Raw genomic sequence first — 84,419 nt, forward strand, 5'->3', positions numbered from 1 at the left:
AAAACTCCGCTCCCTCGGCGTCGAACTCGGCCAGGGCTACTACATGGCCCGCCCCGGACCACTACCCAGCCGCCACATCGAGCCACTGCTGTAACGCGGGCACCAGGAGGTCAGCGTCGCCCGGCGGTTTCGGGTGCGGAGACGGCCAGCACGTGGTGGATCCGGTCCAGCAGCTCGTCGGCGGTGAAGGGTTTCTGGATCAGTGCGAGTTCTCGGTCGACGCCGTGATCGGCGCTCAGCAGGCCCTCGGTGTACCCGGACATGAAGAGAACGGGCAGCCGGGGCTGGCTCTGCTGGATGAGATTGGCCAGCGTCGGGCCGGGCATGGCAGGCATGACGACGTCGGTGAGCAGCAGATCGAAGCGCTTGTGCTCGACCTGCTCCAGGGCACTCGGTCCGTCGCCGGCCGCGGTGACCGCGTAGCCGTGCTCCTTGAGGATCCGCACGACCAGGTCCCGGACGTCGTCCTGGTCCTCGACGACGAGCACGTGCTGGCCGTGCGCGACGGGCGGGCGCGTCGGCGCCGACTCGGTGGCCTGGCCGGCCGTGTCGGCGGCGATCGGGAGTAGCAGCCGGAACGTGGTGCCGACGCCGGGTTCGGACTCGACGGCGATGTCGCCGCCGGCCTCGGTGACGATGCCGTAGACGGTGGCCAGGCCCAGGCCGGTGCCGCGGTCCTTGGACTTGGTGGTGAAGAACGGCTCGAAGATGTGGGCGGCGATCTCCGGTGCCATACCCTCGCCGGTGTCGCGGACCAGGAGCTCGGCGTAGTGCCCGGGTCGTATCCCGGGGTGCACGCCGAGGTGTCCCCGGTCGATCTCGACGGCGCTGACCTCCGCGGCGACGCTGCCGCCGTGCGGCATGGCGTCGCGCGCGTTGATGATGAGGTTGAGCAGGACCTGGTCCAGTTTGGTCCGTTCGGCCGCGACCATCAGGGGCTCCTTCGCCCGGTGCACGGTCAGCTCGATGTGTTCGCCGAGCATCGGGGCGAGCAGGTCTCGGGAGTCGGCGAGGATCAGGTTCAGATCGATCGGTTCGGCGTCGGTCGGCTCGCACCGGGCGAAGATCAGCAGCTGGCGGCAGAGCATCCGGGCGCGGTCCGCCGCCCCGCGTACCCGGTTGAGGTCGTCCTGCGCACTGCCCTCGCCGGCGCCCTGTTCGATGGCGAAGTCGGTGTAGTTGAGGATGATCGCGAGCAGGTTGTTGAAGTCGTGTGCCACGCCACCGGCGAGCCGGCCCAGGCTCTCGAGGCGTTCGGCCTGGGCCGAGCGCTCACTCATCAGCCGTTCGCGGGCCTCCATGGACCGCTGCGCGGTGAGATCCCGATGGGTGGCGCAGACCTCGAAGATGCGCCCGCCGCGGTCGAGCAGGCCGACGATGCTGATGGACACGGGCACGGGACCGCCGTCCTTGCGTTTCCGCTCGGTCACGAAGTCGTCGATGTGATGGTGGCGAGTCATCCGCGCCATCAGTGCGATTTCTTCCTGCGTGACGCCGAGCATCGCGATACTGCGCCCGATCGCCTCCTGCGCCGTATATCCGTAGATTCGTTCCGCGGCCGGATTCCAGGCGGTGATGCTGCCGTCCAGGGCGGAGGTGATGATCGCGTCGCCGGACGAGCGGACGATCTCCGCCAGCCTCGCCCGGCTCTCGATCGCATGCTCCTCCGCGACCTGCCGGCTGCGCGCCAGGCCGATACACAGCGCGGAGACCCCGATGATCAGCAGTAGGCGCTTCGTCTCCGCGGTCATGTCCCACAGCCCCTTGGCCGTGGAGATCCAGATGGTCAGCACCACCGCGTAGGCGCCGATGGCCGCGACGGCCCGGGGCTTGGAGGCGCCGACGGCCAGGCACGGTCCGGCCGCCATCATGCTGAACGCCAGCGTCGGCGACGGCGACAACACGGCGGCGACGGCCGCCACGGTCACACCCAACACCGCCACGACCAACAAGGCCGACGACGAAGACATCACGCTACGACCGGCATCAGCCATCGCGAGTCCCAGGCGGCGCCGATAGGCGGAAATGTGGAACATGACCGGACCCCCACGCGGGCAGGCTCCCAGCCGTTCCGAACGGCTTAGGATCTCTTTGCGTACTTTATGAAGAATGCCCTGATCACCAATACCGTACCCGCGCGGCGCTGACGGCGAAGCCCTGATCGCGCGTTCGCCAACGGGCGGCACCACGAGCGTCGAAGAGCGGTAAAGGGAACCGGGGGTCCCGGGGTGGGCGTCGGACGGGGGTGCGCCTGCTTACTCTCGCCGGCGAGGCCGTGGCCGTCCTCGCCATGCTCACCGGATCGATACACGCGCCGTACCCGCGGGTGCCCGACCCGCCCGTGGATCCCGGCGCCGCCGTGCTGCAGGTCAAGGAGTGGCGGAGCCTGGTCGGGCCCGCCGAGCGGGCGGAGATACCCGAGGTCACCATCCTGGGCGGCGGCCGGGTGGTCGTCCCGGCCGGCCAGGACGGTGCGCTGCAACGGGCCGCCGAACACACCCTCACGCCGGACGAGTACCGGTACCTCTACCGCCTGGCCCACGAGGCCGGCCTGGCCGGCAACCGCCACCTGTCCTCGCCGGTCGAGGCCACCGACGGTTCGCTGCCGGTGGTGACGCTGCGATCGGGCGGGCGGACGTACACCACGACCGCGACGAGTCCCTGGACGGGAGAGGGCGGCCGGCGCGGCCGGATCGTCCGGTTCCGACGGACGCTGAATGCCCTGGTCGGCGGCGCGGCGAGCACCCCGTACCGGCCGGCGACGTATGCCGCGCTCGTCGGCGGTGGGTACGGCAGCCGGGAGAGTCAGGCGGCGGCCCGGCCGTGGCCGGGAGGAACGGAGCTCGTGGCCGGCGTCCGGACGTACGTCGGCGTGTGCACGCCACTCACCGGCGTGCCCGCGGAGGCTACCGGCACCGCCCAGTGGGTTTCCGGCGGCGAGGTCCTCTGGGTGACGCTCCGGCCGCTGCTGCCCCACGAACGGACCTGCGCCGACCTCGACAGGGACACGCCGTGAGCGGTCAGTCCAAGGTGTAGAGAATGTCCGGGCCGATGTCCCGGCGGGTGACCCCGGGTGCGGGCGGGGCGCGGAGGACCGCCTCGAACGGGGTGCCGACGACCCGGTCGCGGATCACGACGACGCTGCGTACGCCCAGCTCGCGCAGGCGGTCCAGGCTGGGCGCGCTGGGGAAGGTCTGCATCAGGTCGCGAATCGCCTGGTGGCCGGGGGTATTGATGCTCGCGGCGCCGTTGACCGTGGTGGGGAAGCCGGCGGTGGACCACAGGGCGATGTTCAGGTCGATGCCCTCGTCGGACGGCAGCACGATCAGCGGGGCCGGCGCCGCGGCCAGCGCCGCGGGGGCGGCGGGCACTACCACGTGGTCGAGCTTCGGCATGCCCTCGAACAGGACCGCGACCAGCAGGGGCACGGCGACGACCCGGGCGGCGGTGCGGGCGTGTTCGGGCCGGGTGAGCGCGGCGGCCCGGCGGCTCAGGTGGGTGATCAGGCCCGCGGCGAGGACCCCCAGCAGCAGCGTCGGCCAGAGGATCAGCCGGCCGGGGGTACGGGCGCCGTCGAAGCCGGGCAGGTACAGGAAGAGGTACTGGTACAGCGGGCCGTTGGTGCCCAGCGCGAGCAGCACCCCGGCCACGATGGCGGCGCCGAGCAGCACCCGCTGCCGCACGGTCCAGATCGAGGCGAACAGGCCCGCGGCGGCCAGCGCGTACAGCACGAAGCCGCAGAGCAGGACCTTCTCGTTCGCGGCGTTTCCCATCGCGGCGCGGGCCGGCTCGTGCCAGGCGCCCCAGGGCAGCGACGGGCGCGGGGCCGCCAGCAGGCCGCGCCAGGTGGGCGAGAACAGCGCGACGTACTCCCAGGACCGTGGGGTCTCGGGATGGAGTTCGCGGACGCGCAGGTAGACCTGGGCCAGATAGCCGGTGACCGCGGCGAACGCGAGACCGCCCGCGACGTCGGCCAGGATCAGGCGCCGGTCCAGCGCGGGACGGCCGGTGATCAGCCAGCCCGTGGCGGCCGCCAGGCAGGCGGCCGCGAGCAGGTAGGCGAACGGCAGGCCGATGCCGAAGCCGAGGGTGATCTGCCAGGCGGCGACCAGCCAGCCCGCGAGCGCCCAGCCGGGCCGGGTCCGCCGCGGCCGGTAGCCGTGGGTGAGCGACCAGCCGTGCCCGCGGGCGAGCATCGCGACGGCCAGCGCGATCCCGCCGCTCGACAGGATGTTCAGGTGCCCGTCGTGCCCATACCGCCAGGGCGCGTAGGCGAACACCGCCCCTGCCACGGCGGCGCCGATCCGGTCGGCGCCGAGCTGCCGGACCAAGGCGTAGCCGCCCAGGTAGGCGAGGGCGAAGGCCAGCACGAAGACGATGTTGTAGCGCAGGACGGCGGCGGCCGGCCCGCTGCCGATCAGGCCGGCCGGTGCGTACCCGAGGAGGCTGTCGGTGAAGGCGAGCCCGTACGTCTCGGGGTAGAACGCGTTGGTGTCCCAGAGGCCGCCGAGGCCGTGCCGGAGCGCGTGACCGTTCCAGGCGATCAGCCAGGCCTGACCGCTCGGGTCGCCGCCGTCGCCGATGATGGTGTGCGCCGGATCGGCGGCGCTCAGCGGAACGCTTCCGGCCGACATGACCCAGAGCGCGTACGGCGGGAGCAGCCAGATCATCGCCACCGCGAGCAGCGGCGCCGAGACGCAGGCCGCCACCCATTCGTGCCGGGTGACCGCCCGCAGGCGCCGCAGCGGCTGACGGTCCACGACCGGCTCGACCGGCGCGTCGTCCACCGTGGTGGATTGTGCCGACACCCGCACCCCCGCAGCGTCACCCGGCGGCAGGTCCGCGGGCGCCAGTGAAGCTAACACCCGCGAGTCGAATCAGATAGACATTGCTCAATCGGTGGACGGCGCGGGCCGGGTCGTGTCATCGGCGCAGTGCCGGCAGCGCAACGGGCACGGCGTCAGCGCCGCGGTGTGTGCGAGGCCGCTGGCGTGCAGGATCGTGGTGACGGTCCGCTCGAAGTCGGAGGTCTCGGCGATGACCTGTTCACCGTCGACGCCGAGCAGGTCCCGAGCGGTGTACCACTCGCGCATCTGTTCGGCGGTGACGTCGATCGGCTCGGAGCGCCGCCGGTGGCGGCGGACGGTCTCGTCGAACCCCACGTCGAGGTAGTACACGTGACTCGGCCCGGGGTGTTCGTCGATGAGCCGGCGCAGCGCGGTCGCGTAGCGGGCGGTGTGCATGATGCCCTCCAGCACGACGTGGTAGCCGAGGTCGAGCGCGGTGCGGGCGGTAGCGGCGATGAAGGCCGGCGCGACGGGCCCGATCTGGCTGCTGTCGTGTTCCCGCAGCACGATGCGACGCAGATGGTCCTGCTCGAGCAGGGCGCAGCCGCGGCCGTAGCGGCGGCGGATCTCGCGGGCGGCGGTGGTCTTGCCGCTGCCGGAGTTCCCACGGATCACCACGAACGTAGGCGGTGCGGCGGACTCGGTGTTCATGCTCGTCTCCCCCAGCCTACGGCCGAGCAGGACCCGCCGTGGTGCCGGTAACACTCCCGTGGATGGCATTTGGACCTGATACGCGCGATAGGAGGGATTCGAACCCTCTCAGCCCCGACGTCGGCGCTATCGCTTGGGGTGACCGCGGGGAGTCGAACCCGCGTCCTCCAGGGCCACAACCTGGTGTGCACCACCGGTACACCACGATCACCATGCGGCCGGGTACGGGGGCTACCCGTCCCGGCCGGTCTCCCGGCGCCCTGGCCGCCGGCGGAAGCCGGTCGACCGGGCTGAGGGTCGTACCCGCGCCAGGACTTGAACCTGGGACAGCCGGTTTGTAGGACCGGTGCTCTTCCAGCTGAGCTACGCGGGCATGTGCCAGCTCCGGCGGGTGGATTCGAACCACCACCGTACGGATTAACAGTCCGCTGCCCTGCCGTTGGGCGACGCCGGATCGATCGGCTTGCGTGTTCCCAGCAGGACTCGAACCTGCGACCTCGACGTTCGTAGCGTCGCGCGCTCTCCAACTGCGCCATGGGAACGAAACTCCCGCCAAGCTACGGCGAGACGAAAGAGCCAGCGGCCGGCCTCGAACCGGCTTCCTCCTGTTTACAAGACAGGCGCAGATCCCGTTCTGCTTCGCTGGCGTGTCATGCCATCCACTGTTGAGTTACCAAACAGCCATTGGAATCCGGGACAACAAAAAGCCGCCCTGGCCTCGACTCGAGTTGGGCGGCGAAGACACAGCTGTTGCTGCGCTACCCGCTCCACCGCCCCGGGTGCAGTTTCACCGCCGTGACAGGAATGGCGATCCCGCGATTGGGTCGCTGCGACATGACGGTTCAACTCCTCTCGAGAATTCGGTACGGCGCCTTCGCCGTTCTCGTCAACGCTGGAACACAGTTTGCGCAACACCTTGCACATCCGCCAGCGAATTAACGGTGCTCCACGTCGAGGAGCGGCCGCCGGCTCCGACCCAGGGGTACGAGCCTGCGGTACCCCGCCGCGGACCGTCGCCGAGAAGGAGAGCACCCGTGAACTGGACCCTCGAGGTCGTGATCGTTCCCGTCAGCGACATCGACCGCGCCAAGGCCTTCTACGCCGACCAGCTCGGTTTCAACGTGGACCACGACAGGCGCATCGGCGAGGGCCGGCGCGTCGTCCAGCTCACCCCGCCGGGTTCGGGCTGCTCGGTCGTCATCGGCGAGGGCGTGGTCCCCCACATGCCGCCCGGCTCGCTGCGCGGCCTGCAGCTGGTGGTGTCCGACGTCGTCGCGGCGCACGCCGAACTCATCAAGCGCGGCGTCGCGGCCGGCGACGTGACGGTGCTCGACGGCGATGCCGACCGGTTGGCCCGTGGTGGCGCCGCTCTGGACAACGTCGGGTTCGTGTTCTTCGAGGACCCCGACGGCAACGGCTGGGCCGTGCAGCAGATCTCCACCCGGGTTGCGGTGAAGTCGTCGGCCATCGCGACAGGTTAGTCGCCGCGCGGGGCGGCCCGTGCGCCGTCGCAGTCGCATTGCGGCATGCGGGTTGACCAGGGCAGGGGCCGGGCGTACTAAGGCGGCATGGGCCGACTCCGGATTCAGCTCGTGGGGCCACTGGTGGTCACCCGCGACGGCCGGATGCGGTCCGCCGCCGAGATCGGCAGCCGAAAGGCACGCATGCTGCTGGCGCTGCTCGCGACCGCCCGCGGCCGGGTCGTCACGGTCGACCGGATCGTGGCCGTGCTGTGGCCCGGCCGGCCGCCGCGGCGACCGGCGGAGAACGTCGCCACGCTGGTCAGCCGGGTCCGCGCCGTGCTCGGAGCCGGCGTGCTCGTGGGTGGACGGACCGGGTACCGGCTCGGCGACGACGTCGATACGGATGTGCACGAGGCCGAGCTTCTGCTGGCGGACGCGGAGAGCCGGCTCGCGCCCGAGCCGGCCCTGGCCCGCGCCGCGGCGCAGGCCGCGGCGGGCACGCTCGGGCCCGCGATGCTGCTGGCCGACGAGCCGGAGGCCGACTGGGTGCGCGCGGCCCGCACCGACCATGCGGAGCGGCTGCGCCGGATCCGCCGGGTGATCGCCGAGGCGGGGCTGCGCACCGGGTTGCCGGCGCTGGCCCGCGACGCGGCGTCGGAGGCGCTGGCCGACGACCCGTTCGACGAGGAGGCCTGCCGGTCGCTGATGCGGGCGCACGACGCCCTCGGCGAACCGGTCCGGTCGCTCGCGGCCTTCGAGGGCCTGCGCCGGGCCCTCGCCGACGAGCTGGGTATCGACCCGTCCGCGGCGACCCGGGCCCTGCACGTTGCCATCCTGCGCGGCGACGCGGCCCGGCCCCGCGGCAATGTGACCACGGGGCTGGCCGGCCGCGAGCGGGAGCTGGCGGTGCTGGCCCGGTCCTGGCAGGACGCCTGCGCCGGGCGCGGCGCGGTCGTGCTGATCGGCGGGGAGGCCGGCATCGGCAAGACCCGGCTCGCCGACGAGCTCGCCCGGCAGGCGGCGCCGGCCGGGCGGGTGGTCACCACCCGCTGCTACGAGGCCGAACGTTCGCTGTTCCTGCAGCCGATCGTCGAGGCGCTCACGCAGCTGGTCGTCACGCTGCCCGCCGAGCGGATCCGGGCGGCCGCCGCCGACCGCGCGGGGGCGCTGGCCGCGCTGGTGCCCGAGGCCGCCGCGCTGCTGGGTGCGGCACCGCAGGAGCGCGGCAGCCCGGATGCGCAGCGGCGGCGGGCCTACGACGCGGTGGTCACGTTCCTGCGGCGGCTCGCCCGGGACGAGGCCCTGCTGCTGAGCGTCGACGACCTGCAGAACGCGGGAACCGCGACGGTGGAGCTGCTGCACTACCTGGCCCGGCACGTCGAGGACGCCCGGCTGCTGGTGGTCGCCACCGTGCGCGACGGCGAGGGCCGCCGGGCGCTGTCCACGCTGCGGCCGGTCGCCCGGACGGTGGAGCTTCCCGCGCTGGACACGGCCGCGATCACGACGCTGGCCACCGCGGCGGGGCATCCCGAGCACGCCGGGCAGATCGAGCGGCGTACCCGGGGCCACACGTTGTTCGTGGTGGAGAGCCTCCGCGCCCTCACGGCTGGCGAGCCGGGGGTACCGGAGACGCTGCGGGCCGGGGTGCTCACCCGGGTGCAGCGGGCCGGCGCGCACGCCGAGGAGCTGTTGCGCGCCGCGGCGGTGCTGGGACCGTCGTTCGCGCCGGCGACCGTCGCGGGGCTGCTCGGGCAGGCGGTGCAGGAGACCACCCGGCGCTGCGAGTGGCTGCTGCGGACGCGCCTGACCGTCGTCGCCGGGCCCGCGTACGAGTTCGCCAACGATCTTGTCCAGGAGGTGCTCTACGAGTCAACGCCCGCGCCGACGCGGATCGCCTACCACCAGCGCGCGGCCGACCTGCTGGGCGGCAACCCGGAAGCGGTGGCGGGGCACGCGGCGGCCGCGGGGGACGATCGCCGCGCCGCGCGGGCGTGGCTGGCCGCAGGGCAGCGCGCGGCCGACCGGTACGCGATGGCCGACGCCGAGGCCCTCTACGACCACGCGATCGAGGCCGCGGACCGGGCCGGCGACGCCGAGCTGCTCGGACGCGGCCACCTCGCCCGCGGCCGGGTGCGCGAAACGGCGTTCCGCTTCGAGGAGGCGCTGGCCGATCAGACCGTCGCGGTCCGCGTGGGCCGGGAGACCGGCGACCGCAGGCTGGAGATGGCCGCCCTGTACGAGCTGGGCGGCCCGGCGTGGACGGGTGTCGGGCAACCGGTCGACGGTGCCGTCGCCCACATCCGGGCGGGGTTGCGCCTCGCCGAGCAGTTGGGAGACCGCGGCACGGAGGCCCGGCTGCTCGGCTGGCTCGCCGTCCTGAACTGCAACCGGCTGCGCTTCGGCGAGGCGTTCGGGCACGCCCGGAGGTCGCAGGACGCCGCGCTCGCCTCCGGTGACGAGGCGGCGCAGCTGGCCGCCTGGGACGCCCGCAAGACGGCACACGCGTACCTGGGTCACGTGGCCGAACTGGCCGCGGTGCTCGACGAGATGGAGCCGCGGGTCCGGCAGGCCGGCGACCTCAGGCTCCTGCAGTGGTGCGTCTTCGAGTCGTCCTTTCCGCACCTGGCCGCGGGCCGCTGGGAGGACGCGGAGGCGTTGGTGCGCCGGGCCATCGCGATCAACCTGCGCTCCGGCTACACGAGCTACACCGCCTGGTACATCGCGCACCTCGGCTGGATCGCGCGGCTGGCCGGGCGGACCGGCGACGCGATAGCGCACGGTCGCCGGGCGGCCGGGATGGAGTCGCACGCCTGGTTCGCCGCCGCGGTGCAGGCGATGTTCGCCACGACGTTGCTCGGCGCCGGCGAGACGGCCGCCGCGATCCCGGTGCTCGAGCGAGGGCTGGCTGGGTGCGAGGCGCACCGGACGGCGGCGTACCGGCTGCGGTGCCTGGCACCGCTGGCGGAGGCGACCGGCTCGGCCGTCGTGCTCGCCGACGCGGACGCCGCGCTACGCGAGATCGACGAGCCCTGGCTGTACGGCTCCGACGTCTACGTTTCGGTGGCCCGCGCCTGGCAGGCCCGCGGCGACGGCAGCCGCGCGGCCGGGATCATCGACCCGCTGCTCGCCGCCGGGCGGCGTACCGGCTGGCTCGCTCCCCTGCGCAGGGCCGGTCAGATCAGGTCGGCCAGCAGCCGGGCCGCCTTCTCGGCGCCGTCGGTCTCCACCGGACGGTAGTCGACCGGCTTGCCGATCTCGGCGACGATCGCGGCCGCCAGCGCCTCCGGTTCGGTGTCGGCCCAGTCGAGGCACCGTCCCGCCCGGTACGCGTCGAGCCGGTGCCGGACGTGCCGATTCTGCTCGAAGTGGTTGCGCAGCGGCACGTAGAGGAACGGGCGGCGGTGCGCGGTCAGCGTCATCGTGGTCGACAGGCCGCCGTGGGTGATCGCCAGGTCGCAGCTCGCGAGGAGGCGGTCGAGGCGGTCCACGTACCCGCGGATCTCCAGTCCCTCGTGCCCACCGAGGCGGGTGCGGTCGATCCGGGGCCCGGCCACGACGATCATCCGCAGGCCGGGCAGCGTCCGGCGGGCGAGCGGGAAGGCCGCGATCACGCGGCGGAGCAGGTCCTCGCCGGTTCCGGACCCGCCGACGGTGGCGACGCAGAGCAGTTCCTCGCGCGGCGCGGCCTCCAGCGGCGGCCCGATGTAGCCGGAGAAGTCGAAGTGCGACAGCGTCCACTCGCGCACGGACGGCAGGCCCGGGCCGAGCGGGTCCTCGACCAGGTCCGAGGGGTTGCCCACGAAGATCGCCCGGTCGCGCAGCCGCGGCCACCGCGCGATGTGCTCGATCATCTCGGCGTTGTAGTCGGCGGTGAGCTCGGCCTCCTCGGCACCGCCGCCGGGCATCGCGAGCCAGCCCACGAAGTCGGTGAGCCAGGCGTACGGCGCCCGCTTGAGTCCCGGGTTCTCGTGCAGGAAGTGGTCGAGCTCCCACGCCTCGTCGCCCACCCAGAGGTCGTAGCGTTCGTTCTCGACCAGGTCGGCGAAGAGCATGAAGTTGGCGACCAGGATCTCGTCCATCCGCCGCACCGCCTGGAACGCGTGCAGGTCGTGCACCCCCGCCTCGGCGTCGACGTGCGCGGCCTCCGACGCGAGGAATCGCGAGGCCGGATGGACCCGTTCGCCGCGGCGGGTCAGCACCTCGGTGATCGGGTGCTGGGCGAGCCAGTCGACCTCGATGCCCGGCCGTTCGCGGCGCAGCGCCTCGACGACCGCGACGTCCCGTTCCACGTGTCCGAGTCCGATCGGCGAGGACAGGTAGAGGACCCGCCTACCCCCGCGACGGGCCGGCGCCAGCGCCGGCGGGCGGACGAAGTCGCGCAGCAGGCGGTTCACCTCGACCGGCCACCGGGTGTGCGGCAGGTGCCCGGCGCCGTCCAGGACGGCCTCCCGGGCGCCGGTCAACTCGGCCACGCCGATCATCTGCTCGGCCGGGCGGCAATGGTCGTCCGTACCGCGGATCACCAGGACCGGGCACCGGACGGCCCGCAGCAGGCGTTCGGCGCCGGCGCGGTCGTCGACGCACACGTCCGCCTCGACGCTGGCGATCAGCACCTCCGGCGTGGTCTGCGCGGCCCAGTGCCGCGCGTCCTCGCGCTGCTTGGTCGAGTGCGGCTCGCTGATCACGGTGTCGAAGAAGAATCGGGTGAAGCCCGGGTAGTCGCGCCGCCAGTAGTGCCGGTTGTACTTGGCCCAGCCCTCGTCAGTGTCGAGCTCCGCGCGGAAGTCGTACTCCACGCGTTCGGGCAGCTCGGGGGTGAGATGGGGAGCCGCCGGGCCGATCGCCGCGACGCTCACGACCCGGTCGGGGTGCCGGACCGCGGCGACCAGGGCCCGCCACGCCGCGGTGCAGAGGCCGACGAGTACCGCACGATCCGTGCCGGTCGCGTCCAGCACGGCGATCAGCTGCGCGATCTGGGCGTCGTCGCTGTACGCGGCGGGATCGACCGGCCGGTCGGACCGGCCGTTGCCCGGCCCGTCGTAGGTGATCACCCGGAAGTGCCGGCTCAGGTACGGAACCTGGGCCTTCCAGTGCCGCGAGTCGACGATCGACCAGGTCGGCATGAGGACCACGGTCGGCTCGCCGGGGTCCCCGAGGACCCGGTAGCCGATCCGGACCCCGTCGTGCTCGGCATGTCCCCGCATGCCCCCATCGTGTACCGAGTCGTTGCAACGCGATTGCAATCCCGGCCCCCAACCTGATCCCACCAGCAGAACATTAAGGAGCCACAGAGATGGATCAGGACAAGTTGATGGCCTTCGTCGGCAAGTTCGTCGGCGACCTGGGCGCCACGATCGCCGCGGGCAGCGTGGTCATCGGGGAGCGGCTGGGCCTTTACCGGGCCCTGGCGCAGAAGGCGCAGACGCCGCAGGAGCTCGCCGACGCCACCGGCACCGACGCCCGCTACGTCGAGGAGTGGCTGCGCGGCCAGGCCGCCGGCGGGTACGTGCAGTACGACGACGACGGCGTCTACTCGATGACCGAGGAGCAGGCGTTCGCGCTCACCGACCCCGAGGGGCCGGTGTTCGTACCCGGCGCGTTCCAGCTCGCGCTCGGCTCGCTGCAGGCGTTGCCACAGATCACCGAGGCGATCCGTACCGGCGTGGGGGTCGGCTGGCACGAGCACGACAAGGACGTGTTCGAGGGGTGTGAACGCTTCTTCCGGCCGGGCTATCTGGCGAGCCTGACCACCGACTGGCTGCCCGCGCTGGATGGCGTCGAGCAGAAGCTGCGCGACGGGGCGCGGGTCGCCGACATCGGGTGCGGGCACGGCTCGTCCACGGTGCTGATGGCGAGGTCCTATCCGGACGCGACGTTCCGCGGCTCCGATTACCACGAGCCGTCGATCGCCGAGGCGCGGCGCCGGGCCGAGGACGCCGGGGTCGCCGAGCGGACCACGTTCGAGGCGGCGAGCGCACAGACGTTCGGCGGCGGGCCGTACGACCTGGTGACCACGTTCGACGCGCTGCACGACATGGGCGACCCGCTGGGCGCCGCCCGCCACGTCCGCGAGTCGATCGCGCCGGACGGCACGTGGATGATCGTCGAGCCGTTCGCCGGCGACTCGGTCGCCGACAACCTCAACCCGGTCGGGCGGGTGTACTACTCGTTCTCCACGTTCCTGTGCGTGCCGAACGCGCTGTCTCAGCAGGGCGGGTACGCGCTCGGCGCGCAGGCCGGGGAGTCGGCGATCCGGCGGCTCGTCACCGACGCGGGCTTCACCCGCTTCCGGCGGGTGGCGGAGACCCCGTTCAACATCGTGTACGAGGCGCGCCCCTGAGTGACGCGCCGGGTGGCCGGGTCGAGTGCCCGGCCACCCGGTCCACTGGCGTCAGGGCAGCGCCGCACCTCGATCACGGGCGATGCGTACCAGTTCCATGAGTCCGTTCGCGTACTCCTGGGACTCCGCGTGCGCCTCGTCGAACGGCGGTTGGAAGCCCATGCCCTCCCACTGCTGCGTGGCCTCGTTCCAGCGGTCGTTGCCGACCTCGAAGTTCCAGGCCACGATCCCCAGGTCGTAGTACAGGTGGTCGGCCGAGTTCCCGGCGGCGGAGTACAGTACGTCCGCAACCGGCCCCGTGTACGCGGGCCACGTCACCGTCCCCCGCTCGGCCGCGATCGCGCCAACGATGCGGCGGGCGCTGTCCTGGAAGTACTTCGACTCGTCGATCGACGGCCGGGGCAGCGTGATCCGGCCCAGCGCCTTGTACGCGCCCGGCGACCACATGAAGTAGCCGCCGTAGCTGTGCACGTTCAGCGAGAACCTGATGTTCGGATGCGCCTCAGCGAGCGCCACCACGTTGCGGCTCTCCGGCTCCGACAGCTCGGCGGTGCCCGAGTACGTGCCCGACAGGCAGTTGGCGCTGCCTCCGACGTACCCGTCGAAGTACGAACCGACCGCGTAGTTGCGGTTGACGTCGACGCCCCACGAGTCGCGCCGGGCGGGATCGCGTGCCGCACCCGTACAGTGGTTGACCAGGTTCTTTCTCTGGAAGTTGAAGTCGTTGAAGGAGTAGTTGGCGCCGTCCGGGTTCACCGTCGGGATGATGAAGACCTCGACCGAGTTCAGCAGCGAGCGTGTCTCGGCGTCCGTCGCGTAGTTGGCCAGCAGCCGCTCCGCGAACTCCATCGTGACCAGCGGCGTCGCCCATTCGCGGGCGTGCTCCTGCGAATACGTCAGCACGCCGGTCCGGGAGCCGTCGCGGACCGCGCCGATGCGCAGCGCCTGCACCGTCCACGGTCTCCGCGGCACTTCGGTGCCCTCGAGGCCGTCGTCCAGGCGCGCCGGCCCCGCCACCGGCATGGGCAGGCCCGCCGATCCCTCCTCGACGAAGGCGCGGAACCGTTGCGGGTAGCGCGCCGAGACGAAGGCCGCCACGTCGTCGGTCGAGCTGATCACCTTGCCGCCGCCGTCGGTCGCGAGGCTCACGGTCAGGACCCGGTCCCGGTACGCCGCGCTCAGCGGCCGGTTCGGCCGCTGTGGGTCGACCGTGCGCACCTGTACGCCGTTCAGCCCCTGGTCGCCGAAGAGCACCGACTCGACGACGACGGCGGCCGTGGCCGGGTCGCCGAGATAGGCCGCCGCGGTACGCCGGTAGCCCTGGGTGCGATTCGGCAGGTTCAGCACGTCGACCAGGTTCGGGTACTGCCGTGCCAGGCGCCGGATGCGGGCGCTGATGTCCGTCGGCGTGAGGTACGCGGAGATGAAGTCCTTCTGGTATCCGCTCGGCTGCGGCGGCGGGGTCGCGTTCGGCCAGGCGGCCGGGGTGATCGCCCGCGAACTGCCGCCGAGGCTGGAGGTCGCGCTGACCCGGGTCGGTTGCGCGGGCAGCAGCTGCGGCGGCGCCACGTGGTACTGGTATTCGCCCGAGTCCTCGAACCTGGACAGCGGGAAGCTACCCGTCGTGCCGTCGGCGGTCGTCCAGGTCACGGTGATCTCGACGTCGGGGTCGTCGGAAGCCGACGTGGCCACCTGGGTCTGCAGGAACGTCCTGCCCCCGCTGCTCCACCAGTACGCCTGAAGGAACTGCAGCGTGTCCTCGGCCACCGCCGTCGCCCGGTTGGCGCGACCCGTCTCCGTCGGGATCACCTGTACGGCCACCGCGCCGCGCGCCGTCAGCGCGTCCAGCTGCGTCCCGGTGACCACGAGGTCGGCCATGACCTGGCCGGGCGTGGTCCGCGGGCGTGCGGCAACGTCCGCGCCGGCGGCGACGAGGTCGCGGAACATCGCCTCGTCGGGCAGCCGGAAGCGGACCAGCGCGGACGCCGTGTCGGCCAGGTCGACCTCGGGTGGTGCCGCGACACCTGCTCCCGGATGGGTGAGCAGTCCGGCGGTCAGAACGGCCGCGGCGGCGGTGGCCGCCCAGCTTCGTCTCGTTGACATCAAACCTCCTGCGACATCGAAGGATGTTGTTGCCAACACCAGTCGATCCATCGATTCATGTCAACGCTTATCGCCGCTAGGTCAGCGAGCCGGTTACCGAGCTCCCCGATCTGGTCACGTAGTAGGTCAGCACCGCGCCGCTCCAGAAGTGGAACTTGAGCGTCACCCGGGCACCGTCGTTCACCTCGGCGAAGAAGTCCGAGGTGAGGGTGATCGTGTCGGCGCTGTAGTTGGGCGCGAACGTACGGTCGAACTCCTTGTACGGGGTCCAGTTCTGCGGACCCGCGTTGCTGCCGTCGGCGTAGTTCGCCTCCATCGTGGCCAGTTGATCACCGCGGAACCCGCTGCCGATGGCGAAGGAGCTCGTGGTGCCGGTCGCGTTCTGCAGTACGGGCACGTCGTAGGTGATGACGTCGAGGCGCCACGGGACGCCTTGGGAGAACTGGGCGGAGAGGACGGCGTTCACCCCGTACGCTCGCGATCCGGTCAGCCGGGTGAGTGCCGACGCGGTGAGCGTGAGCTGATCGCCCGACACGGTGTAGTCGGTGCCCCGGACCAGGTTGGTGCCGCCCTGGCGCAGCGCGGTGAACGTCGTGCCGTTCGGGTTCAGCGTGATGGTCTTGCTGGTGATGGCCGACGCCTTGGCGTTGAAGATCTGGTCCGTCGAGGCCGTTCCCGAGCGCGTCGTCCAGCTCGACTTGATCTGGGCGGTCAGCTCCGGGTCCGACCACTGCGACGAGGTACGGCCGAAGTGCTGGCCGTTGTCCCAGAGCATCGTGGTGACCCGCTTCGCCCGGGCCTGGTAGCCGAACAGCTCGAAGAACTTCAGCTTCTCGCCCTGTTCGATGGTGCCGGTGTGCCGGTCGAAGCCCAGCAGGCCGTATTCGCCGATGATGACGGGGATGCCGCGGGCGACGAAGGTGTTGTAGACGCGGTCGAACGTGTCGGTGAGGTCCTTCTGCGCCGTCGCGTCGAAGTGCGTTCCGCCGGCGATGTTCACGCTGAACGGCCAGTAGCCGTAGTAGTGGACGGTCGCGATGAGGTTGGGGTCGTTCATCGCGGTGAACGTCGCGGCCAGCTCGTCGAGCCGGGCCTGGTCGGCCGAGGTGTGCAGGGTCGGCAGGACGAGCAGCCGGGTGGCGTTGCCGCCGCCGGAGTTGCGGACGATGGTGCGGAACGACGTGTTGAGCTCGCCGAGCAGCGCCGCGTTCTGCGCGTCTCCCGAGCTGCCGGTGAACTGCGGCTCGTTGACGCTCTCGAAGACGAGCTTGGCCGACGAGCCGCGGAAGGCCCCGGCCACCTGGGTCCAGATCGCGTTGTACCGGGCCAGCACGGTTGCGCGGTCGCCGGGCATCGCGGCCATCCACTGCCAGGAGTCGTGGTGGACATTGATCATCACGTAGAAGCCGTCCGCGAGCGCCCAGTCGACGACCTCCTTGACCCGGTTGAGGTAGGCCGCCTCGATCGCGTAGTTGGGGGCCGCGCCCTGGTGCTGGCCCCAGGTGACCGGGATGCGGATGCTCTTGAATCCCTGCGCCCTGATGCCCTCGAGCAGCGCCTCGGTGACCCGGGGGTTGCCCCACGACGTCTCGTCCGCGCCGGTGGCGTCGAGCGAGTTGCCCAGGTTCCAGCCGGGCTGCATCGCGGCCACCTCCGCCATGGCGTTGCCGGCCGGCGGTGGCGTCGAGGGCTGGCTGGTGGTCGGCGTCGGGGAGGGCACGCTTCCGGTGCAGGCCGTGCCGTTGAGCGTGAACGACGCCGGCGCGGTGTTGCTGCCGGCCCAGGCGCCGTTGAATCCGAAGGAGACGGACGCGTTGGTGGCGATGGCGGCGTTGTAGCCGACGTTGGTGGCGGTCACCTGGCTGCCGGACGAGGTGATCGTCGCGTTCCAGGCCTGGGTGACCGTCTGCCCGGACGGGAACGTCCAGCCCAGCTGCCACCCGTTGATCAGGTCGCCGAGGTTGGTCACGGTGACGTTCGCCGTGAAGCCGCCCTGCCACTGACTCGGAGCTGAGTAGGCGACGCGACAGCCCGCCGCCGCCTGAGCGTCGGCCGCGCCGACGACGAGGCCCGCGAGGAGCGCGGCGGTGCCGCCCACGACCAGGCCGAGCCGCCACCGAAATCTGCGCAACCCGGCCATGATTCTCCCTCCGAAGGTGAACTACCGGCGCAGACTAAATCTGGACTCCAAACTATGTCAATCGATGGCGGTAGATTGCAGGCATGGAAAAGCCGCTACCGGGCGGGCGCCCGGTAGCGGCTTGGAAGTACGTCAGAGGTCAGGCCCAGCCGGCGTCCCGGCAGGCCTGGGTGAAACCGTCGGCGCCGGCCTGCCACTCCCGGGTGCTGCCGTTGGCGCTGCGGCCCATCGCCGCCGCCTTCTCCGAGATGGCCTCGTTGTCGCTCTCGGCCGAGGACTTGTTCACCTTGTCCGCCAGGGCGAGCCGCTCGGTCTTGGTCCGGGCATCGTCCACACCGGCGGCGAAGTCTTCACACGCCCGGGTCGCCGCATCGTCGAGCGTGCCCGGACCCTCGTCCCGGGCGGCCCGGCCGACCGCCAGTCCACCGAGGATCAGGACGGCAACGCCGGCCACCAGCACGATCTGGCGCTTGTTGACGCTCACCTTCAACGGTCTCCACTCTGCGATCCGGCCTGATTGGCATGCAGAGTATCGGTGGGCTCCGGCGATCAGCCCGCGCGGCGGGGCAGCTTCCAGCCTGGACGCGCGAAGTGGCAGGTGTAGCCGTCCGGGATGCGCTCCAGGTAGTCCTGGTGCTCCGGCTCGGCCTCCCAGAACGGGCCGGCCGCGGTCACCTCGGTGACGACCTTGCCCGGCCACAGGCCCGACGCGTCAACGTCGGCGATGGTGTCCTCGGCGACGCGCTTCTGCTCGTCGTCGGCGTAGAAGATCGCCGAGCGGTAGCTCATGCCGATGTCGTTGCCCTGCCGGTTGACGGTCGACGGGTCGTGGATCTGGAAGAAGAACTCGAGCAGCTCCCGGTACGAGGTCACGGCGGGGTCGAAGGTGATCTCGATCGCCTCCGCGTGGGTGCCGTGGTTGCGGTAGGTGGCGTTGGGCACGTCGCCGCCCGTGTAGCCGACCCGGGTGGAGATCACCCCGGGCCGCTTACGGATCAGGTCCTGCATCCCCCAGAAACAGCCTCCGGCGAGTACGGCCTTCTCAGCGCTCATCGCGATACACCTCTTCCTCAGCGACCTGCTTCAGGAACGGTAGCGCGCCGCCGGGCCACCCGAAGGGGTGGCGCCGCCACCCATCCGTATAGGCGCATCCGCCGCGCCCCGAGCCGAGTCTCATGGTGGACCGCTCGGTGTGTGAGGATTTCTCGGGTTTTGCCCACTTTCGTCGTTGATCCATAGCGTAATGGTGCGTGTGAAACGGCTGCCCACATTTCTCAGCGCCCTGTTCCTCGCAACCGCCCAGCCCCTCGTCACGCCGGCCCCCGCCGCCGCGGAAACGCCGGCACCCACCGTGACACCGACGCCCGTCGCCCCGCCGACACCCGAGCCGGCACCCGCGCCCGCCGCGCCGGCGCCGGCCCCCGCGGCGACACCCGCAGCACTCACGCCCGCCGCCGCGGCACCGCCGCACCACGTGGTGCGGCCGGGCGAGACGATCAAGAGCATCGCCAACGCACACGGGCTCCGCCGACGCGACCTGCGCGCCTGGAACGGCATCCTCAAGCCCAACCAGCCCAGCGTCGACGGCGTCCTGCACCTGGCCAAGCCGCCCGCCGGACGACTCAGCGGCTGGCGCTCGTCGGTCGAGACGGTGACGCCCGCCGCCATCAACTGGGACGCCAAGGACAAATGTCCGGTCCAGCCCGCGGACCTGCGCAAGGTGTGGGTGACCTACATCGACTTCTACGGCGTCTCGCACCAGGGCAGCATCGTGGTGCACCAGAGCATCGCCACCCGGACCCAGCGGGCGTTCCAGGCGCTCTACCGGATGCGGTTCCGGATCCAGGGCATGAGCCCGATGGCGCTCAACGCGCCCTACATCTCGGACATGGGCACGGTCACCGCGGCGTACAGCTGCCGCCGGGTCAGCGGGAGCAGCACCTGGTCCCAGCACGCGTACGGCCAGGCCGTCGACGTCAACCCGGTGCAGAACCCGATGGTCCGCGGCACGGGCGGCACCGGTTTCCAACTGCGGGAGCAGTACCGCCGGGGCATGATGCACAGCACCGGCGCGGTCCGGGCCTTCACGGACCAGGGATTCCACTGGGGCGGCCGGTGGAACAGCTTCAAGGACTACATGCACTTCAGCATGAACAACAAGTGATGGGTTCATCGGGGGCACGTATCCGTTGTCGGAAACTCGACTCAGGCCTGGTCGAGCGTTCGTCTAATGTCGAACGTCATGGCTGGCTCCCTGTACACCCTCGAGACGGCTCGCGAACTTCTGCTCGGTAAACGATCCAAGGCCGTGAAGGTCCTCGATCGGCTGCTCGGCGCCGGCATCCTTGCGGCCGGACCGATCGGTCTCGTCACCGGACAACCGTGGATGATCGTCGCCTGGGGGTGGATAGACCAGAAGAACGAGCTGGTGACCCGCCTGGATGAGCTGGTGGACCTGGGTCGCCAGAAGTTGGGCAAAGCCGTCGGGCATCAGCGACACGAATTGCTCGCCGCGACACACAGCGCGTTGGTGACCGGGTCTTTCCTCGCGGCGCTAAAGGAGGTTGCCGGTCCGCTGTTCGAGGAACTCGCACTGACCGACACCGAGCTCGAACGTCTGGTCGGAGCCTCCCAACCGGACGATGCGTTCCGGAGCGCAGTCCACCAGTTGCTTCGAGTCGAAATCTCGCTGCCATGGGCCGGCCGCGGCTTTCAATCCAACCTCAGCGCCGAGATTCGGCCATACCATGAGGGTCTGGCCGACCGCTGCCTCCACTTCTTCAGCGGCCTGGAGCCCTGGGAGCGGCACTTCGGTGGCCGGCACCAACCGCGGCGGCCGCTCGCACGGCAGATCGTCGACCGAGCAGCCGAGCGCTACCGCGCGGAGTATTACGCGCTCGCCGCCGAGCTGCCGGAATTCAAGATTTGGGCGCTCTTCGGCGAGCACGATGCCGAGCAGAACGCGCTGGGCCGCCTGGAAGAGCTTGTCGGCACGCTCGTCAGCGCGGTGCGGGCGCCGGCCGCCGCGGCGCGAAATGCGCTCATCGGAATCAACCGAGCCGTCCTCGCACGTCACATCGTGGATCTCGATGAGAACACTCAAACTACCGCCATACGGGCGCCTACCGTCGAACGTGGATATGTCGAGCCTCGCTTCCGCTGGGCGGTGATGAGCCAGGGCTCGCATCCATCGCAGGAAACGTGGTGGAAGGAACAGGCACAGGGAACGGACCTCTCGGGGTTCCTGGCCGCCCACTTCGCGTCCCCGCAATCGGCGACGCGACCATTGGTGGTGCTCGGCCATCCCGGCAGCGGAAAGAGCCTTCTCACCAAGGTTTGCGCGGCTCGACTCTCGGCCACGGACGCATTGATCACTGTGCGGGTTCCGCTGCGCGACGTCCCCGACCCGTCCGCAAGCGTCTACAAGCAGATCGAGGACGTCCTCCGCGAATCCACTCATGGCAGAGTGGAATGGCCGACGCTGTGTGAGGCCAGTCATAAGACAGTCCGGGTCGTGCTCATCGACGGCCTCGACGAGCTGATGCAGGCGACCGGGGCGACCGAGTCCAGATATCTGAGAAATGTCATGGACTTTCAGCGCACGGAGGCGGCTTCCAGCGGCCCGGTGGCGGTCGTCGTGACGTCACGCACGGTCGTCGCCGACGTAGCCGCCATTCCGGCGGGATGTCTCATCATCAAATTGGAAGAGTTCACCGACCGGCAGATCGACATGTGGGTCGAGAGGTGGACCGAGGCCAACGCCGCAGCGATCTCTCGTGGCGAACTCCACGCGATGGAATCCACGACGCTGCGCGAGTACCGCGACCTGGCTCGTCAGCCGCTCCTACTCCTTCTGCTGGCGATCGTCGCCTCCGAACGGGAGTTGCCGCCCCATGAGACTCCGGCGGATCTCTACCGCACGCTGCTCGACGACTTTGTCCGTCGAGAGCTGGTCCGACCCGATCGGGGTAGCGCCCACCTGACGGACGAGGAACGGTACACGGAGGAACTGTGGAAACTCGGCCTGGTCGCCTTCGGCATGCTCAATCGGGGACAGCAGTACTTGAATGAGAGCGATCTGACCGCAGACCTACGCGCACTGCCCCCGCCCGTCCCGCTTGCCGCGCCGCAGAGCCGCGACATCGGTCGCACGCTGGATCCGGCCCGTCGGGTGGTCGGCCGCTTCTTCTTCGTTCACACCTCTGAGGCGGAAGGTGGCGCCGCCGGCCGCAGCTACGAGTTTCTGCATGCGACGTTCGGGGACTACCTGGTCGCCCACCATATTGTCGGGTTGCTTCGAGACGCGGCCACGGCGCGTGAGCATCGTACGGCGTTTCAGCCCTGGGATGACGATCTACTGTTCGCCCTCTTGTCGCACCGGGTGATAGTCGGGTACGGATCGCACGTCCTCGGGTTCTTCATCGAGCTTGTCGCCGACGACACGGCCGTTGCGAGCGTGTTGGAGCACCTCGCCGCGATCGCCCACGATCGGTGGACCAAGGGCCGGCACTCCGATTACTCCATACCTGGTCACACGGTGGTGGAGCGTATCGCCATCTACACCGCGAATATCGTTGCCATGCGACTCGGGATGGCGCATTCCCCCGTCCCGATATCCCGGCTGTGTCCGCCCAATGTCGACGTGAAGTCCTGGTGGCAATCGCAGGTGCGCCTGTGGGTGGCAGTCTTGAAGCCGAACCAGTGGCGCCCACTGATCGACCGCCTGACCGTGCGCGAGCCCTCCGATCCCATCGTCAGCTGGAAGGGCGTGGCCGCCATCTACGAGGATCTGGTGCAGATGGTGGCCCTGGACACGGAGACGGCCGTACGACTCTCGTCCGGTCGGGCCGTGGCCCGGCCGGACGGGACCCACTCCTACGGCCTTGCTGAACCGAGGGCCGCGTACCAGCTCGTTCGATCGTTGTCCCTACTCTATTCCTACAATGATCCTCATTCAATCGACAACGCTCGTGTCGACAGAGAGTTCCCGCCCATCGACTCGCTGGAGAACGAACCGGAGGACCTTCTACGATTGAGAATGGCGGTTATTGCTCAGCACGGCACCGAGGTGCCCTACGACATCGCGAGTCGCGTCCTACGGTTCTGCATCGGTTCCCAGATAGAGATATCGCCAGAAGTCCTTGCCATGCTGGTCGTCCATTATCCGAACTTCGAGCATGAGTTTCCGAATCTAATCGACAAGATCAAGGGCGAGACCTCTAGATTCTCCGATGCGGCATTGAATCTTGCTGCGCTGATCGAGGACGAGTCGGACAGTCGATTGCGTTCCGTGCGGACGGCGGATCTCTCGAACACGCCGGAGGGCGAAGCAATCAGTCGCATGCCCGCTGATCTGGCTCGGCGAATGTTGCCCGCCCTGGCCGCCTCATTCGTCAGACGTTCGTCGATATCCAGGTACGCCGGGTAGAGCCGCCGTCCGTTGCCCGCGCGGGCCGCTCAGGCGGGCCGGAGCAGGGCGACCATGAAGTCCGACGCGCTGGAGAACGGTCGCAGATCCCAGGTGGACAGCAGGACGTCCGGCGCGAGGCCGGCGGCCGCCACGTCGACCAGGAACTCGTCGAACGGGTACCCGCGGCCGGCGCCGAAGCCGATCACCGCGCGGCCGCCGTCGGCGAGGTGGGCGTGCATGCGCCGGAGGATCTCGCCGCGGGTGCCCGGGGCGACGAAGGTCATCACGTTGCCCGCGCAGACGATCACGTCGAAGCGGTCCGGCAGGTCCAGCTCGGCCAGGTCGCCGGTCCGCCAGGCGGGGCCCGGGTGGTCCTCCTCGGCGGCCGCGATCAGCTCGGGGTCGAGGTCGACGCCGGTGACGTCGTGGCCGCGGGCCGCGAGCGCGCCACCCACCCGGCCGGCGCCGCACCCCGCGTCGAGGATCCGGGATCCGCGGGGGACCATCGCGTCGATCAGGCGGGCCTCGCCGGCCAGATCCACGCCGTCCTTCGCCATGGTCCGGAACCGCTCGATGTACCAGCGCGAATGGCCCGGGTTCTCGGAGATCTTCTGCAGCCAGAGGTTGTCCACGTCCGATCACACTGCCAGACGCGGAGGGCCCGGTCTCGCGAAGAGGCCGGGCCCACACTCACGCGGGTGTCACCAGTGGCGGTAGTTGTCCTGGGTCTGCGCGTTGAACAGATCCGTGTGCGCCCAGCGGGCCGAGTTGGTACGCCGGTCCTTGAGCTGCAGCACATCCAGGCCCTTGACGATGTCGTTGGAGTAGATGTAGCCGTTGTACCAGTACGCCGACCACGAGCCGCCCAGCACGAGGCTGGTGGCCGAGATGGGTCCACGCTCCCAGTACGCGATCTCCTTGGGCTTGCGCGAGTTGGTGAAGTCCCAGACCGAGACGCCGCCCTGGTACCACGCCTGCACCATGATGTCGCGGCCCGGCACCGGGATCAGCGAGCCGTTGTGCGCCACGCAGTTCTCGTTCTCGGTGTTGGTCCGCGGGATCTTGAAGTAGCTGCGGAACTCCAGCTTGCGCTTGGCGCCCCTGCCGACGATGTCGTAGATGGCGTCGGCGCCGCGGTTCGGGCCGATCGTCGGGTTGCAGGTGGCCGCGCCGCCGCCGCCGAGCTCGTCCGTGAAGACGATCTTGGTGGCGTTGTTGTTGAACGTCGCCGAGTGCCAGAAGGCGAAGTTCACGGTGTCGCGCACGGAGGTGATCACCTTCGGCGCGGTACGCACGGAGATGTCGAAGAGCACGCCGTCACCCATGCAGGCACCGGCGGCGAGGTCCTTCTCCGGGTACGCGGTGATGTCGTGGCAGCCGGTCGTCGGGGACTGGTCCTGCGTGCCACCGCCGTAGCCACCGTCCGGGAACAGCACCGGCGTCGCCACCACGGCCGCGGCCGTGGGGTTGGACAGCGGCACCCGAACGATGGAGATCTTGTCGTGCGGCAGCGCGCAGTTCGGCTGGTCCGCCGCCGCCAGGTTGTACGACGACACGTACAGGTAGACGGACCTGTCGCCGCGCTTGCCCGGCACCAGCGTCTGGGTGTGCGAGCCGCAGGCGGTCTTGACCGACTTGAGGTACGCCGGCGTCAGCGGGTCGCTGATGTCGAAGATCTTGATGCCCTCCCAGCGGTCGCCGGGCGCGGCGGACGTGGAGGCGGCGTTGTCGCAGGAGTCGTTCGTCCGCTGCGAGTCGGTGCCCAGGAACAGCAGGTTGCCCTTGACCGAGACGTCGTTCTGCGAGCCGGGGCAGACCACCTGGGCGGCGACGACCGGCGCCTTCGGGTTGCTGATGTCGTAGACCGTGAAGCCGTTGTAGTTGCCGCCGTATGCGTACTTGCCCTTGAAGGCCCAGTCCGTGTTGAAGGAGCTGGCGAACGGGCCCGTCTTCGGCAGATGAGCGACCTGTTTGATGTTCGGCGTGCTCGCGACCTCGTCGACGCCGGGCGGGGTGCCAGGGCCGGCAGGTGCCTGCGCCATACCGCTCGAGGGTGCCGTCAACAGCCCGAGCAGGACCGTTGCCACGCTGAGACAGGCCAGGCGCTTGAGCTGCCGCCCTCGTGAGGCAGAGTGCTTCATGAAGCTCCTTCCGACTGGTGGCGCACCGAGGGGCAGGATGGTGTCACTGCCGGTGCGCATTCATCATGGTCGTTACAGTAGTTGCCCGGGGCTGGGCGCGGGGGTATTTGTTACCGGCACGAAGGGATTCGATGAGTCGGCAAAGGACATACACGCTCATCGCGGCCGCGGTGGTCCTGGCGGCCGGCGCGGCGGTGCTCGCCGTCCGCTCGGGCGACGACCGGCCGGCCGCCGCGCCGCGGCCGAGCGCGAGCGCGCCGCCGGCCCGGGTGATCTTGCCCGGCAAGCCCGGCGAGTCCGCCCGGGTGACCGACTCGGATCAGGTGGGCTCGCTCGGCGGCTCGACCTACAACGCCATCGATGTCACGTTCGTGCAGATGATGATCGTGCATCACGAGCAGGCGCTCGAGATGGCCGCGCTGGCGCCGGAGCGCGCCGGCGACGCCGGGCTGCGCGCCCTGGCCGCGCGGATCAGCGCCGCGCAGGGCCCGGAGATCACCTGGTTGAAGCGCTGGCTCCGGGACCGCAAGCTGGCCGAGGCCGACGCGTCGCACGACCACAGCACGATGCCCGGCATGCAGACGCCCGCCGATCTCGCGGCGCTGGCCGGCGCCCGCGGCGCCGAGTTCGACCGCAGGTTCGTCGCGATGATGACCGCGCACCACAGGGGCGCGATCCAGATGGCCGGAGACGTCCTGGGCGGCGGCTCCGACCAGGTGCTCTACGAGACGGCCAACGAGATGGCGGTGGAGCAGGGCAGCGAGATCCGGCGGATGGAACAGCTCTAGCGCCGCGGCGGAACGTTGGCTGGATCACCTATCGAGCCGTGGAGATGCATGACTCCCTCTTCGCCCGCTAGGTTGTCTACCGTGGATATGAGGTGTGCGCGGCTGCCGTTCGTCGCCTCCCTCCTGCTCGCGGCGCTGCTCGGCGTGCCGGCCGCGGCCGGCCCGGCCGCCGACCCGCGACCGGTGCCCGTCGCCTCCGCCACATCCGCCACGGTCACCAAGGCCGCCGAGACGGCTGCGGTGGCCGAGCCCGCCGCTCCCCCGCCGCCGGCCGCGCCGGCCGATGGCACCCCGGCCGGCGCCTCGCCGCGCGCCCGGATCCTCGCCGACCAGGTCGGCACGGCGGCCACCGGGCCGCGCGCACCGCCCCGATCCGCCTGACCGCCCCGCCACGCCTGGCCAGCCGGCCCGATCGACGGCGGGTGGTCTCGTCACGCCCCACATCGTTTGAGTGGCACGACCGGTGGACAAGGAAGAATTCATGGACTTCGCTTTTGCGCTCCTCGCCGGGGACGGCGGGCGGGCGGCGGCCGCCATCTGGGCGACCCTGATCCTGCTCGCCCTGCTCGCCCTCGCCGTCCTGGCCCTGCCGAGCGGCGTCTTCCGCCCGCGCCAGATCTCGGCCTGGCTCGCCGACTCGGCCGAGCGGAGACGCGCCGAGACCGAGCGCCGGGCCGCGGCGGCCACGGAGTCGATCCGCTACGCCGAGGAGATCGCGGTAGCGGCACAGGGCGCGGCGAACACGGCCGAGCGCCGGCGCGAGGAGTGCCAGGAGGCGCAGGTCCGCACGCAGCAGGCGTGGCAGGCCTACCAGGACGCGGACGCCGCGCTGACCCGGGCTCGCGGCGCGGCCGCCTACGCGACACCGGCCGGCGCGGCGGACCGGGACGAGCACGCCGAGCGGGCCCGGGCGCTGCGCCGGTCCGCGCAGGCCGCGCACCGGCGGGGCGACCTGTCGGACACGCAGTTGCTCGACGCGCTGACCCACCGCAACGGCTGGGACCCGACGCTGCACCCGTTCCTGCAGGAGCTCGCGATCGCCCGCGCCGCCGTCACCCACCGGTTCGCGGCATACCAGGCCTGCCTGAACGCGGAGGATGCCGCCTGGCAGGCCGCCGGCGTCGCCACCGCCGCGGTCCGCAGCCTGCGGCACGAGGTCATCGCCGCCGAGGCGCAGGCGGAGGCGGCCCGCTTCGCCCTGCCGCCGAAGGCCCGTCCCGCCCGCTCCGGTCGCCGCGCCCCGGCGACCGCCTGATCGATCCCGGCGGAGGGTCAGTCCAGGCGTACCCAGGAGCCACTCTCGGCCGAGCGGGCCATCGCGTCCAGCGCCACCGCGCTGCGCACCGCGTCGTCGATGGTGGCGCCGTAGGGCCGGCCCTCGGCGATCGAGCGCAGGAAGTGGTAGGCCTCGATCACCTTCAGGTCGTCGTAGCCCATGGCGATGCCCGCGCCCGGCTGAAACGCGGCGTACTCGCCGTCGCCGGGTCCCACGTAGATGGTCATGCTCGGCTGGTCCTGGTATACGTCGCCCTTGCTGACCACCAGCTCGCCCATCCGCCGGAAGTCCCAGGACACCGCTCCCCGGGTGCCGCGCACCTCGAAGCCGTAGTTGTTCTGGTCCCCTACCGCGATCCGGCTGGCCTCGAGCACGACCCGCGCCCCAGACCCGAGCCGCAGCAGGCTCGAGACGTAGTCCTCGTTCTCCACCGTGCCGAGCTCACCGCCGGTCGCGCGGGTGTGCCCGGCGGTCGCGCCGACCGGCCGGGCCCGCCGCGGCACGAAGACGGCGGTGTCCGCGACCACCGCCTCGATGTCGCCGAGCAGGTGGCGTACCAGGTCGACACCGTGCGCGGCCAGGTCCGCGAGCACGCCGCTGCCGCCGCGGGCCCGCTCGAACCGCCAGGTCAGCGCCCCCTCCGGATGGGCGGCGTAGTCGCTGAAGAGCCGGAACCGGGCGTGCGTGACGGCGCCGATCTCCCCGCCCGCGATCAGGTCACGGGCGGCGGTCACCGCCGGGGCGTTGCGGTAGTTGAAGCCGACGGCGCCCTGCACCCCGCCGGCGCGGACCGCGTCGGCGACCGCGCGGGCGTCGGCGGCGTCGAGGCCGACCGGCTTCTCGATCCAGATGTGCTTGCCGGCCCGGGCCAGTGCGGCCCCGATCTCGCGGTGCAGGAAGTTCGGCGCCGCGATGCTCACCGCACGGATCCGCGGATCCGTGGCGAGGTCGCGCCAGTCGAGGGTGGCGGCGCCGAAGCCGTACCGGTCGGCGGCCTCAGCGGCGCGGCCCGGCACCTCGTCGGCAACGGTGACCAGTTCGGGTTGCACGCCGAGCTGCGGGAAGTGGTGCAGCACCCGCAGGTAGGACTGGGTGTGCACACGTCCCATCCAGCCGAAACCGGCGACGGCGACCCCGAGCGCTTCTCGCTTCACCCGGTCAGTCTGCCGCAGGCGACGGGCGGGCGGCCCCCATGACCGCCCGCCCGGTGTCACCCGTCCGTCACCAGGTGGTCGGCGCCGGGGGCGCGACGACCGGCGGGCGGTCGTCGCAGGTGATCGTGTTCGGTAGTTCCCAGGCCGCCAGCCACGGGCCGGTCGTGCCGCCGCCGTCGTTGCCGCCGAGGTCCGTCAGCGCGAACTCCGAGCCGGTCGGCTTGAAGTTGAACGATCCGCAGTTGTTCACGCCCACCGCGCCGACGTTGCGGGCGTCCACGTTCTCGAACGAGGCCGAGCCGGCCACCCGGGCGGACACCACCGAGGTTCCCGTGCCGTCGACGCGTACGTCCCTGAACTTCACGCCGTCGATCGAGTAGAGGTCTTTGACGCCCCAGTCGCTGACCAGCATGATCGCGTTGTAGGTGTTGTCCAGGTAGTGGTCGCCGGTCACCTCGATGTTCGCGGAGATGCTCCGGTCCAGCGCGTAGAACCAGATCGCGCCGAGGCCGATCCTCCAGTTGAGTTCGAGCGTGCCCGCGCGTACGACGGTGTTGTTCCTGATGATCAGGTCGCCGGCGAACGGCTCGGCGCCGAAGCGGGAGCCCGCGTGGATGCCGCTGCCCTCGCGGATCGGGTCCGCCACCAGGTTGCCCGACACCGTGTTGTCCGTGCCGCCGTAGATCGCGATGCCGTTGGCCAGGGTCGGCGTCTGCACCGTGTTGTGGTCGAACGTGTTGCCCGCGTTCGCCGTCTTCTCCGACCACATGGCCAGGCCGTCGTCGCCGGTGTTGCGGATGAAGTTGTTGCGCACCACGGACCTGGTGACGCCGATGTGGAGGTTCAGGGCGTCGGCGATCTGGTCGACGATCACGTTGTTCGTGACGGTCAGGTTGCGCATCGGGCCGTCGAACCACATCCCGACCTTGGTGTGGCGGAGGTACAGGCCGTCGATGGTGGAGTCGCTGAGCGCCCCGCCGACGCCGTTCACCTGGTCGGTGTCTATGCGCTCGCGGACGTCGCCCTCGATCGCGAAGCCCCTCAGGTGCACGTTGCGGCTGCCGCCGTCGGCCGCGGCCCTGCCGTAGAAGCCGACGCCGGTGTGCACCGAGCCGTCCGGGGACGGCTCGGCGAGCGCGACCTCCCGGCCCTTGATGATCGTGTACCAGCTCCCGGCGCCCTCGATCGTCACGTCGTCGACGATGATGTGCCTGTTCACCTGGTACGTGCCCGGCGGGATGTACACCTTCAGCCGCGCCTTGCGCGCGAACGCGATCGCCCTGTCGAACGCGGCCGCGGAGTCGCGGCGCCCGGTCGGGTCGGCCCCGAAGAGCAGCACGTTCGACGCGCGAACCGCGACGTGCGGCAGGCCGACCAGTTGGGTGTCGAGCAGGTCGATGACCGTCCAGGCGGCACCGGACGAGGCGGTCAGCCGGATCTTCTCGCCGGCCCGGTAGGTCCTGCCGAGCAGCAGGCGCTGCTCGTCGTAGAAGTGCATCGGCCGGAACGGCTTGGCGATCTCCGGCACCGGTGTCGTCGCCGCCGGCACGCAGGCGCACTCCGTGATCCACCAGTCGGGGTGCAGCAGCCCCGCGTTCGGGTCGTTGGTGAACGGGTACTGGTTGTAGAGGTACGCGTACTGCGAGGTCAGCGTCATCGTCCTCGTCGACCTGCCGCCGACGGCGACGTCGAGGGGCGCGGTGATCCCGCCGCCGGCGGGTGCGTCCGGGATGCTGTAGCGCACGTTGATGGCGTTGGCGGGGCTCGGCAGCGTGAACTCGACGTACTGGCCGGGGGCCAGCCGGACCGCCGTGCGCCCGGAGGCCTCCCCGGCGAGGGAGTAGGCGGCCCGGTCCGGGCCGATGGCGGTGCCGTTGTGCCGGACGTTCTCCGCCTCCTGCTCGGCGAAGTCCACGGTGGCGCCGCGGCCGGCGACGAGGGCCGGGTCGAGCCCGGCGCGGGTCACCACGGGTGCCGCCGGTGCGGCGCCGGCGGGTACGCCCGCACCGACCGCCAGGCCCAGCCCGACAACGCAGGCGGTGGCCAGGGCCGGCCACCTCGCAGTCACAGACATCGAGCAGCTCTTTTCTATCGGGAGGGCGGAGTGAGGTGACCCTAGGTCGCCTGTGACGAACTCCACAAGAGTCTGTCGACTATTTTCGCATTTCTGTTCTGTTCTTTCAGAATCCGTCAGGTGAGCACCACGAACTTGCCGGTGGCCACGCCCGCCTCCATGTCCGCGTGCGCCTGGACGATCTGGTCGAAGGCGTCCGGTCGAGCGGCACGACCGCTTCGCCCGCCGCGACGGCATCGAGGAAGTGTGGTTCAGCTTCTATGGGATCAAGTTGGCCCGGCGGCGACGGGACCTAGCTGGACAGGACCCAGCGGCCGCGGCCCAGGCGCTTCGCCTCGTACATCGCCGCGTCCGCCGAGCGCAGCAGGCCCTCCGTGGCGTCGTCGGTGCTGCCCGCGATGCCGATGCTCGCGCCGACGCAGAGGTGGTGGCCCTCGTATGCCACCGGCCGGGCGACGTCGCCGATGATCCGCTCGGCGAGCCGGACCGCCTCGTCGGTGGGCACCCCCGGGCAGAGCAGTACGAACTCGTCGCCGCCGAGCCGGGCCACCAGGTCGCCCTCGCGGACGGCCGCGGACAGCCGGTCGGAGACGATACGCAGCACGGCGTCGCCGGCAGCATGGCCGTGCTCGTCGTTGACCTGCTTGAACCCGTCGAGGTCCACGTAGAGGACGGCGACCGGAGCGTCCGGCGCCGGCTCGATCCGGGCCAGCCGGGCACCGAGCGCGGTCCGGTTGGCCAGCCCGGTCAGCGGATCACACGACGCCTGGTAGGCGAGCTGCGCCTGGGCGCGCTCCTGCGCGCGGGCCATGCTGACGAAGCGCGCCACGACCAGCAACGCACAGGTCGCCGACGTGATCGCGCCGACCAGGTCCTGCGGTATGAAGACGGACAGCACCGGCGCCGTCAGCAGGGCCAGCGCCAGGAAGAAGATCCGGGCCGGATGCTGGATGCTGACGTCCGGGCCCGGGGTGGCCAGCTCGGCCCGGCCCGGATGCAGGCCGGCCGCGGTGATCAGGGCATTGCCGGCCAGCACCACCGCGCCGAGCGGGTCGTACAGCTCGGCGCTCACCAGGTAGGGCAGCACGTTCCAGGCGAGGTCTATGAAGAGGTAACAGAGCACGCCGGCCAGCAGCAGCCGGGTCGGCGCGGTCCGGGTGCCGGGCGAGAGCGCGATCACCAGCGCGGCGGTCAGCAGCACCACGTCGGCGAGCGGGTAGAGCAGCGGCACGGTCGACTCGGCAAGGGTGTAGCCGTCGGTCAGCGGCCTCATGATGAACTGCCAGCTCACCGCCGCGGCGGCGACGGTCAGGATGAGCGCGTCGACGACCGAGGCGCGCAGCCCACCGGCCGCCCTGCGGCGCGCCATCATGGCCAGGGCCACGGCGAGCAACGGATACCCGCCCAGCCAGAACGCGTCGGCCGGCCCGACCGCCGACGCCGCGCCGGTCAGGTGCAGCTCGAGCAGCTCGTAGGCGTCACCGGCGAACCACAGCGTCTGGCAGGCGGCGATCAACAACCACGGCAACCGGTCCCGGCCCCGGCGCAGGCGCAGGGCCGACCACCAGGCCAACGCGCACAGCACGGAGTAGGTGGCCACGTGCATGACCTCGCCGGCGGGCAGGGCGTAGACGAACGCCTCCGCGGCGGCGGCCACGAAGGCCGCCGCCACGAAGATCCAGATACCAACCCTGCCCATGTCGTGACCCGATCGGTCACGAGCAGGAGCAGGTGAGCAAATGTGCCGCGTGACTCCGGTTAGGGCTGGCTGCGGGGGCTGTCCGGCGCCAGCGTGTCGATGAACTCGTGCGGCTCGTGCACCGCCGCGCCGGTCCGGCGTGCGGCGTCGGCCTCGGCCGCCATGGCCTTCGCCGGGCCGGCGGCATCCACGCCGGCCCGCTTCGCCGCCGCGACGACCTGCAGGTACGCGCCCTCGGCGAACGCGTACGCGGCGCGGTAGTCGTGCCGGGCGAAGGCCTTCACCGCCAGCCCGAGCAGGACGTCGGCCGCCCGCAGCCCGCCGCGGGCCTTGGACGCCCCGGACGAGCCGAGCAGGTCGGCGGCCAGGCGGTTCGCGGCCTCGTAGTACGCCGCGGTCAGGAACCGGTCGCTGTTGTCCCGGTCGAACTGGCTGAAGTCCCAGTTGACGTCGATGTAGCTCATCATCGAGTTGCTCTCGTCGCCGGCGTTGGCGAAGAGGAACTCCCCCTCGGGCCCGTAGTCGACGCCGGTCTCGCTGTCGTAGCCGTCGTGCGGGTGACTCATGCCCAGGTGGTGACCGACCTCGTGTATCTGGGTGGTGCTCAGGCCGTACCCGGACTCAACGACCTCGGGCGAGATGAAGCAGAAGACGCCGGTCTGGGTGCCGTCGACGTAGTTGTCGTCGGCGAAGCCCAGCGCCGGCACGCCGACCCCGGCATCCACGGCGTAGTTGAACACCGGCAGCTCATAGTCGACCCGGCCCTGGTCGTCCCTGGTCCGGTCCAGGTTCGCCCAGTTGTAGAGGTAGAGGTTGGCGAACGCGGGATAGCCCGAGTCCGGGTAGCAGCTCTCGTCGGTGAGCACACCCGTGTAGCACTCCTGCGCCTTCGCGTCGTACGGCAGATCCTGGCTGTCGAAGTCCAGCCGGTTCCGCCAGCGCAGCTCGGCTAGCTCGTCCACGACCAGCTCGGGCTTGACGTACTGCCGCGACGCGTCGACGCCGGGCCAGCCCTCGTACGTGTTGCTGTCGATGTTGATCGACTTGGGCGGCTCGGCGGCCGGCAGCTCGACCGGGTAGAGCGGCGACGTGGTCATCAGCAGGTTCAGCGCCACGTAGCGGGTGATCAGCGAGAGGTCGCCGGCCAGCGCCGCCGGCGAGCGGAAGCCGCCCGCCGTGTACTCCCAGGTCGGCGGCATGCGGTAGTCGACGACGCCGTCGCCGTCCAGGTCCGGGTTGTCGACGTCGAAGTTGCTGGTCCACGACTCGGGCCCGGCCGAGAGGTCGTGGAACCAGACCCGCCGGGTGCTGCCCAGGCCGGTCTCCTCGTCGTCGGCGGTGGTGCCGCCCCAGGCGATGATCTTGCGGCTCGCCCGCTCCTTGCCGAAGTCGTACCCCGTGTCGGGGTCGGGCTCGCCGATCTTGGTGTAGACGTGGAACTTGAAGTCCGAGCGGCCGTACCAGTTGATGAAGAAGACGGTGTTGCGCCGGGTGTCGACGCCGGCGGGCGGGTGGGTGGCCAGCCACTTCTCCACGCTCGGCGCGTCGATGAAGTTGTTGGACGTGATGTCCTTGACGTTCTTCGCCTGCTCGTTGTACGCGGTCTGGAAGGCCGTCAGCGGCGCGGGTGTGGCGAGTCCGCTCAGCCGCTGGAAGAACTTGTCCTCATAGGACCGGTTCGCGTAGGTGACGCGGTAGTCGTAGGTGTATCTGATGCCCAGCTTCTCGGTCAGGCCGTAGGCCAGCCGGGAGCGGACCACCGGTTCGTACGCCCGGGGCAGGCCCGACAGGAATGCGGCCTTGCCGACCTGGCTCGGCCGGTAGCCGAGGAACACCACGTTGACCGGCACCTTCTCGGCCAGCCGGGGCTGGCCACCGGGGTGCAGGAAGGCATAGGAGGACTTCGGTGCGGCGCCCGCTGATCCCGCGGACGCACCCACCATCGCCGTAATCAGCGCAACGACGAGCGCGGCTCTGCGTCTCATGTGGTCACGCTGCCACCCGGCCGACCCCCAGTAAAGATCTACGCCGGCAAATGCGCCGGTCCGATGTCCGACCGGACGGGGATGCGCGTCTTTTCTCTTCCGCCGCGACTTCCGGCAAATTCGGCGGTCCGCGATCTAGGCTCGGGAGGTGGCGAAGTATTTCGACGTGCATCCCGACAACCCGCAGCAGCGGGCCGTCTCCCAGGTGGTCGGCATCCTGCGGGACGACGGACTGATCGCATACCCGACCGACTCCTGTTACGGCCTCGGCTGCCGGATCGGCAACGCCAAGGGCCTCGACCGGATCCGGGAGATCCGCCAGCTCGGCGACGGCCACCACTTCACCCTGGTCTGCCGCGACTTCGCGCAACTCGGTCAGCTCGTGCAGATCAACAACGCGGTCTTCCGGTCCGTCAAGGCCGCGACCCCCGGCAGCTACACGTTCATCCTGCCGGCGACCCGCGAGGTGCCGCGCCGGCTGCTGCACCCCAAGAAGAAGACCGTCGGGGTACGCATCCCGGAGCACGCGGTCACCCAGGCCATCCTGGCCGAGCTGGGCGAGCCGTTGCTCTCCAGCACCCTGCTGCTGCCCGACGAGGAGGAGCCGATGACGCAGGGCTGGGAGATCAAGGACCGGCTCGACCACGCCGTGGACGCGGTGATCGACTCCGGCGAGTGCGGCACGGTACCGACAACCGTCATCGACCTCTCCGGCGGCGAGCCGGAGATCCTCCGGGTCGGCGCGGGCGACCCGTCCCGGTTCGAGTAGCGCGCGGCTGACGGAAATACCGCAGACCGGGCACCGGGAGCTGCGCTAGAGTTCGGACCGCGAGGCGCTGATGGGGACGAGTACCGCCGCACGCAGCCAGCAGAGACCCGGGGACGGTGGAAGCCCGGGGGTGTGCGCGGCGCGAAGATCACCCCGGAGCCGCCGGAGGAAAGGCCCCCGGGCCCAGTAGAGCCGGCCGCGACCGAAGAAGAGAGGGCCGCCGCGGTCGGGCGGCCAAGGAGGGTGGTACCGCGGGGCGTGCAGCCTCGTCCCTCCGTTGGAGAACGTGCGTTCCGACGGAGGAAGACGATGTACAAGCCCGTGCCGGCCCAGGTCGATCTCGGCGCGCTGGACCACGAGGTACTGCACTTCTGGCAGGCCAACAGCGTGTTCCACCGCAGCCTCGAGCAGTCGCGGGGGCGACCCGAGTGGATCTTCTACGAGGGCCCGCCGACCGCCAACGGCATGCCGGGCACCCACCACATCGAGAGCCGCGTCTTCAAGGACGTCTTCCCGCGTTACAAGACCATGAAGGGCTTCCACGTCGCCCGCAAGGCCGGCTGGGACTGCCACGGGCTGCCGGTCGAGCTCGCGGTGGAGAAGGAGCTCGGATTCACCGGTAAGCAGGACATCGAGGCGTACGGCATCGAGCTGTTCAACGCCAGGTGCCGCGAGTCGGTCACCCGGCACACCGACGCGTTCGCCGAGCTCACCCGGCGGATGGGCTACTGGGTCGACATGGACGACGCGTACCGGACCATGGATCCCGCGTACATCGAGTCCGTGTGGTGGTCGCTGCAGCGCATCTTCGACAAGGGCCTGCTGGTCGAGGACTTCCGGGTCGCGCCCTGGTGCCCGCGCGACCAGACCGCGCTGTCGGACCACGAGCTGGCACAGGGCTACGAGCAGATCGTCGACCCGTCGGTCTTCGTGCGCTTCCCGCTGACCTCCGGCCCGTACGCCGCGAAGGCCTCGCTGCTGGTGTGGACCACGACGCCCTGGACGCTGGTCTCCAACACCGCCGTGGCGGTCAACGCCGAGGTCACCTACGTGGTGGCCACCGACGGCGACGAGCTGCTCGTCGTCGCCGAGCCGCTGCTGGAGTCCGCGCTCGGCGCCGGGTGGCGGCCGGTGGCCACCCTGCCGGGCAAGGAGCTGGAGCGGTGGACCTACCGGGCCCCGTTCGACCTGGTCGAGGTGCCGGACGCGCACATCGTGATCCTCGCGCCGTACGTCACCACCGAGAGCGGCACCGGGCTCGTGCACCAGTCGCCCGCGTTCGGCGCGGACGACCTGGCGAGCTGCCGGGCGTACGGGCTGCCGATGGTCAACCCCGTCCGGCCCGACGGCACGTTCGCGCCCGAGGTGCCGCTGGTCGGCGGCCAGTTCTTCAAGACCGCGGACGCGGCGCTGGTCACCGACCTCCAGGCGCGCGGCCTGCTCTTCCGCGAGGTCGCCTACGAGCACAGCTACCCGCACTGCTGGCGCTGCCACACGCCGCTTGTCTACTACGCGCAGCCGTCCTGGTACGTGCGCACCACCGCGGTCCGCGACCGGCTGCTGCAGGAGAACGAGCGGACGAACTGGCAACCACCGACGATCAAGCACGGCCGCTACGGCGACTGGCTGACCAACAACGTCGACTGGGCGCTGTCCCGGCAGCGCTACTGGGGCACGCCGCTGCCCATCTGGCGCTGCCCGGAGAACCACCTGACCTGCATCGGCTCGCTGCGGGAGCTGAGCGAACGCACCGGCGAAGACCTGTCCGCCCTGGACCCGCACCGGCCGTTCATCGACGAGATCACGTTCGCCTGCGACTGCGGCGCCACCGCGACGCGGGTGCCCGACGTCATCGACGCCTGGTACGACTCCGGCGCCATGCCGTTCGCCCAGTTCGGCTACCCGTACCGCAACCAGGAGGTCTTCGAGCGCAGCTACCCCGCGCAGTTCATCTCCGAGGCGATCGACCAGACCCGCGGCTGGTTCTACACGCTGATGGCCGTCGGCACGCTGGTGTTCGACCGGTCCGCGTACGAGAACGTGGTCTGCCTGGGGCACATCGTGGCCGAGGACGGCCGCAAGATGTCCAAGCACCTCGGCAACATCCTGGAGCCGCTGCCGCTGCTCGATCGCCACGGCGCCGACGCGGTGCGCTGGTTCATGGCCGCGGTCGGGTCGCCCTGGGCGTCCCGGCGGGTCGGGCACAACACCTTGCAGGAGGTGGTACGGAAGACCCTGCTCACCTACTGGAACACGGCCGCCTTCCAATCGCTGTACGGGCGCACCGCGCTCTGGTCTCCGTCGGAGGCGGACCCGGCGCCGGCCGACCGGCCGGTGCTGGACCGCTGGGTCCTGTCCGAGCTGCACACGCTGGTGCGGGAGGTCGACGCGGCGCTTGCCGCGTTCGACACGCACGAGGCCGGCAAGCTGCTGGCCGCGTTCGTCGACGACCTCTCCAACTGGTACGTGCGCCGCAGCCGCCGCCGCTTCTGGCGCGGCGACCCGGCCGCGCTCGCCACGCTGCACGAGGTCCTGTCGGCGGTGACGCTGCTGATGGCCCCGATCACGCCGTTCGTCACCGAGCGGGTCTGGCAGGACATGGTCCTGCCGGTGACCCCGACCGCGGCGCAGTCCGTGCACCTGGCGGCCTACCCGGTCGCCGACGAGTCGCTGATCGACCCGGCGCTGTCGGAGCGGATGGCGCTGGCGCGGCGGCTGGTCGAGCTCGGCCGGGCGGCGCGGGCGGACTCGGGCGTGAAGACGCGCCAGCCGCTGTCGCGGGCGCTGGCCTCGGCGCACGGCTTCGCCGACCTGTCCGGTGAGCTGCTGGCCGAGATCGCCGCCGAGCTCAACGTCGGTGTCGTGCTGCCCGTCGGGTCCGCGGGCGACTCGCTCGTGGACACGACGGCGAAGGCCAACTTCCGGCCGCTCGGCAAGCGCTTCGGCAAGCGGGTGCAGCAGGTCGCCGCCGCGGTCGCCGCGGCCGACGCGACCGAGCTGAAGGAGTCGCTGCGCTCCGGCGGACACGCCTCGGTCGTCGTGGACGGCGAGACCATCACGCTCGGCCCCGACGAGGTGATCATCACCGAGACGCCGCGGGAGGGGTGGGCCGTCGCCGCAGAGGCGGGCGCGACGCTCGCGCTCGACCTGCACCTGACGCCCGAGCTGCGCCGGGCCGGGTTGGCCCGCGACGCGATCCGGCTGATCCAGGAGGCCCGCAAGTCCAGCGGCCTCGAGGTCTCCGACCGGATCGTGCTGCGCTACACCGCGACGCGGGACGAGACGGCCACCGCGCTCGGCGAGCACGCCGGCCTGGTCGCAGACGAGGTGCTGGCCACGGACTACGCGGCCGGCGAGCCGGATTGGGCCGGCGCCGTGGCACACCGCGAGGAGACGATCGGGCTCACCTTCTGGCTGAACAAGGCCTGAGGGCGCCGCAGCCGATCGTGGCTCTGCGTCATCCCGCCGCACGCCGGGAGCCTCCGGCGTGCGGCCGGCCGCCGTCGATGATCAGGTGCTTCTCGCCGCCGACCGAGTCAGGCTGGCTAACGGGGTGTGACATTTTCCCCACTCACCAAAAGGCTACTCGGCGGTAATGTTCGACCTCCACCGATGTGTTGACCGGGAGTCACCATGCTGACCGTTCCCCCTGGCCTGGCCGGCGTCGTCGCGTTCTCCACCGAGATCGCGGAGCCCGATCGCGACGGCGGCGCCCTGCGCTATCGCGGTATCGACATCGAGAAGCTCGTCGGCAAGGTGTCCTATGCCGACATCTGGGGCCTGCTCGTGGACGGGGACTTCGGTGCCCCGCTCCCCGCCGAGGAGCCCGTGGCGCTGACCGTACGCTCGGGCGACATCCGCGCCGACGTGCAGGCCGCCATCGCCACGATGGCGCCGCTGTGGGGCCTCGGCCCGCTGATCGACATCGACGACCAGCAGGCCCGCGCCGACCTGGCCCGCACCTCCGCGACGCTGCTCGCGCTGGTCGCGAAGGGCGCGCGCGGCACGGACCTGCCGGAGGTCCCGGAGAGCCGGGTGGACGAGGCGACGAGCATCGTCGAGCGCTTCATGATCCGCTGGCGCGGCGAGCCCGACCCGCGGCACGTGAGCGCGATCGACCGCTACTGGATCTCGGCGGCCGAGCACGGCATGAACGCGTCCACCTTCACCGCGCGGGTCGTCGCCAGCACCGGCGCGGACGTACCCGCGTCCGTGTCGGCGGCGGTCGGCGCGATGTCCGGACCGCTGCACGGCGGCGCGCCGTCGCGGGCCCTGCACATGGTCGAGGCCGTCGAGCGCTCCGGCGACGCGCGGGCGTACGTCAAGCAGGTCCTCGACAGCGGCCAGCGCCTGATGGGCTTCGGGCACGCGATCTACCGTGCCGAGGACCCGCGGGCCCGGCTGCTGCGTGCGGCCGCCAAGGAGCTCGGCGCGCCGCGCTACGAGGTGGCGAAGGCGCTGGAGGACGCGGCGCTGGCCGAGCTGCGCGAGCGCAAGCCGGACCGGGTACTGGAGACCAACGTCGAGTTCTGGGCCGCGATCATCCTCGACTTCGCCGAGGTGCCCGCCCCGCTGTTCACCTCGATGTTCACCTGCGCCCGGACGGCCGGCTGGAGCAGCCACATCCTGGAGCAGAAGCGCCTGGGCAAGATCATCCGCCCGTCCGCGGAGTACGTCGGCGGCACCGACCTCGAGCCGTCCGACCTGCCGGGCTGGGAGGACGCGCTCAAGCGCAACGCCGGCCGGACCTACCTCTAGGTCCCACTGCCCGCCGGTTCCAGCCGGAACCGGTTGACGATCGCGCGCAGGTCGTCGGACATCTCCGCGAGTTGTCCGGCGGCCCGGGTCGCCTCCGTGACGCCGACCGTCGTCAGCTGCACGGAAGAGGCCACCTCGGTGATCGTCTCCGCCACCCGGCCGCCGGCCTCGGCCGCCTCGGTGACGTTGCGGCTCATCTCGTTGGTGGTCACCGTCTGCTCCTCGACCGCGGACGCGATGGTGGTCTGGAACTCGCTGATCCGGCCGATGATCTCGCTGATCTCCTCGATCGCCCCGACCGCGCCCTGCGTGTCGGACTGGATGGCCGCGACCCGCTGACCGATGTCCTCGGTCGCCCGCGCGGTCTCCTGGGCAAGGTCCTTGACCTCGCTGGCCACCACGGCGAAGCCCTTGCCCATCTCGCCGGCCCGGGCGGCCTCGATGGTGGCGTTGAGCGCGAGCAGGTTGGTCTGCTCGGCGATCGAGGTGATCACCTTGATGACGTTGCCGATCTCGGCGGACGACTCGCCGAGCTTCGCCATCACCGTTGTCGTCGAGGCGGTGACCTCGACGGCCCGGGCGGCGACGCCGGCCGCCTGGGTGGCGCTCTGGCTGATCTCGCGGATGGAGGCGCCCATCTCCTCGGCGCCGGCGGCCACGGTCTGGATGTTCGACGACATGGCCGAGGCGGAGTCGGCGACGCTGGCCGCCTGCCGCGCGCCGGTCTCGGCGCTCGCCGCGCTGTCCCTGCTGGTCGCGGCCAGCGCGCCGGCCGCGGTGTTCAGGTTCTGGGAGTGCGCGGACAGGTCGGTGACGGTCGTCCGCAGGGTCGCGGTGGCCTGCCGCAGCGCGAGGGCCATGCCACCGAGCTCGTCCTTCTGATCCACCTCGGGGTCCCTGGAGAGGTCCCCGCCGGCGACGGCGTCCAGCACCTCCGACACCCGGCGCAGCGGCGTGACGATCATCCGGGCCACCCAGAGCGCGAGCAGGACCGAGAGCACCAGGGCGAGGCACATGGTCACGATCACGGTGGTCCGCGTCTTGGTCACCGTCGCGTCGAACTGCTCGCCGGCGAGCAAGGCCGCGTCGGCCCGGGCGGTCTCCGTGGCGAACTGCTCCTCGTAGGCCTTACGCAGGTCCCGGTTCGCGCCGAAGGAGGCCTCGATGGCCGCCTCGGGGTTCGCCGCGTAGCTCTTGAACTCGGTGTCGAGCGCGGCGAACCATGCGTCGGTCCCCGATTTGATCTCGTCGATCGTGGCCTGCTCGGCGGGCGTGCCGAGGTTGCGCGCGGTGGCGAGGTGCTCGTCGACGGAGTCCTTGCGGCCGAGGGCCTCGGCCGCGAAGGACTTGTCGCCGGCGATCAGGAAGCCCCGCTCGTCGTTCGCGCCGGCCTTGGCGGCGAGCGCGGCCTCGTTCAGCGCGGTGATGTACGGAACCGCGCGGTTGAGTTCGTCGGTGCGGGTGGTCTTGAGGCCCGAGATGCCGACCAGGCTCATGATCCCGGTGACGATCATGCCCGCGATCGCGACCCCGGCCACCGTGAGCACCTTCGTCGACACCCGGCGGTTGCGTGCCCATTTGGTCAACCCGGCCAATGTTCCACCCCTTCACCCGATTCGGCGCGTCCACTCCCTGTTCGGCCCGAGTAGCGAACGGCTGACCGCGAGGGTGCAGAAATATTGCAAATTTTTCTTGGCCAGGAGATCTTGGGGGGCCGGCCCCCGCACCATCGGTGCATGGCTTCCTCCACTGAACCGGCACGTCTCGGCGACGCCGGGGTGATGCGGGCCCTCGCCCACCCGATCCGGCTGCGCATCTTCGCCCTGCTCTCGGAGACCGGACCGGCCAGCGTGAGCGCGCTCGCCGGCCAGACCGGCGAGTCGACGGCCTCGGTGAGCTACCACCTGTCGCAGCTGGCCCGGTTCGGCCTGGTCGAGGAGGCGGTCGAGGCCCGCACCGGCCGGGAACGGCCCTGGCGTGTGCAGCACGGGCCGCACCGGGACCGGGCCGGCGCGGCGGAGGCGCCGCCACCGGCCGCGCACGCGGAGGAGCGGATCCACCTCGGCGACGTCGGGCATCTGACGGCCGCCGAACTCGCCGCCGTGAGCGCGCAGATCAGGGCCGTGCTGGCGGGCTACCGCCGCCCCGATCCGGCGGACCGGCCGGCCGGGGCCCGGCGCGTCTCCTTCTTCGCGTACGGCCTGCCGCACGACGGCTGACGCGCCCTGCGGCCGGACCGGCCTCAGCTCGGGCAGTGCTGTGCCGTGCTGCTCGCCGGCATCCTCGGCCTGGCCTGGGCGCGGGTCAGCAGGCTCACGCCCACCGCCGCGGCACCCGCGCTGACCACCGCGATCAGGGCACCCACCCCGCCGCCGGTGATCCGCTCGCCCAGCAGCACCATGCCGATCGTCGCGGCCGCGACCGGGTTCGCCAGCGTGCTGACCGCAAGCGGGGCGCCGAGGCCGCCACGGTACGACCGCTGGGTGAACAGCGTCCCGGCCGACGCCAACACCGCGATCGCCAGGCCCGCGACGGCGACTGTGGGATTGAGCAGCGCGGAGAGGCCGTCGCCGGTGAGGTGCACCGTCACCGTCTGGGTCAGCGCCGACGAGACTCCGAACGAGACGCCCGCGGCGGCCGCCAGCCAGAGACCCGAGGCGCCCGGCACCGCGCCCCAGCCACCCAGGGTCGTCAGCACCACGGCGGCCGCCATCAGCAGGCCGAGCAGCTGCGCGCTGCTCAGCGCCGCGATGCCGTTCGTCGTGCCGGCCACCAGCAGGATGCCGATCAGGCCGGCCACCGTCAGGACGATGCCGCGCCCCTCGACGCGGGTGACCGCACGCCGGGCGATCACCGCGGCCACCGGGACGGCCATCACCAGGGTGAGCACGCCGAACGGCTGGACCAGGGAGAGCGGGCCGAATCGCAGCGCGACCACGTGCAGGGCCGCGCCGGCGCAGTTCAGCGCGATCGCGAGCCACCACAACGGCATCCGCAGCAGCACGCCGATCGGCCGCTGTGCGAGCCGCTCCTGCAGGACCGCCCCGCCCGCGTAACCCGCGGCCGACGCGACGCAGAGCAGGACCGCGGCGATCGGCACGCTCACGGCTGCTGCGCCCCGGGCCGGACCAGACCGCTCTGGTACGCGATGACGACCAGCTGCGCCCGGTCCCGTACCCCGAGCTTGGTCATCGCACGGTTGATGTGCGTCTTCACCGTCAACGGCGACAGGTACAGCCGCTCGGCGATCTCGTCGTTCGACAGCCCGTACGCCACCAGCGCCAGCACCTCGCGTTCCCGTTCCGTCAGGGCGCCCAGCTCCAGCGCCGCCGGCAGCGCGCTCGGCACCGGCTGGCTCAGGAAACGGCTGACCAGACCGCGGGTGGCGGCCGGAGAGAGCAACGACTCCCCCGCGGCCACGACACGGATCGCGCGCAGCAGTTCGGCGGGGTCGACGTGCTTGCCCAGGAAGCCGCTGGCGCCGGCGCGCAGCGCCAGCACCACGTTGTCGTCGTTCTCGAAGGTCGTCAGCACCAGCACCCGGACGCCCGCCAGGTCCTCGGACTCGGCGATGCGGCGGGTGGCCTCGATGCCGTCCATCTCCGGCATCCGCAGGTCCATGAGCACGACGTCCGCGCGCTCGGAGCGGGCCAGCTCGACGGCCTCGCGGCCGGTGCCCGCCTCGCCGACGACCTCGACACCGGAGTCGGGCTCGACGAACATCCGGAAGCCCGCCCGGATCAGCGGCTGGTCGTCGGCGAGCAGGACGCGGATGGTCATGAAACGACCCGCTCGAGGTCGGCGGCCGGCAGCTCGGCGCGGACCGCGAACCGGCCGTCGTCGCCCCGGCACGCGGTCAGCGCGCCGCCGGTGGACGCGGCGCGCTCGCGCATGCCGACGATGCCGTAACCGGAACCGGCCCGCGTGACACCGGGCCGCACCGGGTTGGTGATCTCCAGCGTCACGCCGTCCGACGCGTAGGACACCGTGAGCCGGGCGGTGCCGTCGCCGTACTTCTGCGCGTTGGTCAGCGCCTCCTGTGCGATCCGGTAGGCCGCGAGGTCGACAAGCACCGGCAGCTCCCGGGACTCGCCGAGCGGACGGTGATCCACCAGCAGGCCCGCGGCGGCGAGATCGTCGAGCAGCCCGCCGAGGCGCGCCAGCCCGCGGGTCGGCTCGGTGGCCGGGGCACCGGCGCCGTCCAGGTCGTCGGAGCCGCGCAGCAGCCCGACCACGGACGCGATCTCCTTGAGCACCGCGTCCGACGAGCGGCTGATGTGGTCCAGCGCCGGTGCGACCTGCTCCGGGCGGTGCGCCAGGATGTGCTTCGCGCCGGTGGCCTGCACCTTGATGACGGCGATGTGGTGTGCGACGACGTCGTGCAGCTCGCGGGCGATACGCACCCGTTCCTCGACCACGCGGCGGCGGGCCTCCTCGTCGCGGCTCTGCTCGGCGCGCCGGGCGCGCTCCTCGACCTCCGCCACGTACGCCCGCCGGCTGCGGGCGGCGTCGCCGACCGCGGTGGCCATGCCGACCCAGGCGAGCGCGCCGAGGTTCTCCGGCGCCCACCACTCGCCGCCGCCCCAGGCGACCCCCGCCAGGTACAGCGCGACGCCGATGCAGCAGGACGTGGCCCAGACCGTCCGCCGGTCGTTGCGGCTCGCGAAGGTGAACAGGAGCACGACCGCGGCGACGATCAGGACCGGCTGCCGCTCGTGGTCGAGGGCGACGAGCGCCACCCAGGTGAGCGCCACGACGATCAGGGCCGGCCGGGTCCGCACGCGCCGGGCGGACACCGCCAGGAAGGCGACGGTTATCGCGACGGCGTCGGCGACGCCGGGCGCGCGCGGCTGCTCGCCGTGCGCTCCGATGCGCAGTCCGGCGATCGCGGAGGCCGCCAGGAACAGGCCCAGCGCGACGTCGCAGAGCAGCGGATGGCGGTGTATCGCCAGCCCTGCCCTCGTCTCGCGCAGGCCGCCCATCTCCATGACGATCACGTTACGCGCGGAGCGGGCCGCCGGACGTCGTCCCGGGGCGGTAAGAACGTGACGTCGCATACCGCCGTCGCAGTACGCGGATCCCGCCACCGCCGGGCAGGCCCAAGCGCCTGTTTCGTAAGGGGGGTCGAGGCGAGGCGGAGTCCAGGTGTCGTCTGGGTGTGCGCCGGAATTGCCCGGATACCGGTGTTGTATCTGGGCAATTCCGGCGTGCGGGCGAGGCGCGGATGGACTTCAACCTGCCGGAGGTGCCGCCGGGCTTCAAGCAGGCCCTCGAGGACGCCCTGAACGCGGAGGTCGCGGCCGACCGCAGGATCGTCGCGCGGGTGCTGTCGCGCGCGGAGGCGCTCGCGATCCCCGACCTGGTACGCACCCAGGACGCGCTGCCGCCGCTGGACAACCCCGAGATCCGGGTGGTGGACATCGTCGGCCTGGACGTGCAGGCCGACGGCGGCACCCACGTGGCCTCGACCGCACAGGTCGGCCGCGTCCAGGTGGTCAAGGTCGAGAGCAAGGGCTGGCAGAACCGGCGGGTGCGGATCAAACTCGCCGCGTGACTCCCGCGAGCCGATAGGGTCGGATCAGGTCAGGTACGGCGAGAAGTCTGATCCGGAGGCCGAAAATGTTCCTCTTCGGGCGTGGTACCTGGTCCGAGACCCGTCGCATCGGCGACCTGCTGCGCACCGAGACCACCGGCGGGATGCTGCTCCTCGTGGCCGCGCTGATCGGCATCGGCTGGGCGAACTCGCCGTGGAGCGCCGCCTACCGCAGCCTCAGCACTCTCCACCTCGGCGGACTCACCCTCTCCGAGTGGTCGGCCGACGGCCTGCTGGCGATCTTCTTCTTCGTCGCCGGGCTGGAGCTCAAGCGGGAGTTCGTCGCCGGGGACCTGCGCGACCCGCGCCGGGCGGCCCTGCCGGTGGTGGCTGCCGCCGGCGGGATGATCGTCCCCGCCGTGATCTACGTCCTGATCAATCTGAACAGCGGCGCGCTGGCCGGATGGGCCACGCCGACCGCGACGGACATCGCCTTCGCCCTGGCGGTCCTCGCCGTCATCGGCACGCACCTGCCCGCGGCCCTGCGCACGTTCCTGCTGACCCTCGCCGTGGTCGACGACCTGCTGGCCATCATAATCATCGCGATCTTCTACACGTCGTCGCTGCACGCGCTGCCGCTGCTGCTCGCGCTGATCCCGCTGGCGCTGTTCGGGTTGCTCGTACAGCGCGGAGTCCGCAGGTGGTGGCTGCTGCTGCCGCTGGCGGCGGCGACCTGGGTGCTGGTGCACGAGTCCGGCGTGCACGCGACCGTTGCCGGCGTCCTGCTCGCCTTCACGGTGCCGGTCCGCAGGTTCGGGCTCGCGGAACACTTCGAGCACCGCTTCCGGCCGCTGTCGGCGGGCTTCGCCGTGCCCGTCTTCGCGTTCTTCGCCGCCGGCGTCTCGGTCGCCGCGGCCGGCGGACTCGGCGCCAGCCTGCGCGACTCGGTCACCATCGGCGTGATCGCCGGCCTGGTCGTCGGCAAGACGGTCGGCGTCACCGGCGCGACCTGGCTCGTGCAGCGCTTCACCCGGGCCCGGCTGGATCCGGGCCTGAGCTGGTGGGACGTCTTCGGCGTCGCCCTGCTCGGCGGCATCGGCTTCACGGTCTCGCTGCTGATCGGCGAGCTCGCGTTCGGGTACGGAACCGTCCGCGACGGGAACGCGAAGATCGGCGTCCTGCTGGGCTCCGTGCTGGCCGCCCTCCTCGCGGCGATCGTGCTGCGGGTGCGCAACCAGCACTACCGGGAGCTCGTCGCCGAGGAGTCGGTGGACTCGGACCACGACGGAATTCCGGACGTGTATCAGCGCTGAGCGGCCCCGGCGATGGCATCGACTGTCTACTATCGACACGATCGCAACTTGACCCCCGTGCCGCGGTGTGCCGAGTTCGGTAGCGCCGCCGATTGTTGTCGATACAGCGAGTAGCCTTGGCGACCGGACCTAGATCGGGGGAACTGGGTGAACCGGATGCGCAGGCGCTGCGAACGCCGACTTCAGAACATCACGATCCCGCGACCGTTCGATCTGGACACCTTCTGCGCGGTGGTCGCCGCACACCGCGGCCGCCGGCTGATCCTCCAGCCCATGCCCGGACTCGGCGCCGGCGCGCCCTGCGGCTTGTGGATCTCGGTTCCGGCCGCCGACTACGTCTTCTACGACCCCGAGACGTCCCGGCTGCACGCCGAGCACATCGTCCTGCACGAGCTCGGCCACATGCTCAGCGACCACACCACGGGCATCGACGTCGGCGGCGGCACCCTCGCCCGGCTCGTGCCCGACCTGGACCCGAGGACGGTCGAGACCATCCTGGGGCGGGTCAGCTTCACCACCACGCAGGAGCGCGAGGCCGAGATGCTCGCGTCGCTGATCCGAGCCCGGTCCGGACCGGAGCCCGTCGGCGACGACCGGCCCGGCGGCACCCTGGGCCGGGTCTCCGACGTGCTGAAGCTCCGGTCTTGAACGGCACGCTCACCGCCACCGTCCTCGTCCTGCTGTGGGGCACGGTCCTGGCCCGCGTGCCGACGCTGTGGCGTGACGCACAGCAGCGGGCCCTGTGGGCGACGCTGGCCACGCTGGCGCTGGCCAAGACCGCGGCGACGCCCGGCGTCAACGCGCTGCTCGGCGACCTGGTCCGGCAGCCGCAGACCCTTCCGCACCTGATCGGCGTGGCAACGGCGTACTTCCTGCTCCGCTTCATCTCGCTGATCACCGACTTCGCCGCCGCCCGGCCGCGCGCGGCCCGCTGCCAGCTACTCCTGGCCGGCACGGTGATGGCGCTGCTCATCGTTCTGATGAACGCGACGCCCGGCGGCATCAGGACCCGGGGTGCCGAGCTGACGAGCACGGCGGCGGAGCCGGCCGCGACGGCGTACTGGGTGGTGCTGAACGGCTATCTGGGCACGGTCCTCGGCGTCGCGACGGTGCTGTTCTGGGGGATCAGCCGCTCCGCGACGTCCGGCCCGCTCCGCCACGGGCTGCGCGCGATCGCGACCGGCACGCTCCTGGTCGCCCTGTACGCGGCCCTGAAGACCGGGCTGATCGTGGCGCAGGGCTTCAGCCCGGCGATGTCGTTCGGCGCAATAGAGCCGGTCGCCAACGGTCTGCGCGCCGTCGGCACGATCCTGGCCGTCATCGGCGCGGCCGTGCCGGCCGGCGGAAAGCTGGCCTCGATCATCGGGTCCTATCGCGCACTCTGGGCGCTTCGTCCACTGTGGCGGGTGATGCGAAAGACGTTCCCGGACGTGATCCTCTTCTCGCGCCGTCGGGCCCTGGTCGAGCTGGCCGGGGTCGACGACGTCCAACTGCGGCTCTACCGCCGGGTGATCGAGATCCGGGACGGCATGCTGACGCTGCGCGGCTACCTGCCGGCCGGCACCATCGCGGACGCGCGGGCCTTCGTCGGCGACCGCCCGGCGCTCGTCGAGGCCTGCGGCATCGCGTTCTCCCTGCGCAGGCACGGCTCCGGCCTGCAGCCGGTCGTCGACGGCGACCGCTGGGCGGAGGTTGGCGGCGAGATCACCGACGAGGTCGCCTGGCTTGGCGCGGTCGCGGCGGCCTTCCGCCGCAGGGAACCGGCCCTGTTCGCCCGCCGGCGGGACGCGACGGTGGCCGACTGACCGCTCAGCCGCCGTTCCGCCCGCGCTCGCGTTCCAGTTCCCAGACCTTGCGCACGAGCTCGCAGATCGTGTCGCGGCTGCTCGGCGAGACGTCCGCCGCACGCAGCGCGATCTCCGTGACCCCGGCGTCCCGCAGCGTGCCGAGCAGCGCCAGCTGACCGTCCACCTTGTCCGCCTCGGCATCGTCCAGAAAGTACGAGACCCCTACGCCGAAGAACGTGGCCAGGCCGGTCAGGTGCTGGACCGTCGGGTTGTCTCGACGGCCGGTGCGGAGCTGCCAGATGTAGGTGTGCGAGATCGGGATCCCCTGCTGGGCCCGGATCGCCTCGGCGACGGCCATGTAGCTGACCTCGCCCTGGCCCGGGGATCGGACCTGCTTGAAAAGCCGGTCCAGCTTCTCGGCGATGGAGAACCCGCCGGGCACACGCACTCCCCTCGTCGCCGAGCAAAGATGGGACATGCGGATCATACTGACGAAAACCGGCCGCCGCACCGATGCCCATGAGCAGCCGAAGCTGCACATCCCCCGATGTGAGGGCACCGCCGAACGACCGTAAACTCAGATTGATGACACCCGGTCCGAGCGTAAACTAATCACCCTCACCGCTCAAGGCGCCGGTATCCTCTTCAATGTGACGGACATTGTGGAGAGTCTTGAGGCAACGACGCTGCTCGATGAGCTGACCCGACTGCCGGGCCGCGAGGATCCGTACCCGCTCTATCGGCGACTCCGCGAGATCTCGCCGGTCGTACGCGCCGGGGACGGCGCGCTCGTGCTGACCCGCCACGCCGACTGCGTCGCCACCACCCGGCACCCGAAGCTCGGGCACCTGCCGTCGCACATGATGGAGTTCGTCCGTCCTGACTGGGCCGACCACCCCGCGCTGCACCAGCTGTTCACGAGCGTCCTGCTCAGCAACCCGCCGGACCACACCCGGCTGCGCCGCCTGGTCAGCTCCTCCTTCACCGCCCGGCGCGTGCAGGCGCTGCGGCCGCGGATCGCCCAGATGGTCGAGGACCTGCTGGAGCAGATGAGCGGCGAGGTCGACTTCGTCCAGGCGCTGGGCTTTCCGCTGCCGGTCAGCGTCATCGGCGAGCTGCTCGGCATCCCCGAGCCGGACCGGGCCCAGTTCCAGACCCTGGTTCGGGACTGGACCCAGGTGCTGGAGGTGATCACGCCGGAGGTTCTCGAGACCGCGGACCCGGCGGCCGCGACCATCCGCGAATACCTGGCCGGCCTGACGGCCGAGCGCCGCCGCAACCCCGGCGACGACCTGATCAGTGCGCTGGTCGCCGCCGAGGAGGACGGCGAGAAGCTCACCGAGGACGAACTGGTCACCATGGCCGCCCTGCTGTTCGCGGCCGGCTTTGAGACGACCACGAACCTGCTCGGCAACGGCCTCGTCGCGCTCCTGCGCAACCCGGACCAGCTGGAGTCGCTGCGCCTGCAGCCCGGCCTGGCAACCAGCGCGGTCGAGGAGTTGCTGCGCTTCGACACCCCGGTGCAGCTGCTCACCCGGGTGGCGTGGGACGACGTCGAGATCGCGGGCGTACCGGTGTCGGGCGGCGAGCGGATCGTGGCGTACCTGGGTGCGGGCAACCGCGACCCGGAGCGTTTCGCCGACCCGGACCGGCTCGACCTCGCCCGTCCGGACAACGCGCCCCTGTCGTTCGGCGGCGGCATCCACTTCTGCCTGGGAGCGCCGCTGGCCCGGCTGGAGGCCCAGCTCGCGATCCCGGCGCTGCTGGCCCGTTTCCCCCGGCTGGCCCTGGCCGGCGATCCCGGCCGGCGCGACAGCCTGGCCATCCGCGGCTACACCAGCATCCCCATCTCGGTCGGCTGAGCCGGCCGCGGGAATAAGAACGCCGCTGCGAATTCCACGGGGGAAGAACTCGCAACGGCGTCGTAGGAAAGAGTATCGACCACGGCGGTTGTTGTCCATCCGTAGCGTCGATCATCGCGTCCGAGCCGAAACTCCGATGCCACCCTCGCCGGTCAGCAGCCGGATGTCGCGTGTCCGGTGGCCCGAGCCGCCGTCACGACGGCCGGGATGACCCGGTCGGCCGAGGGCGGGGCGCCCCGGCGCTACTGAAAAGGACATTGACGCTCATCGCACACGCCGCTATTCGGCCGGAACGCCGACTCCGGGGGCCTGCGCGCTCTCGGCGAGCATCTTCTTGCGCTGCTTGGCGGGCAGCCGGTCGACGTATAGCAGCCCGTCGAGGTGGTCGGTCTCGTGCTGCAGGCAGCGCGCGAGCAGCCCGGTGCCGTCGATGCGGACGGGCTCGCCGTGCATGTCGACCCCGGTCACGTGCGCGACACCGGGCCGTCCGACGTCGGCGCGGACGCCGGGCACCGACAGGCAGCCCTCGCTGTCGACCTCGAGGGCGCGGCCCTCCGGCAGGTGCAGTACGGGATTGACGACGTGGGCCACGATGTTGACCTCGGTCGCGTCGGGGCAGTCGACGACGAACACCCGGGCGTCGACGCCGATCTGGTTCGCGGCGAGCCCGACGCCCTCGGCGGCGGCCATCGAGGCGAACATGTCGGCGACGAGCTGCTGCAGATCGTCGTCGAAGACGGTCACCTCGGCGCACCGCCGATGCAGCACGGGATTGCCGTAGCGGGTGATGGGTCGCGGAGTTCCGGCACGAGTCTGCACCCCGCGATTTTAAAACGCGCGCCGCGCGGAGCCGTGGACCCGGCCCCGGAATGGGGTCGCCCGCGCTCCATGGGGGCCGGAGCGCGGGCGACGTTCGATCAGGCCGGCGGATTCTCCCCGGCCGAGCCGTTGGCCGTGCCGTTGCCCGCGTCGTCCGGGCCGTCGGCCGGACGGTCGGCGGGCCGGCTCTCCCGGCGGGCCGCCCGGCCGGCCGCCTCGGCGGCCGTGCTCGCCCAGGCCCACGCCTTCCCGGTCTGCGCGCCGGCCCATCCGCCCAGGTCGGCCGCGCCGCCGCCGAACCGGCGGACCAGCGTCACCAGCGGGTCCGGGGAGTTCTCGAAGACCTCCCGGTAGTGGCCCGCAGCCGCCTTCACGTCGCCCGTGACCGACGCGTTGCCGTCGGAGTCGCGGCGCGGGAAGTCGCCGCCGAGGATGCGGCCGTACTCGCCCGAGTCGATCCAGCGGCGCAGCTCCGCCGCGCGGGCGACCGGCACCGGGTGGCTGCTCCACGCCGTCATGCCGATCTTGTGGATGCTGTCGCGGAGATCCCCGCCGCCCTGGTACTCGGCCGCCTGCTCCAGGAAGGCCGTGGTGTCGATCTGCGACAGGTCGCCACCGCCCGCGAGCTTCATCAGCAGGCGGATCGAGGCGGACGGGTCCTGGCCGGCGAGCAGGCCCGCGCGGTCCGCCGACAGCTCGGCCTTGCGCCACCACTCGTACATCGCCGCGATGATCGCCCGCAGCGCGATCGCGCCGATCGGGAGCCAGCTGACGTTCGCCGCCCACCTGGTCAGGATCACCATGATCGTCTTGTAGACCGCGTGGCCGCTGCGCACGTGGCCGATCTCGTGGCCGAGCAGCGCGCGCAGCTCGTCGTCGTCGAGCTTCTCGACCGCGCCGGTGGTGATGACGATGAACGGCTTGTCCATGCCGATCGCCTGGCCGTGGATCATCGGGGACTGCGAGACGTACAGCTCGGGCAGCCCGGCCACGTCGAGCGTCGTCGCGGCCTCGACGAAGCGCTGGTGTACGCGCGGGTACTGGCGGTGGTCGACGCGGATCGAGCCCGCCAGGTACGAGAGCCGGAAACCGCGCTCGTTCCACATGCCGAAGAACGCCTTCACCACGTCGTCGAAGCCGCGCAGTTCGCGCAGGGCGGTCAGCGCGCCACGGTCGGCGGGGTGTTCCCAGGCCCGGGAGCTGATGTCGGTCAGCGTGATCCGTTGCCGGGCCGGTCGATTCTCGTCGTCGATCGTCATGGGTTCCCTCCGCGACTCGGTCTCCTGCTCCGAGGCAAGCTTCGCGGTCGGGGCACCCCGGGCACATCGGCTCCGAGCGGGACTTCCGCGCTTTCGGATCAGACTTTCGGCCGACCCGGGGATTCCGGCGGTCCCTATGCCCGTCCGTTCAGTTCGTCGGCGCGGGCGAGCAGGGCCCGCCGCTCCGGCTCGGAGTGTGCCGCCGCGGCCGCCTGTTCGAAGAGGGCAACGGCACGGCCGGCGAAACCCGCGCGTGCGGTCAGGTCGGCCTCGGCGGCCATCGCGTACGGGTACCCGTCGAGGGCGCCACCGGCACGGGCCGCCGCGAGCAGCGACAGCCCGGTGTCCGGGCCGAACGCGTACCCGTGCGCCACCGCCCGATTCAGCGCGACCACCGGCGAGGGCAGGAGCCGCGCCAGTTCGTCGTAGAGCGCGGCGATCGCCGGCCAGTCGGCCGGCGTGCGGACGTGGCAGGCGGCGATGCGGGCCTGCAGCGCGTACTGGCCGCCCGTCGACGGCAGCAGCGCCAGCGCCTCGGCGATGGCCGCCCGATCCCAGCGGGACCGGTCCTGCTGGTCGAGCGTGCGCAGTTCGCCCGCGTCGTCGCGCCGCGCGGCACGCCGCGAGTGCTGCAGCAGGAACAGCGCCAGCAGCGCCCGGATCTCCGGCTCGCCGGGCATCAGCCGGTCGAGCAGCCGGGCCAGCCGGATCGCCTCGTCCGCGAAGGCGGCATCGCCGTCCGCGTCGTACCCCCGGGTGAACAGCAGATACAGCACCGCCAGCACGCCCGGAAGCCGCTCGGCCAGGGCGGAACCGACCGGCACCCGGTACGGGATCCCCGCGTCGGCGATCCTCGTCTTCGCCCGGGTCAGCCGCCGCGCCATGGTGGACTCGGTGACGAGGAAGGCGCGCGCGATGTCGCCGGTCGGCACTCCCGCGATGGTCCGCAGCGTCAGCGCGACCCGCGCCTCGAGCGGCAGCGCGGGATGGCAGCAGGTGAAGATCAGCCGCAACCGGTCGTCCACGACGCCCTCCTCGGCAACCGGCCCGGGCGCGGACGAGAGCATCGCCAGCTCCTCGAGCTTGCGGCGTTCGACGGTCGCGCGCCGCAGCACGTCGATCGCGCGGTTGCGCGCGACCGTCATCAGCCACCCGCCCGGATTCGCCGGCACTCCGTCTCGCGGCCAGCGTTCGAGGGCGAGCGTCAGCGCCTCCTGCGCGCAGTCCTCGGCCAGGGTCCAGTCGCCGGTGATCCGGATCAACGCGGCGACGATCCGCGGGCGCGACTCGGCACCCGCCTCGGCGACCGCCTGCCCGGCACTCATCGCGTCACGCGAACGGGCGCAGCTCGACGCGGCCGCTCCAGGCCATCGGGTGGGCGCGGGCGACCTCGATCGCCTCGTCCAGGTCTGCGCACTCGAGGATGTCGTAGCCCACGATCACCTCCTTGGTCTCGGCGAACGGGCCGTCGGAGAGGAGCAGTTCGCCGCCGCGGACCCGGACCGTGGTGGCCGCGGCCGGCGACGCGAGGACGTTGCCCTGCAGCCGGCGCCCCGCCGCGTCGTTCTCCGCCACCCACACGTCGATGTCGGGCAGCTGGGACTCGTCGGTCTCCGGCTCGGTGTCGGTGCAGACGAACATCAGGTACTTCATCTCGGCGCTCCCTTGCTTCGTGATCTCAACACCGTGACGAACGGGCGATCGGGTTCCGGACAGCTTCGGCCCGGCGATTTTCGATGTACCGATGTGCCACAGCTCACCATCGTCCCGGTCGGCCGCCGAGGAGAGGCGATCTTGAGGCGACGACGTTATGATGGCGGGACCCGGTCGAGAGGCGCTGCGACGGACCCCGGTCCGCCACGCTCGACCGCGGGCCAAAGACGAAAGGGCGCCTCCTCAAGAGGGGGTGCCCTTCTTCATGTCCGATCGACTTCAGCAGATCAACGGCGTCGACTTCGCCGTCGCCGACCTGTCCCTGGCCGCGTTCGGCCGGCACCAGATGCGCCTGGCCGAGCACGAGATGCCGGGCCTGATGTCGCTGCGCACCGAGTACGCGGGCCAGTTCCCGCTGCGAGGCGCCCGCATCGCCGGCTCGCTGCACATGACCATCCAGACCGCCGTGCTCATCGAGACGCTTGTCGCGCTCGGCGCGGACGTCCGCTGGGTCTCCTGCAACATCTTCTCGACCCAGGACGAGGCCGCCGCCGCGATCGTCGTCGGCCCCGAGGGCACCGTCGACGCCCCCACCGGCACCCCGGTCTTCGCCTGGAAGGGCGAGACGCTGGAGGAGTACTGGTGGTGCACGGAGCAGCTGTTCAACTTCGCCGACGGCCAGGGCCCCAACATGATCCTGGACGACGGCGGTGACGCCACCCTGCTCGTGCACAAGGGCGTCGAGTTCGAGAAGGCCGGCGCGGTCCCGCAGGCCACCGCGGACGACCACCACGAATACACGATCATCCTCGACACCCTGCGCCGCAGCCTGGCGTCGGACCCGCAGCGCTTCACGCGGATCGCCGCCGACACCCGCGGCGTCACCGAGGAGACCACCACCGGTGTGGCCCGGCTCTACAAGCTGGCCAAGGAGGGTGAGCTGCTCTTCCCGGCGATCAACGTCAACGACGCGGTCACCAAGAGCAAGTTCGACAACAAGTACGGCATCCGCCACTCGCTGGTCGACGGCCTCAACCGGGCCACCGACGTCATGCTCGGCGGCAAGCTCGCCGTGGTCTGCGGCTACGGCGACGTCGGCAAGGGCTCGGCCGAGACGCTGCGCGGCCAGGGCGCCCGGGTCGTCGTGACCGAGATCGACCCCATCTGCGCGCTGCAGGCGGCCATGGACGGCATGCAGGTCGTCCGCATCGAGGACGTCGTCTCCGAGGCCGACATCTTCATCACCACCACCGGTGGCCAGGACATCATCACGCCGGAGCACATGGCGGCGATGAAGCACAACGCGATCGTCGGCAACGTCGGTCACTTCGACGACGAGATCGACATGGCCGGCCTGGCCAAGGTCCCCGGCATCGAGAAGGTCGAGGTCAAGCCGCAGGTACACGAGTGGCGCTTCCCGGACGGGCATGCCGTGATCGTGCTCTCCGAGGGCCGCCTGATGAACCTGGGCAACGCCACCGGCCACCCCAGCTTCGTGATGTCGAACTCGTTCACCAACCAGGTCATGGCCCAGATCGAACTCTGGACCAAGCCCGGCGAGTACGAGAAGCAGGTCTTCGTGCTGCCGAAGCACCTGGACGAGAAGGTCGCCCGGCTGCACCTGGACGCCCTGGGCGTGCGGCTGACCGAGCTCACCAAGAAGCAGGCCGAGTACCTCGGCGTGCCGGTCGAGGGCCCGTACAAGCCGGACCACTACCGCTACTGATCGACGTCGGCCCAGGTCACCCGGTGACCTGGGCCGAATCGATCGCGGTCTCAGCCGGTGGCGAGGGCCGCCGCCCTGAGGACCGCCGATCGCGGGCTGGTCAGGACCGGGGTCGCCAGGTCGGCGAGTAGGCCGGCCGCGGGAGCCATGCTGGCCTGGGCCAGGACGATCACGTCCGCGGTGAGCCCGCGGCAGTGCACCGCCACCCGCCGCGCGTAGCCCTCCAGGTCGCCGGCCTCGAAGAGCGCCCACGCGTCCAGGCAGGGCGCGTCCACGATCTCGGCCGCGCCGGCCCCGCACTCCAGCAGGAGCGCGCGGGTGGGCGCGAGGGTCGACGCCACCGTGGCGACCACGGCGATGCGCCCGCCGACCGCGACGGCCTCCTCGGCCATCGGACGGTCGAGGCGCAGCACCGGCACCCCCACCGGGATGCGCTCCGCAGGCCCGCCGAGGGTCGAGCATGTGCACACCACGAGATCAGCACCCGAGTCGGCCAGCGAGCGCAGCCGCTCACCCAGCCGCTCGGCGACGGCGGAGTCGACTCCACGCTCCCTGGCGTCCGCCAGCAATCGCGCGTCCACCACGTGCAGATCACGCAGGCCGGGCGCCAGCTCCGCGACCAGACCGCGGAAGGTGGGCACGTGTGCGTCGGCCGTATGCAGAAAGCCGACGGTGGTCACGCCTCAGCATCCCACGTCACGGTCAGCCCTCCGTCACGATGACGTGCAGGCGGCGCGGGCCGTGTACGCCCTCGACGCGGTTGAGTTCGATGTCGCTGGTCGCGGACGGGCCGCTGATCCAGGTGAGCGGCCGGCGCGGATCGAGCCGGGCGATCGCCTGCGGCACCGACGCCACCACCTGGTCCGCGCGGACGACGCAGATGTGCAGGTCGGGCAGGAGGGAGATGATCCGGCGGCCCTGGTCGGGCGAGCCGTCCAGGACGATCGTGCCGGTCTCGGCGACGGCCACGGCGGCGGCGGTGAGGACCCCGCCGGCGACGGCGAGGGTGTCCGCGCTCAGGCCGTCGTCGGTCAGCACCTCGACCGAGCCGGGCAGCCAGGCCGGGTCGATGCCGGGCGGCACGATCAGCGGAGCCGGCGCCAGGCCGGCCACCGTCTCCGCGATCGAGACCCCGCGATGCACGACGGCCTTGTAGTCCTCGAGCCGGCGGACGAACAGGTCGAGATCGACCGGCCGGTCGCCGCGCCGGTAGCCGCGCGGGATCTCGGCGGCCGGCGCGGCGGCGCCGCCCAGCGCCGCGCGGATCCGGTCTAGCATCACGTCCCGGCCGCTCATCGCTTCGCCCACCAGTCCCGGAAGGTCTCCGGCGGCGGTTGCGGCAGGTCGCGGCTCGCGGTCCAGCCGTTGAACGGCGGCGGCAGGCGCCGCCCGGCGAGTCTGCCGAGCTTCGCGGCATGCTGCGCGGCCTGATACAGCCTCGGATGGTCCATCGTGTACGCCGCGGCGCCCATCAGGGCCCGCTCGGTACGCGGATGCGGTGCCTCGTTGCGCAGATGCACCAGGATCGAGGGGATGTCGATCTTCACCGGGCAGGCGTCGAAGCAGGCACCGCAGAGCGACGACGCGTACGGCAGGGAGGCGTTGTCCTCCACCCCGGTGAGCTGCGGCGACAGCACCGCCCCGATCGGGCCCGGATACACCGACCCGTACGCGTGCCCGCCGGTCCGCTCGTAGACCGGGCAGACGTTCAGGCAGGCCGAGCACCGGATGCAGTGCAGCGCCGGCCGCCCGACCTCGTCGGCGAGCACCGCGCTGCGCCCATTGTCGAGCAGCACGAGGTGGAAGCTCTGCGGCCCGTCGCCGGGCGTGACCCCGGTCCACATCGACGTGTACGGGTTCATCCGCTCGCCGGTCGACGCCCGCGGCAGCAGTTGCAGGAAGACCTCGAGGTCCTGCCAGGCCGGCACGAGCTTCTCGACGCCCATGACGGTGATCAGGGTCTCGGGCAGGGTCAGGCACATCCGCCCGTTGCCCTCGGACTCCAGCACGGCGAGGGTTCCGGTCTCGGCGATCGCGAAGTTCGCGCCGGACACCGCGACCTTCGTGCGCAGGAATGTCTCGCGCAGGTAGCGCCGGGCGGCCCCGGCCAGGACCACCGGCTCGTCGGTCAGGGCCGGGTCGACGCCGGGCATTTCGCGCAGGAAGATCTCGCGGATCTCGGCGCGGTTGCGGTGGATCGCCGGAACCAGGATGTGGCTGGGCCGGTCGTGTCCGAGCTGGACGATCAGCTCGGCCAGGTCCGTCTCGACCGGCTCGATCCCGGCCGCCTCGAGCGCCTCGTTGAGCCCGATCTCCTGGGTCGCCATCGACTTGACCTTGATGACCCGGTCGTGGCCGGTGGCCCGGACCAGCTCGGTGACGATCCGGTTGGCCTCGTTGGCGTCCGCGGCCCAGTGCACGACTCCGCCGGCCCGGGTGACGTTCTCCTCCAGCTGAAGCAGCAGCTCCGGGAGCCGGGCCATGGTGTCGGCCTTCAGGGCCGAGCCGGCCGCGCGCAGCTCCTGCCAGTCGGGCAGCTCGGCGACGACCGCGCCGGACTTCGCGCGGATCGTGTCGGTGGCGTGCCCGAGGTTGCGGCGCAGCTGGTCGTTGCCGAGCGCCTTGCGGGCGGCCGCCGGGAACGGCTCCTCGCCGCGCAGGTGCCCGACGCCGCGCGGCGCCGTCGTCGGCATACCCAGGAAGGTCATGTCTCCTCCGTAGCCGCGAGGATCTCCGCGAGGTGCACGGTCCGGACGGAGGCGTCGAGCCGGGACAGCCCGCCGCCGATGTGCATCAGGCAGGACGAGTCGCCGGCCGTGCAGACCTCCGCGCCGGTGTCGAGCACGTGCCGCAGCTTGTCGGCGAGCATCGCGGACGAGGTGTCGGCGTTCTTCAGCGCGAACGTGCCGCCGAAGCCGCAGCACTGCTCGGCCGCGGGCAGCTCGAGCAGCTCCAGCCCGCGCACGTTGCGCAGCAGTCGCAGCGGCTTGTCGCCGACCCGGAGCATCCGCAGCGAATGACAGGTCGGGTGGTAGGTGACCCGGTGCGGGTAGTACGCGCCGACGTCGTCGACGCCGAGCACGTCGACGAGCAGCTCGGACAGCTCGTACGTCCGCGCGGCGACGACCTCGGCGCGGGCGGCCAGCCCCTCGTCGCCCGCGGACCGGGCCACCACCGCGTGCTGGTGCCGCACCGAGCCGACGCACGATCCGGAGGGCGCGACCACCACCTCGTACGGCGCGAAGGTCCGCACGTGCCGCCGGACCAGCGGCAGCGCGTCCCGCCGGTAGCCGGTGTTGATGTGCATCTGCCCGCAGCAGGTCTGGGCGGCCGGGAAGTCCACCTCGTGGCCGAGGCGCTCCAGCAGCCGCACGGTCGCCTTGGCCGCGGCCGGGAACAGCGTGTCCGCCAGGCAGGTCACGAACAAGGCGATGCGCATGTCAGGCCTCCAGCCTGCGCTCGGCCGACCGCCACGCCGCCGCGTCGCCGCGCGGCTCGTAGCGCACGATCTGCTGAGTCTCCCGCAGGACGGCCCGCAGCGCCGGGAGACCACCGCCGATCACCCCGGCCGCGCGCGCCTGGACGAGCACGTTGCCCAGCGCGGTGGCCTCGACGGGGCCGGCCAGTACGGGCAGCCCGCAGGCGTCGGCGGTGAGCCGGCAGAGCAGTTCGTTGCGGGCGCCGCCGCCGACGATGTGCACGACGTCGACGTGCCGGCCGGAGAGCTCCTGGGCCTGGCGCACCGCACGCCGGTGTGCGAGCGCCAGGCTGTCCATGATGCACCGCACGACCTCGGCCGGCGAGGACGCGCCCCGGCCGCTCGCCGCGGTGAGCCGGCCGACCATGTCCCCCGGCGCCAGGAACACCGGGTCGTCGAGGTCGACGACGGCGCGGAAGGCGGGCACCGCGGCGGCCGCGCGCAGCAGCGCCGGCAGGTCCGGCGAGCCCCATTCCCGCAGGCACTCCTGCAGGGGCCAGAGCCCCATGACGTTGCGAAGGTAGCGCACGGTCCCGTCGACGCCACCCTCGTTGGTGAAGTTGGCCAGCCGGGACGCCTCGGTCAGCACCGGCGCGGGCAGCTCGACGCCGACCAGCGACCACGTGCCGCAGGAGATGTAGGCGAACTCCGGGCGGGTTGCGGGTACGCCGACCACCGCCGAGGCCGTGTCGTGCGAGCCGACGGCGATGACGTCGGGCGTGCCGATGCCGAGCTCCGGCAGCACCGGGCCGATGACCGTCCCCGGCGCGCGCAGCGGCGGGAACAGGTCGGGCCGGATGCCGAGCGAGGTCATCAGCTCGCCGGCCCACCCGCCGGTGCGCAGGTCGAGCAGCTGCGTCGTGGAGGCGTTGGTGAACTCGGCGCCCGCCTCGCCGGTCAGCCAGTACGCGATCAGGTCCGGAATCAGCAGCAGCCGCCGCGCCGCCTCCAGCTGCGGGGTCCCCGCGGCCGCCACAAGCTGATAGATCGTGTTGAACGGCAGCTTCTGCAGGCCGGTCAGCGCGTACAGCTTGTCCTCGCCGAGAAGGGCGGCGACCCGCTCCGGCACGCCGTCGGTGCGGGCGTCGCGGTAGTGCACGGGGTTGCCCAGCAGGGAGCCGGTCGCGTCGAGCAGCCCGTAGTCCACCGCCCACGAGTCGATGCCGATGCCGTCGACCGGCCCGGCGAGCCGGAGTCCCTCGAGGACACCGCGGTACAGGGCGAGGATGTCCCAGTGCAGCGTCCCGCCGGCCCGGACCGGTTCGTTGGCGAAGCGGTTGACCGCCGCGAGCGACACGGCGCCGGCCTCGACGCGGCCGACCATGACGCGGCCGCTGGACGCGCCGAGGTCGACCGCCGCGAACGTGTTCACCGCAGGAACGCCGCCGCCACCCCGGCGTCCACCGGGATGTGCAGGCCCGTCGTGTGCGACAGCTCGCCGCCGGTCAGCACGAACACCGCGTTCGCCACGTGCTCCGGCAGCACCTCGCGCTTGAGCAGGGTGCGCTGTGCGTAGTAGGCGCCGAGCTCCGATTCGGGTACGCCGTACACCGCGGCGCGCTGGGCCCCCCAGCCGCCGGCGAAGATGCCGGAGCCGCGTACCACGCCGTCGGGGTTGATGCCGTTGACCCGGATGCCGTGACCGCCCAGCTCCGCGGCGAGCAGCCGGACCTGGTGCGCCTGGTCGGCCTTGGCCGCGCCGTACGCGACGTTGTTCGGGCCCGCGAAGAGCGAGTTCTTGCTGGAGATGTAGACGATATCGCCGCCGAGGCCTTGCGCGATCATCACCGCCGCCGCGGCCTTGGCGACCAGGAACGAGCCCTTCGCCATGACGTCGTGCTGCAGGTCCCAGTCGTCTTCGGTGGTCTCGAGCAGCGGCTTGGAGACGGAGAGCCCGGCGTTGTTGACGATCAGGTCCACTCCGCCGAACGCGAGCACGGCCTGTCGCAACGCGGCGGCGACGGCGGCCTGCGAGGTCACGTCGGCCTCGACGGCCAGCGCCGCGTCCGGGCCGCCGATCTCGGCGGCGACCCCGGCGGCCGATTCGAACGACCGGTCGGCGACCACGACGCAGGCGCCCTCGGCGGCGAGCCGCAGCGCGATCGCCCTGCCGATGCCGGAGCCGCCGCCGGTCACGAACGCGACCCGGGCGGACAGCGGCCTCGGCGGGGGCATCCGCCGCAGCTTGGCCTCCTCGAGCGTCCAGTACTCGATCCGGAACTTCTCCGCCTCGTCGATCGGCGCGTAGGCCGAGACGGACTCGGCGCCGCGCATGACGTTGATGGCGTTGACGTAGAACTCGCCGGCGACCCGGGCGGTCTGCTTGTCGGCGCCGAAGCTGAACATGCCGACGCCGGGCACGAGCACGATCGCCGGGTCGGCGCCGCGCATGGCCGGGCTGTCCGGCCGGGCGTGCCGCTCGTAGTAGGCGCGATAGTCCTCGCGATAGGCCACGTGCAGCTCCTTCAGGCGGGCCTCGACCTCCGCCTGCGGCGCATCGGGCGCGGTGTCCAGCACCAGCGGCTTCACCTTGGTGCGCAGGAAGTGGTCGGGGCAGGAGGTGCCGAGCGCCGCCAGCTCGGGCATCCGCTCGCGCCCGACGAAGTCGAGGACGACCTCGCTGTCGGTGTAGTGGCCGACCTGGGCGCGGTCCGTCGAGGCGAGACCCCGGGCTATCGGCAGGAGGGCGGCGGCGCGCTCCCGGCGTACGGAATCGGGGAGCGGCTCGTGCAGGAGCGGGCCGAACGGCGCCTCGCGGGCGTGCGCGGCGATCCAGGCCGCGGCGGTGTCGATGATCTCGCGCGAGTTCGCCTCGCACCCGGCGCTTGTCGCGCCCCACGCGGTGATGCCGTGCCCGCCGAGGATGACGCCGATGGCCTGCGGGTTGGCCCGCCGCACCGCGGCGATGTCGAGGCCGAGCTGGAAGCCGGGCCGGCGCCAGGGCACCCAGAGCACCCGGTCGCCGAAGATCTCCTTCGTCAGGGCGGGGCCGTCGGCGGCGGTGGCCAGCGCGATGCCCGCGTCCGGGTGCAGGTGGTCGACGTGCGGCGCGTCCACCAGGCCGTGCATGGCCGTGTCGATCGAGGGTGCGGCGCCGCCGCGGCCGTGCAGGCAGTAGTCGAAGGCGGCGACCATCTCGTCCTCGCGGTCGACGCCGGGGAAGACGCCGACGAGGGCCCGCAGTCGGTCAAGTCGCAGCACCGCCAGGCCGGACTCCCGCAGCGTGCCGAGGTCACCGCCGGAGCCCTTCACCCAGAGCAACTCGGTGGGGGCCTGGGTGACGGGATCGATCTCCGTACCCTTCGCCGAGGTGTTGCCGCCGGCGTAGTTGGTGTTGCGGGGATCGGCGCCGAGGCGGTTGCTGCGGGCCAGGAGATCATGCACTACGGAGTCCGACATGAGCATCCTCGCCAGTTCGTCATGAAACGTTTCATCGCAAGAAGGCTAAGTTCCGCGGCGATGCCAGTCAATACCCGGGCCGCCCGGCTGAGCAGCGCAGTGTCTGTAATGCCTGCTCCTGACGCTCAGGCTTGCCGCGACGACCGCCCACGGGACACCCGATCGGCACGTCCCGTGCCATGATCAGGCGGCATCGTCATCGATCTTCCGCAACCCTCACGCGCCGCATGTGGTCGGTCGACACATCGTGCGGCGTCCCCACGAGGAGACTCCATGAAGCGCAATAGCCTGCTCCGCCTGAGCCTCCCGGCCGTCGGCGCGCTGCTCGCCCCCCTCGCCGCCGCTCCCGCCTTCGCGGCCGGCCCGGCCGCCCCGACCATCACCCAGGTCGGCACCGCGGCCGTGATCGGGCAGACGACGAAGTTCAAGTTCACCGAGGCCGACGGCAGTGAGCCGGCCGAGTACCACTGGATGATCAACGGCGGCGAGCTGACCGGGACCGCCATCGCGACCGACGGCAAGGCGACCGCGAAGATCCTCGCCACCCGCACCGTCAACCAGATCCAGGTCTACGCGGTCGGTGCGGACGGCAGCGTCGGCGACGACGCGACCGTCATCTACAACGCTTCCGACCCCGCCGCGTACGCGGACCAGGACCTCAACGGCGACGGCCGGCCCGACCTTGCCGCGGTGGTCGGCGAGACGCTGCTGGAGGCCGATGGCAAGGGTACCGGCGGCAAGGTCCGCGTCCCGGCGACCGACCTCGCGCCGGACGGCAACGGGGTTGGCGGCACCTTCGCCGGCCTACAGCTCATCACCGGCAAGTTCAGCGGCGGCCCGTTCGAGGACTACTTCGCGTACCGCCCCAGCGACGGTTACGCCTTCATCTACGACGGGCTCGGCGAGGCCGACCAGAACAACCCCGGGCTGGTGGCAAAGCACGAACACACCGTGTCCGGTGGCATGTTCTCCGATTGGGACGGCAACAACCCGACCCAGTTGGTCAACGCCTACGACGCCGCCGGCGCACACCAGGCCATTCCCGACCTCATCGGCGTTCTGGGCAACGCGGAGAGCGGATACCACCTGGAGTACTACGTCGCGGCCGGCTGGGCCACCGGGTTCTACCAGTCGCCGGTCGACACCACCGCGAGCACGCCGGACGGCGGCAGCGACTGGGAGAACTGGAAGCTCGCCACGAAGCTGCTGCCGAGCGGCACGGCGGTGAGCCTGTGGAACCCGTCGACGGGCGCGCTCTACCTCTGGGAGGGTGTCACCTTCGACAGCGAGAGCGGCCGGCTGTCGTACACGCAGTACAAGCTGTCGACGAACTTCCTCACCGGCGCCACCGGCACCACGCTGCGGCTCACCGACTTCGACGCGGACGGCGTAGCGGACATCTGGGGCGTCTCGGCCGGTTCGGTCACGGCGTACCAGGTCAGCGGCCTCTCCCAGACCGGCACCGCGAAGATCAAGGCCAAGGCCCCACAGCCGCTGGCGTGACGCACGAGATGCTGTGCCGGGCGTCGCCCGGCGCAGCCATCAGTACGCGCGGGGCCGCACCACGGTGGAGGCCCGGGCGACCAGCTCCGGCACGAAGGTGAGCTGCTGGTGCTCGTGGTCGGGGTTGGTCGCCTCGTCCAGCACGAGCTGCGCGGCGGCGCGGCCCAGCTCCTGGCGCGGCTGGCGCACCGAGGTCAGCGGCACCGCCGCCGCGGCGGCGAACTCGATGTCGTCGAAGCCGACGATGGCCAGCTCCTCCGGCACCCGCAGCCCGGCGCCGATGGTCTGCTGCAGCAGGCCGAGCGCGAGCAGGTCGTTGGCGCAGAACGCGGCGGTCGGCCGGCGCCGGGCCGGGATGCCGGCGAGCCGCTCACCCGCGGAGCGCCCCTCGGCGACCGTCAGCGCGGCCGTCGGCAGATGGATCAGATCGTCGGGCGGCAGGCCCAGCTCGGCCCAGATCTGCCGGGCGCCCTGCACGCGCTCGCGCACCTGCCCTATCGACTCCGGACCGCCGACCACGGCGACCCGGGTGTGCCCCTGCTCGGCCAGGTGCTCGACGGCGATCCGGCCGCCGAGCACGTCGTCGACGGCCACCGAGCAGAAGAGCCCGCCGGCGCCGACCCGGTCCACGATGACCACCGGGATGCCGCGGCGGGCGATCTCGGCGAGGTACGCGGCCTCCGGGTTGACCGGGGTGATCAGGATGCCCTGCACCCGCTGCTGCATGAGGCGGTCGACGTGCACCTCCTCGCGCTCGGCGCGGCTGTTGCTGTTGCAGATGAACAGCGACAGGTCGGCGTCCTCGGCGGCGAGCTCGATGCCCTGCGCGACGTCGTGGAAGAACGGGTTGGTGCCGTCGAGCATCACGTACGCGAGGGTGCGGCTGGTGCCGGCGCGCAGCTGGCGGGCCGACTCGTTGCGCACGAAGCCGAGCTCGGCCATGGCCCGCTCGACCCGCTCCCGGGTGGCCGGGCTGACCACCTCGGGCCGGTTCATCACGTTCGAGACCGTGCCCAGGGAGACACCGGCCGAACGGGCGACGTCCTTGACGGACGGTGTCCTGCCGTTGACCAAGACTCCCCCTTTGAAACGTTGAAGCGCCATCCTACGGTACCGGCCGCCCCTGCCTGGGACGTGTTTCTTCTTCGTTTGCACCAGAAGCTTGACACGTGTGATCGGGGCCACCTACGTTCGTCACACGGCGTATGAAACATTTCAAACCCCCTTGTGGAGGTGGCCCGTGACGTCGCCCAACCCGGCCCTCGAGGTGCTCGAGGTGACGAAGTCGTTCGGCGCCGTCGCGGCCGTGCAGGGCGTCAGCTTCACCCTGTACGCGGGCGAGGCCCACGCGGTGGTCGGCGAGAACGGCGCGGGCAAGTCCACGATCGTGAAGATGCTCGCCGGGGTGTACCGGCCCGACACCGGTGCGCTCGCGGTCAACGGCGCCCCGGCCGACTTCGCCGGCCCGGCCGACGCCAAGGCCGCCGGCATCGCCGTCATCTACCAGGAGCCGACGCTCTTTCCCGACCTGTCGGTCGCCGAGAACATCGCGATGGGCAACCCGCCGCTGACCAGACTGCGGCAGATCGACCGCCGGGCCATGCACGCCAATGCGACCCGGCTCTTCGCCCGGCTGGGCGTCCACATCGACCCGGACCGGCCGGCACGCGGCCTGTCGATCGCCGACCAGCAGCTCGTCGAGATCGCGAAGGCGCTCGCCAGCGAGGCCCGCATCCTGATCATGGACGAGCCGACCGCCGCGCTCAGCGGGGTCGAGGTGGAACGGCTCTTCACGGTCACCCGGGCGCTGCGCGACGAGGGCGCCGCGATCATGTTCATCTCGCATCGCTTCGAGGAGATCACCGCCCTCTGCCAGCGGGTCACGATCATGCGTGACGGCCGGCACGTCTGCACCGAACTCGTCGCGGACCTCAGCGTCGACGACATGATCCGGCGGATGGTCGGCCGCGACCTGAGCGCGCTCTTCCCCAAGCAGGACGCCGTCATCGGCGAGACCGTGCTCGAGGTCGAGGGCCTCGGCCGCGAGGGCGTCTTCCGCGACATCAGCTTCACGGTCCGGGCCGGCGAGATCGTCGCGCTGGCCGGCCTGGTCGGCGCGGGCCGCTCCGAGGTCATGCGGGCGGTGTTCGGTGTGGACAGATACGACACCGGCTCGGTGCGCCTGTCCGGCAAGCCGCTTCGGCCGGGCTCGCCCCGGGCGGCCATGGCGGCCGGCATGGCGCTCGTGCCCGAGGACCGCCGCCAGCAGGGGCTGATCATGGAGCTCTCCGTCGAGCGCAACGTGACGCTGCCGCGCAGCCGCGCGCTCGCCCGGCTCGGCCTGCTGCTCGGCGGGTCGGAGCGGCGCGAGGCACGGAGCTGGACGCAGCAGCTGCACACCAAGCTGGGCCGGCTCTCCGACCCGGTCGGCACGCTCTCCGGCGGCAACCAGCAGAAGGTCGTGCTGGCCAAGTGGCTGGCCACCGGCCCGAAGCTGCTGATCGTCGACGAGCCGACCCGCGGCATCGACGTCGGCACCAAGGCCGAGGTGCACCGGCTGATGTCATCGCTGGCGGCCCGCGGCCTCGCCGTCGTGATGGTCTCGTCCGAGCTGCCCGAGGTGCTGGGCATGGCCGACCGGATCGTCGTCCTGCGGGAGGGCCACGTCGTCGCCCAGCTCACCCGAGACGAAGCCACGGAGGAGTCCGTCATGTACGCCGCCATGGGACAGCAGGAGTTGACATGAGCGCGGCGCTGGCCACCTCCAGCACGCCCTCCCCGGCAAGGCGGATCGTCGGCGGGCTGGTCAGGACGCGTGAGCTCGGCATCATCCTGGCCCTCGCCGCGCTGGTCGGCTACACCGCCGCCGGCAACCCGCGCTTCCTGTCCGGGCAGAGCATCCGCGACATCCTGCTGAACACGGCGATCCTCGCGGTGATGGCGGCCGGGCAGGCCGTGGTGGTCATCACCCGCAACATCGACCTGTCGGTCGGGTCCGTGCTCGGGCTGAGCGCGTTCGCCGTCGCCACCATGATGAGCGCCAACCCGGGCCTGCCGATGATCGTCGCGATCCTCGCCGGGCTCGCCATCGGCGGCGTGGCCGGGCTGATCAACGGCGTCCTAGTCCGCTTCGGCCGGGTGCCGGCTCTGGTGGTGACGCTCGGGACGCTCTACATCTTCCGCGGCGTCACCTACTCCTGGGCGGGCGGTCAGCAGGTCAACGCCGACGAACTGCCCCGGCACTTCCTGACCTTCGCCAACGACTCGTTCCTGGGCTTCCTGCCGTGGCTGGTGCTGATCGCGCTGGTCGTGGTCGGCGGCGTCTCGGTGCTGATGCGCAACTACCGGGTCGGTCGCGAGCTGTACGCGATGGGCTCGAGCCCGGAGGCCGCCGAACTGGCCGGCATCAGGGTGGCCCGCAATCTGCTGGGCGTGTTCATCCTCAGCGGCGCGCTGGCCGGCCTGGCCGGGGTGCTCTTCGCCGCCCGGTTCGGCACGGTCGACGCCGCCGCCGGCACCGGCCTCGAGCTCAACGTCGTCGCCGCCGTCGTCGTCGGCGGGGTGGCCGTCTTCGGCGGCAGCGGCACGGTCTGGGGCGCCGGCCTCGGCGCGCTGCTGCTGACCGTCATCGGCAGCGCCCTGGCCGTCCTGGACATCAACCAGTTCTGGCAGCAGGCCATCGTCGGCGCCCTGATCATCCTGGCCATCTGCGCGGACCGCCTGGTCGCGGTCCGGATCGCCCGCGCGCTGCGAAAGAGGGACTCGCATGTCTGAGCTCGCGGGCCGGCTGGCCAGATGGGACAGCGTCATCGTCCTGCTGACGGGTGCGGTGCTGGTGGCCGCCGCGCTGTCGGTCAGCAACTTCGGCACCGGCCGCAACTTCACCTTCCTGGTCCTGGACCTGATGCCGATCATGCTGGTCGCGCTGCCGATGACCTTCATCATCGTGACCGGCGAGATCGACCTGTCGGTGGCGAGCACGCTCGGCCTGGCCAGCTCGATCATGGGCTACCTGTGGAACCAGGGCCTGTCCATCGAGTCGATCATCCCGATCTGCATCGTCGCCGGCGCGCTGCTCGGCGCCCTGAACGGCTTCCTGGTCACCGGGCTCGGACTGCCCTCGCTGGCGGTGACGATCGGCACGCTCGCCCTCTACCGTGGACTCGCCTTCGTGGTGCTGGGCGACGGCGCGGTCGCGGACTTCCCGTTCAACTACACCGGCTGGGTCACCGGAACCCTCGGTGGCGGTTCCATACCCAACGTCCTCATCCTGATCGTCCCGCTCGCGGTGATCTTCGGTGTGATCCTGCACGCGACCCCGTTCGGCCGATCCCTGTACGCGATCGGCGCGAACGCACAGGCCGCACACTTCTCCGGCATCCGCGTCGCCCGCACCAAGTTCTGGCTGTACGTGGTCAGCGGCGCGGTCGCCGGGCTCGTCGGTGTGCTGTGGACGCTGCGCTACTCCAGCGCCCGCGCGGACAACGGCGCCGGTCTCGAGCTGGCCGTGGTCGCCGCGGTCCTGCTCGGCGGCGTCTCCATCTTCGGCGGCAAGGGCAGCCTCCCCGGCGTCCTCGCCGGCGTGGTCCTGCTCGCCGCCCTCCAGAACGCCCTACGCCTGCAGGACGTGTCGGGCCAGGCGCTGAACATCGTCACCGGCGCCCTGCTCGTGCTCTCCGTGCTCCTGCCCAACATCGCCGCCTCGATCCGCGGTAACTGGCAAAGACGGAGACTCCGTCGCGCCGCCGCTGTCTAACCTCCCCCCTCATAGGAGTTCGCCATGCTTCGTTCCCACCGACGCCTACTCTCAGCAAGCGCTGCATCACTGCTCGTCCTCGGGATGGCGGCGTGCGGCGGCACCACCAAGGACAATTCCTCCGATTCCGGGGCGGCCGCGCAGACTGGCGCCAGCGCCGATCCCAACGCGAAGCTCAAGGAAGGCCTGAAGATCGCCTACCTGCCGAAGCAGCTCAACAACCCGTACTCCGACGTCGAGGTGAGCGGCGGCAAGACCGCCGTCGAGGAGCTCAAGGGCGAGTACAAGCTGGTCGGCCCGAACGACGCCAGCGCCTCGTCTCAGGTCAGCTACATCAACACGCTGATCCAGCAGCAGCAGGACGTGATCGTCATCGCCGCGAACGACCCGAACGCGGTCTGCCCGTCGCTGAACCAGGCGCGCCAGGCCGGCATCAACATCGTCGCGTTCGACTCGGACGCCGCCAAGGAGTGCCGCGACGTCTTCATCAACCAGGCCACCACCCAGGGCATCGGCGAGAGCCTGGTCAAGATGGCCAGCGAGATGGCCGGCGGAGCGGGCGAGATCGCGATCCTCTCGGCGACCCCGAACGCCACCAACCAGAACGCCTGGATCGAGGTCATGAAGACCGAGCTGGCCAAGCCGGAGAACGCCAAGCTCAAACTGGTCAAGACCGTCTACGGCAACGACGACGACCAGAAGTCCTTCCAGGAGGCCCAGGGCCTGCTCCAGTCGTACCCGAACCTGAAGGTCATCGTGTCGCCGACCACCGTTGGCATCGCGGCGGCCGCGCGCTACGTCAGCTCGTCGAACTACAAGGGCAAGGTGGGCATCACCGGCCTCGGCCTGCCGAACCAGATGCGCGAGTACGTCAAGGACGGCACCGTGAAGAAGTTCGCGCTCTGGAACCCGGCGGACATCGGCTACCTCGCCGGATACGCGGGTGCCGCGCTCGCCTCCGGCCAGATCACCGGCAAGGAGGGCGAGAAGTTCACCGCCGGCAAGCTCAAGGAGTACACCGTCGGCGCCGCCGGCGAGATCGTGCTCGGCCCGCCGACCGAGTTCACCGCCGCGAACATCGACCAGTTCGACTTCTGAGCCGAGGCACACGTATGCGCTACTGCTTCAGCCTCCAGGTCCGTACCGCTCCGCAGACGAAGGTAAGTGATCCACATGGCTGACCTGGCCGCCGTCAAGCGGGCCCTCGCCGCGCAGCGGATCGAGACCCCGTCGTGGGCCTTCGGCAACTCCGGCACCCGGTTCAAGGTCTTCGCGCAGGCCGGCGTCCCCCGCATCCCCGAGGAAAAGATCGCCGACGCCGCGGCCGTGCACCGGTACACGGGCGTGGCTCCGACGGTGGCGCTGCACATCCCGTGGGACAGGGTGGACGACTACGCGGGCCTGGCCGCGTACGCGGAGGAGCGCGGAGTCAGGCTGGGCGCCATCAACACCAACGTCTTCCAGGACGACGACTACAAGCTGGGCTCGGTGACGAACCCGGACCCGGGCATCCGGCGCAAGGCAACCGATCACCTCCTCGAGGCGATCGACATCATGGACGCCACCGGGTCACGGGACCTGAAGCTGTGGTTCGCCGACGGGATCAACTATCCGGGGCAGGACGACCTGCGCAACCGCCAGGACCGCCTGGCGGCGGCGCTGCGCGAGACCTACGACCGGCTCGGCGACGACCAGCGCATCCTGCTGGAGTACAAGCTCTTCGAGCCGGCCTTCTACGCGACCGACATCCCGGACTGGGGCACGTCGTACGCGCACTGCGTCGAACTGGGCGCCAAGGCGACGGTGTGCATCGACACCGGACACCATGCGCCGGGCACCAACATCGAATTCATCGTGGCGTTCCTGCTGCGGCAGGGAAAGCTCGGCGCCTTCGACTTCAACAGCCGCTTCTACGCCGACGATGACCTGATGGCCGGCGCGGCGGACCCGTTCCAGCTCTTCCGCATCATGAACGAGATCGTGCGCGGCGGCGCCCTCGACCCGGCCTACGGCATCAACTTCATGCTCGACCAGTGCCACAACATCGAGGCGAAGATCCCGGCGATCATCCGCTCGGTCATGAACATCCAGGAGGCGACGGCGAAGGCGCTGCTGGTCGACCGCGACGCCCTCGCCAAGGCGCAGACCGATGGCGACGTGCTGGAGGCGAACTCGGTGCTGATGGACGCGTACAACACCGATGTCAGGCCGCTGCTCGGCGAGGTGCGCGCCGACGCGGGGCTGGATCCGGACCCGGTCGCGGCGTACCGCGCCAGCGGCTACCAGGAGCGGATCGTGCGGGAGAGGGTCGGCGGCCGCCAGGCCGGCTGGGGCGCATAGGGAGGCCGCCGCCTCGTCAGGCGGCGGCCTCCCCGCGGGCAACGACTATGCGGCCTGAGGTGGCGGCTCGGCCGCGCCCGTCATGATGGCCACCGCCTCCGACATCGAGTGGCTCTTCGGGGTGATGACCGTCGCCCGGCGGCCCAGCCGCTGGATGTGGATACGGTCCGCCACCTCGAAGACGTGCGGCATGTTGTGGCTGATCAGAATCACCGGCAAGCCCCGGTCGCGCACGTCGCGGATCAGCTGCAGGACGCGGTTACCCTCCTTGACGCCCAGCGCCGCGGTCGGCTCGTCCAGGATCACCACCTTGCTGCCGAACGCCGCCGAGCGGGCCACCGCGACCGCTTGACGCTGGCCGCCGGAGAGCGACTCCACCGCCTGGCCGATGTTCTGCAGGGTCGCCACGCCCAGATCGCTCATGTGGCGTTTCGCCTCCGAGCGCATGTGCGACTTGTCCAGCAGCCGGAACACCGAGCCGAGCACGCCCGGCTTGCGTTCCTCGCGGCCGAGGAACAGGTTGTCGGCGATGTCGAGGCCCGGCGCCACCGCGAGGGTCTGGTAGACCGTCTCGATCCCGGCCGCGCGGGCGTCCATCGGATTGCGGAACTGGACCTGTTCGCCGTCCAGGTAGATCTCGCCGCTGTCCGGGATCAACGCCCCCGAGAGCGCCTTGATCAGGCTCGATTTCCCGGCGCCGTTGTCGCCGATCACCGCGAGGATCTCGCCGGGGTACAACTCGAGGTCGCTGTTCTCGATGGCGGTGACCCGGCCGTACCGCTTGGTGATTCCGCGTGCTTCGAGAACCGGCGTCGTCACGTCTTCACCTTCCTGATCCACTGGTCCAGCGAGACGGCCACCAGGACGAGCAGGCCGATCGCGAAGCCCTGCCAGACGACCTCGACGCCCGCGAGCTGCAGGCCGTTGCGGAACACGCCGACGATCAGTGCGCCGATCAGGGTGCCGAGCACGCCGCCGCGACCGCCGAAGAGGCTGGTGCCGCCGAGCACGACCGCCGTGATCGAGTCGAGGTTGTAGTCGATGCCGACGTTGGGGCTGGCCGACGCCAGCCGGCCGATGAGGATCCACGCGCCGACCGCGTAGAGCAGGCCGGCAACCGTGTAGACCGAGAAGAGCACCCGGTTGGTCCGGATGCCCGCCAGCCGGGCCGCCTCGAGGTCGTCGCCGGTCGCGTAGACGTGCTTGCCCCAGGCCGTCGAGCCGAGGGCGTAGAAGAAGACCGCGAAGAGCAGCAACATGATGATCGAGCCGTAGGTGAGCCGGAAGCCGCCGATCGGGATCGTGGTACCGGTCCACGTGAGGATGTCCGGCATGTCCGAGCCGCGGACGGTCTCGCTCTTGGACACGACCGAGTTGAGCGAGAAGAAGATGCTCAGCGTGCCCAGCGTGACGATGAACGGCGGCAGCTTGATCCGGGTCACCAGGAAGCCGTTGAGCGCGCCCATCGCCGTGCCGCAGGCGAGACCGAGCAGCAGCGCCAGGATGCCGGGCATGCCGAGCTTGGTGGCGAAGTTGGCCATCAGGATCGACGAGAAGACGGCGATCGCGCCGACCGACAGGTCGATGCCCGCGGTCAGGATGATGAGGGTCTGCCCGAGCGCGAGCACGGCGATGACGGTGACCTGCGCCAGCACCAGGGACAGGTTCGGGGCCGAGAAGAACCGCTGGTTGGCGATCGAGAACGCGATGATCGCCACGATCAACACGGCCAGGGGGCCGAGCGTCGGGTTGCCGTGCAGCAGGTGCTGCAGGCGCAGCCCGAGCGAGTCGTCGTGCCGGACTTCGAAGTCCTGCGGCGGCGGTGGTTCCTTCGTGACAGTCGTCATCGTCAGCCCCAGCAGTTCTGTTTGCCCCAGGCCGAGTCCTCGGACTCGAGTCCGGTCTGCGGTTGGTCGGTGATCAGCGTGACGCCGGTGTCCACGAAGTCCTTGCCCGCGGTCGCCTGCGGCTTGGTGCCGTCCGCGATGAACTTGTCGAGCGCCTCGATGCCGAGCGACGCCATCTTGAGGGGGAACTGCATGGAGGTCGCTCCGATGACGCCGGCCTTGACGTTGTCGACGCCGGGGCAGCCGCCGTCGATCGAGACGATGGTGACGGCCTTGTCCTTGCCGGCCGCCTTGATCGCCTGGTAGGCGCCGGCCGCCGCGGGCTCGTTGATCGTGTAGACGAGATTGATCGACGGGTCCTTCTGCAGCAGGTTCTCCATCGCCGTCCGGCCGCCGTCCTCGGCGCCATCGGTCACGTCGTGCCCGGAGATCCGTGGGTCGCTCTCGTCGCCGATCTTGTTCGGGTCGCCGACCGGGATGCCGAAGCCGTCCAGGAAACCCTGGTCGCGCTTGACGTCCACGGAGACCTGGTTGGCGTTGAGGTCGAGCATGGCGATCTTCGCCTGCTTGCCGTCAGCCTCGAACTTCGCCTTCGCCCACTGCCCGATGAGCTTGCCGGCCTCGTAGTTGTCGGTGGCGAAGGTCGCGTCGGCGGCGTCGGCCGGATCGGTCGGCGTGTCCAGGGCGATGACGAGCATGTCCTGCTGCTTGGCCTTGTCGATCGCCGGCACGATCGCCTTCGAGTCGCTCGGGGTGATCAGGAAACCTCGGGCGCCGGCGGAGATCAGACTCTCGATCGCCTGCACCTGGGCCTCGTTGTCGCCGTCCTGCTTGCCGGCGAAGGTCTGCAGGCTCAGGCCCGCCGCGTCCGCGGCCTGCTGTGCGCCCTCCTTCATCTTGACGAAGAAGGGGTTCGTGTCCGTCTTGGTGATCAGCCCGACGATCTCCTCGCCGCCGGAGTCATCGCCGCCGCAGGCCGCGGTTCCTATCACCACGGCCACCGCGACCAGCGCGGGCCCGAGGCGCCCGCGCTTGATCAGCATTGATTGACGCATGCCCCCTCCAAACCGATTTAGCAGAAATGCGGGACAACGTTGTCTTGCAGTAGACGACTCGCTGCATCGAGTGTCAACAATTAGTTTCCATTGCGTTGCGTTCCGTGATCATCAGCAATGTCGACCGACGCCAGGGGGCACCATGACGGAGAGGAGGCCGACGATGAACGACGTCGCCCGCACCGCGGGCGTCAGCCTCAAGACCGTCTCCCGGGTCGTGAACGGCGAGACCACCGTGGACCCCACCCTGGTCGCGCGGGTCCGCGCCGCGGTCGCCGCGCTGAACTACCGCCGACATCTCGGCGCGAGCATGCTGCGCCGCAGGGACCGGCGGACCGGGACCATCGGGCTGCTGATCGAGGACGTCGGCAACCCGTTCTCCGCGGCCCTGCTCCGGGCGGTCGAGGACGCGGCCCGGGCGCGCGGCGTGCACGTGCTGACCGGCAGCCTCGACGAGGACCCCGAGCGCGAACGCGACCTGGTCCGGGCCTTCGCCCGACGGCACGCCGACGGCCTGATCCTCGCGCCGGCCGGCCCGGACCAGGGCTATCTCGCCACGGAGTTGCCGCCGGACACCCCGGTCGTCTTCGTGGAGCGGGCGGCCACCGGCTTCGCGGGCGACTCGGTGCTGGCCCGCGACGCCGCCGGGGCGATGCGGGCGGTCCGGCACCTGATCGCGTACGGGCATCGCCGCATCGCATTCCTCGGCGACCTGCCCCAGATCCAGACGACCCGCGAACGCCGCCAGGGCTACCTGTCCGCGCTCGGCACCCTCGGGCTGCGCCCGTTCATGATCGACGGGTTACGCAGTTCGCAGGCCGCGGAGGCGGCCACCCGGAGCCTCCTCGGGCGCACGCGGCCGCCGACCGCCCTGTTCACCGGCCGGAACCTGATCACCATCGGCGCCGTACGGGCGCTGCGCGGCCTCGGCCGGCACCGCGACGCGGCCCTCGTCGGCTTCGACGACTTCCCCCTGGCCGACCTGCTCGAACCCGCGGTCACGGTGATCGCCCAGGACCCGACCGCGATGGGCCACGCGGCCGCCCGGGCGCTCTTCGAACGCATCGACGGGGACACGGAGGAGCCGCGCGAGATCAGCATCGCGACGACGCTGATCCCGCGCGGCTCCGGTGAGCTACGCCCGCGGGTACGGGCTAGGGGAAGTTGACGATGTTGACCGGCACGGTCGCCGTGCCCTGCGCCGGACCGCCGGTGTTGTTGACGACGTGGTCGATGACCCCGTTGCCACCCAGCGACACGGTGAAGACGTTGTGCAGCTTCACCCCGGCGTTGACCGGAACCTCGAAGCCCCGGTCAGAGTGCACCTGCGGGTTGACGTTGAAGTAGCAGTAGCTACCCATCGCCCAGGCCTCGTGGCTGGTCACGTTGTCGGCGACCTTGTACGCCGCGTACCCGTTGGCGCCGGAGCGCCAGGTCGCGTTGTTCGGCGGGTCGTACGGCTGCTCGTTCTGCAGGAAGTACGTGCGGCCGCCGTTGCCGTTCCAGATCACCTCGTACTTCTGGTAGTGCTCGACGAACAGGCCGTACCCGATGACGTTCTGGCCGTTGACGATCAGGCCGCTGTCCGCGGTGTTGACCGTCCACCCGTAGGTGCCCGCGTTGCCGTGGTCGGCGCGCCAGGCCCAGATGTGGTCGATGATCGTGTTGTTGCTGTTCACCAGCAGGCTGTTGGTGGCCTTGCCCGCGATCGAGCCGCCGATCCGGAAGAACACGTCCTGCACCGTCGTCGGGTTGGCGGCGTGGTTGGCCGAGGAGCCGTTCGGGCCGATCACCAGCAGGTTCGCCGAGTTGGTCGTGCCCGCGTCGAAGAGCAGGCCGGCGATCTTCACGCCGTCCACGTCGGCCACCTGCATCGGCGTGACGCCGCCGTCCGGGATGATCGTGGCGTAGCCGAGGCCGAGCACCACGGTGTTCGCCCGAGTCACGTTGATCGTCTGGTTGACGTGGTAGATGCCCGGCTGGAAGAGCAGGTTGAGGCCCTGCGCGAGGGCGTTGTTGATCGTCGCGGCGCTGTCACCGGGCTTGGCGACGTAGAACTGCGTCAGCGGGATCGCGGTACCCGGGGTGTTGCCGTTCGCCCAGGTCACACCGGACGCGTTGGTCTGCAGGCCGGGGACGAACACCTGGTACGCGCCGCCGGCCTGGTAGAGGTACGGCTTCTCCCGGATGACCGGCGCGGTGCCGATCGTCGTGTACGGCGGGTTCGGGAAACTCGACGCCGGCGCGCCCTGCACCCCGACGAACGTCTGGTTCCAGACCGCGTTCAGGCTCGAGCCGATGGTGCTGTTCCGGGTGAACCACTGCTGCTGCGAGTACTGCTGCTCGGAGCCGCTGATCCGCGAGTCGGCGATGTAGCCGCCGGAGGCCCAGCCGTAGCCGGCCGGGGCGAGGTTGAGGTCGCCGTGTATGTCCATCCGGCGGAACGGCGCGGCCTGCGAGACGGCCCAGCGGTTGGCGCCGGAGACCGGGTAGACCGACAGGTTCTCCACCGAGCGCCAGAAGTTCTGGGTGGCGTTGCCCTGGAACCAGCCGGCGTCGACGGTGATGTCGCCGTTGATCCTGGTCTCCTGGGGGTTCTGGCCGAGGCCCAGCACCGAGGTGTAGAAGCCGACCTGGATGTTCAGGCCGTTGTAGGTGCCCGGTTTGAACGCCAGCACGTAGCGCTGGTTGCCGAACTGGTTCGACTCCTGCTGCCGGAAGATCGTGTCGGCCTGGCTCTGAATCGAGGCGCTCGACATCGACGGATCGAAGACGATGACATTCGCGCCGAGGCTGCCGCCGCCGGGCACGCTCGGTCCGGTCGGGGGCGTCGTCGGTGTGGTGGTACCGCCGAAGATCTTGAACTCCCAGAGTGAGTAGCCGTACTGGGTGGCGCGCTCGGTGCCGTACACCCGGACGTAGCGGGCGGTGGCGGAGACCGCGAGGCTCTGCACGCCGGCGACGCCCGCGGTGGCCGCGGTCGCGTCGGACCAGGTGCTGCCGTTCGCGGAGGTCTGGATCCGGAAGGTCCGGGCGAACGCCGCCTCCCAGTTCAGCTCGACTCGGGTGATCGCCGAGGCGGCGCCGAGGTCGACCTGTAGCCACTGCGGGTCGGAGAATGCCGACGACCAGCGGGTGCCGGCGTCGCCGTCGACCGCGGCGGTGGCCGGGAACGCGCCGGGGTTCTCCGACGACGAGGCGGTCGCCGGCTTGCCCTGCGACAGCAGCGTCTCGGCGGCCGAGGCGCTCAGCGCGGTGACCGCGCCGAAGCCCGCGACGACGGCGGCGACCAGGGCACCGGTGGCGGCGAGGCGCCATCCGGTGCGGGCTCGTCTTTCGGGGACGGCGGAGGGATCGGGGATGGCCATTGCGTCTCCTAGACACGGCGGTACGGGCGCGGGGGATGCGCGTCCGGGTGGGAGCCGGGGAAAGCTCCCGATGGGGATGACGGGAGGCGTTCACAGAGAGCGCTCCCCCGGTTCCTGGACGCTAAGTTCGTTACGCCGATGTGTCAAAGGAGAGTCCAAAAGTTAAGCGGCGATGAATCGGGCCCGCCCGGTCGGCCCCTGGGCGGCGCCGGTCGCCTCACTCTTCGTGACCGGCGGCGGCGTGCAACCAGCCGCACGGTCAATGAGCTGCGGCAAGTCCGAACCGGACGGTCGACGGGCGGGCAACGAGGGGCCGCCGCCCAGGCCGCCGCCGGGGGAGCCACGACGGACACGGCCGGGCCGGGATAACGGTTGTCGGACCAGAAATCGACGTGCCCGAATGGGCCTGAATTTGCAAGACGCTCATTACCGGCATGATGCGCAGATAGGACGGTCCTGCAGAATAGTGGGGAAGCGCTTCCCGACCCACCCGGGGCAGACGAAAAGGGGCCGCGCCCGACGGACGCGGCCCCTTCGTCGAAGGTCAGCCCAGGTCGACCTGCGGGTAGAGCGGGAAGTCCGCGAGCAGCTCGGTCGCCTGCTTCGAGACGCGGTCGGAAACCGCGGAGTCCAGGTTGAACTTGGCCTTGGACGCGCCGGGCTTCGTGCTGGTCAGCACGGTGTGCATGAGCTCGGCGATCTGATCCATCTCCGCCGTGCCGAGGCCGCGGGTGGTCAGCGCCGGCGTGCCGATGCGGATGCCGGAGGTGTACCAGGCGCCGTTCGGGTCCTGCGGGATCGAGTTGCGGTTCGTCACGATGCCCGAGTCGAGCAGCGCCTGCTCCGCCTGGCGGCCGGTCAGGCCGTACTTGTCGACGTCGATCAGCACCAGGTGGTTGTCGGTGCCGCCGCTGACGACCGTGGCGCCGCGGCTGGTCAGGCCGGCCGCGAGCGCCTGGGAGTTGTCGACGATGCGCTGCGCGTAGTCGGCGAACTCGGGGCGGCGGGCCTCGGCGAACGCGATCGCCTTGGCCGCCATCACGTGCGAGAGCGGGCCGCCGAGCACCATCGGGCAGCCGCGGTCGACCTGGTCGGAGAGCTCCGGCTGGCAGAGGACCGCGCCGCCGCGGGGCCCGCGCAGACTCTTGTGCGTCGTCGTGGTGACGATGTGCGCGTTCGGGATCGGGTCGAAGTCGCCGGTGAAGACCTTGCCGGCGACCAGGCCCGCGAAGTGCGCCATGTCGACCATGAAGGTCGCGCCGACCTCGTCGGCGATCTCCCGCATGATGCGGAAGTTCACCTTGCGGGGGTACGCGGAGTAGCCGCCGACGATGACCAGCGGCCGGAACTCCTTGGCCGAGGCGCGCAGCGCCGCGTAGTCGATCTGGCCGGTCGCCGGGTCGACGCCGTAGCTGCGCTGGTCGAACATCTTGCCGGAGATGTTCGGCCGGAAACCGTGGGTGAGGTGCCCGCCGGCGTCGAGCGACATGCCGAGCATGCGCTGGTTGCCGAACGCGGCCCGCAGCTCGGCCCACTCGGCGTCGGTCATGTCGTTGACGTTGCGCTTCTGCACCTTGGCCAGCGCCGGCGCCTCGACCCGGTCGGCCAGGATCGCCCAGTACGCGACCAGGTTGGCGTCGATGCCGGAGTGCGGCTGCACATAGGCGTACGGCGCGTTGAACAGGGCCTTGGCGTGCTCGACCGCGACGGCCTCGACGGTGTCGACGTTCTGGCAGCCGGCGTAGAAGCGGCGGCCGATGGTGCCCTCCGCGTACTTGTCGCTGAGCCAGTTGCCCATGGCGAGCAGCACGGCGGGGGACGCGTAGTTCTCGGACGCGATCAGCTTGAGGGACTCGCGCTGGTCCGTGAGCTCCTTGGCGATCGCGTCGGCGATGCGGGGCTCGACGGCGCGTACCGCTTCGAGAGCGGAACGGAAAGCGGTCGACTCGGCGTTCAGTGCAGACATCGGACCTCCCTATCACAGGTGAAGAGGCCCAGGCGCACGGCAGGTCGGCCCAGCGGACCGGTCTCCACGGGACGGGGCCGCTCCACGATGGTTGGCCCATCCGAACGCGCCAGTCACGGCCCGCCGAACAGCATACCGGGCCCGCCCGCACCACGCGATCACTTGCCCAGGCCAGGACGTGATTCGGACGCCCGCGCGAGGTGACAGGCCGCTGGTTCGGCGTGGGCCGGGTCTCCGCCCAACCGACGGAGGCCAGCGATCATGTCGAACGGGCATCACCGCAGCGTCACCCCGCGGGTCGGACTCGCTTGAATCCTGCGGCCATGGCGGGCCCCAACCACTTCGTCAACTCATTGCCCGGCTTTCCGGGGTACGGCATGTACCAAAGGAACGACGTCACCACAACCGTGGTGATTTCCGGCACTCCGCGTTCCATCTGCTCTTCGAGGAAGGCGAGCACGGCTTTCCAGTCGAGCGAAGCCTCGTCTCCCGCAAGGAACGCCGCCACCACCTCCTGCGCGACCTCCCAGAAGAAGATATGCGGAACCGGGACATCGTGATCGTGCATGTGATATTCGTACGAGTCCAGAAGGGCAGGGAATCTCGATACCAGGTCTTCTACCATCCGCTCGTCCTCGGTCATCAACAGCCACCGAGTTCAAGAACCTGGCTCCGCCATTTCAATGTGCTCACTACCTGATCTTTGCCCTCGGTGAGTCTATTTTCTCGGACCCGGTCCGTCAGGCGACCGAGAGTTCGACAAGTTCCGCGTCGCCCGGGCGCCAGCCCTGCACCGCCACCGCCACATAGCGGGCCCGGTCGCCGAGGACCGAGTAGGTGATGCCGTCGGCGGAGGCCTCGATGCGCCACGGCCTGCGGCGCCCCTTCGACCAGGTCAGGCGGACGTCCTTGACCGCGACCACCGCGCCGAGGTCCACCACCATCCGGCCGGACTCGCCCGGCCGCCAGGTCGTGCGGGGGTTGCCGTCGACCGCGCGCGCGGGCGAGTTCATGCCGGCGGGCAGCGGCGAGGTCGGGAAGGCGGTGCGGCCGCGGGCCAGGTCGGCGGTCGGCGTCACCGGGTGTCCGGGCACGACGAGGCTGCGGGACCGGCCGGCCCGCAGCCTCACCTTGGCGGACCAGGAGCCGGCGCGGACGGTCAGCACGACCGGGCGCCGGGCCGGCGCGGTGATCCTGAGGTGGTGCGAATCGGCCGCCTCGAACCGGGTGCCGTCCGGGGCGGGCTCGTCGAGCAGGAAGCGCGGCGGCTCGACGGCGGCCGTGCCGCCCGCGAGGCCGGTCGTCCACTCGAGGCCCTTACCGCGGGCGATCTGGGTGCCGCGGTAGAGGCGGCGGCCGGACGGAAGGCGTACGGCGGAGTCCACCCGGGCGGGCGAGAGGTTGAAGACGCTGAGGAAGCCGTCGGCGTCGCTGATCAGCAGGCCCTCGGCGGCGGGCAGGGTGCGGGCGGCGGCCGCGGCCAGGTTCGTCGCCCGGCCCGGGTAGCCCTCGATGATGGGCGCCGGTGCGGACACGGCGCCCGCGCTCACCACGATCTGGCGGGACGTGCCGTGTGTGACGATGCCCGCCCGGCCGTCGATGCCGACCCAGCCGGAGCAGGACCGGGTCTCGGGGACGGCGGCCGCGTCGGTCCAGGTCAGACCGTCGGTCGAGGTCTGGATCACGAACCCCTTGCCGTACGCGGCCTCCCAGTCGATCCGCACGCCGGCCACCTTCACGGCGGAGCCGAGGTCCACGGCGAGCCAGCTGTCGGCCCGGCCGCGCTCCTCGCGGGCGACCGCCCAGCGGGTCTCCGGATTGCCGTCGGTGGCGTTGCGCGCCGGATTCCAGATGTCCTCGGAGGAGGCCGTCGGCATCGCGCCCTGCGCCAGGTCGGCGCCCCTGGTGTCGAGCACGGCGAAGGTGAAGATCGAGTAGCCGAACTCGGTGCCGGGCTCGCGGCCGAGCATCCGCACCCAGCGGGCGTCGCGCGGGCTGAAGGTGACGCCCGACTCGCCCTGCTCGCCGAGCACGGACGTGCCGTCCGGCGTGGTGAAGCTGCGCCTGCCGGACAGGCCGGGCACGCCGGGCATGTCGAGGTTGAAGAGGGTGAGGCGGCCCTCGCCGGGCAGGCCGGTGCTCGCGTAGACGACCGTGCCGGTCGGCAGGGTGGCGAAGCCCGCGGCGTGGTCACCGTCGAAGGTGAGAACGGTCGCGGTCGCGTCGAGACCGTCGCGGTTCCTCTGGTACGCCCTGGTCCAGCTCCCGACCGGCCTGCTGCCGGCCGGCAGGAAGGCCGGGGCCCGGGTGTCGATCAGCCAGTTGTCGTGCCCGGGCTGCCACAGGAAGTTCACGAAGCCGGCCTTGGTGACCGCGCCCGCGAACGCGTGCTCGGACTGGTGCGCGGTCAGCCCGACGTCCTTGCCGAAGTCCCGGGTGCCGCTCGCCCGGCGGAAGAACTCGGCCCGGCTCACCGGCTGTACCGGGTTCTTGCGCAGGCGGTGGAACAGGTAGGAGATCGCCAGCTCGGCGCGGGCCTCGGGCTCGTACTTCTCCTCGCCGCTGAACTTCGTCAGGCGGTACTTCGGCTCGTAACGCAGGTAGGGCATCAGGCGCTCGGCCAGGTCCGCCTCGGCACGGGCGGCGTCACGGTCGCCCTGCACCTGTGCGAGGAACGCGAGCGGGAGGATGTCGCGGCCGTACAGGTGATAGCGGTCCGCGATCATCGGCATGACCGGCTCGCCGGCGTCGCTGGCCAGCAGCCGCAGAGTCGCCCACAGCTGCTCGCCGTTCGGCTGGTGGGTCAGCACCTGCGGCAGCGGGCGGCCGGCGACCAGGAAGTGGATCGCCGCGCGGCCGGCCGTACGCCAGAGCTCGGCCTGGTAGTGCGGGTTGACCGATCCGTGGTTCTCGACGATGAAGGTGTCGTGCAGGTTGTGTGCGGTGGTCCGCTGGTCGATCCGCTCGCCGTCGACGACGACGGGGTTGGCGCGGTCGGCTGCCGGCAGCCCGCTCGCGTTGGTCGCCCACAGCAGGAAGCGTTCCCGCCACCCGTCGGCCGCCTCGTTGTCGTCCGCGGCCCAGGCGAGGCCGGGCGCGAGGGCCTGTGCGTAGACGCCCATCTCCTCCAGCCGGGTGTCGCCGACCCAGCCGCCGGCCGTGCCGTGCGGGGACCAGCCGTCGCTGAGCGGGTCGTCGTCGGAGCCCAGGGCGTAGGCGTACGACGCCTGGCCCGCCGCGATCTTCTCGACGTTGTGGCGGGTCTGCTCGTCCAGGTCGTCCCAGAGCAGCCGGGCGGCGAGGACGAAGTACAGCTCGAAGGTGGAGTCCCAGAAGAGCCGGCGACCCCACTCGGCGCCGCCGGCCAGCCGGTTGGTGGCGGCGAACCGCTGAATCGTGGCGAGCGTCTTCGCCTTGAGGGTGGGCGCGTCGACGTCGGCGAGCCGCGGGTCGTAGTCCTCCATGCGGAGCAGGACCGCGTTGCCCAGGACGGCGACGAAGCAGAAGTCGGTGGCGCGGTAGGCGCCGATCTCGGTGTCCCACTGCTCCTCCACCCAGCGGGTGTGCACGTGGAGCAGCTCCCGGTAGCGGTCGGCGACCGGGTCCGGCGTGGCTGCGGAGGCGCGTCCGGGCAGGGTGAGGGCACCACTGATACCGCCGACGCCCGCCAGCGCCAGAAGCTGGCGGCGGGACAGTGTGAGCAAGGAACCTCCCCGGCAGAACAGAACGCCCGTGACAGCCTTCGCGTCCGCCCCAAAGACTGTCAAATCACCATTTGGGCACGATCCCTGTTCCTCTATGGCCGCGACACATTTCAATCCGCCGGGAACCCGCGGTCCAGCATGCCCGATGGGCGCCGGGGGCCGCCTACGGCGAGAGCCAGGTCACTGCGATCCGCATACGGGCACGTCGGAGGCAGCGGCGCTCCGCGGAGGCCACTGTGCCCCGATTTGAGTTCCGGAACCCAGATTACTTGCTTGTTAACTAATGCATCGATGAAAATGACTGCACCGTCCCCAACAGCACGTTCCCCCCGCCCGTGGCGCCGGCCCCACCCGAGGCCGGCGCCACGGCTGTGTCCGCGGCCAGGCGGCTGGATCGACGGGCACCATCTCGACTAGGAAGTACGCATGCGTCTCCTTCGTCTCGTCGCCGCGGCCCTGGCCGCGGCGCTTCTCGCCGTCCTGACCGCCGGCCCCGCGTGGGCACACAACGCACTGGTGGAGGCGGAGCCCAGTAAGGACGCGAAGCTGACGGCGGCACCGGAGCAGGTCCGGCTGAGGTTCCTGCAGAAGCTGGACGAGGACCGCACGACGATCGCGGTGACGGATGCCGAGGGGCGCAAGGTGCCGGCGTCCGAGCCGAAGGCCGACGGCAAGGCGGGCTCGATCACGTTCGCGGAGCCGCTGCCGAACGGTGTGTACACCGTGACCTACGGCGTGGTCTCGCAGGACGGGCATCCGGTGCGGGGCACGTACTCGTTCACCGTGAACGCGGTCGCGCCGCCGACCGCACCCTCACCGTCACCCTCATCGTCGCCATCGGCCGCGGCGGCCGCGGTCGCGGCGCCGGCGTCGGTCATCCTGGAGGAGGAGAAGGGCGGACCGGCCTGGCTGGCGATCGCCGCGGTCATCGGCGTCATCGTGCTGGTGGGAGTGGCCGGTGCGGCCCTGGTCCGGCGCCGTCGTTCCTGAGCCTCGTTCCACTGTGACCGTTTGACTACTTAACGTGACTCATACTTTCGGCTAGTCATCCATGGCCCTCTCGGCTAACCTCTGCATAACCGAACGGCCAGACGTGCTCGGACGGCGGAGATCGAGTCGATCGTCGCCGGCCACGAACCGATAGCGATACCTTGCCCGACCCGGGCCCGGCGAAACGCCGGGCCGGCTCTCCGGACAGGTGCCAAGGAGGATCACGAGATGACTGTCATTCAGTCCACCGGGACGAAGAAGACGAAGTCGACGATCAGCACCGCGCCGCAGGACAGCGCCGCCGATCTGCTGAACGCGATGGCCGCGATGCCGGCCGGTCATCCTTCCCGCGCGTCGCTGCGTGACCGGGCGATCGAGGCGTGGCTGCCGCTCGCCCGCCACCTCGCCCACCGCTACTCCGGCCGCGGCGAACCCACCGACGACCTCGTACAGACCGCCACCG

Annotated in this window: 64 protein-coding genes, 5 tRNA genes, 1 pseudogene and 1 riboswitch; of the genes and pseudogenes, 28 read left to right on the plus strand and 42 right to left on the minus strand. The window is 71.0% G+C overall.

The genetic code is table 11. The features are described 5' to 3' along the window. Positions 1-110: 110 nt before the first annotated feature. A complete protein-coding gene (locus tag AB0B58_RS37945) occupies positions 111-1,928 on the minus strand; it encodes an ATP-binding protein (protein WP_360234594.1) in 1,818 nt (605 codons plus the stop codon). Positions 1,929-2,245: 317 nt separating this feature from the next. Between AB0B58_RS37945 and AB0B58_RS37950 the strand changes: the two genes are divergently transcribed. Then, entirely contained in the window at positions 2,246-3,016 is a 771-nt protein-coding gene (locus tag AB0B58_RS37950; RefSeq protein ID WP_360234596.1) for a hypothetical protein, read from the plus strand. A gap of 4 nt (positions 3,017-3,020) precedes the next feature. On the opposite strand, the gene AB0B58_RS37955 is transcribed toward AB0B58_RS37950, so the two are convergent. The 7 genes from AB0B58_RS37955 to AB0B58_RS37985 all read right to left on the minus strand — a co-directional run bounded on the left by AB0B58_RS37955 (position 3,021) and on the right by AB0B58_RS37985 (position 6,145). Continuing rightward, on the minus strand, positions 3,021-4,787 hold the full coding sequence (locus AB0B58_RS37955) for a hypothetical protein (protein WP_360234599.1): 1,767 nt from the start codon (positions 4,785-4,787) through the stop codon (positions 3,021-3,023). A gap of 105 nt (positions 4,788-4,892) precedes the next feature. Continuing rightward, entirely contained in the window at positions 4,893-5,498 is a 606-nt protein-coding gene (locus AB0B58_RS37960) for an AAA family ATPase (RefSeq protein WP_360234601.1), read from the minus strand. A gap of 134 nt (positions 5,499-5,632) precedes the next feature. Next, positions 5,633-5,709 (minus strand) — tRNA-His (locus AB0B58_RS37965). Between the two features lie 89 nt (positions 5,710-5,798). Then, positions 5,799-5,871 (minus strand) — tRNA-Val (locus AB0B58_RS37970). A 9-nt stretch (positions 5,872-5,880) separates the two neighbouring features. Then, positions 5,881-5,952: transfer RNA gene (locus tag AB0B58_RS37975), tRNA-Asn, on the minus strand. 14 nt (positions 5,953-5,966) lie between these two features. Next, positions 5,967-6,040: transfer RNA gene (locus tag AB0B58_RS37980), tRNA-Arg, on the minus strand. Between the two features lie 32 nt (positions 6,041-6,072). Continuing rightward, positions 6,073-6,145, minus strand: a tRNA-Thr gene (locus AB0B58_RS37985). A gap of 387 nt (positions 6,146-6,532) precedes the next feature. Here AB0B58_RS37985 and AB0B58_RS37990 point away from each other — a divergent pair. Together AB0B58_RS37990 and AB0B58_RS37995 are read left to right on the plus strand one after the other, a co-directional pair. Further along, on the plus strand, positions 6,533-6,979 hold the full coding sequence (locus AB0B58_RS37990; protein ID WP_360234604.1) for a VOC family protein: 447 nt from the start codon (positions 6,533-6,535) through the stop codon (positions 6,977-6,979). Between the two features lie 87 nt (positions 6,980-7,066). After that, positions 7,067-10,198, plus strand: a complete 3,132-nt coding sequence (locus tag AB0B58_RS37995; protein WP_360234607.1) for an AAA family ATPase — start codon at positions 7,067-7,069, stop codon at positions 10,196-10,198. On the opposite strand, the gene AB0B58_RS38000 is transcribed toward AB0B58_RS37995, so the two are convergent. Next, positions 10,135-12,165 (minus strand): alpha/beta fold hydrolase, encoded by a 2,031-nt coding sequence (locus AB0B58_RS38000; RefSeq protein WP_360234610.1) that lies wholly within the window; start codon positions 12,163-12,165, stop codon positions 10,135-10,137. The two genes, AB0B58_RS37995 and AB0B58_RS38000, sit on opposite strands and share 64 nt — an antisense overlap. Before the next feature lie 89 nt (positions 12,166-12,254). Here AB0B58_RS38000 and AB0B58_RS38005 point away from each other — a divergent pair, with 89 nt between their 5' ends. Next, positions 12,255-13,301: a class I SAM-dependent methyltransferase gene (locus tag AB0B58_RS38005; protein WP_360234613.1), complete on the plus strand. Its 1,047-nt coding sequence runs from the start codon at positions 12,255-12,257 to the stop codon at positions 13,299-13,301. A 51-nt stretch (positions 13,302-13,352) separates the two neighbouring features. Here AB0B58_RS38005 and AB0B58_RS38010 read toward each other — a convergent pair whose 3' ends face one another. The 4 genes from AB0B58_RS38010 to msrA all read right to left on the minus strand — a co-directional run bounded on the left by AB0B58_RS38010 (position 13,353) and on the right by msrA (position 18,597). Next, complete coding sequence (locus AB0B58_RS38010; RefSeq protein WP_360234616.1) at positions 13,353-15,404, minus strand: M14 family zinc carboxypeptidase; 2,052 nt, start codon at positions 15,402-15,404, stop codon at positions 13,353-13,355. A 76-nt stretch (positions 15,405-15,480) separates the two neighbouring features. Next, positions 15,481-17,535 carry a cellulase family glycosylhydrolase gene (locus tag AB0B58_RS38015; RefSeq protein WP_360234619.1) on the minus strand — a complete coding sequence of 685 codons (2,055 nt, stop codon included), beginning with the start codon at positions 17,533-17,535 and terminating at the stop codon, positions 15,481-15,483. Between the two features lie 148 nt (positions 17,536-17,683). Then, complete coding sequence (locus AB0B58_RS38020; protein WP_360234622.1) at positions 17,684-18,028, minus strand: hypothetical protein; 345 nt, start codon at positions 18,026-18,028, stop codon at positions 17,684-17,686. Positions 18,029-18,093: 65 nt separating this feature from the next. Further along, complete coding sequence (gene msrA / locus AB0B58_RS38025) at positions 18,094-18,597, minus strand: peptide-methionine (S)-S-oxide reductase MsrA (RefSeq protein WP_360234625.1); 504 nt, start codon at positions 18,595-18,597, stop codon at positions 18,094-18,096. Positions 18,598-18,796: 199 nt separating this feature from the next. Here msrA and AB0B58_RS38030 point away from each other — a divergent pair, with 199 nt between their 5' ends. Continuing rightward, positions 18,797-19,708: a M15 family metallopeptidase gene (locus AB0B58_RS38030; RefSeq protein WP_360234628.1), complete on the plus strand. Its 912-nt coding sequence runs from the start codon at positions 18,797-18,799 to the stop codon at positions 19,706-19,708. 66 nt (positions 19,709-19,774) lie between these two features. Then, the gene (locus tag AB0B58_RS38035; protein ID WP_360234631.1) at positions 19,775-22,972 is read left to right on the plus strand and encodes a hypothetical protein; all 3,198 of its coding nucleotides are present in this window, start codon (positions 19,775-19,777) and stop codon (positions 22,970-22,972) included. A gap of 29 nt (positions 22,973-23,001) precedes the next feature. Here AB0B58_RS38035 and AB0B58_RS38040 read toward each other — a convergent pair whose 3' ends face one another. Continuing rightward, a complete protein-coding gene (locus AB0B58_RS38040; RefSeq protein ID WP_360234775.1) occupies positions 23,002-23,511 on the minus strand; it encodes a class I SAM-dependent methyltransferase in 510 nt (169 codons plus the stop codon). Between the two features lie 144 nt (positions 23,512-23,655). Beyond that, the gene (locus tag AB0B58_RS38045; RefSeq protein WP_360234778.1) at positions 23,656-24,996 is read right to left on the minus strand and encodes a hypothetical protein; all 1,341 of its coding nucleotides are present in this window, start codon (positions 24,994-24,996) and stop codon (positions 23,656-23,658) included. A 230-nt stretch (positions 24,997-25,226) separates the two neighbouring features. Here AB0B58_RS38045 and AB0B58_RS38050 point away from each other — a divergent pair, with 230 nt between their 5' ends. The 3 genes from AB0B58_RS38050 to AB0B58_RS38060 all read left to right on the plus strand — a co-directional run bounded on the left by AB0B58_RS38050 (position 25,227) and on the right by AB0B58_RS38060 (position 27,138). Then, on the plus strand, positions 25,227-25,883 hold the full coding sequence (locus tag AB0B58_RS38050) for a DUF305 domain-containing protein (protein WP_360234634.1): 657 nt from the start codon (positions 25,227-25,229) through the stop codon (positions 25,881-25,883). An 81-nt stretch (positions 25,884-25,964) separates the two neighbouring features. Beyond that, positions 25,965-26,264: a hypothetical protein gene (locus AB0B58_RS38055; RefSeq protein WP_360234637.1), complete on the plus strand. Its 300-nt coding sequence runs from the start codon at positions 25,965-25,967 to the stop codon at positions 26,262-26,264. A 100-nt stretch (positions 26,265-26,364) separates the two neighbouring features. Beyond that, positions 26,365-27,138, plus strand: coding sequence for a hypothetical protein (locus AB0B58_RS38060; protein WP_360234640.1), 774 nt, complete (start codon positions 26,365-26,367; stop codon positions 27,136-27,138). Positions 27,139-27,155: 17 nt separating this feature from the next. Here the strand turns inward: AB0B58_RS38060 and AB0B58_RS38065 are convergent, their stop codons facing one another. The 4 genes from AB0B58_RS38065 to AB0B58_RS38080 all read right to left on the minus strand — a co-directional run bounded on the left by AB0B58_RS38065 (position 27,156) and on the right by AB0B58_RS38080 (position 34,071). Next, positions 27,156-28,313, minus strand: coding sequence for a Gfo/Idh/MocA family oxidoreductase (locus AB0B58_RS38065; protein WP_360234643.1), 1,158 nt, complete (start codon positions 28,311-28,313; stop codon positions 27,156-27,158). A gap of 67 nt (positions 28,314-28,380) precedes the next feature. Beyond that, positions 28,381-30,387 (minus strand): glycosyl hydrolase family 28-related protein, encoded by a 2,007-nt coding sequence (locus tag AB0B58_RS38070; RefSeq protein WP_360234646.1) that lies wholly within the window; start codon positions 30,385-30,387, stop codon positions 28,381-28,383. Between the two features lie 292 nt (positions 30,388-30,679). After that, positions 30,680-32,086 carry a GGDEF domain-containing protein gene (locus tag AB0B58_RS38075; protein WP_360234649.1) on the minus strand — a complete coding sequence of 469 codons (1,407 nt, stop codon included), beginning with the start codon at positions 32,084-32,086 and terminating at the stop codon, positions 30,680-30,682. 59 nt (positions 32,087-32,145) lie between these two features. Further along, positions 32,146-34,071 (minus strand): hypothetical protein, encoded by a 1,926-nt coding sequence (locus AB0B58_RS38080; RefSeq protein ID WP_360234652.1) that lies wholly within the window; start codon positions 34,069-34,071, stop codon positions 32,146-32,148. A 148-nt stretch (positions 34,072-34,219) separates the two neighbouring features. On the opposite strand from AB0B58_RS38080, the gene AB0B58_RS38085 reads away from it, so the two are divergent. From AB0B58_RS38085 to AB0B58_RS38095, 3 genes are all read left to right on the plus strand, one after another. After that, positions 34,220-34,840 (plus strand): L-threonylcarbamoyladenylate synthase, encoded by a 621-nt coding sequence (locus AB0B58_RS38085; protein WP_360234655.1) that lies wholly within the window; start codon positions 34,220-34,222, stop codon positions 34,838-34,840. Between the two features lie 309 nt (positions 34,841-35,149). After that, the gene (gene ileS, locus AB0B58_RS38090) at positions 35,150-38,269 is read left to right on the plus strand and encodes an isoleucine--tRNA ligase (protein ID WP_360234658.1); all 3,120 of its coding nucleotides are present in this window, start codon (positions 35,150-35,152) and stop codon (positions 38,267-38,269) included. 204 nt (positions 38,270-38,473) lie between these two features. Then, positions 38,474-39,598: a citrate synthase 2 gene (locus AB0B58_RS38095; protein ID WP_360234661.1), complete on the plus strand. Its 1,125-nt coding sequence runs from the start codon at positions 38,474-38,476 to the stop codon at positions 39,596-39,598. On the opposite strand, the gene AB0B58_RS38100 is transcribed toward AB0B58_RS38095, so the two are convergent. After that, the gene (locus AB0B58_RS38100) at positions 39,595-41,184 is read right to left on the minus strand and encodes a methyl-accepting chemotaxis protein (RefSeq protein WP_360234664.1); all 1,590 of its coding nucleotides are present in this window, start codon (positions 41,182-41,184) and stop codon (positions 39,595-39,597) included. The two genes, AB0B58_RS38095 and AB0B58_RS38100, sit on opposite strands and share 4 nt — an antisense overlap. 150 nt (positions 41,185-41,334) lie before the next feature. Between AB0B58_RS38100 and AB0B58_RS38105 the strand changes: the two genes are divergently transcribed. Continuing rightward, positions 41,335-41,817 (plus strand): helix-turn-helix domain-containing protein, encoded by a 483-nt coding sequence (locus AB0B58_RS38105; RefSeq protein ID WP_360234667.1) that lies wholly within the window; start codon positions 41,335-41,337, stop codon positions 41,815-41,817. A 23-nt stretch (positions 41,818-41,840) separates the two neighbouring features. Here the strand turns inward: AB0B58_RS38105 and AB0B58_RS38110 are convergent, their stop codons facing one another. Genes AB0B58_RS38110 through AB0B58_RS38120 form a run of 3 tightly spaced genes read right to left on the minus strand, consistent with a single transcriptional unit; the run spans position 41,841 to position 44,586 of the window. Then, a complete protein-coding gene (locus AB0B58_RS38110; RefSeq protein ID WP_360234670.1) occupies positions 41,841-42,704 on the minus strand; it encodes a DMT family transporter in 864 nt (287 codons plus the stop codon). After that, a complete protein-coding gene (locus AB0B58_RS38115) occupies positions 42,701-43,378 on the minus strand; it encodes a response regulator transcription factor (protein ID WP_360234673.1) in 678 nt (225 codons plus the stop codon). The genes AB0B58_RS38110 and AB0B58_RS38115 overlap by 4 nt, the downstream gene beginning before the upstream one ends. Continuing rightward, positions 43,375-44,586 (minus strand): histidine kinase, encoded by a 1,212-nt coding sequence (locus AB0B58_RS38120; protein WP_360234676.1) that lies wholly within the window; start codon positions 44,584-44,586, stop codon positions 43,375-43,377. The genes AB0B58_RS38115 and AB0B58_RS38120 overlap by 4 nt, the downstream gene beginning before the upstream one ends. 236 nt (positions 44,587-44,822) lie before the next feature. Here AB0B58_RS38120 and AB0B58_RS38125 point away from each other — a divergent pair, with 236 nt between their 5' ends. The 4 genes from AB0B58_RS38125 to AB0B58_RS38140 all read left to right on the plus strand — a co-directional run bounded on the left by AB0B58_RS38125 (position 44,823) and on the right by AB0B58_RS38140 (position 48,249). Further along, complete coding sequence (locus AB0B58_RS38125) at positions 44,823-45,152, plus strand: hypothetical protein (protein WP_360234679.1); 330 nt, start codon at positions 44,823-44,825, stop codon at positions 45,150-45,152. A gap of 65 nt (positions 45,153-45,217) precedes the next feature. Next, a complete protein-coding gene (nhaA, locus tag AB0B58_RS38130; RefSeq protein WP_360234682.1) occupies positions 45,218-46,444 on the plus strand; it encodes a Na+/H+ antiporter NhaA in 1,227 nt (408 codons plus the stop codon). A gap of 156 nt (positions 46,445-46,600) precedes the next feature. After that, positions 46,601-47,092, plus strand: a complete 492-nt coding sequence (locus AB0B58_RS38135) for a hypothetical protein (protein WP_360234685.1) — start codon at positions 46,601-46,603, stop codon at positions 47,090-47,092. Continuing rightward, positions 47,089-48,249, plus strand: coding sequence for an MAB_1171c family putative transporter (locus AB0B58_RS38140; RefSeq protein ID WP_360234688.1), 1,161 nt, complete (start codon positions 47,089-47,091; stop codon positions 48,247-48,249). Before AB0B58_RS38135 ends, AB0B58_RS38140 begins: the two co-directional genes overlap by 4 nt. Positions 48,250-48,253: 4 nt before the next feature. Here the strand turns inward: AB0B58_RS38140 and AB0B58_RS38145 are convergent, their stop codons facing one another. After that, on the minus strand, positions 48,254-48,673 hold the full coding sequence (locus AB0B58_RS38145) for a helix-turn-helix domain-containing protein (protein ID WP_360234691.1): 420 nt from the start codon (positions 48,671-48,673) through the stop codon (positions 48,254-48,256). A gap of 208 nt (positions 48,674-48,881) precedes the next feature. Between AB0B58_RS38145 and AB0B58_RS38150 the strand changes: the two genes are divergently transcribed. Continuing rightward, a complete protein-coding gene (locus AB0B58_RS38150) occupies positions 48,882-50,093 on the plus strand; it encodes a cytochrome P450 (protein ID WP_360234694.1) in 1,212 nt (403 codons plus the stop codon). A gap of 279 nt (positions 50,094-50,372) precedes the next feature. On the opposite strand, the gene def is transcribed toward AB0B58_RS38150, so the two are convergent. From def to AB0B58_RS38170, 4 genes are all read right to left on the minus strand, one after another. Beyond that, positions 50,373-50,912 carry a peptide deformylase gene (gene def / locus AB0B58_RS38155; RefSeq protein ID WP_360234697.1) on the minus strand — a complete coding sequence of 180 codons (540 nt, stop codon included), beginning with the start codon at positions 50,910-50,912 and terminating at the stop codon, positions 50,373-50,375. Between the two features lie 98 nt (positions 50,913-51,010). After that, entirely contained in the window at positions 51,011-52,171 is a 1,161-nt protein-coding gene (locus tag AB0B58_RS38160; protein WP_360234700.1) for a M48 family metallopeptidase, read from the minus strand. A 134-nt stretch (positions 52,172-52,305) separates the two neighbouring features. Continuing rightward, positions 52,306-53,496, minus strand: a complete 1,191-nt coding sequence (locus tag AB0B58_RS38165) for a sigma-70 family RNA polymerase sigma factor (protein ID WP_360234703.1) — start codon at positions 53,494-53,496, stop codon at positions 52,306-52,308. A 4-nt stretch (positions 53,497-53,500) separates the two neighbouring features. After that, positions 53,501-53,812 carry a YciI family protein gene (locus AB0B58_RS38170; RefSeq protein ID WP_360234781.1) on the minus strand — a complete coding sequence of 104 codons (312 nt, stop codon included), beginning with the start codon at positions 53,810-53,812 and terminating at the stop codon, positions 53,501-53,503. 182 nt (positions 53,813-53,994) lie between these two features. Beyond that, positions 53,995-54,072, plus strand: a riboswitch (S-adenosyl-L-homocysteine riboswitch). 17 nt (positions 54,073-54,089) lie between these two features. On the opposite strand from AB0B58_RS38170, the gene ahcY reads away from it, so the two are divergent. Continuing rightward, positions 54,090-55,550, plus strand: coding sequence for an adenosylhomocysteinase (gene ahcY, locus AB0B58_RS38175; protein WP_360234706.1), 1,461 nt, complete (start codon positions 54,090-54,092; stop codon positions 55,548-55,550). A gap of 50 nt (positions 55,551-55,600) precedes the next feature. On the opposite strand, the gene AB0B58_RS38180 is transcribed toward ahcY, so the two are convergent. The 6 genes from AB0B58_RS38180 to AB0B58_RS38205 are packed head-to-tail and all read right to left on the minus strand — an operon-like array spanning position 55,601 to position 62,427. Then, a complete protein-coding gene (locus AB0B58_RS38180; RefSeq protein WP_360234709.1) occupies positions 55,601-56,230 on the minus strand; it encodes an aspartate/glutamate racemase family protein in 630 nt (209 codons plus the stop codon). 22 nt (positions 56,231-56,252) lie between these two features. Continuing rightward, on the minus strand, positions 56,253-56,846 hold the full coding sequence (locus AB0B58_RS38185; protein WP_360234712.1) for an LUD domain-containing protein: 594 nt from the start codon (positions 56,844-56,846) through the stop codon (positions 56,253-56,255). Next, positions 56,843-58,258 (minus strand): lactate utilization protein B, encoded by a 1,416-nt coding sequence (locus tag AB0B58_RS38190; RefSeq protein WP_360234715.1) that lies wholly within the window; start codon positions 58,256-58,258, stop codon positions 56,843-56,845. Before AB0B58_RS38190 ends, AB0B58_RS38185 begins: the two co-directional genes overlap by 4 nt. Next, the gene (locus AB0B58_RS38195) at positions 58,255-58,989 is read right to left on the minus strand and encodes a (Fe-S)-binding protein (protein WP_360234718.1); all 735 of its coding nucleotides are present in this window, start codon (positions 58,987-58,989) and stop codon (positions 58,255-58,257) included. Before AB0B58_RS38195 ends, AB0B58_RS38190 begins: the two co-directional genes overlap by 4 nt. A 1-nt stretch (position 58,990) precedes the next feature. Beyond that, positions 58,991-60,400, minus strand: coding sequence for a rhamnulokinase family protein (locus AB0B58_RS38200; RefSeq protein WP_360234721.1), 1,410 nt, complete (start codon positions 60,398-60,400; stop codon positions 58,991-58,993). Continuing rightward, positions 60,397-62,427, minus strand: a complete 2,031-nt coding sequence (locus tag AB0B58_RS38205) for a bifunctional aldolase/short-chain dehydrogenase (protein ID WP_360234724.1) — start codon at positions 62,425-62,427, stop codon at positions 60,397-60,399. Before AB0B58_RS38205 ends, AB0B58_RS38200 begins: the two co-directional genes overlap by 4 nt. 273 nt (positions 62,428-62,700) lie before the next feature. On the opposite strand from AB0B58_RS38205, the gene AB0B58_RS38210 reads away from it, so the two are divergent. Next, on the plus strand, positions 62,701-63,930 hold the full coding sequence (locus AB0B58_RS38210; RefSeq protein ID WP_360234727.1) for a hypothetical protein: 1,230 nt from the start codon (positions 62,701-62,703) through the stop codon (positions 63,928-63,930). Between the two features lie 39 nt (positions 63,931-63,969). On the opposite strand, the gene AB0B58_RS38215 is transcribed toward AB0B58_RS38210, so the two are convergent. Continuing rightward, a complete protein-coding gene (locus AB0B58_RS38215) occupies positions 63,970-65,004 on the minus strand; it encodes a LacI family DNA-binding transcriptional regulator (RefSeq protein WP_360234730.1) in 1,035 nt (344 codons plus the stop codon). Positions 65,005-65,170: 166 nt separating this feature from the next. Here AB0B58_RS38215 and AB0B58_RS38220 point away from each other — a divergent pair, with 166 nt between their 5' ends. The 5 genes from AB0B58_RS38220 (at position 65,171) to rhaI (ending at position 71,026) form a co-directional block, all read left to right on the plus strand. Continuing rightward, positions 65,171-66,676 (plus strand): sugar ABC transporter ATP-binding protein, encoded by a 1,506-nt coding sequence (locus tag AB0B58_RS38220; RefSeq protein WP_360234733.1) that lies wholly within the window; start codon positions 65,171-65,173, stop codon positions 66,674-66,676. Then, positions 66,673-67,704 carry an ABC transporter permease gene (locus tag AB0B58_RS38225; protein WP_360234736.1) on the plus strand — a complete coding sequence of 344 codons (1,032 nt, stop codon included), beginning with the start codon at positions 66,673-66,675 and terminating at the stop codon, positions 67,702-67,704. Before AB0B58_RS38220 ends, AB0B58_RS38225 begins: the two co-directional genes overlap by 4 nt. Next, a complete protein-coding gene (locus AB0B58_RS38230; RefSeq protein ID WP_360234739.1) occupies positions 67,697-68,686 on the plus strand; it encodes an ABC transporter permease in 990 nt (329 codons plus the stop codon). Before AB0B58_RS38225 ends, AB0B58_RS38230 begins: the two co-directional genes overlap by 8 nt. A gap of 84 nt (positions 68,687-68,770) precedes the next feature. Further along, entirely contained in the window at positions 68,771-69,784 is a 1,014-nt protein-coding gene (gene rhaS / locus AB0B58_RS38235; RefSeq protein WP_360234742.1) for a rhamnose ABC transporter substrate-binding protein, read from the plus strand. A gap of 75 nt (positions 69,785-69,859) precedes the next feature. Beyond that, positions 69,860-71,026: an L-rhamnose isomerase gene (gene rhaI / locus AB0B58_RS38240; RefSeq protein ID WP_360234745.1), complete on the plus strand. Its 1,167-nt coding sequence runs from the start codon at positions 69,860-69,862 to the stop codon at positions 71,024-71,026. Positions 71,027-71,071: 45 nt separating this feature from the next. Here rhaI and AB0B58_RS38245 read toward each other — a convergent pair whose 3' ends face one another. The 3 genes from AB0B58_RS38245 to AB0B58_RS38255 are packed head-to-tail and all read right to left on the minus strand — an operon-like array spanning position 71,072 to position 73,928. Then, a complete protein-coding gene (locus AB0B58_RS38245; RefSeq protein ID WP_360234748.1) occupies positions 71,072-71,845 on the minus strand; it encodes an ATP-binding cassette domain-containing protein in 774 nt (257 codons plus the stop codon). Then, positions 71,842-72,873: an ABC transporter permease gene (locus AB0B58_RS38250; RefSeq protein ID WP_360234751.1), complete on the minus strand. Its 1,032-nt coding sequence runs from the start codon at positions 72,871-72,873 to the stop codon at positions 71,842-71,844. The genes AB0B58_RS38245 and AB0B58_RS38250 overlap by 4 nt, the downstream gene beginning before the upstream one ends. Before the next feature lie 2 nt (positions 72,874-72,875). Then, positions 72,876-73,928 carry a substrate-binding domain-containing protein gene (locus AB0B58_RS38255; protein ID WP_360234754.1) on the minus strand — a complete coding sequence of 351 codons (1,053 nt, stop codon included), beginning with the start codon at positions 73,926-73,928 and terminating at the stop codon, positions 72,876-72,878. Positions 73,929-74,091: 163 nt separating this feature from the next. Here AB0B58_RS38255 and AB0B58_RS38260 point away from each other — a divergent pair, with 163 nt between their 5' ends. Beyond that, positions 74,092-75,096, plus strand: coding sequence for a LacI family DNA-binding transcriptional regulator (locus AB0B58_RS38260; protein WP_360234757.1), 1,005 nt, complete (start codon positions 74,092-74,094; stop codon positions 75,094-75,096). On the opposite strand, the gene AB0B58_RS38265 is transcribed toward AB0B58_RS38260, so the two are convergent. The 4 genes from AB0B58_RS38265 to AB0B58_RS38280 all read right to left on the minus strand — a co-directional run bounded on the left by AB0B58_RS38265 (position 75,083) and on the right by AB0B58_RS38280 (position 82,966). After that, complete coding sequence (locus AB0B58_RS38265) at positions 75,083-77,296, minus strand: discoidin domain-containing protein (protein WP_360234760.1); 2,214 nt, start codon at positions 77,294-77,296, stop codon at positions 75,083-75,085. The genes AB0B58_RS38260 and AB0B58_RS38265 overlap by 14 nt on opposite strands. A gap of 544 nt (positions 77,297-77,840) precedes the next feature. Continuing rightward, positions 77,841-79,262, minus strand: a complete 1,422-nt coding sequence (locus AB0B58_RS38270) for a glycine hydroxymethyltransferase (RefSeq protein ID WP_360234763.1) — start codon at positions 79,260-79,262, stop codon at positions 77,841-77,843. A 286-nt stretch (positions 79,263-79,548) separates the two neighbouring features. Continuing rightward, the gene (locus AB0B58_RS38275) at positions 79,549-79,905 is read right to left on the minus strand and encodes a hypothetical protein (protein ID WP_360234766.1); all 357 of its coding nucleotides are present in this window, start codon (positions 79,903-79,905) and stop codon (positions 79,549-79,551) included. A gap of 97 nt (positions 79,906-80,002) precedes the next feature. After that, positions 80,003-82,966: a discoidin domain-containing protein gene (locus tag AB0B58_RS38280; protein ID WP_360234769.1), complete on the minus strand. Its 2,964-nt coding sequence runs from the start codon at positions 82,964-82,966 to the stop codon at positions 80,003-80,005. A 426-nt stretch (positions 82,967-83,392) separates the two neighbouring features. On the opposite strand from AB0B58_RS38280, the gene AB0B58_RS38285 reads away from it, so the two are divergent. Continuing rightward, a complete protein-coding gene (locus tag AB0B58_RS38285) occupies positions 83,393-83,956 on the plus strand; it encodes a copper resistance CopC family protein (RefSeq protein ID WP_360234772.1) in 564 nt (187 codons plus the stop codon). A gap of 228 nt (positions 83,957-84,184) precedes the next feature. Next, a pseudogene (locus AB0B58_RS38290) lies at positions 84,185-84,419 on the plus strand (RNA polymerase sigma factor SigF); the annotation flags it as partial.

Origin of the sequence: Actinoplanes sp. NPDC049118 (genome assembly GCF_040648555.1) — a bacterium.
Classification (GTDB): domain Bacteria; phylum Actinomycetota; class Actinomycetes; order Mycobacteriales; family Micromonosporaceae; genus Actinoplanes.

What these genes read in the sequence shown, in the direction of transcription:
- AB0B58_RS37960 (WP_360234601.1), bottom strand. Translation starts at nt 5,498, where the DNA reads ATGAACACCGAGTCCGCCGCACCGCCTACGTTCGTGGTGATCCGTGGG.
- AB0B58_RS37995 (WP_360234607.1), top strand. Translation starts at nt 7,067, where the DNA reads ATGGGCCGACTCCGGATTCAGCTCGTGGGGCCACTGGTGGTCACCCGC.
- AB0B58_RS38000 (WP_360234610.1), bottom strand. Translation starts at nt 12,165, where the DNA reads ATGCGGGGACATGCCGAGCACGACGGGGTCCGGATCGGCTACCGGGTC.
- AB0B58_RS38005 (WP_360234613.1), top strand. Translation starts at nt 12,255, where the DNA reads ATGGATCAGGACAAGTTGATGGCCTTCGTCGGCAAGTTCGTCGGCGAC.
- AB0B58_RS38010 (WP_360234616.1), bottom strand. Translation starts at nt 15,404, where the DNA reads ATGTCAACGAGACGAAGCTGGGCGGCCACCGCCGCCGCGGCCGTTCTG.
- msrA (WP_360234625.1), bottom strand. Translation starts at nt 18,597, where the DNA reads ATGAGCGCTGAGAAGGCCGTACTCGCCGGAGGCTGTTTCTGGGGGATG.
- AB0B58_RS38035 (WP_360234631.1), top strand. Translation starts at nt 19,775, where the DNA reads ATGTCGAACGTCATGGCTGGCTCCCTGTACACCCTCGAGACGGCTCGC.
- AB0B58_RS38040 (WP_360234775.1), bottom strand. Translation starts at nt 23,511, where the DNA reads ATGGCGAAGGACGGCGTGGATCTGGCCGGCGAGGCCCGCCTGATCGAC.
- AB0B58_RS38045 (WP_360234778.1), bottom strand. Translation starts at nt 24,996, where the DNA reads ATGGCGCAGGCACCTGCCGGCCCTGGCACCCCGCCCGGCGTCGACGAG.
- AB0B58_RS38050 (WP_360234634.1), top strand. Translation starts at nt 25,227, where the DNA reads ATGAGTCGGCAAAGGACATACACGCTCATCGCGGCCGCGGTGGTCCTG.
- AB0B58_RS38060 (WP_360234640.1), top strand. Translation starts at nt 26,365, where the DNA reads ATGGACTTCGCTTTTGCGCTCCTCGCCGGGGACGGCGGGCGGGCGGCG.
- AB0B58_RS38070 (WP_360234646.1), bottom strand. Translation starts at nt 30,387, where the DNA reads ATGTCTGTGACTGCGAGGTGGCCGGCCCTGGCCACCGCCTGCGTTGTC.
- AB0B58_RS38075 (WP_360234649.1), bottom strand. Translation starts at nt 32,086, where the DNA reads ATGGGCAGGGTTGGTATCTGGATCTTCGTGGCGGCGGCCTTCGTGGCC.
- AB0B58_RS38080 (WP_360234652.1), bottom strand. Translation starts at nt 34,071, where the DNA reads ATGAGACGCAGAGCCGCGCTCGTCGTTGCGCTGATTACGGCGATGGTG.
- ileS (WP_360234658.1), top strand. Translation starts at nt 35,150, where the DNA reads ATGTACAAGCCCGTGCCGGCCCAGGTCGATCTCGGCGCGCTGGACCAC.
- AB0B58_RS38095 (WP_360234661.1), top strand. Translation starts at nt 38,474, where the DNA reads ATGCTGACCGTTCCCCCTGGCCTGGCCGGCGTCGTCGCGTTCTCCACC.
- AB0B58_RS38105 (WP_360234667.1), top strand. Translation starts at nt 41,335, where the DNA reads ATGGCTTCCTCCACTGAACCGGCACGTCTCGGCGACGCCGGGGTGATG.
- AB0B58_RS38115 (WP_360234673.1), bottom strand. Translation starts at nt 43,378, where the DNA reads ATGACCATCCGCGTCCTGCTCGCCGACGACCAGCCGCTGATCCGGGCG.
- AB0B58_RS38120 (WP_360234676.1), bottom strand. Translation starts at nt 44,586, where the DNA reads ATGGAGATGGGCGGCCTGCGCGAGACGAGGGCAGGGCTGGCGATACAC.
- AB0B58_RS38125 (WP_360234679.1), top strand. Translation starts at nt 44,823, where the DNA reads ATGGACTTCAACCTGCCGGAGGTGCCGCCGGGCTTCAAGCAGGCCCTC.
- nhaA (WP_360234682.1), top strand. Translation starts at nt 45,218, where the DNA reads ATGTTCCTCTTCGGGCGTGGTACCTGGTCCGAGACCCGTCGCATCGGC.
- AB0B58_RS38135 (WP_360234685.1), top strand. Translation starts at nt 46,601, where the DNA reads ATGCGCAGGCGCTGCGAACGCCGACTTCAGAACATCACGATCCCGCGA.
- AB0B58_RS38160 (WP_360234700.1), bottom strand. Translation starts at nt 52,171, where the DNA reads ATGACGATCGACGACGAGAATCGACCGGCCCGGCAACGGATCACGCTG.
- AB0B58_RS38165 (WP_360234703.1), bottom strand. Translation starts at nt 53,496, where the DNA reads ATGAGTGCCGGGCAGGCGGTCGCCGAGGCGGGTGCCGAGTCGCGCCCG.
- AB0B58_RS38170 (WP_360234781.1), bottom strand. Translation starts at nt 53,812, where the DNA reads ATGTTCGTCTGCACCGACACCGAGCCGGAGACCGACGAGTCCCAGCTG.
- ahcY (WP_360234706.1), top strand. Translation starts at nt 54,090, where the DNA reads ATGTCCGATCGACTTCAGCAGATCAACGGCGTCGACTTCGCCGTCGCC.
- AB0B58_RS38185 (WP_360234712.1), bottom strand. Translation starts at nt 56,846, where the DNA reads ATGAGCGGCCGGGACGTGATGCTAGACCGGATCCGCGCGGCGCTGGGC.
- AB0B58_RS38190 (WP_360234715.1), bottom strand. Translation starts at nt 58,258, where the DNA reads ATGACCTTCCTGGGTATGCCGACGACGGCGCCGCGCGGCGTCGGGCAC.
- AB0B58_RS38195 (WP_360234718.1), bottom strand. Translation starts at nt 58,989, where the DNA reads ATGCGCATCGCCTTGTTCGTGACCTGCCTGGCGGACACGCTGTTCCCG.
- AB0B58_RS38205 (WP_360234724.1), bottom strand. Translation starts at nt 62,427, where the DNA reads ATGTCGGACTCCGTAGTGCATGATCTCCTGGCCCGCAGCAACCGCCTC.
- AB0B58_RS38210 (WP_360234727.1), top strand. Translation starts at nt 62,701, where the DNA reads ATGAAGCGCAATAGCCTGCTCCGCCTGAGCCTCCCGGCCGTCGGCGCG.
- AB0B58_RS38225 (WP_360234736.1), top strand. Translation starts at nt 66,673, where the DNA reads ATGAGCGCGGCGCTGGCCACCTCCAGCACGCCCTCCCCGGCAAGGCGG.
- AB0B58_RS38230 (WP_360234739.1), top strand. Translation starts at nt 67,697, where the DNA reads ATGTCTGAGCTCGCGGGCCGGCTGGCCAGATGGGACAGCGTCATCGTC.
- rhaS (WP_360234742.1), top strand. Translation starts at nt 68,771, where the DNA reads ATGGCGGCGTGCGGCGGCACCACCAAGGACAATTCCTCCGATTCCGGG.
- rhaI (WP_360234745.1), top strand. Translation starts at nt 69,860, where the DNA reads ATGGCTGACCTGGCCGCCGTCAAGCGGGCCCTCGCCGCGCAGCGGATC.
- AB0B58_RS38250 (WP_360234751.1), bottom strand. Translation starts at nt 72,873, where the DNA reads ATGACGACTGTCACGAAGGAACCACCGCCGCCGCAGGACTTCGAAGTC.
- AB0B58_RS38255 (WP_360234754.1), bottom strand. Translation starts at nt 73,928, where the DNA reads ATGCGTCAATCAATGCTGATCAAGCGCGGGCGCCTCGGGCCCGCGCTG.
- AB0B58_RS38260 (WP_360234757.1), top strand. Translation starts at nt 74,092, where the DNA reads ATGAACGACGTCGCCCGCACCGCGGGCGTCAGCCTCAAGACCGTCTCC.
- AB0B58_RS38265 (WP_360234760.1), bottom strand. Translation starts at nt 77,296, where the DNA reads ATGGCCATCCCCGATCCCTCCGCCGTCCCCGAAAGACGAGCCCGCACC.
- AB0B58_RS38270 (WP_360234763.1), bottom strand. Translation starts at nt 79,262, where the DNA reads ATGTCTGCACTGAACGCCGAGTCGACCGCTTTCCGTTCCGCTCTCGAA.
- AB0B58_RS38275 (WP_360234766.1), bottom strand. Translation starts at nt 79,905, where the DNA reads ATGACCGAGGACGAGCGGATGGTAGAAGACCTGGTATCGAGATTCCCT.
- AB0B58_RS38285 (WP_360234772.1), top strand. Translation starts at nt 83,393, where the DNA reads ATGCGTCTCCTTCGTCTCGTCGCCGCGGCCCTGGCCGCGGCGCTTCTC.